At 66.8% G+C, this 112445-nt stretch carries 104 protein-coding genes (1 of these 104 only partly in view); 62 read left to right on the forward strand and 42 right to left on the reverse strand.

The annotated features are described in order from the left end of the window. The first annotated feature begins 90 nt into the window (after positions 1–90). From SB816_RS16780 to SB816_RS16855, 16 genes are all read left to right on the forward strand, one after another. Complete coding sequence (locus tag SB816_RS16780; RefSeq protein WP_020924744.1) at positions 91–450, forward strand: NADH-quinone oxidoreductase subunit A; 360 nt, start codon at positions 91–93, stop codon at positions 448–450. A 42-nt stretch (positions 451–492) separates the two neighbouring features. Beyond that, complete coding sequence (locus SB816_RS16785) at positions 493–969, forward strand: NuoB/complex I 20 kDa subunit family protein (RefSeq protein ID WP_006217960.1); 477 nt, start codon at positions 493–495, stop codon at positions 967–969. A gap of 82 nt (positions 970–1051) precedes the next feature. Further along, positions 1052–1678 (forward strand): NADH-quinone oxidoreductase subunit C, encoded by a 627-nt coding sequence (locus tag SB816_RS16790; RefSeq protein WP_410547309.1) that lies wholly within the window; start codon positions 1052–1054, stop codon positions 1676–1678. Positions 1679–1681: 3 nt separating this feature from the next. Next, the gene (locus tag SB816_RS16795) at positions 1682–2938 is read left to right on the forward strand and encodes an NADH-quinone oxidoreductase subunit D (RefSeq protein WP_006389211.1); all 1257 of its coding nucleotides are present in this window, start codon (positions 1682–1684) and stop codon (positions 2936–2938) included. A gap of 46 nt (positions 2939–2984) precedes the next feature. Next, on the forward strand, positions 2985–3479 hold the full coding sequence (gene nuoE / locus SB816_RS16800) for an NADH-quinone oxidoreductase subunit NuoE (RefSeq protein ID WP_006389212.1): 495 nt from the start codon (positions 2985–2987) through the stop codon (positions 3477–3479). After that, positions 3476–4843: an NADH-quinone oxidoreductase subunit NuoF gene (nuoF, locus tag SB816_RS16805; protein WP_006393405.1), complete on the forward strand. Its 1368-nt coding sequence runs from the start codon at positions 3476–3478 to the stop codon at positions 4841–4843. Before nuoE ends, nuoF begins: the two co-directional genes overlap by 4 nt. Positions 4844–4858: 15 nt before the next feature. Then, entirely contained in the window at positions 4859–7186 is a 2328-nt protein-coding gene (nuoG, locus tag SB816_RS16810; RefSeq protein WP_110059278.1) for an NADH-quinone oxidoreductase subunit NuoG, read from the forward strand. Then, positions 7186–8259 (forward strand): NADH-quinone oxidoreductase subunit NuoH, encoded by a 1074-nt coding sequence (gene nuoH / locus SB816_RS16815; protein WP_006389215.1) that lies wholly within the window; start codon positions 7186–7188, stop codon positions 8257–8259. Before nuoG ends, nuoH begins: the two co-directional genes overlap by 1 nt. A 21-nt stretch (positions 8260–8280) precedes the next feature. Next, positions 8281–8769: an NADH-quinone oxidoreductase subunit NuoI gene (gene nuoI, locus SB816_RS16820; RefSeq protein ID WP_006389216.1), complete on the forward strand. Its 489-nt coding sequence runs from the start codon at positions 8281–8283 to the stop codon at positions 8767–8769. 17 nt (positions 8770–8786) lie between these two features. After that, a complete protein-coding gene (locus SB816_RS16825) occupies positions 8787–9428 on the forward strand; it encodes an NADH-quinone oxidoreductase subunit J (RefSeq protein ID WP_049072046.1) in 642 nt (213 codons plus the stop codon). Continuing rightward, the gene (gene nuoK, locus SB816_RS16830) at positions 9425–9733 is read left to right on the forward strand and encodes an NADH-quinone oxidoreductase subunit NuoK (protein WP_006217969.1); all 309 of its coding nucleotides are present in this window, start codon (positions 9425–9427) and stop codon (positions 9731–9733) included. Before SB816_RS16825 ends, nuoK begins: the two co-directional genes overlap by 4 nt. Positions 9734–9750: 17 nt before the next feature. Further along, the gene (gene nuoL, locus SB816_RS16835) at positions 9751–11787 is read left to right on the forward strand and encodes an NADH-quinone oxidoreductase subunit L (RefSeq protein WP_006389219.1); all 2037 of its coding nucleotides are present in this window, start codon (positions 9751–9753) and stop codon (positions 11785–11787) included. Continuing rightward, entirely contained in the window at positions 11784–13286 is a 1503-nt protein-coding gene (locus tag SB816_RS16840) for an NADH-quinone oxidoreductase subunit M (protein ID WP_020924741.1), read from the forward strand. Before nuoL ends, SB816_RS16840 begins: the two co-directional genes overlap by 4 nt. Positions 13287–13295: 9 nt before the next feature. After that, positions 13296–14780 (forward strand): NADH-quinone oxidoreductase subunit NuoN, encoded by a 1485-nt coding sequence (nuoN, locus tag SB816_RS16845; protein WP_049072054.1) that lies wholly within the window; start codon positions 13296–13298, stop codon positions 14778–14780. A 12-nt stretch (positions 14781–14792) separates the two neighbouring features. Next, a complete protein-coding gene (locus tag SB816_RS16850; protein WP_049072056.1) occupies positions 14793–15122 on the forward strand; it encodes a DUF2818 family protein in 330 nt (109 codons plus the stop codon). A 195-nt stretch (positions 15123–15317) separates the two neighbouring features. Continuing rightward, entirely contained in the window at positions 15318–17561 is a 2244-nt protein-coding gene (locus SB816_RS16855) for a TonB-dependent receptor (RefSeq protein ID WP_410547310.1), read from the forward strand. A 58-nt stretch (positions 17562–17619) separates the two neighbouring features. On the opposite strand, the gene serB is transcribed toward SB816_RS16855, so the two are convergent. Both serB and mfd read right to left on the reverse strand, forming a co-directional pair. Continuing rightward, positions 17620–18477, reverse strand: a complete 858-nt coding sequence (serB, locus tag SB816_RS16860; protein ID WP_372413910.1) for a phosphoserine phosphatase SerB — start codon at positions 18475–18477, stop codon at positions 17620–17622. Positions 18478–18500: 23 nt separating this feature from the next. Next, on the reverse strand, positions 18501–21983 hold the full coding sequence (gene mfd, locus SB816_RS16865) for a transcription-repair coupling factor (protein WP_410547311.1): 3483 nt from the start codon (positions 21981–21983) through the stop codon (positions 18501–18503). 29 nt (positions 21984–22012) lie between these two features. Here mfd and ispD point away from each other — a divergent pair, with 29 nt between their 5' ends. The 3 genes from ispD to SB816_RS16880 all read left to right on the forward strand — a co-directional run bounded on the left by ispD (position 22013) and on the right by SB816_RS16880 (position 25548). Then, positions 22013–22696, forward strand: coding sequence for a 2-C-methyl-D-erythritol 4-phosphate cytidylyltransferase (ispD, locus tag SB816_RS16870; protein WP_144654948.1), 684 nt, complete (start codon positions 22013–22015; stop codon positions 22694–22696). Beyond that, positions 22693–23178 carry a 2-C-methyl-D-erythritol 2,4-cyclodiphosphate synthase gene (gene ispF / locus SB816_RS16875; RefSeq protein ID WP_064525979.1) on the forward strand — a complete coding sequence of 162 codons (486 nt, stop codon included), beginning with the start codon at positions 22693–22695 and terminating at the stop codon, positions 23176–23178. Before ispD ends, ispF begins: the two co-directional genes overlap by 4 nt. Before the next feature lie 399 nt (positions 23179–23577). Beyond that, positions 23578–25548, forward strand: a complete 1971-nt coding sequence (locus SB816_RS16880; RefSeq protein ID WP_240806391.1) for a DUF4344 domain-containing metallopeptidase — start codon at positions 23578–23580, stop codon at positions 25546–25548. A gap of 101 nt (positions 25549–25649) precedes the next feature. Here the strand turns inward: SB816_RS16880 and SB816_RS16885 are convergent, their stop codons facing one another. From SB816_RS16885 to ompR, 4 genes are all read right to left on the reverse strand, one after another. Then, positions 25650–26168, reverse strand: coding sequence for a carboxymuconolactone decarboxylase family protein (locus tag SB816_RS16885; protein WP_054501595.1), 519 nt, complete (start codon positions 26166–26168; stop codon positions 25650–25652). Positions 26169–26243: 75 nt separating this feature from the next. Then, on the reverse strand, positions 26244–26792 hold the full coding sequence (locus SB816_RS16890) for a peroxiredoxin (RefSeq protein ID WP_006389231.1): 549 nt from the start codon (positions 26790–26792) through the stop codon (positions 26244–26246). 59 nt (positions 26793–26851) lie between these two features. Beyond that, positions 26852–28246, reverse strand: a complete 1395-nt coding sequence (locus tag SB816_RS16895; RefSeq protein WP_054501594.1) for an ATP-binding protein — start codon at positions 28244–28246, stop codon at positions 26852–26854. A gap of 34 nt (positions 28247–28280) precedes the next feature. Beyond that, positions 28281–29015 carry a two-component system response regulator OmpR gene (ompR, locus tag SB816_RS16900; RefSeq protein ID WP_003813882.1) on the reverse strand — a complete coding sequence of 245 codons (735 nt, stop codon included), beginning with the start codon at positions 29013–29015 and terminating at the stop codon, positions 28281–28283. A gap of 131 nt (positions 29016–29146) precedes the next feature. Between ompR and tsaB the strand changes: the two genes are divergently transcribed. Next, positions 29147–30418, forward strand: coding sequence for a tRNA (adenosine(37)-N6)-threonylcarbamoyltransferase complex dimerization subunit type 1 TsaB (gene tsaB / locus SB816_RS16905; RefSeq protein WP_175142154.1), 1272 nt, complete (start codon positions 29147–29149; stop codon positions 30416–30418). Further along, positions 30415–31353, forward strand: a complete 939-nt coding sequence (locus SB816_RS16910; protein ID WP_269875671.1) for a uracil-DNA glycosylase — start codon at positions 30415–30417, stop codon at positions 31351–31353. Before tsaB ends, SB816_RS16910 begins: the two co-directional genes overlap by 4 nt. 66 nt (positions 31354–31419) lie before the next feature. Here SB816_RS16910 and lplT read toward each other — a convergent pair whose 3' ends face one another. After that, positions 31420–32736 (reverse strand): lysophospholipid transporter LplT, encoded by a 1317-nt coding sequence (gene lplT, locus SB816_RS16915; RefSeq protein ID WP_054501592.1) that lies wholly within the window; start codon positions 32734–32736, stop codon positions 31420–31422. Between the two features lie 313 nt (positions 32737–33049). Here lplT and smc point away from each other — a divergent pair, with 313 nt between their 5' ends. Genes smc through ligA form a run of 3 tightly spaced genes read left to right on the forward strand, consistent with a single transcriptional unit; the run spans position 33050 to position 39796 of the window. Next, complete coding sequence (smc, locus tag SB816_RS16920; RefSeq protein ID WP_395757469.1) at positions 33050–36583, forward strand: chromosome segregation protein SMC; 3534 nt, start codon at positions 33050–33052, stop codon at positions 36581–36583. Positions 36584–36629: 46 nt separating this feature from the next. Further along, the gene (locus SB816_RS16925; protein WP_054501590.1) at positions 36630–37694 is read left to right on the forward strand and encodes a cell division protein ZipA C-terminal FtsZ-binding domain-containing protein; all 1065 of its coding nucleotides are present in this window, start codon (positions 36630–36632) and stop codon (positions 37692–37694) included. After that, positions 37694–39796: an NAD-dependent DNA ligase LigA gene (ligA, locus tag SB816_RS16930; RefSeq protein WP_410547312.1), complete on the forward strand. Its 2103-nt coding sequence runs from the start codon at positions 37694–37696 to the stop codon at positions 39794–39796. The genes SB816_RS16925 and ligA overlap by 1 nt, the downstream gene beginning before the upstream one ends. A 182-nt stretch (positions 39797–39978) precedes the next feature. On the opposite strand, the gene SB816_RS16935 is transcribed toward ligA, so the two are convergent. From SB816_RS16935 to msrB, 4 genes are all read right to left on the reverse strand, one after another. Further along, positions 39979–40755, reverse strand: coding sequence for a peptidylprolyl isomerase (locus SB816_RS16935; RefSeq protein WP_054501588.1), 777 nt, complete (start codon positions 40753–40755; stop codon positions 39979–39981). 17 nt (positions 40756–40772) lie between these two features. After that, positions 40773–41042: a BolA family protein gene (locus tag SB816_RS16940; RefSeq protein ID WP_081273555.1), complete on the reverse strand. Its 270-nt coding sequence runs from the start codon at positions 41040–41042 to the stop codon at positions 40773–40775. Between the two features lie 70 nt (positions 41043–41112). Further along, entirely contained in the window at positions 41113–41673 is a 561-nt protein-coding gene (locus SB816_RS16945) for a septation protein A (protein WP_054501586.1), read from the reverse strand. Beyond that, entirely contained in the window at positions 41670–42068 is a 399-nt protein-coding gene (msrB, locus tag SB816_RS16950; protein WP_054501585.1) for a peptide-methionine (R)-S-oxide reductase MsrB, read from the reverse strand. The genes SB816_RS16945 and msrB overlap by 4 nt, the downstream gene beginning before the upstream one ends. Positions 42069–42120: 52 nt before the next feature. Between msrB and SB816_RS16955 the strand changes: the two genes are divergently transcribed. The 7 genes from SB816_RS16955 (at position 42121) to SB816_RS16985 (ending at position 49188) form a co-directional block, all read left to right on the forward strand. Further along, positions 42121–42798 carry an energy-coupling factor ABC transporter ATP-binding protein gene (locus SB816_RS16955; RefSeq protein WP_054501584.1) on the forward strand — a complete coding sequence of 226 codons (678 nt, stop codon included), beginning with the start codon at positions 42121–42123 and terminating at the stop codon, positions 42796–42798. Next, positions 42795–43391: an energy-coupling factor transporter transmembrane component T family protein gene (locus SB816_RS16960; protein WP_054501583.1), complete on the forward strand. Its 597-nt coding sequence runs from the start codon at positions 42795–42797 to the stop codon at positions 43389–43391. Before SB816_RS16955 ends, SB816_RS16960 begins: the two co-directional genes overlap by 4 nt. A 53-nt stretch (positions 43392–43444) precedes the next feature. After that, positions 43445–44002 carry a biotin transporter BioY gene (locus SB816_RS16965; RefSeq protein WP_054501582.1) on the forward strand — a complete coding sequence of 186 codons (558 nt, stop codon included), beginning with the start codon at positions 43445–43447 and terminating at the stop codon, positions 44000–44002. A gap of 249 nt (positions 44003–44251) precedes the next feature. Then, positions 44252–45415, forward strand: a complete 1164-nt coding sequence (locus SB816_RS16970; protein ID WP_006389246.1) for an ABC transporter substrate-binding protein — start codon at positions 44252–44254, stop codon at positions 45413–45415. A gap of 130 nt (positions 45416–45545) precedes the next feature. Further along, positions 45546–46583 carry a branched-chain amino acid ABC transporter permease gene (locus SB816_RS16975; protein WP_026382592.1) on the forward strand — a complete coding sequence of 346 codons (1038 nt, stop codon included), beginning with the start codon at positions 45546–45548 and terminating at the stop codon, positions 46581–46583. Positions 46584–46588: 5 nt separating this feature from the next. After that, a complete protein-coding gene (locus tag SB816_RS16980; protein WP_020924721.1) occupies positions 46589–48427 on the forward strand; it encodes an ABC transporter permease subunit in 1839 nt (612 codons plus the stop codon). Continuing rightward, positions 48424–49188, forward strand: coding sequence for an ABC transporter ATP-binding protein (locus SB816_RS16985; RefSeq protein ID WP_006389249.1), 765 nt, complete (start codon positions 48424–48426; stop codon positions 49186–49188). Before SB816_RS16980 ends, SB816_RS16985 begins: the two co-directional genes overlap by 4 nt. A 22-nt stretch (positions 49189–49210) precedes the next feature. Here the strand turns inward: SB816_RS16985 and SB816_RS16990 are convergent, their stop codons facing one another. The 14 genes from SB816_RS16990 to fdxA all read right to left on the reverse strand — a co-directional run bounded on the left by SB816_RS16990 (position 49211) and on the right by fdxA (position 62953). After that, positions 49211–49618, reverse strand: coding sequence for an ASCH domain-containing protein (locus SB816_RS16990; protein ID WP_175190260.1), 408 nt, complete (start codon positions 49616–49618; stop codon positions 49211–49213). Next, on the reverse strand, positions 49615–51765 hold the full coding sequence (locus SB816_RS16995; RefSeq protein ID WP_144654955.1) for a phosphocholine-specific phospholipase C: 2151 nt from the start codon (positions 51763–51765) through the stop codon (positions 49615–49617). The genes SB816_RS16990 and SB816_RS16995 overlap by 4 nt, the downstream gene beginning before the upstream one ends. Before the next feature lie 80 nt (positions 51766–51845). Further along, positions 51846–52691 carry a branched-chain amino acid aminotransferase gene (locus SB816_RS17000; protein WP_049072102.1) on the reverse strand — a complete coding sequence of 282 codons (846 nt, stop codon included), beginning with the start codon at positions 52689–52691 and terminating at the stop codon, positions 51846–51848. A gap of 75 nt (positions 52692–52766) precedes the next feature. After that, positions 52767–53777 carry an ABC transporter substrate-binding protein gene (locus SB816_RS17005; protein WP_336235867.1) on the reverse strand — a complete coding sequence of 337 codons (1011 nt, stop codon included), beginning with the start codon at positions 53775–53777 and terminating at the stop codon, positions 52767–52769. A gap of 112 nt (positions 53778–53889) precedes the next feature. Next, positions 53890–54873 carry a branched-chain amino acid ABC transporter permease gene (locus SB816_RS17010; protein WP_049072110.1) on the reverse strand — a complete coding sequence of 328 codons (984 nt, stop codon included), beginning with the start codon at positions 54871–54873 and terminating at the stop codon, positions 53890–53892. Next, positions 54870–55757 carry a branched-chain amino acid ABC transporter permease gene (locus SB816_RS17015; RefSeq protein ID WP_049072112.1) on the reverse strand — a complete coding sequence of 296 codons (888 nt, stop codon included), beginning with the start codon at positions 55755–55757 and terminating at the stop codon, positions 54870–54872. The genes SB816_RS17010 and SB816_RS17015 overlap by 4 nt, the downstream gene beginning before the upstream one ends. Before the next feature lie 98 nt (positions 55758–55855). Further along, positions 55856–57070 (reverse strand): ABC transporter substrate-binding protein, encoded by a 1215-nt coding sequence (locus SB816_RS17020; protein WP_410547313.1) that lies wholly within the window; start codon positions 57068–57070, stop codon positions 55856–55858. Positions 57071–57131: 61 nt separating this feature from the next. Next, the gene (locus SB816_RS17025; RefSeq protein ID WP_054501577.1) at positions 57132–57842 is read right to left on the reverse strand and encodes an ABC transporter ATP-binding protein; all 711 of its coding nucleotides are present in this window, start codon (positions 57840–57842) and stop codon (positions 57132–57134) included. Further along, positions 57839–58612 carry an ABC transporter ATP-binding protein gene (locus SB816_RS17030; RefSeq protein WP_054501576.1) on the reverse strand — a complete coding sequence of 258 codons (774 nt, stop codon included), beginning with the start codon at positions 58610–58612 and terminating at the stop codon, positions 57839–57841. The genes SB816_RS17025 and SB816_RS17030 overlap by 4 nt, the downstream gene beginning before the upstream one ends. A gap of 364 nt (positions 58613–58976) precedes the next feature. Beyond that, entirely contained in the window at positions 58977–59612 is a 636-nt protein-coding gene (gene nth / locus SB816_RS17035) for an endonuclease III (RefSeq protein ID WP_410547314.1), read from the reverse strand. Next, on the reverse strand, positions 59609–60259 hold the full coding sequence (gene rsxB / locus SB816_RS17040) for an electron transport complex subunit RsxB (protein ID WP_410547315.1): 651 nt from the start codon (positions 60257–60259) through the stop codon (positions 59609–59611). Before rsxB ends, nth begins: the two co-directional genes overlap by 4 nt. A gap of 62 nt (positions 60260–60321) precedes the next feature. Continuing rightward, positions 60322–61548, reverse strand: a complete 1227-nt coding sequence (locus SB816_RS17045) for a polyhydroxyalkanoate depolymerase (RefSeq protein ID WP_054501574.1) — start codon at positions 61546–61548, stop codon at positions 60322–60324. 234 nt (positions 61549–61782) lie between these two features. Further along, positions 61783–62583 (reverse strand): ferredoxin--NADP reductase, encoded by an 801-nt coding sequence (locus SB816_RS17050; protein WP_054501573.1) that lies wholly within the window; start codon positions 62581–62583, stop codon positions 61783–61785. 46 nt (positions 62584–62629) lie between these two features. Continuing rightward, positions 62630–62953 (reverse strand): ferredoxin FdxA, encoded by a 324-nt coding sequence (fdxA, locus tag SB816_RS17055; RefSeq protein WP_006389264.1) that lies wholly within the window; start codon positions 62951–62953, stop codon positions 62630–62632. A gap of 157 nt (positions 62954–63110) precedes the next feature. On the opposite strand from fdxA, the gene pncB reads away from it, so the two are divergent. Further along, entirely contained in the window at positions 63111–64286 is a 1176-nt protein-coding gene (gene pncB / locus SB816_RS17060; protein ID WP_049072128.1) for a nicotinate phosphoribosyltransferase, read from the forward strand. A gap of 78 nt (positions 64287–64364) precedes the next feature. Beyond that, positions 64365–64718 carry a RidA family protein gene (locus SB816_RS17065; protein ID WP_006389266.1) on the forward strand — a complete coding sequence of 118 codons (354 nt, stop codon included), beginning with the start codon at positions 64365–64367 and terminating at the stop codon, positions 64716–64718. A 163-nt stretch (positions 64719–64881) separates the two neighbouring features. On the opposite strand, the gene SB816_RS17070 is transcribed toward SB816_RS17065, so the two are convergent. Both SB816_RS17070 and SB816_RS17075 read right to left on the reverse strand, forming a co-directional pair. Further along, a complete protein-coding gene (locus SB816_RS17070) occupies positions 64882–65391 on the reverse strand; it encodes a flavodoxin family protein (protein ID WP_410547316.1) in 510 nt (169 codons plus the stop codon). Continuing rightward, positions 65388–66221 carry a zinc-dependent peptidase gene (locus tag SB816_RS17075; RefSeq protein ID WP_175189353.1) on the reverse strand — a complete coding sequence of 278 codons (834 nt, stop codon included), beginning with the start codon at positions 66219–66221 and terminating at the stop codon, positions 65388–65390. Before SB816_RS17075 ends, SB816_RS17070 begins: the two co-directional genes overlap by 4 nt. A 108-nt stretch (positions 66222–66329) precedes the next feature. Here SB816_RS17075 and SB816_RS17080 point away from each other — a divergent pair, with 108 nt between their 5' ends. Next, the gene (locus SB816_RS17080; protein ID WP_054501571.1) at positions 66330–68615 is read left to right on the forward strand and encodes a RelA/SpoT family protein; all 2286 of its coding nucleotides are present in this window, start codon (positions 66330–66332) and stop codon (positions 68613–68615) included. 120 nt (positions 68616–68735) lie between these two features. On the opposite strand, the gene SB816_RS17085 is transcribed toward SB816_RS17080, so the two are convergent. Further along, positions 68736–70049, reverse strand: coding sequence for an MFS transporter (locus SB816_RS17085; RefSeq protein ID WP_175167580.1), 1314 nt, complete (start codon positions 70047–70049; stop codon positions 68736–68738). 133 nt (positions 70050–70182) lie between these two features. Between SB816_RS17085 and argE the strand changes: the two genes are divergently transcribed. The 5 genes from argE (at position 70183) to SB816_RS17110 (ending at position 75305) form a co-directional block, all read left to right on the forward strand. Next, positions 70183–71334 (forward strand): acetylornithine deacetylase, encoded by a 1152-nt coding sequence (gene argE / locus SB816_RS17090; RefSeq protein ID WP_064526729.1) that lies wholly within the window; start codon positions 70183–70185, stop codon positions 71332–71334. A gap of 166 nt (positions 71335–71500) precedes the next feature. After that, positions 71501–72700 carry a tryptophan synthase subunit beta gene (gene trpB, locus SB816_RS17095; RefSeq protein ID WP_064526737.1) on the forward strand — a complete coding sequence of 400 codons (1200 nt, stop codon included), beginning with the start codon at positions 71501–71503 and terminating at the stop codon, positions 72698–72700. A gap of 1 nt (position 72701) precedes the next feature. Continuing rightward, complete coding sequence (trpA, locus tag SB816_RS17100) at positions 72702–73568, forward strand: tryptophan synthase subunit alpha (protein WP_054501569.1); 867 nt, start codon at positions 72702–72704, stop codon at positions 73566–73568. A 37-nt stretch (positions 73569–73605) separates the two neighbouring features. Next, the gene (gene accD, locus SB816_RS17105) at positions 73606–74484 is read left to right on the forward strand and encodes an acetyl-CoA carboxylase, carboxyltransferase subunit beta (protein WP_049072142.1); all 879 of its coding nucleotides are present in this window, start codon (positions 73606–73608) and stop codon (positions 74482–74484) included. Positions 74485–74756: 272 nt separating this feature from the next. Further along, positions 74757–75305: an acyloxyacyl hydrolase gene (locus SB816_RS17110; RefSeq protein WP_054501568.1), complete on the forward strand. Its 549-nt coding sequence runs from the start codon at positions 74757–74759 to the stop codon at positions 75303–75305. A gap of 187 nt (positions 75306–75492) precedes the next feature. On the opposite strand, the gene SB816_RS17115 is transcribed toward SB816_RS17110, so the two are convergent. Beyond that, positions 75493–78516 carry an Rne/Rng family ribonuclease gene (locus SB816_RS17115; protein WP_410547317.1) on the reverse strand — a complete coding sequence of 1008 codons (3024 nt, stop codon included), beginning with the start codon at positions 78514–78516 and terminating at the stop codon, positions 75493–75495. A 508-nt stretch (positions 78517–79024) separates the two neighbouring features. On the opposite strand from SB816_RS17115, the gene SB816_RS17120 reads away from it, so the two are divergent. The 4 genes from SB816_RS17120 (at position 79025) to msrQ (ending at position 82431) form a co-directional block, all read left to right on the forward strand. Continuing rightward, positions 79025–79990 (forward strand): RluA family pseudouridine synthase, encoded by a 966-nt coding sequence (locus SB816_RS17120; protein WP_100505113.1) that lies wholly within the window; start codon positions 79025–79027, stop codon positions 79988–79990. 1 nt (position 79991) lies between these two features. Further along, the gene (locus SB816_RS17125) at positions 79992–80657 is read left to right on the forward strand and encodes an HAD family hydrolase (protein WP_054501566.1); all 666 of its coding nucleotides are present in this window, start codon (positions 79992–79994) and stop codon (positions 80655–80657) included. A 158-nt stretch (positions 80658–80815) separates the two neighbouring features. After that, positions 80816–81781: a protein-methionine-sulfoxide reductase catalytic subunit MsrP gene (gene msrP, locus SB816_RS17130; protein WP_116793056.1), complete on the forward strand. Its 966-nt coding sequence runs from the start codon at positions 80816–80818 to the stop codon at positions 81779–81781. Then, entirely contained in the window at positions 81778–82431 is a 654-nt protein-coding gene (gene msrQ / locus SB816_RS17135) for a protein-methionine-sulfoxide reductase heme-binding subunit MsrQ (protein WP_054501564.1), read from the forward strand. The genes msrP and msrQ overlap by 4 nt, the downstream gene beginning before the upstream one ends. A gap of 18 nt (positions 82432–82449) precedes the next feature. Here msrQ and SB816_RS17140 read toward each other — a convergent pair whose 3' ends face one another. The 3 genes from SB816_RS17140 to SB816_RS17150 are packed head-to-tail and all read right to left on the reverse strand — an operon-like array spanning position 82450 to position 84547. Further along, positions 82450–83235, reverse strand: coding sequence for an N-acetylmuramoyl-L-alanine amidase (locus SB816_RS17140; protein WP_054501563.1), 786 nt, complete (start codon positions 83233–83235; stop codon positions 82450–82452). A 2-nt stretch (positions 83236–83237) separates the two neighbouring features. After that, on the reverse strand, positions 83238–83948 hold the full coding sequence (locus SB816_RS17145) for an SAM-dependent methyltransferase (protein WP_054501562.1): 711 nt from the start codon (positions 83946–83948) through the stop codon (positions 83238–83240). Next, positions 83945–84547 carry a Maf-like protein gene (locus SB816_RS17150; protein WP_343719522.1) on the reverse strand — a complete coding sequence of 201 codons (603 nt, stop codon included), beginning with the start codon at positions 84545–84547 and terminating at the stop codon, positions 83945–83947. The genes SB816_RS17145 and SB816_RS17150 overlap by 4 nt, the downstream gene beginning before the upstream one ends. 146 nt (positions 84548–84693) lie before the next feature. Between SB816_RS17150 and SB816_RS17155 the strand changes: the two genes are divergently transcribed. The 18 genes from SB816_RS17155 to SB816_RS17240 all read left to right on the forward strand — a co-directional run bounded on the left by SB816_RS17155 (position 84694) and on the right by SB816_RS17240 (position 101682). Next, entirely contained in the window at positions 84694–85371 is a 678-nt protein-coding gene (locus SB816_RS17155; protein WP_410547318.1) for a YceD family protein, read from the forward strand. 52 nt (positions 85372–85423) lie between these two features. Then, on the forward strand, positions 85424–85606 hold the full coding sequence (rpmF, locus tag SB816_RS17160; protein ID WP_006389284.1) for a 50S ribosomal protein L32: 183 nt from the start codon (positions 85424–85426) through the stop codon (positions 85604–85606). 59 nt (positions 85607–85665) lie between these two features. Continuing rightward, on the forward strand, positions 85666–86733 hold the full coding sequence (gene plsX / locus SB816_RS17165; RefSeq protein ID WP_054501559.1) for a phosphate acyltransferase PlsX: 1068 nt from the start codon (positions 85666–85668) through the stop codon (positions 86731–86733). After that, positions 86733–87719: a beta-ketoacyl-ACP synthase III gene (locus SB816_RS17170; RefSeq protein ID WP_035360074.1), complete on the forward strand. Its 987-nt coding sequence runs from the start codon at positions 86733–86735 to the stop codon at positions 87717–87719. The genes plsX and SB816_RS17170 overlap by 1 nt, the downstream gene beginning before the upstream one ends. A 91-nt stretch (positions 87720–87810) precedes the next feature. Continuing rightward, positions 87811–88746 carry an ACP S-malonyltransferase gene (gene fabD, locus SB816_RS17175; RefSeq protein ID WP_144654963.1) on the forward strand — a complete coding sequence of 312 codons (936 nt, stop codon included), beginning with the start codon at positions 87811–87813 and terminating at the stop codon, positions 88744–88746. Positions 88747–88750: 4 nt separating this feature from the next. Then, on the forward strand, positions 88751–89503 hold the full coding sequence (gene fabG, locus SB816_RS17180) for a 3-oxoacyl-ACP reductase FabG (protein ID WP_054501557.1): 753 nt from the start codon (positions 88751–88753) through the stop codon (positions 89501–89503). A 213-nt stretch (positions 89504–89716) separates the two neighbouring features. Continuing rightward, positions 89717–89956 carry an acyl carrier protein gene (gene acpP, locus SB816_RS17185; RefSeq protein WP_005012191.1) on the forward strand — a complete coding sequence of 80 codons (240 nt, stop codon included), beginning with the start codon at positions 89717–89719 and terminating at the stop codon, positions 89954–89956. 183 nt (positions 89957–90139) lie between these two features. Continuing rightward, positions 90140–91369 carry a beta-ketoacyl-ACP synthase II gene (fabF, locus tag SB816_RS17190; protein WP_054501556.1) on the forward strand — a complete coding sequence of 410 codons (1230 nt, stop codon included), beginning with the start codon at positions 90140–90142 and terminating at the stop codon, positions 91367–91369. A gap of 492 nt (positions 91370–91861) precedes the next feature. After that, entirely contained in the window at positions 91862–92461 is a 600-nt protein-coding gene (gene rpoE, locus SB816_RS17195) for an RNA polymerase sigma factor RpoE (RefSeq protein ID WP_054501554.1), read from the forward strand. Between the two features lie 12 nt (positions 92462–92473). Further along, the gene (locus SB816_RS17200) at positions 92474–92983 is read left to right on the forward strand and encodes a sigma-E factor negative regulatory protein (protein WP_054501553.1); all 510 of its coding nucleotides are present in this window, start codon (positions 92474–92476) and stop codon (positions 92981–92983) included. Continuing rightward, positions 92983–94059 carry a MucB/RseB C-terminal domain-containing protein gene (locus SB816_RS17205; protein ID WP_054501552.1) on the forward strand — a complete coding sequence of 359 codons (1077 nt, stop codon included), beginning with the start codon at positions 92983–92985 and terminating at the stop codon, positions 94057–94059. Before SB816_RS17200 ends, SB816_RS17205 begins: the two co-directional genes overlap by 1 nt. A 40-nt stretch (positions 94060–94099) precedes the next feature. After that, a complete protein-coding gene (locus tag SB816_RS17210) occupies positions 94100–95593 on the forward strand; it encodes a DegQ family serine endoprotease (RefSeq protein ID WP_054501551.1) in 1494 nt (497 codons plus the stop codon). A gap of 221 nt (positions 95594–95814) precedes the next feature. Next, a complete protein-coding gene (gene lepA, locus SB816_RS17215) occupies positions 95815–97608 on the forward strand; it encodes a translation elongation factor 4 (RefSeq protein ID WP_049072171.1) in 1794 nt (597 codons plus the stop codon). A 22-nt stretch (positions 97609–97630) separates the two neighbouring features. Continuing rightward, positions 97631–98515 (forward strand): signal peptidase I, encoded by an 885-nt coding sequence (gene lepB / locus SB816_RS17220; RefSeq protein WP_269872714.1) that lies wholly within the window; start codon positions 97631–97633, stop codon positions 98513–98515. Between the two features lie 2 nt (positions 98516–98517). Next, a complete protein-coding gene (gene rnc / locus SB816_RS17225) occupies positions 98518–99279 on the forward strand; it encodes a ribonuclease III (protein ID WP_049072173.1) in 762 nt (253 codons plus the stop codon). Then, complete coding sequence (gene era / locus SB816_RS17230) at positions 99276–100166, forward strand: GTPase Era (protein WP_006389299.1); 891 nt, start codon at positions 99276–99278, stop codon at positions 100164–100166. Before rnc ends, era begins: the two co-directional genes overlap by 4 nt. Further along, positions 100159–100746: a DNA repair protein RecO gene (gene recO, locus SB816_RS17235; RefSeq protein ID WP_054501548.1), complete on the forward strand. Its 588-nt coding sequence runs from the start codon at positions 100159–100161 to the stop codon at positions 100744–100746. The genes era and recO overlap by 8 nt, the downstream gene beginning before the upstream one ends. Positions 100747–100764: 18 nt before the next feature. Beyond that, entirely contained in the window at positions 100765–101682 is a 918-nt protein-coding gene (locus SB816_RS17240; RefSeq protein ID WP_054501547.1) for a LysR substrate-binding domain-containing protein, read from the forward strand. A gap of 33 nt (positions 101683–101715) precedes the next feature. Here SB816_RS17240 and SB816_RS17245 read toward each other — a convergent pair whose 3' ends face one another. The 9 genes from SB816_RS17245 to SB816_RS17285 form a co-directional block, all read right to left on the reverse strand. After that, entirely contained in the window at positions 101716–102813 is a 1098-nt protein-coding gene (locus SB816_RS17245) for a pyridoxal-phosphate dependent enzyme (RefSeq protein WP_054501546.1), read from the reverse strand. A 3-nt stretch (positions 102814–102816) separates the two neighbouring features. Next, positions 102817–103794 carry a succinylglutamate desuccinylase/aspartoacylase family protein gene (locus SB816_RS17250; RefSeq protein ID WP_410547319.1) on the reverse strand — a complete coding sequence of 326 codons (978 nt, stop codon included), beginning with the start codon at positions 103792–103794 and terminating at the stop codon, positions 102817–102819. 31 nt (positions 103795–103825) lie between these two features. After that, entirely contained in the window at positions 103826–104788 is a 963-nt protein-coding gene (locus tag SB816_RS17255; RefSeq protein ID WP_410547320.1) for a Bug family tripartite tricarboxylate transporter substrate binding protein, read from the reverse strand. 90 nt (positions 104789–104878) lie between these two features. Next, on the reverse strand, positions 104879–106165 hold the full coding sequence (locus SB816_RS17260) for an NTP/NDP exchange transporter (protein ID WP_064523614.1): 1287 nt from the start codon (positions 106163–106165) through the stop codon (positions 104879–104881). 4 nt (positions 106166–106169) lie between these two features. Further along, positions 106170–107087 carry an aldo/keto reductase gene (locus SB816_RS17265; RefSeq protein ID WP_410547321.1) on the reverse strand — a complete coding sequence of 306 codons (918 nt, stop codon included), beginning with the start codon at positions 107085–107087 and terminating at the stop codon, positions 106170–106172. A gap of 67 nt (positions 107088–107154) precedes the next feature. Continuing rightward, the gene (locus SB816_RS17270) at positions 107155–107865 is read right to left on the reverse strand and encodes a Bax inhibitor-1/YccA family protein (protein ID WP_006393496.1); all 711 of its coding nucleotides are present in this window, start codon (positions 107863–107865) and stop codon (positions 107155–107157) included. Between the two features lie 150 nt (positions 107866–108015). Next, positions 108016–108528: a hypothetical protein gene (locus SB816_RS17275; RefSeq protein ID WP_410547322.1), complete on the reverse strand. Its 513-nt coding sequence runs from the start codon at positions 108526–108528 to the stop codon at positions 108016–108018. A 60-nt stretch (positions 108529–108588) separates the two neighbouring features. Beyond that, complete coding sequence (locus SB816_RS17280; RefSeq protein ID WP_054501540.1) at positions 108589–109044, reverse strand: DNA polymerase III subunit chi; 456 nt, start codon at positions 109042–109044, stop codon at positions 108589–108591. Between the two features lie 22 nt (positions 109045–109066). Continuing rightward, positions 109067–110572 carry a leucyl aminopeptidase gene (locus tag SB816_RS17285; RefSeq protein ID WP_410547323.1) on the reverse strand — a complete coding sequence of 502 codons (1506 nt, stop codon included), beginning with the start codon at positions 110570–110572 and terminating at the stop codon, positions 109067–109069. 55 nt (positions 110573–110627) lie between these two features. Between SB816_RS17285 and lptF the strand changes: the two genes are divergently transcribed. Then, positions 110628–111728, forward strand: coding sequence for an LPS export ABC transporter permease LptF (lptF, locus tag SB816_RS17290; protein ID WP_054429575.1), 1101 nt, complete (start codon positions 110628–110630; stop codon positions 111726–111728). A 92-nt stretch (positions 111729–111820) separates the two neighbouring features. On the opposite strand, the gene SB816_RS17295 is transcribed toward lptF, so the two are convergent. After that, positions 111821–112445 carry the 3' portion of a LysR family transcriptional regulator gene (locus SB816_RS17295; protein ID WP_054501538.1) on the reverse strand. Its footprint extends 296 nt past the window's final position, so 625 of the gene's 921 nt are visible here — the last part of the coding sequence; its start codon lies off the right edge, out of view; it ends in the stop codon at positions 111821–111823.

The following is a 112445-nucleotide window of genomic DNA, read 5'->3' on the forward strand; positions in this document are numbered from 1 at the left end:
TTTCACCCGCTGTTCACGCTACAGAGTTCAGCCGGAAGTAACCGCGCGAATGCTACAATCCTAAGGTTTGCGCATTTGACGGACGCCTGAATGAACCTGCAACAGTATTTCCCCGTCCTGCTGTTTATCGTAGTGGCCACCCTTATCGGGTTCGCGCTTCTGACGGCCGGCTCCCTCCTTGGCCCGCGGCGTCCCTACGCCGAGAAGCTATCCCCCTATGAGTGCGGCTTCGAAGCGTTCGAAGACGCGCGCATGAAGTTTGACGTGCGCTACTACCTGGTGGCGATCCTGTTCATTCTTTTCGACCTGGAAATCGCGTTCCTGTTCCCGTGGGCCATCGCCCAGGGAACGGTTGGAATCGTCGGCTTCTGGACGGTCATGGTTTTCCTCGCCGTGTTGACCGTCGGCTTCATCTACGAATGGAAAAAGGGCGCGCTGGACTGGGAATGACCCGCCGGGTTATTTCATCACCGCACGCTATCAGAGACGAATATGGCTATAGACGGCATTCTCAAGCAAGGGTTCATCACAACCAGCGCCGATAAGTTCCTTAACTGGGCGAAAACCGGCTCCATGTGGCCCATGACCTTCGGCCTGGCCTGTTGCGCGGTCGAGATGATGCACGCGGGCGCGGCCCGCTACGACCTGGACCAGTTCGGCATCATCTTCCGCCCCAGCCCGCGTCAGTCCGACCTGATGATCGTCGCCGGCACGCTGTGCAACAAGATGGCGCCGGCGCTGCGCAAGGTCTACGACCAGATGCCCGAACCGCGTTGGGTGGTGTCGATGGGCTCCTGTGCCAATGGTGGCGGTTACTACCACTACTCGTATTCCGTGGTGCGCGGCTGCGATCGCATCGTACCGGTAGACGTCTACGTGCCGGGCTGCCCGCCCACGGCCGAGGCGCTGGTCTACGGCTTGCTGCAGATGCAGAACAAGATCCGCCTGACCAACACGATTGCGCGCTGAGTTTGCGCTCCGGTCCGCGGCCGCCGCAAACGCCGCCGCAGGACCCCGCGAAACAGCGTATCGGTTCACCTAAGCGTACAAGATGATGACCAGGCTCGAAACCCTGAAAAACAATTTGCAGACCACCCTCGGCGCGGACATCGCGCTGACCGAGGCGCTGGGCGAGCTGACGCTCGAAGTGCCCGCGGAGCAGTGGTTCTCCGTCTGCAACAAGCTGCGCACCGAAGCCGGCCTGCGCTTCGAAATCTGTATCGACCTCTGTGGCGTCGATTACCTGACCTGGGGCAACGGCACGCGCCAACTGCCCGAGGAAACCAACGCCAAGGTGCACCGCGCGCGCTTCGCCGTGGTCGCGCACCTGCTGTCGGTCGAGAACAACTGGCGCCTGCGCGTGCGCACCTGGGCGCCGGACGACGAGTTCCCGATGGTCGCCTCGCTGATGGAATGCTGGCCGGCCGTGGGCTGGTTCGAGCGCGAGGCGTTCGACCTGTACGGCATCGTCTTCGAAGGCCACCCGGACCTGCGCCGCATCCTGACCGACTACGGCTTCATCGGCCACCCGTTCCGCAAGGACTTCCCGCTCTCCGGCACCGTCGAAATGCGCTACGACCCGGAACAGAAGCGCGTCATTTACCAGCCCCTCACGATCGACCCGCGCGAGATCACGCCGCGCGTGGTGCGCGAAGACACCTACGGCTTGGGACGTTGAATCATGGCAGAAATCAAGAACTACACGCTCAACTTCGGCCCGCAGCACCCGGCCGCCCACGGCGTGCTGCGCCTGGTGCTCGAGCTGGACGGCGAAGTCATCCAGCGCGCCGACCCGCACATCGGCCTGCTGCACCGCGCCACTGAAAAGCTGGCCGAGCACAAGACCTACATCCAGGCGCTGCCCTACATGGACCGCCTGGACTACGTGTCCATGATGTGCAACGAGCACGCCTACGTCATGGCCATCGAGAAGCTGCTGGGCGTCGAAGCCCCGCTGCGCGCGCAGTACATCCGCGTCATGTTCGACGAGATCACGCGTCTCCTGAACCACCTGATGTCGCTGGGTTCGCACGCGCTCGACGTGGGCGCCATGGCGGTGTTCCTGTACGCCTTCCGTGAACGCGAAGACCTGATGGACTGCTACGAAGCGGTCTCGGGCGCGCGCATGCACGCGGCCTACTATCGTCCGGGCGGCGTCTACCGCGACCTGCCGGACACCATGCCGCAGTACGGCGAGACCAGCAAATACCGTGGCGAGAAGGAAGTGCGCGTCATGAACGACGCGCGTTCGGGCTCGCTGCTGGACTTCATCGAAGACTTCACCAACCGCTTCCCCGCCTGCGTCGACGAGTACGAAACCCTGCTCACCGACAACCGCATCTGGAAGCAGCGCCTGGTCGGCATCGGCGTGGTCGATCCCGACCGCGCCAAGGCCCTGGGCTTCACCGGCCCGATGCTGCGTGGCTCGGGCGTGGCCTGGGACCTGCGCAAGATGCAGCCCTACGAAGTCTACGACCTGCTCGATTTCGACATCCCCGTCGGCGTCAACGGCGACTGCTACGACCGCTACCTGGTCCGCATCGCCGAAATGCGCGAGAGCAACCGCATCATCCGCCAGTGCGTGGAATGGCTGCGCAACAACCCGGGCCCGGTCATGATCGAGAACCACAAGATCGCCCCGCCCAAGCGCACCGCCATGAAGACCAACATGGAAGAGCTGATCCATCACTTCAAGCTCTTCACCGAAGGTTTCCACGTGCCCCCGGGTGAAGCGTTCGCCTCGGTGGAGCACCCCAAGGGCGAGTTCGGCATCTACCTGGTGTCGGACGGCGCCAACAAGCCGTACCGCCTGAAGATTCGGGCCCCCGGCTTCGCCCACCTGCAATCGCTGGACGAAATGTCGCGCGGTCACATGATCGCCGACGCCGTCACCATCATTGGTACGCAGGACATCGTTTTCGGCGAGATCGATCGCTGATCCGCCAGACAGTCACGAGCACGCCCGCATAACCCGGATTCAAACTATGCTGCTTTCCGAACAGGCCTACCAGAAAATCGACCGAGAACTCGCCAAGTTCCCGGCCGACCAGCGGCAGTCCGCCATCATGGCCTCTCTTGCCATCGCGCAGGAAGAGAAGGGCTGGTTGGCTACCGACATCATCGAAGATGTGGCCAACTACATCGGCGTTCCGCCCATCGCGGTCCAGGAAGTCGCCACCTTCTACAACATGTTCGACGTCAAGCCCGTCGGCAAGACCAAGATCGCGGTCTGCACCAACCTGCCCTGTGCCTTGCGCGACGGCGAACGCGCCGGCGACTACCTCAAGCGCAAGCTGGGCGTGGACTACCGCGAAACCACCGCTGACGGCCAGTTCACCCTGGTCGAAGGCGAGTGCATGGGCGCCTGCGGCGATTCCCCCGTGCTGATCGTGAACAACAAGCATATGTGCGTGCGCATGACCGAAGAGAAGCTGGACGCGCTGGTCGCGGCCCTCAAGGCGCAAGGAGAGTCGGCATGAACGCGCCCGACATCTACAAGCAGTTCGCGCAGGGCCTGGAGCCCAACCCGCTGAACGACCTGTCCAACTCGATGTGCCTGCATGGCCGCCACATCAAGCCGCAGATCATGGCCGACGTCGACGGCGCCAACTGGCGCCTGGCCGACTACGTCAAGCGCGGCGGCTACGAAGCCCTGCGCAAGATCCTCACCACCGGCATGAAGCCGGAAGACGTCATCGCCGAAGTCAAGGCGTCGGGCCTGCGCGGCCGCGGCGGCGCGGGCTTCCCGACCGGCCTGAAGTGGAGCTTCATGCCGCGCGCCTTCCCGGGCCAGAAGTACCTCGTCTGCAACTCGGACGAAGGCGAACCCGGCACGTTCAAGGATCGCGACATCCTGCGCTTCAATCCGCACATCGTGATCGAAGGCATGGCGATCGCCGCCTACGCGATGGGCATCAGCGTCGGCTACAACTACATCCACGGTGAAATCTTCGAAGTCTACGAGCGCTTCGAAGAGGCCCTGGAAGAGGCGCGCGCCGCCGGCTTCCTGGGCGACAAGATCCTGGGTTCGGAATTCAACTTCCAGTTGCACGCGTTCCACGGCTACGGCGCCTACATCTGTGGCGAGGAAACCGCGCTGCTGGAATCGCTGGAAGGCAAGAAGGGCCAGCCGCGCTTCAAGCCGCCGTTCCCGGCCAGCTTCGGCCTGTACGGCAAGCCCACCACCATCAACAACACCGAAACCTTCGCGGCGGTGCCCTGGATCATCCGCAACAGCGGCCAGGCCTACCTCGAAGTCGGCAAGCCCAACAACGGCGGCACCAAGCTGTTCTCGATCACCGGCGACGTCGAGCGTCCCGGCAACTACGAGATCCCGCTGGGCACCCCGTTCTCGACCCTGCTGGAACTGGCGGGCGGCATGCGCGGCGGCAAGAAGCTCAAGGCCGTGATCCCCGGCGGCTCGAGCGCCCCGGTGCTGCCGGCCGACATCATGATGGAAACCACGATGGACTACGACGCCATCGCCAAGGCGGGTTCCATGCTGGGTTCCGGCGCGGTGATCGTCATGGACGAGACGCGCTGCATGGTCAAGTCGCTGCTGCGCCTGTCGTATTTCTATTTCGAGGAAAGCTGCGGCCAGTGCACGCCGTGCCGCGAAGGCACCGGCTGGCTGTACCGCATGGTGCACCGCATCGAAAACGGCCACGGCCGTCCGGAAGATCTGGACATGCTGGACAACGTGGCGGGCAACATCATGGGCCGCACCATCTGCGCCCTGGGTGACGCCGCCGCCATGCCCGTGCGTGGCTTCCTCAAGCATTTTCGCGACGAATTCGCGCACCACATCGAGCACAAGTCGTGTGTGGTTCCGCAATATCTGTAGGTCTCAGGAACAGCAATGGTTGAACTAACCGTCGACGGCAATACGGTAGAAGTGCCCGAGGGCAGCATGGTGATGCATGCGGCCCAGAAAGTCGGGCTTTACGTGCCGCATTTCTGCTACCACAAGAAACTGTCCATCGCGGCCAACTGCCGCATGTGCCTGGTCGAAGTGGAAAAGGCGCCCAAGGCGCTGCCCGCCTGCGCCACCCCCGTGACGAACGGCATGGTCGTGCACACCTGCTCCGAGAAGGCTCGCGCCGCTCAGAAGTCGGTGATGGAATTCTTGCTCATCAATCACCCGCTCGACTGCCCGATCTGCGATCAGGGCGGCGAATGCCAGTTGCAGGACCTGGCCGTGGGCTACGGCGGCTCTTCCTCGCGTTACCAGGAAGAAAAGCGCGTGGTGTTCCACAAGGACCTGGGCCCGCTGGTTTCCGCCGAGGAAATGAGCCGCTGCATCCACTGCACCCGCTGCGTGCGCTTCGGCCAGGAAATCGCCGGCGTCATGGAACTGGGCATGCTGGGCCGTGGCGAGCACTCCGAGATCACCTCGTTCGTCGGCCGCTCGATCGAGTCCGAACTGTCGGGCAACATGATCGACATCTGTCCGGTGGGCGCGCTGACCTCCAAGCCCTTCCGCTACAGTGCCCGTACCTGGGAACTGGCCCGTCGCCGTTCGGTCAGCCCGCACGACAGCCTGGGCGCCAACCTGGTGGTCCAGGTCAAGGGCGACCGCGTGATGCGCGTGGTGCCGTTCGAAGACGAAGCCATCAACGAATGCTGGATCAGCGACCGCGACCGCTTCTCGTACGAAGGCCTGAACAGCGAAGACCGCCTGTCCGCCCCGATGATCAAGGGCGCCGACGGCAAGTGGCAGGAAGCCTCCTGGGCCGACGCCCTGGCCGCCGTGGCCCAAGGCCTGTCGCGCGTGCGTGACAGCTTCGGCGCCGGCCAGATCGGCGCCCTGGCGTCCGAATACGCCACCACCGAGGAATACGCGCTGCTGGGCCGCCTGGTCCGCGCGCTGGGTTCCGAGAACATCGATTTCCGCCTGCGCCAGACCGACCCGGCCTTCGACGCCGCGCTGACCGGCGCGCCGTGGCTGGGCATGCCCATCGCCGAACTCGACAACCTGGACCGTGTCCTGGTGGTCGGCTCGTTCCTGCGCAAGGATCACCCGCTGATGGCCCAGCGCCTGCGCCAGGCCGCCAAGCGCGGCACGCAGATCCTGATGGTCGACAGCGCCGCCGACGATCCCCTGATGCCGGTCGCCGGCCGCCTCACCGTGGCCCCGTCCGAGCTGCCGCGCGCCCTGGCCGAAGTGGCCGTGGCCCTGGCGCAAGCCAAGGAAGCCGCGGTGCCGGCCGAGTTCGCCTCGGTCACCCCGGGCGAGAACGCCAAGATCATCGCCGCCAGCCTGGCGTCGGGCGCCAACACCGCCGTGCTGATGGGCAACCTGGCCGTGGCCAGCGCCCAGGCCTCGACCCTGGCCGCCAACGGCCGCGCCGTGGCCGACCTGGCCGGCGGCAAGTTCGGTTTCCTGACCTCCGGCGGCAACACCGTCGGTGGTTACCTGGCCGGCGCCATCCCGGGCAAGGGCGGCAAGAACGCCGCCGCCATGCTGGCCGAGCCGCTCAAGGCCTACGTGGTGCTGCACGCCGAGCCGCTGCTGGATGCCGACAATGGCCAGCAAGCCATCGCCGCGCTGCGCGGCGCGCAATTCGCCGTGGCCCTGACGCCTTACCGTTCGGCCGCCGCCGAATGGGCCGACGTCATGCTGCCGGTGGCGCCGTTCACCGAAACCTCGGGCACCTTCGTCAACGCCCAGGGCCTGGCCCAGAGCTTCAAGGGCACGGTCGCGCCGTTCGGCCAGACCCGTCCGGCCTGGAAGGTCCTGCGCGTGCTGGGCAACGTCCTGCACCTGGCCGGCTTCGATGACGAAACCTCCGAGTCCGTGCGCGATGCCGCGCTGGCCGGTGGCGTCGAAGGCCGCCTGTCCAACGACATCAAGGCGCCGCTGGGCCTGGGCCAGCCCCTGACCGGGCTGGAACGCGTCGCCGACGTGCCGATCTACCGCAGCGACGCCATGGTGCGCCGCTCGGAACCGCTGCAGGCCGCGCCGGCTTCGAAGAAGCCCGCCGCGCGCATGAACGGCAACACGCTCACCAGCCTGGGCCTGACCGCCGGCGTCAAGGTGCGCGTGACGGGCGGGCAGGGCGCTGTCGAGCTCGAAACCGTGCAGGACGACGCCGTGGCCGATCGCGCCGTGCGCATCGCCGCAGCCTTTGAAAATACCGCAGCCCTGGGTGGCGCATTTGGTCAACTCAGCGTGGAGCGTGCCTGATGGAATGGCTCAATGTTCTTGAAAGCCACGGAACGGCATTGCTCGGTCCGACGGTCTGGATGGTTCTCTGGACGATCATCAAGATCGTGGTCATCGCCGTGCCCATCATCCTGTGCGTCGCCTACCTGACGTACTGGGAGCGCAAGATGATCGGCGCCATGCACGTGCGCATGGGCCCGAACCGCGTCGGTTTCAAGGGGCTGCTGCAGCCGTTCGCCGACGTGTTCAAGCTGCTGACCAAGGAAGTCGTGGTCCCCAGCCAGGCCAACAAGGTGCTGTTCGTCGTGGCCCCCGTGGTCACGCTGATGCCGGCCCTGGCCGCCTGGGCGGTGGTGCCGTTCGGCCCCGACGTGGTCCTGGCCAACGTCAACGCCGGCCTGCTGTACATCATGGCCATCACCTCGATCGGCGTGTACGGCGTGATCGTCGCCGGCTGGGCCTCGAACTCCAAGTACGCGTTCCTGGGCGCGCTGCGCGCCTCGGCCCAGATGCTCTCGTACGAACTGGCCATCGGCTTCGTGCTGGTGACGGTGCTGCTGGTGTCCGGCAGCCTGAACATGTCCGAGATCGTGCATGTGCAGAACCGCGGCTGGTTTGCCGACAAGGGCCTGACGTTCCTGTCCTGGAACTGGCTGCCGCTGCTGCCGCTGTTCGTGATCTACGTGATCTCGGCCGTGGCCGAAACCAACCGCCACCCGTTCGACGTGGTGGAAGGCGAATCGGAAATCGTGGCCGGCCACATGGTCGAATACTCGGGCATGGCCTTCGCGCTGTTCTTCCTGGGCGAATACGCCAACATGATCCTGCTGTCGTGCATGGCGTCGATCATGTTCCTGGGCGGCTGGGCTTCGCCGATCGACATCGCGCCGCTGACCTGGATCCCGGGTTGGATCTGGCTCGGTCTCAAGACGTTCGTCGTGGTTTCGTTGTTCGTGTGGTTCCGCGCGTCGTTCCCGCGTTACCGCTACGACCAGATCATGCGTTTGGGTTGGAAGATCTTCATCCCGCTGACCGGTGTTTGGCTGGTCATTGTGGCGATCTGGATGCAGACGCCCTGGAACATTTGGCGCTAAGCCGCCAGGCAGAGGCAGGATATGGAAGCGATCAAAGATTTCTTCGGCAGCTTGATGCTGGCCGAACTGCTCAAGGGCATGCGCCTGACGGGCAAGTATTTCTTCAAGCGCAAGGTGACCTTGCGCTACCCGCAGGAAAAGACGCCGACCTCGGCGCGTTTCCGCGGCCTGCACGCGCTGCGCCGCTACCCCAATGGGGAAGAGCGCTGCATCGCGTGCAAACTGTGTGAAGCCGTGTGCCCCGCGCTGGCCATCACCATCGAGTCGGACCAGCGTGACGACGGCACCCGCCGCACCACGCGCTACGACATCGACCTGACCAAGTGCATTTTCTGCGGCTTCTGTGAGGAAAGCTGCCCCGTGGACTCGATCGTGGAAACGCACATCCACGAATACCACGGCGAAAAGCGCGGCGACCTGTATTTCACCAAAGACATGCTGCTCGCCGTGGGCGACCGCTACGAAGCCGAAATCGCCCGCCGCCGGGCCGAAGACGCTCCCTACCGTTGAGCCCAGGGTCCTGATCCATGACTTTTACCACTGTCCTGTTTTACATACTGGCCGCCGTGCTGGTGATCGCGGCGTTCCGCGTGATCACCGCGCGCAGCCCGGTCACCGCCGTCCTGCACCTGATCCTGGCGTTCGCCAACGCGGCCATGCTGTGGATGCTGCTGGGCGCCGAGTTCCTCGCGCTGCTGCTGGTGCTGGTGTACGTGGGCGCCGTGATGGTGCTGTTCCTGTTCGTCGTCATGATGCTGGACATCCGCATGGATGCCCTGCGCCAGGGCATGAAGACCTACCTGCCGCTGGGCCTGGTGATCGGCCTGGTGATGGTGCTGGAAATGGCCTTCGTGCTGGGGTCGACCTGGTACGGCTCGGGCCCGCAAGCGCCGGTCGCCGGCGACTACAACAATGCTCGCGCGCTCGGTGAAGCGATGTACACGCACTACATCTACGCCATCGAAGTCGGCGCCGCGCTGCTGCTGGTCGGCATGGTCGCCGCCATCGCGCTGACCCTGCGCCGCCGCCGCGATGTGAAGTACAACGACCCGGTCGCCGCGGTTCGCGTGCGCGCCAAGGACCGCTTCCGCATGGTGAGCATGCCCGCCCAGAGCGAGCGCGCCCAGGCCCAGAACGGCACCGCCGCGCCCCAAGGAGAAAAACAATGACGCTGACGCTGGCCCATTATCTGATCCTGGGGGCGATCCTGTTCGCCATCGGGATCTTCGGCATCTTCCTGAACCGCCGCAACCTGATCATTCTGCTGATGTCCATCGAGCTGGTGCTCCTGGCCGTCAACATGAACTTCGTGGCGTTCTCCAGCTGGTTCGGCGACACCGCCGGCCAGGTGTTCGTGTTCTTCATCCTGACCGTGGCCGCCGCTGAAGCGGCGATCGGCCTGGCCATCCTGGTGCTGCTGTTCCGCAACCTGAACACGATCAACGTTGACGAACTCGATCGCCTGAAGGGCTGACGGGGTATTGGAAGAAAATGTCTAGCTCACCCAATCTCTACCTGCTCATCGCGCTGGCGCCGCTGGCCGGAGCAATCCTCGCGGGCCTTTTCGGCACCGGGTTCCTGGGCCGCCCGATCGGCCGCCGCGCCTCGCACGTCATCACCATCCTGGGCGTGCTCATCTCCGCCATCGGTTCGGTGGTGGTGCTGGGCGACGTGCTCAACGGCCTGCGCTTTGACGGCGCGGTCTACACCTGGAGCCTGATCGGCCAGACCAAGCTGGAAATCGGCTTCCTGATCGACCCGCTGTCGGCCATGATGATGGTCGTGGTGACCTCGGTGTCGCTGATGGTGCACATCTACACCATCGGCTACATGGCCGACGATCCCGGCTACCAGCGCTTCTTCTCGTACATCTCGCTGTTCACGTTCTCCATGCTGATGCTGGTGATGTCGAACAACATGGTGCAGCTGTTCTTCGGCTGGGAAGCGGTGGGCCTGGTCTCGTACCTGCTGATCGGTTTCTGGTACACCCGCCCGACCGCGATCTTCGCCAACATGAAGGCGTTCCTGATCAACCGCGTCGGCGACTTCGGTTTCGTGCTGGGCATCGGCCTGCTGTTCGCCTACGCCGGCACCATGCACTACGGTGAAGTGTTCGCCCAGGCCGACAAGCTGTCCAAGCTGACGCTGCCCGGTTCGGACTGGATGCTGCTGACCGTGGCCTGCATCTGCCTGTTCATCGGCGCCATGGGCAAGTCGGCGCAGGTTCCCCTGCACGCCTGGCTGCCCGACTCGATGGAAGGCCCGACCCCGATCTCCGCGCTGATCCACGCCGCCACCATGGTGACGGCCGGCATCTTCATGGTCGCGCGCTTCTCGCCGCTGTTCGAGCTGTCGGACACCGCGCTGTCGTTCATCATCGTGATCGGCGCCATCGGCGCGCTGTTCCTGGGCATCCTGGGCATCATCCAGAACGACATCAAGCGCGTGGTGGCGTATTCGACGCTGTCGCAGTTGGGCTACATGACCGTCGCGCTGGGCGCCTCGGCCTACTCGGTGGCAATCTTCCACCTGATGACGCACGCGTTCTTCAAGGCGCTGCTGTTCCTGGGCGCAGGCTCGGTCATCATCGGCATGCACCACGACCAGGACATCCGCAACATGGGCGGCCTGCGCAAGTACATGCCCATCACCTGGATCACCTTCCTCCTGGGCACGCTGGCCCTGGTCGGCACGCCGTTCTTCTCGGGTTTCTACTCGAAGGAACACATCATCGAGGCCGCCGGCGCCGCCCACGTCTGGGGCGCCAGCTTCGCCTACTACGCCACGCTGATCGGCGTGTTCGTGACCTCGCTGTACTCGTTCCGCGTGTACTTCCTGGTCTTCCACGGCAAGGAACGCTTCGACACCAGCGACCACGGTCATGGCCACGGCCACGACGCGCACGGCCATGACGACCACGGTCACGACGACCATGGCCACCACGGCGGCAAGCCGCACGAGTCGCCCTGGGTCGTGACCCTGCCGCTGATCCTGCTGGCGATCCCGTCGGTGCTGATCGGCGCCTGGGCGGTGGATCCGATGCTGTTCGGCAAGTTCTTCAACGGCGTGATCACGGTGCTGCCGCAGCATCCGGCCATGCACGAGCTGCACGAAGAATGGCACGGCTGGGTCGCCTTCGGCCTGCACGCCTTCCAGACCCTGCCGTTCTGGCTGGTCGTGGCCGGCGCGGTCATCGCCTGGTACTGCTACCTGATCAACCCGAAGGTCCCGGCCGCGATCAAGTCGAGCCTGTCGGGCGTGAACAAGGTGCTTGAGAACAAGTACTACGTCGACTGGGTCAACGAGCAGATCATCGCCCGCGGCCTGCGCTGCCTGGGCCGTGGCCTGTGGCAGACCGGCGACCGCGGCATCATCGACGGCCTGCTGATCAACGGCAGCGCCCGCGTGGTGGGCTGGGTGTCGGCGATCAGCCGCCACCTGCAGTCCGGCTTCATCTATCACTACGCGTTCGCGATGATCATCGGCATCATGGCGCTGGTGACTTTCTTTGTGCTGATTCCCCAATGATGGCAAGCGAGATGGCATCCAACACTTTCCCCTGGCTTACGCTTGCGATCTTTGTCCCGATCGTATTCGGCCTGCTGGTGCTGGCGGTGGGCCGTGACGACCGTCCCGGCCTGACGCGCGGCCTGTCGCTGATCGGCTCGATCGCCGGCTTCCTCGTCACGATCCCGCTGTACACCGGGTTCGACTCCAAGACGGCTGCCATGCAGTTCGTCGAGAAGACCTCCTGGATCGAAGCCTTCAACGTCAACTACCACCTGGGCGTTGACGGCATTTCGCTGTGGTTCGTGCTCCTGACCGCGTTCATCACCATCATCGTGGTGCTGGCCGGCTGGGAAGTCATCACCAGCCGCGTGTCGCAGTACATGGCCGCCTTCCTGATCCTGTCGGGTCTGATGGTGGGCGTGTTTTGCGCGCTGGACGGCATGCTGTTCTACGTGTTCTTCGAAGCCACGCTGATCCCGATGTACATCATCATCGGCGTCTGGGGCGGACCGAACCGGGTGTACGCGGCCTTCAAGTTCTTCCTCTACACCCTGATGGGCTCGCTGCTGACGCTGGTGGCCTTCGTCTACCTGTGGAACGCCTCGGGCGGTTCGTTCGACATCTTGACCTGGCAGCAGACCAAGCTGGGCTACACCCCGCAGATCCTGATCTTCGTGGCGCTGCTGGCGGCCTTCGCCGTCAAGGTGCCGATGTGGCCGGTGCACACCTGGCTGCCGGACGCCCACGTCGAGGCGCCCACGGGCGGCTCCATCGTGCTGGCCGCGATCATGCTGAAGCTGGGCGCCTACGGTTTCCTGCGCTTCTCGCTGCCGATCGCGCCCGACGCCTCGCACAGCCTGGCCGGCCTGATGATCACGCTGTCGCTGATCGCCGTGATCTACATCGGCCTGGTGGCGATCGTGCAGGACGACATGAAGAAGCTGGTGGCCTATTCGTCGGTCGCCCACATGGGCTTCGTCACCCTGGGTTTCTTCATCTTCAACACGGCCGGCGTCGAAGGCGCCATCGTGCAGATGATCTCCCACGGCTTCGTCTCGGGCGCCATGTTCATGTGTATCGGCGTGCTCTATGACCGCATGCACTCGCGCCGCATCGCCGACTACGGCGGCGTGGTCAACGTGATGCCGCGCTTCGCCACGTTCTTCATCCTGTTCTCGATGGCCAACAGCGGCCTGCCGGCCACCAGCGGTTTCGTCGGCGAGTTCATGGTGATCATGGGCGCGGTCGAGCACAACTTCTGGATCGGCCTGCTGGCGGCCACCGCGCTGATCCTGGGCGCTTCGTATTCGCTGTGGATGGTCAAGCGCGTGGTCCTGGGCGATGTCGCCAACGACCATGTGCGCGAGCTGACCGATATCAACCGCCGCGAATTCGTGATTCTTGGCGTGATGGCGATCGCCGTGCTGTACATGGGGATCTATCCCAAGCCCTTCACCGACGTGATGCATGTGTCGGTCGAGGCCCTGCTGCAACACGTTGCCGTCTCGAAACTGTAAGACAAGACAATGATGCAATCCCAAATCGATTTCGCCCTGGCGACACCGGAAATCCTCCTGCTGGTTTTCGGCCTGGCTATCCTGCTCGTCGACGCGGTCAGCAATCACCCCGAGCGCAAGCCGACGTTCCTGCTGACCATGCTGGCGCTGGGCGTGCTGACCGTGGTGTCGGCGCTGCAGTGGAAGAACGGCGTCACGGGTTCGACCTTCAACGGCCTGTACGTCACCGACGAGCTGTCGCACCTGCTCAAGATTGCCTCTTACATCGCGGTGGCGGTCACGCTGGTCTACGGCCGCGTCTACGCCCAGTTGCGCGACATGATGCGCGGCGGCGAACTGTACGTGCTGACGCTGTTCGCCCTGCTGGGCCAGATGGTGATGATCTCGTCGGGCAACCTGATCTCGATCTACCTGGGCCTGGAGCTGATGTCGCTGGCGCTGTACGCGCTGATCGCGCTGCGTCGCGACAACGTCGTCGCCACCGAAGCCGCCATGAAGTACTTCGTGCTGGGCGCGCTGGCCTCGGGCTTCCTGCTGTACGGCATGTCGATGGTCTACGGCGCCACCGGCCACCTCGATCTGGCCGAAGTCTCCAAGGTCATCGCCGCCGGCAAGGCCGAGAAGCTGGCCCTGGTGTTCGGCATCGTGTTCCTGGTTTCGGGCCTGGCGTTCAAGCTCGGCGCCGTGCCGTTCCACATGTGGGTGCCGGACGTCTACCAGGGTTCGCCGACCGCGGTCACGCTGATCCTGGGCGGCGCGCCCAAGCTGGCGGCCTTCGCCATCACGCTGCGCCTGCTGGTCGACGGTCTGCACGGCCTGGCGGCCGACTGGCAGCCGATGCTGATGATCCTGGCGGTGCTGTCGCTGGCCATCGGCAACCTGACCGCCATCGCGCAGACCAACTTCAAGCGCATGCTCGCCTACTCGACCATCTCGCACATGGGCTTCGTGCTGCTGGGCCTGATGTCGGGCTCGGTGGTCGGCAAGCCGGAACTGGCCTCGTCCGCCTACGGCGCGTCGCTGTTCTACATGCTGACCTACGTGCTGACCACGCTGGCCAGCTTCGGCATCGTGCTGCTGCTGTCGCGCCAGGGTTTCGAGTGCGAGCACATCGACGACCTGAAGGGTCTGAACCGCCGCAGCCCGTGGCATGCCGCCATCGTGCTGCTGCTGATGTTCTCGCTGGCCGGCATCCCGCCGCTGGTGGGCTTCTACGCTAAGCTGGCGGTGCTGCAGGCGCTGGTCAGCGCCGGCCACGTCACGCTGGCGGTGGTCGCGGTGGTGTTCTCGCTGATCGGCGCGTTCTACTACCTGCGCGTGGTCAAGGTCGTGTACTTCGACGAGCCGGCGGCCGATGCCGCCCCGATGGCGGCCACCTGCGGCCAGCGCGGCGTGCTGTCGGTCAACGGCCTGCTGATCCTGGTGCTGGGCCTGTTGCCGGGCGGCCTGATGGCCCTGTGCGTGCAGGCCATCCGCAGCTCGCTCAGCCTGTAAGCGAAGCGGGCCATGAACCAGACCCTGGCGGTATGGCTCCTGATCGCGCTGGCCCTGGTCAGCGCGAACCTGCCCTTCCTGACGGAGCGCGTGTTCGCCGTGCTGCCGTGGAAGCAGGGCGGGGCCGAAGCCGTCAAGCCGTTCTGGATGCGCCTGGTCGAAGTGCTGGTGTTCTACCTGATCGTGGGCGCCCTTGGCTTCACGTTCGAGTCCGCGCTGGGCAACCGCTTCGCGCAGACCTGGGAGTTCTACGCCATCACCTTGAGCCTTTACCTGGTGCTGGCCTATCCCGGGTTCGTGTACCGCTATCTGTTCAAGCGGCATCCGCGCCTGCGGACCTGACCGGCCGCGCCACGCAATATCCGAAAACGCCCCGCAAGGGGCGTTTTGCTTGGATGCGGTGTTGCCGCTGATTGCCGATTCTGTGGCGAATTGCCATCAAGTCGCGGCATCCCCGCGTTAGCGCGTCCGATTTCCCCTGCAGGATCGAACTCAATCAACTTTCCCATCCAGAATCGCAACCTGTCTTAAACAGGAATGGTTGTCATTCACCTCCGGGAGAGCTTGATCTTGAAACTCGAAGACTCATACGCGCTGAATTCACTGGCCGGGTCGCTGGCCGCCGCGATCGCGGTGCCCGCGCTGTTCGTCAGTCCCCATGCGATGGCGCAATCGAGCGCTCCCTTGCTGGCTCCGGTGCAGGTGGAGGGAGAGGACGCTTCGCCTTATCAACCGGACAGTGTCCAGTCGCCCAAGATGACTGCGCCGCTGCTGGATACGCCGCGCTCGGTGCAGGTGGTGCCCAAGCAGGTGATCTCCGACCAGTCCGCGACCTCGCTGCAGGATGTGCTGCAAAACTCGCCAGGCATCACCTTCGCCGCGGGCGAGGGCGGGCGCGCGGGCGGCGACCTGCCCGTCATCCGTGGCCAGAATGCCGCCAGCAGCCTGTTCCTGGACGGCGTGCGCGACGTCAGCATGCAGGCGCGCGACACCTTCAACCTGGAACAGGTCGAGATCATCAAGGGACCGGATTCGGTCTACGCCGGTCGTGGCGGCGCCGGTGGCAGCATCAATCTGGTCAGCAAGGCGCCCAAGGCCAAGGATGCTATCGAGGTCACCGGGCAGATCGGCACCGACAGCAACTACCGCGGCACCCTGGACAGCAACTGGCGGCTGGGCGAAAAGTCGGCCTTCCGCCTGAACCTCATGGGCACCAAGGGCGACGTGCCGGGTCGCGACAAGGCGGTGAATTTCTCGCGCTGGGGGGTGGCGCCGTCGCTGACGCTGGGGATGGGCACGCCGACCCGCATCACGCTGAGCTACTACCATTACCAGAACGACAGCATGCCGGACTACTCCATCCCCTACGATCCGCGGACGGGCCAGCCGGTGACGGAAACCATGGGGATCAAACGCAAGAACTTCTACGGCCTGGCCAAGCGCGATTTCATGAAGACGCGCGATGGCATGGCCACGGTCGATTTCCAGCATGATTTCTCCGACAAGCTCAAGCTGCGCAACGCGGTGCGCTATGGCCGCGAAACCGCCGACTATCTCGCCACCCAGCCCGACCTCACGCTCGCCAACCTGCCGGCAGGTATCGTCAACCGGCCTGCCTATGGCAGGTACTACACCACCAAGGCATTCGCGAACCAGACAGACCTGAGCGGCGAGTTCCTGACAGGCGCGATCAAGCATGGCTTCGACCTGGGGTTCGAATACACCAGCGTCAGACAGACCATGGCCTACAACAACGATCAGGTTCTGAAGTCGGACGGGATCACCAAGTGCCCGGCCGACCTGACGCAGACCTCTCTGCGCGACCCCGACCCGAACGTGGCCTATCCCTGCCGCACGGTTCGCAGTTGGCCGGCGCCCTACGCCACCGACACGCTGGCGCTTTACGGCTTCGATACCCTCGAGCTCGACGAACACTGGCAGGCCAGCATCGGGCTGCGCTGGGACAACTACCGTACCCACGGCCATGACAGGAAAGAGCAGAGCTATCGCCGCGCCGACAACCTGTTCAACTATCAATTCGGCCTGGCGTACAAGCCGGTGCCCGCAGGCACGATCTATGCCTCGTACGGCACGTCTTCGACGCCGTCCTCGTTGGCGGGAGCCACCGCGTCGGACATCCTGAGGAAAAGCTCGGACGAGGCGGCGGCGCCCGAAAAGAGCCGCACGGTCGAGGCGGGCGTCAAATGGCAGGTGCTGGACGAGCGCCTGACGCTGTCGGGCGCGGTGTTCCAGGATACGCGCACGAACACCAACATCGAGGTGATGCCGAACGAATACGAGCAGGCGGGCCGGACCCGCGTGCGCGGATTCGAGCTGGGCTTCTCGGGCGCCATCACGCCGGCGTGGAACGTCTATGGCGGCTATACCTTCCTGGACAGCAAGCTGATCCGCGGCGGACGCAAGGACGTCGGCGCGGAAGGCCGCGACCTGCCGAACACGCCGCGCAACGCATTCAGCCTTTGGACCTCCTACAAGGTGCTGCCCGAATTGACGCTGGGCGGTGGCGCCTACTATGTCGACAAGGTCTACGGCAAGGCGGATGCGAGCGTCGACGCGACGGGAGCGCCCAAGGCGCGCTGGGTGCCGTCGTACTGGCGTTTCGATGCGATGGCCAAGTACAAATTCAGTCCCAATGTATCGGCGCAACTCAATGTGTTGAACGTGTTTGACCGGACGTTCTACACACGCGCCCGCCCAAGCAACCATGCCGCGCTCGGCACGGGGCGGGCGGCGCTGCTGTCGGTAAGTTTGCGTTATTGACCGCTGCCGCCAGTCAGGAAAGCCATCCTTCGGTGGCTTTCCGCTGGACGCGCCGCGATCAGCTTTCGAACCAGTTCAGCACGCCGTCCAGGCCCGAGACGTTCAGCGCGTAGCGCGTCTGCTGCCGCACCAGCGGCTTGGCGTGGTACGCCACCGGAAAGCCCGCGGCGCCCAGCATCTTCAGGTCGTTGGCGCCGTCGCCCATGGCGATGATCTGCTCCTTGGTGGCGCCGTGGGTGCGGGCGAACTCGCGCAGGTAGACGGCCTTGGCGTCGGCGTCCAGGATGTCGCCCAGCACGCGGCCGGTCAGCACGCCGTTGTCGATCTCGAGCGTGTTGGCGTGCGCGCTGTCCAGCCGCAGGCGCTCGCGCAGGCGGTCGGTGAAGAAGGTGAAGCCGCCCGACACCAGCAGCACCTTGATGCCCGCCGCCTGGGCGGTGGTGATCAGCCGCTCGGCGCCCGGGTTCAGGCGCAGTTTCTCGGTGTAGACCTGTTCCAGGGCCTCGGCCGGCACATTCTTGAGCAGCGCGACGCGGCGCCGCAGGCTTTCGGCGAAGTCCTTGATCTCACCGCGCATCGCGGCTTCGGTGATCTCCGAAACCTTGTCCTTGACGCCGGCCACGCCGGCGATCTCGTCGATGCACTCGATGTTGATGAGCGTCGAGTCCATGTCCATCGCCAGCACCTTGCAGTGCGACAGCTTCAGGCCGGCCGGCACGAAGGCGGTGTCGATGCCATGGCGCTCGGCCCAGGCCACCACGTCGGCGCGGCTGGCCTCGTCGTGCTGCACGTCGAGCAGGCGGGCCGCGGTGGCGCTGATGCGGGCCACGCCTTGCGCCTGCGCCAGCGCGGCGAGCTGTTCGGCGTGTTCGACCGTCAGGCCGGGGGATTGGACGACGAGGTGATGGATAGTCATAAAAATGCGAAGGTCGGGGCGGGTTACTTCAAGGCGCGCAGCACGGCGCGCACGGCGTCGGCGCGGGCCGGGATCTGCGCGGCCTTGATCTCAACCCGCAATTTATCCTGTCCGGCGAGTTTGATGTGGCGTTGTCGCTGCACCAGCTCGATGATTTTCGCCGGATCGACGCTGGTCTTGGGGCCGAACTGCAGCAGCGCCTGGGTTTCGCTGGCGTCGATCTTGACGATGCCCAGCGGTTGCGCCGCCAGGCGCAGGCGGTGCGTGGTCAGCAGCGTCTGCGCCGCCTCGGGCAGCTTGCCGAAGCGGTCGATCAGTTCTTCCTGGATCTGGATCAGGTCGTCCTCGTCAGCGGCGTGGGCCAGGCGCTTGTAGACGCTCAGGCGCGCGTGCACGTCGGCGCAGTAGTCGGACGGCAGCAGCGCCGGCGCGTGCAGGTTGACCTCGCAGGCCAGGTTGAAGGGCGCGTCCAGGTCCGGCTCTTCGCCGGCGCGCAGGGCGCGCACCGCTTCGTTCAGCATTTCGTTGTACATCGAGAAGCCCACTTCCTGGATGTTGCCCGACTGCGAATCGCCCAGCACCTCGCCGGTGCCGCGGATCTCCAGGTCGTGCATGGCCAGGTAGAAGCCCGAGCCCAATTCCTCCATGGCCTGGATCGCCTCCAGCCGCTTCTTGGCGTTGCTGGTGATGGCGTCCTCGCCCGGTGTCAGCAGGTAGGCGTAGGCCTGGTGGTGCGAGCGGCCGACGCGGCCGCGCAACTGGTGCAACTGCGCCAGGCCGAAGCGGTCGGCGCGGTGGATCACGATAGTGTTGGCGCTGGGCACGTCGATGCCGGTCTCGATGATGGTGGTGCACAGCAGCACGTTGTAGCGCTGCTGGTAGAAGCCCTTCATCACCTGTTCCAGGTCGCGTTCGGGCATCTGGCCATGGGCCACCGCGATGCGGGCCTCGGGCACCAGCTCTTCGAGGCGGGCGCGGCGGTTGTGGATGGTCTCGACCTCGTTGTGCAGGAAGTAGCACTGGCCGCCGCGCTTGAGCTCGCGCAGCAGCGCCTCGCGCAGCGTGCTGCCGTCCTCGCGCCGCACGAAGGTCTTGATCGCCAGGCGCTTCTGCGGCGCGGTGGCGATGACCGAGAAGTCGCGGATGCCCTCGAGCGACATGCCGAGCGTGCGCGGGATCGGCGTGGCGGTCAGGGTCAGCACGTCGACCTCGGCGCGCAGCGCCTTGAGCGCTTCCTTCTGGCGCACGCCGAAGCGGTGTTCCTCGTCGATGATGACCAGCCCGAGGCGCTTGAACTTCACGTCCTTGGACAGGATCTTGTGGGTGCCGATGACGATGTCGACGCGGCCGTCGTTGATGCCTTCGATGGCCGCCGACACTTCCTTGGCCGAGCGGAAACGCGACAGCTCCACCACCCGCACCGGCCAGTCGGCGAAGCGGTCGGAGAAGGTCTGCGCGTGCTGTTCGGCCAGCAGCGTGGTAGGGCAGAGCAGGGCGACCTGCTTGCCGTTGGCCACGGCCAGGAACGCGGCGCGCAGCGCCACCTCGGTCTTGCCGAAGCCGACGTCGCCGCACACCAGGCGGTCCATCGGCCGGCCCGAGGTCATGTCGGCGATCACGGCCTCGATGGCGGCGGCCTGGTCGGCCGTTTCCTCAAAACCGAAGCCCTCGGCGAAGGCCTGGTAGTCGTTGAGCGGCAGGTTGAAGGCGAAGCCCTCGCGCGCGGCGCGCTGGGCATACAGCGCCAGCAGTTCGGCGGCGGTGTCGCGCACCTGCTTGGCGGCCTTGCGGCGCGCCTTGTCCCACTGGCCCGAGCCGAGCTGGTGCAGCGGCGCGGCTTCCGGATCGGCGCCGCTGTAGCGGGCGATCACGTGCAACTGCGACACCGGCACATACAGCGTGCTGCCGTTGGCGTATTCGAGATGCAGGAACTCCATCTCGCCTTCGCCCATGTCCATGTTGACCAGGCCGTGGTAGCGGCCGATGCCGTGCTGGGCGTGCACCACGGGGTCGCCAGCGCGCAGTTCGGACAGGTCGCGCACCATCGCTTCGACGTTGCTGGCGCGTTCCTGGTCGCGCTTGCCGCGCCGGCCGGTGCTGGCCAGTCCCGGATAGAGGTCGTTCTCGGTCAGGAAGGCCAGATTGGCCTGCGGCAGCTCGAAGCCGGTGGCCAGCGGCGCGGCGACGATGCCGAAATGGGCGTCGGAAGCCAGGAAGGCTTCGATGCTGTCGGGCTGCGCGTCGGGGGTGACGCCGAACTCGTTGAGCATCTGCACCAGCGTTTCGCGGCGGCCGGCCGAGTCGGCGCACAGCAGCACACGGCCTTGCGGCTTGGCGACGTGCGTGCGCAACTTGGCGATCGGGTCTTCGGCGCGGCGCGCCACGCTCACGTCTGGCGCGGCGCGGAAGTCGGGATGGGGCTGGCCGGCGGCCAGCGCCAGGCGGCGGAAATCCTTCAGGCGGGCGTACAGCGTCTGCTCGTCCAGGAACAGCGCCGACGGCGGCAGCACCGGGCGCTCGCGGTCGCTTTTCAGGAAGCCGTAGCGGCTGCCGGTGTCCTGGTGAAAGCGCATCATGGCGTCGTCGATGTCGCCGACGGTGACGGTGATGGCGTTGTCGGCCAGGTAGTCGAACAGCGTCGCGGTCTCGTCGAAGAACAGCGGCAGGTAGTACTCGACCCCGGCGAAGGGGATGCCGTTGCCGATGTCCTTGTAGGGCAGGGCGCGCGACGGGTCGCCTTCGAACACTTCGCGGAACCGCGCGCGGAAGCGGTTGCGCGAATCCTCGTCCATGGGGAATTCGCGGCCCGGCAGTAGCTGTACCTCGCGCACCGGATACAGGCTGCGCTGGGTGTCGACGTCGAAGCTGCGGATGGTCTCGATCTCGTCGTCGAACAGGTCCAGCCGGTAGGGCAGCGCCGATCCCATCGGGAACAGGTCGATCAGGCCGCCACGCAGACAGAACTCGCCGGGCGCGGTGACCTGAGTGACGTGGTTGTAGTTGGCCAGCGTCAACTGCGCGCGCAGCGCCGCCTCGTTGAGCCTGTCCTTCTGCTTGAAGGAAAAGGTGTAGGCTGCCAGGAACGACGGCGGCGCCAGCCGGTACAGCGCGGTGGTGACCGGCACCGTCAGCACGTCCACCGTCTTCATCATCAGCGAGTGCAGGGTGTGCAGGCGCTCGGAGATCAGGTCCTGGTGCGGCGAAAAGGCGTCGTACGGCAGCGTTTCCCAGTCGGGTAGCTGGCGCACGCGCAGGCCGGGCGCGAACAGCGCGATTTCCTCGGCCAGGCGCTGCGCTTCCAGCGGCTCGGCGGTCAGCACCACCAGCGGCGCCGCGGCCTGCCGCGCCAGGTCGGCCAGCAGCCAGGCGTCGCCCGAGCCGGGCGGGCGCGGTTGCGCATAACGCGTGCCGTGCTTGAGCGCGGCGAGAGTGGGGGCGGTCGCGGGAACGGGCGGCGCTGCCGTGGCGGAGGAGGTGGGAGCGGGCATCAGGCTGGGAGCAGGCATCAAGCGGAAGATTATAAAATCACCGAACCATGTCTGACTCAATCATCGCAATCGTTCCCGCCGCCGGCGTCGGCGCCCGCGCCAGCCGCCCCGGCGCTGAGAGCGTGCCGAAACAATACCGTCCGTTGGCCGGACAGCCCATGCTGCGCCACGCGGTGGCCGCGTTGCTCGCCGACGACCGCGTGTCGCAGGTGCGGGTGGCGGTGACGCCTGGCGACGGCTGGGTCGACCAGGCCCTGGCCGGCCTGCCGCGCACCGTCTGGCGTGCCTGCGGCGGCGCCACTCGCGCCGATACCGTGGCGGGGGCGCTCGCTGAAAGCGGGGTTTCCGACGCGACCTGGGTGCTGGTGCACGACGCGGCCCGCCCTGGCCTGCCGGCCGCGGCGCTGGCGCGCCTGATCGACGCCTGCCTGGCGGACCCGGTCGGCGGCCTGCTGGCGCTGCCGGTGGCCGACACTGTCAAGGCCGGCCACGAGCGCGTCGAGCGCACGCTCGACCGCAACGGCCTGTGGCTGGCCCAGACGCCGCAGATGTTCCGCGCCGGCGCGCTGCGCGATGCGCTGACGGCTGCCGCGGTCAATGGCGTGGCGGTGACCGACGAGGCCTCGGCCATCGAGGCCGCGGGCTACGCGCCGCTGCTGGTGCCCGGCGCGATGCGCAATTTCAAGGTGACCTGGCCGGACGATTTCGAACTGATGGAAAAATGGCTATGAGTATTCCTTTTCGCGTCGGACAGGGTTTCGACGTGCATGCGCTGGTCGAGGGCCGGCCGCTAATCATCGGCGGCGTGACCATTCCCCACAGCCACGGCCTGCTGGGCCATTCCGATGCCGACGTGCTGCTGCATGCGATCACCGACGCCTTGCTCGGCGCCGCGGGCCTTGGCGATATCGGCCGCCATTTTCCCGATACCGACCCGGCCTTCAAGGGCGCGGACAGCCGCGTGCTGCTGCGCGAGGCCATGGCGCGGGTACGGCAGGCCGGCTGGACGCCGGTGAACATCGACGCCACCCTGCACGCGCAGGCGCCGAAGATCGGCCCGCATGCGCCGGCCATGGCCAGGAACATCGCGGCCGACACCGGCCTGGCCGAAAGCGAGGTCAACATCAAGGCCAAGACCAACGAAGGCCTGGGCTACCTGGGCCGCAAGGAAGGCATCGCGGCGACGGTGGTGGCGCTGCTGGCGCGGGCCTGAAAGGCGCCTGGCTGACGGATGCTTGAACGAATGGCGCGGATATCTCCGCGCCATTTTTTTGCGCGCATGCGTTGTTTTATTCGCACGGATAGCCGCGCGGATACATGTCCATAATAAATTAACAAAACGCAAAAGAGGCCGTGAGCCGCGCCCCTGCTGCGGTTCGGCCAGGATTGCCCTTGGTTTCGGCCGCCAGCGCCCGGAACAGGCCGTGCTTTCGTCTTGCGGGTGCATTTGAACTGGAATACGCTGCCGCTACTCAACGTCTGAATAATAGGGACACTGGAAATGCATGTACGTGGCGCTGCCTTGTTTCTGGCCCTCGTCGCCTTTGGTTCGCCTGCACATGCAGAATTCGAGCAGCAGCTCGGCCCGCTTTCCGGGGCTGTCCGATCCCAGATGCTGCAGGGCTGGACCGCGGGTGTCGAGGATGGCTGGTTCACCTTGCGCAACCGGGCGGCGGCCGGCAGCGAACAGACGCTCTATCTCAACGTGGGCGAGGCGCCGGAAAGCGGCCGCGTCACCGACGTCAATGTGGTCCTGAACTCGACCAACCCCAAAGCCTCGATCGGCGTCGTGTTGAACAACCGCCCGCGCAAGGCCCTGTGCCTGCTCGAGCTCACGGCGGCCAAGCAGACCATCCTGTTCTGTCTGAACGGCGACAAGCGCCGCGATATCGCCAATGTGCCCAACGTGGCCAAGCTGGACGGCTCCGACCGGATCAAGGTCGTCGAAGTGCCGGGCGCGGCGCGCTTCATCGTCAATGGCCAGAAGATCGGCGATATCGAGAACGAGCCCGCGCTGGGCTCCGAAGTCGGCATCATGGCCTATGACGTCGGCACCTTCGGGATCGCGGACTTCGCCATCGCCACCAACGTCGCTGCCAACACCGGCCAGGGCGGTGGCGCGCAACCGCGTCAGCAGCCGGCGCGCGCGCCCCAGGCCTCGCCGGATTCCGGCGCCAGCAGCGGCCTGCCGGGCTCGGGTCCGTATCCGCGCTTTGGCGGCGACTCGCTGCGCATCGTGGCGGTGTACATCGGCATCATGCGCAGTATTTTCATGCATGAGTTCGGCCACGCCCTGATCGGTGAACTGGAGCTGCCTTCGACCGGCGCCGAGGAAGACGCGGTCGATATCTATTCGGCGCTGCAGATTGTCGAACCCACCATGTACCCGTCCAGCGACAAGGACACCAACGCCATGGCCCAGGGCGCGGCCAAGTACGCGGCCCTGCAGTGGTACTACAGCGGCAAGGTGGCCGAGGCCCAGGGCGCCGGCAATTCTCCCTGGCAGGACGAGCATACCGGCGACCTCAAGCGCTTCCGCAACATGCTGTGCATCATGTACGGCGGCAACCCGGGCGTGTTCGAATCGCTGGTCGAGCAGGTTGGCTTCGAAGACCGCACCAAGTCGCGTTGCGCCGACGAGTTCACCAAGCAGAACCGCGCCTGGCGCCGCATCCTGGCGCCGCATACCCGCGTCGGCACCTGGTCGCCCGACGGCCAGCAGCCAGCGAACGCGCCCGGCGCGCCGGTGAACGTGACCTTCGAGCCGTCGTCGCGCCGCATCGGCAACCTGTTCGCCAACAATCTGTCCGAAGCCATCTCTAAAGACATCAAGCTGCTGGGCCAGACCTACGTCCTGCCGCGGCCGGTCAACGTGGTCTTCAAGGACTGCGGCAAGCTCAACGCCTGGTACAGCCCGCGCGAAGGCTCGATCACGATGTGCTACGAGCTGATCGAGAACATCGCAGTGATGATCTCCGACATCGAGATGGGCACGGTCGGCGGCGAGCCCAAGCAGGGCGGGGCGGCGCCGCAGCGGTCTCCGCAGCAGGCGCCGCAACCGCCGCGCCAGCAGCCGCCCGCCGGCCAGCCGCAGCGCGCGCCCGGCAACGGCGGCTTCGACGAACTGCAGGACAGCGGCGTGCCGCCGACGACGCTGCTGTTCTCGGCGCCCTACAAGGGCCCGACGCCCAACACCCATCCGCGCGCCAAGGTGATCACCACCAAGGACGTGGTGGCCCTGCTGACCGATGAAAAGAACAAGAACTTCCTGGTGATCGATACCAGCGGCCTGCGCGAGACCATCCCCGGCGCGTTCCCCCTGAGCGACGCGGGTTCGGATGGCGCCATTACGGACCAGATGCAGGAAGCCTTCGATGGCTGGCTGCACAAGAAGACCGGCACCGAGAAAGAGCACAACGTGCCCCTGATCATCATGGGCGCCGGCATGAATGATCGCTCTTCCTATAACGCCGCGCTGCGCGCCGGCATGATGGGCTGGCCTGTCTACTGGTACCGCGGCGGCATGGAGGCCTGGGTTGCCAACGGCCTGCCGACGACCGCCGTGAAGTCGCAGGGGCAGTAAGACGCTTCGCGGGGCGGCGCAACGGCCGTCCGGTAAATGAAAAAGCCCGCCTGTGCGAACAGGCGGGCTTTTTCATTGTTTCGCGCGAAGGCGCGCCAGGCTTACTTGCCCTGGGCGGCCAGCGCCAGGGCGGCGGCGTTGACCACGGAGGCGATGCGGCCGGCGTCGCGCAGTTGTTCCGTCGACAGGCCGTCCTTCTTCAGGTTCTCGTAGTGCGAAGCGACGCAGAAGTGGCACTTCCCGATGATGGAGGCCACCAGCGCGAACAGCTCGAAGCGCTTCTTCTCGACGCCGCCGTGGGTGGCGTAGGCATTCATGCGCAGTTGCGCCGGCAGGCTCTTGAGCTGCGCGTCGCCGGTCATCTCGACGTACGGGTACCAGGTGTTGTTCATGCCCATGAGCGCCGACGCGGTCAGCGCGGCATTGGCGTCAGCTTCCGACAGGCCGCTCTTGAAGGCTTCGACCAGCACCGGGCTGCGCGCAGCGTAGGCGGCCGACAGGGCGGCGCCGACGGCGTCTTCCGGGGCCAGGGTCGAGCGGGCGATCACGGCGTCCAGATTCAGGCGGATGTCCTTGGCCCAATCCGGTAGCTGTTCCTTAATGGTCGTCAGAAATTCCATAGTTTTTACCTATAATCTAGCGCAGTTAAAGCCCGGCGAAGGACCTGCGGGCAGGTCCCTCGGCCGGGCTGGAAATTACAGCGTGGCGCCGCCAACCGTACGGTTGCACGGGCACAGCTCGTCGGTTTGCAGACCGTCGAGCAGACGCAGGACTTCTTCCGGGTTACGGCCGACGTTCAGGTTGTTCACCGAAACGTGCTGGATCGTGTTGTCCGGATCGACGATGAAGGTGGCGCGCAGGGCAACGCCAGCGCCCTTTTCACGCACGCCCAACTGGTCGATCAGGGCGCCGGTGGTGTCGCCGAACTGGTAGTGACCCAGCTTGTTCAGGTCCGGGTGCTCACGGCGCCAGGCCAGCTTGACGAATTCGTTGTCGCTCGAGCCACCCAGCAGGACGGCGTCGCGGTCTTCGAAATCCTTGGCCAGCTTGTTGAAGCCGACGATTTCGGTCGGGCACACGAACGTGAAGTCCTTCGGGTAGAAGTAGATCACCTTCCACTTGCCGGGGAACGAGCTTTCGGTGATGTCTTCGAAAGCCGAGACGCCGTTTTCTTCGTGCTGGTTGAAGCCGGGCTTGACGCCGGTAACCTTGAAGGGCTCGAGTTTGTCGCCAACAGTTTTCATGTTTACTCCCAGTAGTTGTTGGTGGAATTAAGGCGGTGCCTCAAACCATAAATTCTACGCTATGGATTATCGTTGTCTAATTGATAATTCCTAAACTTCGCTTTGGGCAGCTCTATGCGGGCGGTCAGGCCGCCGCCCTCGCGCGGCAGCATGCGCAGGGCGCCGCCGACGTGCTTGAGCAGGCGTTCGACGATGGCCAGGCCCAGGCCGGCGCCGCTGACGCCGGTGCGGGCGGCCTCGCCGCGTGAAAAGGGACGCAGCAGGCGATCGACATCTTCGGGGGCGATCCCGGGGCCGCGGTCGGACACCTCGATCACGATCATGCCGCCCTCAGCTTGCAATGTCATGACCAGATGGGCCATCCCGTCGCTCGAGCGGCCATAGCGGCGCGCGTTCTCGATGAGGTTGCTGACGATGCGCTTGAGGTCGAGCGCGGTGATGCGGGCGCGCAGCCCGGGTTCGAGCGTGGCCTCGAGCTCGCCACCCAGTGACGAAGTATGACTGCGTTCACGCTCGTACAGCTCGGCCAGCACGGCCGAGATATCGGTGGCCAGTTGCGGCAGGGTGCCGGCGGGGCGGGCATATTCCATCAGTTGGCCGATGCTGTGGTCGATCTGGCCGAGGTCTTCGTCGATGGCCTGGCGCGCGTCTTCCGAAACCCCGCTCAGCTCGATTTCCAGGCGCATGCGCGCCAGCGGCGTTCGCAGGTCATGGGAAATGCCGGCCAGCATCAGTTCGCGGTCGGCCTCGGCCTGTCGCAAGTCCTTGGCCATGCGGTTGAACGAGGCGTTCAGGTCGCGGATCTCGAGCGGGCCCTGTTCGGGCAGGGGCGCCGGCGTTTCGCCACGCGACAACACCTGGGCCGCGCGCGCCAGTCGCGACAGGGGCCGGTTGACGAAACCGACGCTGACGGCCGCGCCCACCAGGGATAGCAGTAGCGCCGTGGCGCCCCATCCCAGCCACTCGATGCCGCCGGTCAGGCCAATCTGCTCGCGCTCGAATACCAGCCAGTAGAGATCCTTTTCGATCTGGAAGCTGACCCAGAAGCCCGGCACCTGGTTCACGCCCCAGGCGATCTGGGTTTCCGGGCCGAAGCGCGTGCGGATGTGCTGCGCCACGCGCTGCCAGTAATCGTCGTCGGGAAGGGCCTCGGCGAAGTCGGTGACCTCGCGCGGATAGACCTGGATGCCTTCGTTGGTGGCCAGGTCGAGCAGGAGCTTGCTGCGTTCGCCGTTATGGGAATAGATCAGCGCGGTGCGCGTGATATTGACGGCCGTGATCACCCGCTGCGCCATCTGATTGGCGCGCGGCCCCAGCTCCATGCTGAAGAAGACTTGTAGCCACGCCCCCAGGCTGACCAGCATGAGCGCGGCCAGCAGCAGGAACGTGCGGCCGAACAAGCCAAGCCGCAAACGTGAAGTCAGGTTCCTGAAGGTTCTGCGCAAGCGGGGCACGAGGCTGCGCTCCTGCCCGGGGCGGGCGTGTCGATCAACTACCACCGTCCGGCACAAACACGTATCCGAGACCCCAGACGGTCTGGATGAATACGGGCTTGGACGGATTCGGCTCGATCAGCTTGCGCAGGCGCGAGATCTGCACGTCGAGGCTGCGGTCGAAGGCTTCGTATTCGCGGCCGCGGGCCAGTTCCATGAGCTTGTCGCGCGACAGCGGAATCTTCGGGTGGCGGGCAAACACCTTGAGCACCGAGAATTCGCCAGTGGTGATGGGCACCTGTTCGCCGTTGCGCGTGAGCGTGCGGGTCGACAGGTTCAGCACGTAGGGGCCGAAAGCGATGGATTCGTTTTCCTGGCTGGGGGCGCCGGGATGTTCCTCGGTGCCGCGGCGGCGCAGGATCGCGTTGATCCGGGCCAGCAGCTCCCGGGGGTTGAACGGTTTGGACAGGTAATCATCCGCGCCCATCTCGAGGCCGACGATGCGGTCGATTTCTTCCGCCTTGGCCGTCAGCATGATGATGGGGGTATTGTCGTGGCCACCGCGCAGCCGGCGGCAGATGGACAGGCCATCTTCGCCGGGCAGCATCAGATCCAGCACGAGCAGGTCGAAGTGCTCGCGTTGCCAGAGTTTGCCCATCTCTTTGGCGTCTTCGGCAACGAAAACGTTGAATCCCTGCTCGGACAGATACCGACGCAGCAAATCGCGCAAGCGCGGATCATCGTCAACGACGAGGATTTTTCGGGTGGGGGTGGTGTTTTGCGTGTTCATGGCCGGAAATGTAACAGTGACAAGAACCAGCGGCTAGTGGGCGTTCACAAGATATTACACATTGCGAACCATGGTTGAAATCCCCCTTACATACGGGGGGAATGCCCCGGTATTTCGTACAATCTGCATCTATGGAACTAAACCTGCTGGCTCTTGAAACCTCTTCGTCGCGTTGCGGCGTGGCCCTTTTGCGCGTGTCCGATGGGCGGCTGGAGGTTGCCGTCCGCGAACACGAGGGCTCCCAGGAGCATGCGGAACGCCTCCTGCCGATGGCCAACGAGCTACTGGCCGAGGCCGGCCTGGCGCCCGCCGCGCTGCACGCGGTGGCGTTCGGCCAGGGGCCCGGCGGCTTCACGGGATTGCGCGTGGCCTGCGGCGTGGCCCAGGGCATGGCCATGGGCCTGGGCATCCCGGTATTGCCGGTGGTCTCGCACCAGGCCGTGGCCGCGCAGGCAGGCGGCGGGCCGGACGACGCCATCGTGGTGGCGCTGGACGCCCGCATGAATGAAGTCTATCTGGCGGTGTACCGTCAGGGCGCCAGCCCGACGGGCGAGCCCGCCTGGGACACCCTGCAGGCGCCGCTGCTGATCGCGGCCGCCGAGGTGGTCCCCTGGACGGCGCATCACCTGCCGGCCTGGTCGCGCTCCGCCGGGCAGCCGCTGCGGGCGCTGCTGGCGGGCGACGCCTGGGATGCTTACGCTGGCGAAATGACGATTCCCGCCGGCTGGCGCCGCGCCGCCGAGGCGCGGCGGCCCGAGGCCGCCAGCGTGGCGCGCCTGGCGCGCCTGGCCTGGCAGCGCGGTGAAACCGTGCCCCCGGAGCTGGCCGCGCCGCTGTACGTGCGCGACAAGGTTGCCTTCACCACGGCCGAACGCCTGCGCGGCGAGGGCGGCAATCCCAAGGCGCAGTCGACGCTGGCGCCGGTCTGCCCGCAACCGCTGACCGACGCGGATCTGGACGAGGTCGTGGCTCTGGAGGCCAACGTCCAGGCCTTCCCCTGGACCCGCGGCAATTTCACCGACGCGCTGGCCGCCGGCTATGGCGCGTGGACGCTGCGGCGCGCGGGCCGGGTGGCGGGTTTCTGCATCCTGATGTTCGCCCCCGACGTGGCCCATCTGTTGGTGATCGCCGTGGCCCGAGACCTGCATCGGCAGGGGCTGGGCAGCGTGTTGCTCGACTGGTGCGAGCAGCAGGCGCGCGAGCGCGGCCTTGAAGGCGTGTTGCTGGAAGTGCGTCCCTCCAATGTGTCGGCCGTCGAGTTCTACAAGGCTCGCGGCTACCTGCAGATCGGTCTGCGACGCGGTTATTACCCGGCCGAGAAGGGCGGACGCGAGGATGCGCTGGTGATGCAGAAGCGCGTGGATGCGCCTGTCGCCGCAGCGTCCGCGGGAGCGTCGGCGTGACGGCGCCCAATACCGTGCCGGCCTCGTCCGCGCCCCGCGTCAATCCGCTGCAGCGCCTGTGGCTGCGCGAGCTGGGCATGGAGCGCCTGTGGTTGCGGCCGACGCCGCAGCCGGTGGCCGCGCCCGCGCCGCAGGTCGTTGTTTCCAAAAAAGATTCCCCGGCGGTCGAACAGGCCGGCCGGGCTGTGGCGCCCGCGCCGGCGCGCGACGTTGCCGCGCCGCCGCCGCCGGCAGTGGCGCAGGCCCAGGCGCCCGCCGCCCGGCCAGCCGGCCCGGGACCGGGCCTGCGCAATGGTCCGCCGCCGAAGCCGGTCCCCAAGGCGGCGGTCGAAGAGGCCGCGCCGGTGGTCATTCCGGTCGCCGAAGCGGTCAAGAATGCCAACCTGGATGAATTGCGCGAGCAGGTGCTGGCCTGCACCGCCTGTGGCCTGTGCGGCGGCCGGCGCCACGCGGTGTTCGGCCACGGCGGCCAGCCCACGCGTTGGCTGGTGGTGGGCGAGGCGCCGGGCGAGCAGGAAGATCGGCAGGGCCAGCCCTTCGTTGGCCGCTCCGGACAATTGCTGGATGCCATGCTGTCCGCCGTCGGCATGAGCCGCGAGCGCGATGTCTTCATCGCCAATGTGATCAAGTGCCGTCCGCCGGGCAACCGCAATCCCAAGCCCGAGGAAATCGCCGCCTGCAGTCCCTACCTGATGCGCCAGATCGCGCTGCTCAAGCCCGAACGCATCCTGGTGCTGGGCCGCTTTGCCGCCCAGACGCTGCTGGGCACGGACGCCACCATCGGCAGCCTGCGCGGTCGCGTGCACCAGATGAAAACGGACGAGGGGCGCGAAATTCCGGTGGTGGTGAGCTATCACCCGGCCTACCTGCTGCGCAGCCCGGCCGAGAAGGCGCGGGCCTGGCAGGACCTGAAATTGGCGGCCCGGCAGTCATAGGCCCGCGATGTCGCACAGACCCGGGGGGCGCCGGGCCGGGGCCGCGCGGACGGCCCGCCGTCGGATTCAGCGGGTGTGCGAGTCCAGCGCGTGACCGTGGCCTTCCTGGCCGATCTGGTCGTGCAGTTCGGGATTGGCCGCCAGGTTGCGCTTGCTCCAGCGCATGAATACCACCATCAGCACGGCCACCACGGTGCCGAAGATCACGATGATGATGTTGATGGGCAGTTGCAGCCATAGCAGCAGCGTGTACACGGCCACCATCAGCAGGATGTTGAGCTGCTCGTTGAAGTTCTGCACGGCGATCGAGTGGCCGGCCGACAGCAGCACGTGGCCGCGATGCTGCAGCAGGGCGTTCATCGGCACCACGAAAAAGCCCGCCAGCCCGCCGGTCAGCAACAGCAGCAGGTAGACGCTCCAGGGCGAATAGACCAGCGGCATCAGCAGCACCACCAGGCCCATGGCCGCGCCCACCGGCAGCACCGATAGCGCGCGGCGCAGCGGAATGCGGCCGGCCAGGATCGAACCCACCACGGTGCCCAGGGCGGCCACGCCCATCAGCATGGAGGCCTTGTCGAGCTGGTAGCCCAGGTGGCTGCGGCCCCATTCGATGACGATCAACTGCAGCGTGGCGCCGGCGCCCCAGAACAGGGTGGTGACGGCCAGCGAGATCTGGCCCAGCTTGTCCTTCCAGAGGACGCGGACGTAGCCCCAGAAGGTGCCCATCAGCTTGATGGGGTTCTTCTGCTGCGGCGGATAGCGCACGTGGGTGTGCGGGATCAGCAGGTTGCACAGCGCTGCCAGCAGGTAGACGAAGGCGATCACCAGGATGGCCGCCTCGGCCGGGGTGTGCACCAGCTTGCCGATGAAGGAATGTTGCAGCAGTGCCGTTGAGACGGTGTTGGAGATCAGCAGGCCGCCGAGCACGGTGCCCAGGATGATGGAGAAGACGGTCAGGCCCTCGATCCAGCTATTGCCCTTGACCAGCATGCTGGGGGGCAGCATTTCGGTGACGATCCCGTACTTGGCGGGGGAGTAGGCGGCGGCGCCGATGCCGACCACGGCGTAGGCCGCGCAGACCAGATAGGTCTGGTATTCAGGCGCCACGCCGATGCTGGCGTAAGAGAACATCAGCAGGCAGCCGGCCACCTTCAGGGCGTTGGTCGAGAACATCACGCGGCCCTTGGGGTACGAGTCGGCGATGGCGCCGACGAAGGCCGCCAGCACCACGTAGGCCAGCGCGAAGGACCATTTCATGATCGGGGCCAGCCAGTCGGGGCCGTGCAGTTCCTGTATCAGGGCGATCGCGGCGATGAATAGCGCGTTGTCCGCCAATGACGAGAAGGCCTGCGCGGCCATGACCAGATAGAAACCTCGTTTCAAGAATGTCCCCGTACTTTGACCTGAGCCCGGTCGGTCTGCGTGAAAATTATGCGTCTTGCGAAAAAGTGTCAGCGAGTATAGCCCGTGCCAGGGGGAGGGCTATTCAGCGTTTGCCCGCGGGTTGCGGCGGATCAGTCGCGCGCCCGCCGAAGGGGCGGGCAGTCCCCGGCTTGACCTTTGCTCACGTTTGGGGACAGACTGCCTGCGGTATCATACGACCCATACGCAAGCCGGCCCTACACGGGCCGGTTTGCAATCTGTGCGGCAGGTCCGTTAACGCCTTTCGTTCAACCCACCCCGTCGTCATCGTACTGTGCGTCTTACTCAGCTCAAACTCGCCGGCTTCAAGTCCTTCGTCGATCCCACCGTGATTCCCGTGCCCAGCCAGTTGGTGGGCGTGGTGGGCCCCAATGGCTGCGGCAAATCGAACATCATCGACGCGGTGCGTTGGGTGCTCGGCGAGGCCAAGGCCTCGGAGCTGCGCGGCGAGTCTATGCAGGACGTCATTTTCAACGGCTCGGGCAACCGCAAGCCGGCGGCCCGCGCGTCGGTCGAAATGGTGTTCGACAACAGTGAAGGCCGCGCGGCCGGGCAATGGAGCACCTACGCCGAGATCGCGGTGCGCCGCGTGCTGACCCGCGACGGCACCAGCAGCTACTTCGTCAATAACCAGCAGGTCCGCCGCCGGGACATCCACGACATCTTCCTGGGCACCGGCCTGGGCGCGCGTGGCTATGCCATCATCGGCCAGGGCATGATCAACCGCCTGATCGAGGCGCGCCCCGAGGAACTGCGGGTGTTCCTGGAAGAGGCTGCCGGCGTGTCGCGCTATAAAGAGCGCCGCCGCGAGACCGAAAACCGCCTGTCCGACACCCGCGAGAACCTGACCCGCGTCGAGGACATCCTGCGCGAACTGAACAGCCAACTGGAAAAGCTGGAGGCGCAGGCCGAGGTCGCCACCCGCTACCGCGAGCTGCAGGCCGATGGCGAAAAGAAGCAGCACGCGCTGTGGTTCCTGAAGGAAACTGGCGCGCGCGAAGAGCGCGCCAGGAAAGCCCAGGAAATGGCCCAGGCCCAGAACGAGCTGGAAGCCGCCATCGCCGGCCTGCGGGCCGGCGAGGCCGCGCTCGAATCCCGGCGCCAGGCCCATTACGCCGCCAGCGACGCCGTCCACACCGCCCAGGGCGCCCTGTACGAGGCCAACGCCCAGGTCAGCCGGCTGGAGGCTGAAATCCGCCACGTGGTGGATTCCCGCAACCGCCTGCAGGCCCGCCGCGATCAGTTGCAGCAGCAGATCGCCGAATGGACCAGCCAACGCGAACACTGCACCGAGCAGATCGCGCAGGCCGAGGAAGACCTGGCCGCCGGCGCCGCCCGCACCGAAGAGGCGCGCGCCGCCGCCGAGGATGCCCAGGCGGCGTTGCCGGCGGTCGAGCAGCGCGTGCGCGAGGCTGCGTCCGGTCGCGACGAAATGCGAGCCGCGCTGGCCCGGGTGGAGCAGAACCTGGCCCTGGTGGCACAGACCCAGCGCGACGCCGACCGCCAGATGCAGGCCCTGGAGCAGCGCCGCGAGCGCCTGCAGCAGGAACTGCGCGAATTGCACAGCCCCGATCCGGCGCGCCTGGAACAACTGGCCGGCGACCGCCTCGCCGGCGAAGACCAGCTCGAGGAGGCGCAGGAAGCGCTGGCGACCCTCGAAGCCCAGGTCCCGGACGCTGATGCCGAGCGCAGCCGCGCCCAGGCCGCCGCCCAGACCGAAGCGCAGAACCTGGCGCGCCTGGAAGCCCGTCTGTCGGCGCTGGTGAAACTGCAGGAAGACGTGCAGAAGCAGGGCGCGCTGGAGCCTTGGCTGGCCAAGCACGAGCTGGCCGGCCTGCCGCGCCTGTGGCAGAAGCTGCATATCGAACCGGGCTGGGAAACCGCCCTGGAAGCCGCCCTGCGCGAGCGCATGGCGTCCCTCGAGGTGCGCAGCCTGGACTGGGCCCGCGCCTTTTCCGAGGACGCGCCGCCCGCCCGCCTGGCCTTCTACCAATTGCCGGTCGCTGCCCCGGCGCCGGCGGCCCCCGCCGGGCTGACGCCGCTGGCCAGCCTGCTGCGCATCACCGACCCCGACCTGCGCACGCTGCTCAATGACTGGCTGGGCGGCATCTACACCGCCCCCGACCTGGCCCAGGCGCTGGCCACTCGCGCCACGCTGCCGGCCGGCGCCGCCTGCGTCGTCAAGTCGGGCCATCTGGTGGATGCGCACAGCGTACGCTTCTATGCCCCGGATTCCGAGCAGGCGGGCCTGCTGGCGCGCCAGCAGGAAATCGAAAACCTGCAACGCGAGATCAAGGCCCAGCAACTCATCACTGACCAGGCCCGCGCCGCCGTCGCCCGCGCCGAGGTGGCCTGGCAGCAGGTCAGCCAGGCTATCGCGCCGGCCCGCCAGCGGGTCGCCGAAGTCACCCGCCGGGTGCACGACATCCAACTGGAACACTCGCGCCTGCAGCAGCAGGCCGAGCAGTCCGGCCAGCACGCCGCGCGCCTGCGCCAGGACCTCGAAGAGATCTCTGCGCACGAGGAAGACCTGCGGGCCACCCGCGAAGAGGCCGAAGCCCGCTTCGAGGCGCTCGATGAAGAGCTGGCCGAGCACCAGTCGCGCTTTGCCGACGCCGAAATGGATGGCGAGACCCTGGCGGCCCAGGCCGAAGCCGCCCGCGCCCGCCTGCGCGAGCTCGAACGGGCCGCGCAGGAAGCCGAATTTGCCGAACGCGGCATCCAGGTCCGCATCACCGACCTGCAGCGCAACCGGCAACTGGCGGCCGACCAGAGCCAGCGTGGCGAGGTCGAGCTCGAGCAATTGCTGGCCGACCTGGTCGACCTGGATGCCTCGGCCTCCCAGGCCGGCCTGCAGGATGCCCTGGAATTGCGCGCCGAGCGCGAAGAGGCGCTGTCGCGCGCCCGCCAGGAGATGGAAAACCTGGCGGCCCTGCTGCGCGGCGCCGACGAAGACCGCATGCAGCAGGAGCGCACGCTCGAACCGCGCCGCGCCCGTATCACCGAGCTGCAGTTGCAGGAGCAGGCGGCGCGCCTGGCCGAGGAGCAATTCACCGAACAGCTCAACGCCCGCGAGGTCGACCGCGAGGCCCTGGCCCAGGACCTGGCCAACCAGCCCGACGAATGGCGCCGCGCGAGCTGGCTGCAATCGGAAGTCACTCGCATCTCGCGCCAGATCGAAGCGCTGGGCTCGGTCAACCTGGCCGCGCTGGACGAACTGAACACCTCGCGCGAGCGCAAGGGCTTCCTGGACGATCAACACCAGGACCTCATGACCGCCATCGAGACCCTGGAAGACGCGATCCGCAAGATCGACCGCGAAACGCGCGACCTGCTGCAAGAGACCTTCAACGTCGTCAACGGCCACTTCGGCGAGCTGTTCCCCAAGCTGTTCGGGGGCGGCGAAGCCAAGCTGACCATGACCGGCGAGGAAATCCTCGACGCCGGCGTGCAGGTCATGGCGCAGCCGCCGGGCAAGCGCAACAGCACCATCCACCTGCTGTCGGGCGGCGAAAAGGCGTTGACCGCCACCGCGCTGGTGTTCGCGCTGTTCAAGCTGAACCCCGCGCCGTTCTGCCTGCTGGATGAGGTGGACGCGCCGCTGGACGACGCCAACACCGAGCGCTACGCCAACCTGGTCGCCAACATGAGCGAGCAGACCCAGTTCCTGTTCATCTCGCACAACAAGATCGCGATGCAGATGGCCAAGCAACTGATCGGCGTCACCATGCAAGAGCAGGGGGTTTCGCGTATCGTTGCGGTAGACATAGATTCGGCCGTCCAGATGATGGCCTCCGAAGCGGCATAAACCCAATATTCAGAATGGCGCCGGCTTCATGGCGCGGGATTTACACATGAGTGATTTGCAGATCGGGCTGATTGCCCTGGGCGTCTTGCTGATACTGCTGGTGCTGGGCTTCAACTGGTGGCAGGACCGCCGCGTCCGCCGCAAGATGCAAAGCCATTTCCCCACCTCCGAGCAGGATCCGCTGCTGGGGGCGGGGGCGGCCAACGCCGCGGGCGGCGCGCCGGTGCGCCGCGAGCCGGGCATGGGCGACGCCCCCAAGGCGCACCCCGAGCAGCCGCGGCCGGTCGACCCGGGCAGCGATGCCGATGACACCGAGGAACCCGATCCCGCCTGCGAGGTGGTCATCGAGATCAACTTCGCCGAGCCGGTGCGCGGCGCCGACCTGCTGCCCTACATGCAGAGCCTGCGCCAGGTGGGCCGCAAGCCCATGCGCGTGTTCGCCGAGACCGACCAGCGTCGTCACCGCGCGCGCGTGCACACCGGGGAGTCTTATGCCTCGATGCAGCTTGCCGTGCTGCTGGCCAACCGCAGCGGTCCCCTGACCGCGATCGAATGGTCGCAGGCATGGGCCCGCGCCCAGGACATGGCCGAGCGCTTCGACGCCACCATCGAAGGCCCCGACCAGCAAGCCGTGCTGGAACAGGCCGCGCGCCTGGACGATACCTGCGCCGCGCTGGATACCCAGGTTGGCCTGACGTTGCTGCTGGGCGCCGCCCAGCCTGCCGCCGAGGTGCTGAGCGTCGCCCGCGACGCCGGCTTCGTCGCCGATGGCAACCGTCTGGCCTGGCCGGCGGAGAATGGCGTGGCCCGCTTCACCCTGGCGCGCGCCGACGGCGCCGCCTTCGACGCCGGCATGGGCGGTATCGAGCGCCTGTACCTGTTGCTCGATGTGCCTTGCAGCCCGGCCGACAGCCGCGCCTTTGGCCGCATGGTCGACGTGGGCCGCGAGCTCGCCGCCCGCCTGCGCGCCGATCTGGTCGATGACCAGGGCAAGCCACTGGCCGATGGCTCGGAAAGCGTCATCGACGAACGGCTGCAGGTGCTGTTCGGCCAGTTGGAGCAGGCCGGCCTGCCCGCAGGCAGCGAGCGCGCGCAGCGGGTGTTTGCATAATGAGCAAGGCCGGAGGGACCCCCGCGGCGGAAACCGCGGCGCGCCTGCGCGCGGAAATCGAGCAGCACAACGTCCGCTATTACGTCTACGACGACCCGTCGATCTCGGATGCCGAGTACGACCGGCTGATGCGAGAGCTGCAGGACCTGGAAGCCGCGCATCCGGAACTGGTCACGCCCGAATCGCCCACGCAGCGGGTCGGCGCGGCGCCGGTTTCGGCCTTCGGCAGCGTGCGCCATGCGGTGCCGATGTTGTCGCTGGGCAATGCCTTCGACGAAGAGGACGTGGTGGCATTCGACCGCCGCGTTACCGACACGCTGCGCGGCGCCGGCCTGCTGGGCCCGGCGCAGCAGGCGGAATATTTCTGTGAATTGAAGCTCGACGGCCTGGCGATCAGCCTGCGCTACGAGGACGGCCGGCTGGTCCAGGCAGCCACGCGGGGCGACGGCCAGACGGGCGAGGACGTCACTTCCAACATCCGCACGATCAAGGCGATCCCGCTGCAGTTGAGCGGTCCGGCGCCCAAGGTGCTGGAAGTCCGCGGCGAAGTGCTGATGAACCGCGCCGATTTCGAGAAGCTCAACGCGGCGCAGGCCAAGCGCGACGAAAAAGTCTTCGTCAACCCGCGCAACGCGGCGGCTGGCAGCCTGCGCCAGCTCGACCCGCGCATCACCGCCAAGCGGCCTCTGCGCTTTTTCGCCTACGGCTGGGGCGAGGTGCAGGGCCTGCCGGGCAGCCAGAGCGGCCTGTTCGACGAGGCGCCGGCCGGCGCGGCGGAGGCCGCCGCCACCCTGCCCGAGAAATCGCACGGCGCCATGCTCGATTGGTTGGCCGCGCTCGGCCTGCCCGTCAACGTCAAGCACAACCATCGCGCCACCGGCGCCGAGGGCCTGATGGCCTTCTACGCCAAGGTCGGCGCCTTGCGCCCCGAGCTGCCCTACGACATCGACGGTGTGGTCTACAAGGTGGATTCGCTGCCGGCGCAGAAGTTGCTGGGTTTCGTGGCGCGGGCGCCGCGCTTCGCCCTGGCGCATAAATTTCCGGCCGAGGAGGCCACCACCACGCTGTTGGACATCGAGGTGCAGGTCGGCCGCACCGGCGCGATCACGCCGGTGGCGCGGCTCAAGCCGGTGTTCGTCGGCGGCGTGACCGTCACCAACGCCACGCTGCACAACGAAGACGAGATCCGCCGCAAGGACGTGCGCATCGGTGACGCCGTCATCGTGCGGCGCGCGGGCGACGTCATCCCGGAGGTGGTGGGGGCCGTGCTCGAAAAACGTCCCGCCGACGCGCGCGAGTTCGTCATGCCCAAGGCCTGCCCGGTCTGTGGCTCGGCGATCGAGCGCCTGGAGGATGAGACCATCGCCCGCTGCACCGGCGGCCTGTTCTGCGCCGCGCAGCGCAAGCAGACCCTGTGGCATGCCGCCAGCCGCAAGGCGCTCGACATCGAGGGCCTGGGCGAGAAACTGGTGGAACAACTGGTGGACAGCGGCCGCGTCAAGTCGCTGGCCGACCTGTTCAGCCTGCGTCCGCTCGAGCTGGTGGGGCTGGACCGCATGGGCCAGAAGTCGGCCGACAATCTGGTCGCGGCCATCGACAAGGCCCGCGCGCCGGCGCTGGGACGCCTGCTGTTCGCGCTGGGCATCCGCCACGTTGGCGAGACCACGGCGCGCGACGTCGCGCGGCATTTTGGCAGCATCGAAGCCATCATGGATGCCGACGAGGATGCGCTGTCCTCGGTGCCTGACGTGGGGCCGGTGGTGGCGGGTTCGATCCGCCGCTTTTTTGCCGAGCAGCACAACCGTGACGTGATCGACCAGCTCAAGGCGCAGGGAGTGCATCCGGTGGCCGAAGCCGTGCCGCAGGACACCACGCTGGCAGGCAAGACCTTCGTGCTGACCGGCACGCTGCCCAATTGGACCCGCGAGGAAGCGTCCATGCGCATCCAGGCCGCGGGCGGCAAGGTCAGCGGCTCCGTGTCCAAGAAGACCGCCTATCTGGTGGCGGGCGAAGACGCCGGCAGCAAGCTCACCAAGGCCCAGGAATTGGGCGTTACGGTGTTGGATGAGGATGCGCTGAAGGCGTTGCTGGGCGTGTCCTGATCGCGCCGGGGCCGCACGCCGGCCCGTTCCCCCGCTCTGTCAAACAGGCCGCCCGCCCTTGGCGCACGGCCTGTTTTCATTTCCGGCCCGGTCGCCACGATGCCATGTCGACATCTGCGGGAAAAAAAACTGCCCGCGCAGGGCGGGCAGTTTTTTCGGGGGGAAGACGGAAGACGCCAGATTTACTGGATCTTGGCCTTTTCGCGCAGTTCCTTCTGGTAGTCGGCCAGGGTTTGCTGGCGCAGCATTTCTTCCAGTTGCGGACGGACCTGGTCCAGCGGCGGGAATTCGACCGGGCGGGTGTCGTCGACCATGATGATGTGCCAGCCGAACTGGGTCTGCACCGGCTTGTCGACCAGTTGGCCCTTCTTGAGCTGGGTCACGGCCTGGGCGAACGGCTGGACGTAGTTGGTGGGAGGGGCCCAACCCAGGTCGCCACCCTTTTCGGCGCTGCCGGGATCCTTGGAGTTCTTCTTGGCCAGGTCGTCGAACTTGCCCTTGTTGCTCTTCAACTGGGCCAGCAGGTCGTTGGCGGTTTTTTCGTCTTCGACCAGGATGTGACGGACCTTGTATTCCATCTTGCCGGCCTGTTCTTTCTTGATCTTCTCGTATTCAGCCGTGACCTTGGCGTCCGACACCGGGTGCTTGGCCAGGTAGTCGGCCATCAGGGCGCGGACCAGGATGCCCTGGCGGGCCAGTTCGATTTCGGTCTGGACGTCGGCCTGCTTGGCGATGCCGCCGGCTTCGGCCGCTTGCACGAAGACCTGGCGGTTGATCATTTCCTGCTTGACCTGTTCACGCAACTGGGGCGAATCGGTGGCGCCCTGGCTGACCAGCAGCTTGACGAATTGATCCAGGCTCTTCTGCGGAATGGCCTTGCCGTTGACGGTGGCGACGTTCTGGGCAAAAGCGGGCACGGCGATGACGCAGGCGGCGGCCAGCATGACGATGCGTTTCATGAATATCCTTTTACTTTCTATTTGGGAGCCTGGGCGTCTAGCGCAAGCGCATGAATCGGATAGGGGATCAAATCTTGCAAATGATGATACACCAGCCGATGTCGCGCCACGGGGTTCAGTCCTGCAAAACAGGGCGCCACGATGTGCACGCGATAATGGCCGGCGCCGTTTTTACTGCCTTCGTGACCGGCATGCAAATGCGATTCGTCCTGGATCTCGAGGGAAACCGGTTCCAGGATGGCCAGGCGCTCCCGGATCAGGGTGATGCGGTCGGTGGTCTCTGACATGGGGTCGATCGTAAAGTTCCGGCGCGCCGGGGGCGCGCCGTGTGGGGAAAGATGCCTCGGCGCCGCGGCGTCAGGCCTTGGGCGGAGTGGAGTCGTCAGCCTGGATATGCTTGCCCAGCCAGAGGGACTGGCCGATGACGAAGACGATCATCAGGCCCATCAGGCCGAAGGCCTTGAAGCTGACCCACTGGGATTCGGTGAAATGCCCCGAAAACGCCACGTAGAGATTGATGGCGCCGGCGAACAGGAAAAAACCAGCCCAGATCAGATTGAGCTTGTCCCAGGCAGCGTCTGGAAGCTGGATCTGTTTTTCCATGAGGCGGCGGATCAGGTTGCGGCCGAACAGCAGGCGGGCGAATACCAGCGCGCCACCGAACAGCCAGTACAGCACCGTCGGCTTCCATTTGATGAAGACGTCGCTGTGCAGCCAGATGGTGGCGCCGCCGAACACCAGGATCACGGTCAGGTTGATCCAGTGCATGGCTTCGGTCGGCCGGCCGGTGACCTTGAGCCAGACGATCTGCAGCACCGCCGCCGCCATGGCCACGCCGGTCGCCACGAAGATATCCGTGAAGCGGTAGGCCAGGAAGAAAAGAAACAGCGGAAAGAGGTCGAACAGGAACTTCTTCATTCTTCTATGGGTTCGAACGTCATCGACAGGGAATTGATGCAGTAGCGCAGGCCGGTGGGCTCGGGGCCGTCGGGGAAGACGTGGCCCAGGTGCGAATCGCAGACGTTGCACAGCACCTCGGTGCGCACCATGCCATGCGAGGTGTCGCGCTCCTCGCGCACCAGTTCCGGGTCGAGCGCCTGGAAATAGCTGGGCCAGCCACAGCCGGCGTCGAACTTGGTGTCCGACGCGAACAGCGCCGTGCCACAGCCCACGCAGCGGTAGATGCCCGGGGTGAAGGTATTCCAGTAGCGCCCGGTGAACGCGCGTTCGGTACCCTTTTGGCGGGTGACGACGTATTCTTCCGGGGACAACTGGGCCCGCCATTCGGCGTCGGTTTTGCGTACTTTGTCCATATCAGCTCTTGGAGTCCCGATGCCCGAAATGGTTCGGGCATAATCCCGCCCCATGTTAATCGAGTTTGACCAGGCGATTGTATCGACGCCCCAGGCGGAAGTGTTGCGCGGGGTGAGCGTGGCGCTGGGCGGACGCCGGGTCGGCATCGTCGGCCCCAACGGCGCCGGCAAGAGCACGCTGGCGCGGCTGGTCAACGGGCTGGTGCTGCCGACCTCCGGCAGCGTGCGCGTCGGCGGCCTGGACACCCGGCATGAACTGAAGGCGGTGCGCCGCCAGGTGGGTTTCGTGTTCCAGAACCCCGAGAACCAGATCGTTTTTCCGATCGTGCGCGAGGACCTGGCGTTCGGCCTGAAGCACCTTGAGCCCGACCGCGCGCAACGCGAGGCCCGCATCGAGGCCGCGCTGGGCGCCCTGGGCGTGGCGCACCTGGCGGATCGCACCAGCCACACGCTGTCCGGCGGCGAGCGCCAGTTGGTGGCGCTGGCGGCGGTGCTGGTGATGCGGCCCGGGCTGGTGGTGTTCGACGAACCCACCACCCAGCTCGACCTGCGCAACCGCAATCGGGTGCGCGACGCCATCGCCGCCATGCCGCAGGACGCGATCGTGGTCAGCCACGACCTGGCGCTGCTGGAAGATTTCGAGCGGGTGCTGGTGATCCAGGATGGCACCATCGCCGCCGACGACGAGCCGGCCGCCGCGCTGCGCTGGTACCGGAATCACTGCGCGTGATCGAACCCCTATATATTCCCGGCGACTCGCCACTGCACCGGCTGCCCGCCGGCCTGAAGCTGCTGGCGCTGGCCGCGGCCGGCGCCGGATTGTTCCTGGTGCGCGATCCCGCCCTCCTGGCGGGCGCCTGCGCGGTCGCCGGCCTGCTGCTGTGGTGCGCCGGCGCCACGCCCGGCGGCGTCTGGCGCCAGGTGCGCGGCCTGGTCTGGGTGTTGCTGGCCGTCGGCGCCTTCACGGCCTGGTTCCAGGGCTGGCGCGAGGCGTTGACGGTGCTCTTGCGCATCGCGGCGATGGTCGGCCTGGCACTGGCGGTGACGCTGTCGACCCGCAGTTCGGACCTGATCGCCGTGTGTGAACGGGTGCTGATGCCGTTGCAGCGCGTCGGCCTGCTGGACGCCGGCAAGGTGTCGCTGGCGTTGGCGCTGGCGTTGCGCTTCGTGCCGGAGATCTGGCGCAATTTCCACGAGATCCGCGAGGCCCAGGCGGCGCGCGGACTGGGTGCCAACCCGGTGGCGCTGATCGTGCCGCTGGTGGTGCTGACGTTGAAGCGCGCGCAGGAAGTGGCCGAGGCCATCGACGCCCGCAGCGTGTGACTGTCCAACCTCATCCCTGATTCCCTGTCCCACTAGATAGAAAGGGCATTGCCATGAAATCCAATAACACCGTGCTGGTGGCACTGTTCGCCGCGCTGATCGTGGTGCTGAGCCTGATTCCGCCGATCCCGCTGCCGGGCATTCCGGTGCCGATCACGCTGCAGACACTGGGCGCGATGCTGGCCGGCGCCATGCTGGGGCCCGGGCGCGGCGCGCTCGCCTGCCTGCTGTATCTGGCGTTGGCGGCCATCGGCCTGCCGGTGCTGCCGGGCGGGCGCGGCGGCCTGGGCGCGTTCTTCGGGCCGACCGGCGGCTTCCTGGTGGGGCTGGTGGCGGGCGCGTTCGTGACCGGCTGGCTTGCGCGTCGCCTGACGGGCAGGGCGGCGGGATTCGGCGGCCAACTGGCCGGCTGCGCCATCGCCTGCGTCCTCGGCGGCATCGTGGTGGTCTATGCGTTCGGCGTGCCATGGCTGGCGACGGTCACCAAGATGGGGCTGGCCAAGGCCGCGGTGGCGGTGGCGGTATTCGTGCCGGGCGACCTGATCAAGGCCGCGCTGGCGGCGTGGGTGGCGACGCGGGTCGAACGGGTGTGGCCGATGCGCGGCCGCTGAACGTCGCGCCGGCGGGCCCTGTCCAAGGGAATCCCCCAACTGACGCCCGCGAGCCTTTCAAGTACAAGTTCGCCATTAACGAATGCGTTTGCTGAATTGTGGTTTCTGTAGCACGTCAGGGATTTACCGTAGTTGCGCGAAGTCATCTGATACTGTTTTAACCCTATAATATTTTTTTCTGTATAACTTTAACTAGGCTCGCTTCCGCCTCGTCCGGGGCAAAAAAAGAGCCACCACAGGAGACAAAACATGCGCAAGCACTTCGGCTTGTCCGCGGCCGCCGCCGCCGTTGCCCTGACCCTGCCGCTGCTGGCCAGCGCCCAGGTCAAGGTGGGTGTGACGGTGTCCAGCACCGGCCCCGCCGCATCGCTGGGCATCCCCGAGCGCAACACGGTCGCGCTGCTGCCCAAGGAAGTGGCGGGCCAGAAGATCGAGTGGATCGTCCTGGACGACGCCACCGACACGACCCAAGCCGTCAAGAACTCGCGCAAGCTGGCGTCCGACGACAAGGTCGACGTGCTGATCGGCACGTCGGTCACGCCGGGCTCGCTGGCCATGGTGGACGTGGCCGCCGAAGCCAAGGTGCCGATGATCAGCGTGGCCGCCAGCGCCAAGATCGTCGAACCCGTGGACGACAAGCGCCGCTGGGTCTTCAAGACCCCGCAGAACGACGCCCTGATGGCCGGCGCGCTGGCCGACGCCATGTCCAAGTCCAAGGTCAAGACGCTGGGCTTCATCGGCTTTGCCGACGCCTATGGCGACGGCTGGCTGGACGTGATGCAGAAGGCCGCCAAGGCCAAGGGCATCGAGATCGTCTCCATCGAAAAATATAGCCGCACCGACACCAGCGTCACGGGCCAGGTGCTCAAGCTGATCGGCGCCAAGCCCGACGCCATCCTGATCGCCGGCGCCGGCACCCCGTCCGCGCTGCCGCAAAAGGAACTGAAGGCCCGCAACTACGGCGGCACCATCTACCAGACCCACGGCGCCGCCAACAACGACGTGCTGCGCGTCTGCGGCAAGGACTGCGACGGCATGTACCTGCCCGCCGGCCCGCTGCTGGTCGCGGCCCAGCTGCCCGACAGCAACCCGGTCAAGAAGTCGGCGCTGGCCTACGTCGAGACCTACGAGAAGGCAAACGGCGCCGGCTCGACCAACACCTTTGGCGGCCACATGTGGGATGCCGGCCAATTGGTGGTGGCGGCCTTGCCCGCGGCCCTGAAGACGGGCGCCAAGCCGGGCACGCCGGAATTCCGCGCTGCCATGCGCGACGCCCTGGAAAACGTCAAGGACCTGGCCGCCTCGCAAGGCGTGTTCAACATGTCGCCGACGGACCACGCCGGCTTCGACGAGCGTTCGCGCGTCATCGTCAAGGTCGAAGGCGGCAAGTGGGTCTACCAGCCCGGCCTGTAATCTCCCTGGATTGCCCGATCCAAGGGCGCCCCTTGCGGGCGCCCCATGCTTCGCACCGGCCTCTCCGGCCGGTGTGTCGTATCAGTGTTCCGGGCGGGGTCGGAACACCAAGAATCAATAAGGTTGTTAGATGGATTCCTCAATTGCGCTGATTCTGCTGCAAGACGGTATCGTCAACGGCGCCATCTATGCCCTGCTGGGCATGGCGCTGGTGCTGGTGTTCGCCGTTACGCGCGTCATTTTCATTCCCCAGGGCGAGTTCGTGGCGTTCGGCGCCCTGACGCTCGCGATGCTGGTGGACGGCAAGGTGCCCGGCACCGCCTATCTCCTGCCGCTGCTGGGCGTGGTGTGCCTGGCGCTCGAGCTGCTGCGCGCGCTGCGGACCCGCAGCGCGGCTGGCCTGCCCAAGGCCGTGTTGACCTGTCTCGTCGTGCCGCTCGCGTTGCTGTGGCTGACGACCACTTATACCGCCGCAGGCAATTCGCTGTGGCTCAACATGCTGCTGACGCTGCTGCTGGTGATCCCGATGGGCCCGATGGTCTATCGCATCGTCTACCAGCCGCTGGCCGAGGCCACCGTGCTGGTGCTGCTGATCGTGTCGGTGGCGGTGCACTTCGCGCTGACCGGCCTGGCCCTGGTGTTCTTCGGCGCCGAAGGCTGGCGCACGCCCGCGTTCGTGAGCGGCCAGGTCGACCTGGGCTTCACCACCTGGTCGGCGCAGAGCCTGTTCGTGGTCGCGACCTGCGCGCTGCTGATCATCGCGCTGTGGCTGTTCTTCGGCAAGACGCTGTACGGCCGCGCGCTGCGCGCCACCGCCGTCAACCGCCGCGGCGCGCGCCTGGTGGGTATCAGCACCACCATGTCGGGCAGCCTGACCTTCACGCTGGCCACCGCCATCGGCGCCATGTCCGGCATGCTGATCGCGCCCATCACCACGGTCTACTACGACACGGGCTTCCTGATCGGTCTGAAGGGCTTTGTCGGCGCGATCATCGGCGGCCTGGCCAGCTACCCCGTGGCGGCCGCCGGCTCGCTGCTGGTGGGCGTGCTGGAATCGTTCTCGTCCTTCTGGGCCAGCGCCTACAAGGAAGTGATCGTCTTCACCTTGATTATCCCGGTTCTGGTCTGGCGTTCGTTCAGCACCCATCACGTGGACGAAGAGGAGTAAACGCCATGAACCGCATTCTGCTTGTCGTCTTCATCGTCGTCCTGGCGGGGCTGCCGCTCTTGCCGGTCACGCCCGAGTTCTGGGTGACGCAACTGAACTACATCGGGCTGGCCAGCCTGGTGGTGCTTGGGCTGGTGCTGCTGACCGGCGTCGGCGGCCTGACCTCGTTCGGCCAGGCCGCGTTCGTCGGCCTGGGCGCGTACACCACCGCCTATCTGACCACGCAATACGACGTGTCGCCCTGGCTGGCGCTGCCCGCCGGCCTGATCCTGACCGCCGTGGTGGCGTACCTGCTGGGCGCGATCACGCTGCGCCTGTCGGGCCACTACCTGCCGCTGGGCACCATCGCCTGGGGCCTGTCGCTGTACTTCCTGTTCGGCAACCTGGACTGGCTGGGCAAGCATGACGGCATCGCCGGCATCGAGCCCATCAGCATCTTCGGCATGTCGCTGGCCAGCGGCCGCCACATCTACTACCTGATCTGGGTGTTCGTGCTGCTGGCGCTGTGGGCGACCCGCAACCTGCTGAACTCGCGTCCGGGCCGCGCCATCCGCGCGCTCAAGAGCGGCGCCGGCATGGCCGAGTCGATGGGCGTGAACACGGCCGCCTACAAGGTCGTGATCTTCGTCTGGGCCGCGCTGCTGGCCTGCGTCTCGGGCTGGCTCTACGCGCACATGCAGCGCGCCGTCAGCCCCAGCCCGTTCGGCATCAACTACGGCATCGAGTACCTGTTCATGGCCGTGGTCGGCGGCGCCGGCTACGTCTGGGGCGCGCTGCTCGGTTCCAGCGTCATCCTGGTGCTCAAGGACCAGTTGCAGAACCTGCTGCCCAAGCTGCTGGACACCAACGCCAACTTCGAGATGATCGTCTTCGGCGTGCTGCTGATCCTGATGCTGCAATACGCCCGCAACGGCCTCTGGCCGATCCTGGCGGGCTGGTGGGGCAGCCTCACCGGCGCCGACGGCTCGCGCCGCAACCTGGCGCCGCCCAAACCGGCGCCGGCGCTGCCGCTGCGCGCGCGGCCACAGGCCGGGCAGGTGGTGCTGGAAGTGGACGCCATCCGCAAGGAATTCGGCGGCCTGGTCGCCGTCAACGACATCAGCTTCAAGGTCCGCTCCGGCGAGATCATGGGCCTGATCGGCCCCAACGGCGCCGGCAAGAGCACCACCTTCAACCTGATCAGCGGCGTACTGCCGGTGACGCGCGGCAAGGTCACCTTCATGGGCGAGCGCATCGACAGCCGTTCGGCCCGCGAGATCGCCAAGCTGGGCGTGGGCCGCACCTTCCAGCACGTGCAGTTGCTGCCGGGCATGACGGTGCTGGAGAACGTCGCGCTGGGCGCGCACCTGCGTTCCGACGTGGGCGTGTGGGCGGGCGCCCTGCACACCGACCGCGCACGCGAGGCGCAACTGCTGCACGAGGCCGCCGAGCAGATCAAGCGCGTCGGCCTGGGCGAATACCTGTACGAACAAGCGGGCAACCTGGCGCTGGGCCAGCAACGCATCCTGGAAATCGCGCGGGCCCTGGCCAGCGATCCGGTGCTGCTGTTGCTGGACGAGCCGGCCGCCGGCCTGCGCTACAAGGAAAAGCAGGACCTGGCGCGCGTGCTGGAACAGTTGCGCGCCGAGGGCATGAGCATTCTGCTGGTGGAACACGACATGGATTTTGTGATGCGCCTGACCAACCACCTGGTGGTGATGGATTTCGGCACCAAGCTGGCCGAAGGCGTGCCGGCCGAGGTGCAACAGAACCCGGCGGTGCTGGAAGCCTACCTGGGCGGCATCGACGACGACCTGCCCGAAGCCGACCAGGCCAAGCCGGTGTCCGCGGGAGGCGTGCAATGACGACGTCCAAACCCGTTCTTGAAGTCAGCAACCTGTCGGCCCGCTACGGCAAGGTCGGCGCGCTGGCCGGCGCCACACTGACGGTTCCGGCCGGCAGCATCGTCACCGTGATCGGCGCCAACGGCGCCGGCAAGTCGACCATGCTGAACGCCATGATGGGCTCGCTGCCGCAGACCGGCCACGCGGCCGGCTCCGTGCAATACGCGGGCACCGATGTGTCGAGCTGGCCGGTCGAGCGCCGCGTCGCCGCCGGCATGTCGCTGGTGCCCGAGCGGCGCGAGCTGTTCGGCAGCATGTCGGTCGAAGACAACCTGCTGCTGGGCGGTTTCCGCCGCTACCGCGCCCGCGAAAGCGGCTGGCGCGACACGCTCAACGAAGTCTTCGACCTGTTCCCGCGCCTGCGCGAACGCCGCGCCCAGCAGGCCGGCACGCTCTCGGGCGGCGAGCGCCAGATGCTGGCGGTCGGCCGCGCGCTGATGGCCAAGCCGGCGCTGCTGATGCTGGACGAACCCAGCCTGGGCCTGGCGCCGCGCATCGTGCGCGAGATCTTCCACATCATCGCGCGCCTGCGCGAGACCGGCGTGGCGATCCTGCTGGTGGAACAGAACGCGCGCGCGGCGCTGCAGGTGGCCGACTACGGCTACGTGCTCGAGACCGGCGAAGTCATCCTGCATGGTCCGGCGCGCGAGCTGGCCGGCGATCCCAAGGTGATCGAGAGCTATCTCGGCCTGGGCAAGGGCGCGGAGCAGGCCGAGGCCTGATCTCCGCCGCGAGGCGGACGTGTCAGTCCGCCTCGCGTTCAAATACTTCGACCACCCGGAAGCGCTCGCACACCAGCAGCATGTCTGGCGCGTAGCCGCCATTGCGGTCGAAATAGGCGATGTGTCCGGTGCGCCAGACGTCGTAGGGGCCTTCACCCTCGGCCACGGCGAAGGCTTCGTCCACTTCGTCGAAGCGCTGGATCACGATGCTGATCGTCTCGATGGCGCAGGCCGGACGGCGGCGGCCATCCAGCACCACGTCGCGCCGGCCCGGCTCGGGCACCGGTTCCTTCTCGTCGAAGTCGCGCAGCGCGCCGCAGGTCGCGGTCTTGGCGCCCGACAACACCAATGCCAGCAATTCATCGGCCAGCTCGGGCGAATCGCCGAACTGGAAGGTCACGGCGTTCTCGTAAGGGGCGGGCGGTTTCATGCCGGCAGCGTCCAATGCAGAATCAATTCCTGGCCCATCGCGGGGTCGGAGGTGGAGGGAGCGCCGGTTTCGATGCGTCCTGCCAGGCGGCGCAGGAAGCCGGGCGCGTCGTCGGCGCGCACGCTGAAGTCGTACCAGCCGCCGCTGGCGGCCAGGTTCCAGGCCAGGGTGGCGCCGACGCCGGGCGCCAGTGCCGGCTCGTGGTGGCCGGCGTAGCCGTAGGCGTTGGCTTCGACCTGGAAGCCGCGCGGCAATGCGCCCGGGTTGTGCAGTTTCAGGCGCAGCGTCGGCCCGGAGGCATCGCAGATGGCCTCGACCGACAGCGGCTCGGCGTCCGCGTGCAGCCGGCCCGCGACATGACGATGGAAGCCATTGGGGCCAAGCAGCCAAAGATCGTAGCGGCCGTCGTTGCCCGTCACCGGCCAGTTGGCTTCCAGATGCTTGCCGGCCTCGAGGGTGTAGCGGCGCGGGCCGTCCTCCAGGCGCAGGCGGTCGTACACATGCAGCACGGCGCCGGCGGCGCCGCTGTTGTCCATGCGCAGCGCGATGCTGTCCTTGCCCGCGCTGGCCTGCACCGACAGCGCATAGGGCAGCGCGCGCGACGGCCGGGTGCCGGCCGCCTGCCGCGCCAGGGCGGGCCGTGCGGGCGCGGGCGGGGTGACGGTGCCCGGCAGCGCGGCGGCCTGGGCCGCGCGCGTGGCGGTGGCCGGCAGGCCACGGGTCAGGTCGGCCTCGTCGGGCGTGGCGAAATCGAAGATCGACGTCAGGTCGCCGCAGACGGCGCGGCGCCACGGCGAGATGTTGGGTTCGGCGACCCCGAAGCGGCGCTCGACGAAGCGCAGCACCGAGGTGTGGTCGAACACTTCCGAGTTGACCCAGCCGCCCTTGGTCCAGGGCGACAGCACGTACATCGGCACGCGCGGCCCCAGGCCGTAGACGCCGTGCAGGTGGGCGGCCGTATCGTCCTTTTCGGCGCCGGTGACGATCTCGTGGTATTCGCCGGCGGTGTCCACGGTGGACGCGCCCGCCAGCCGGCCGTCAGGGCCGCGCGAGGGAGGCGCCGGCGGCGGCATGTGGTCGAAAAAGCCGTCGTTCTCGTCGAACATCAGCAACAGGACGGTCTTGCTCCAGACCTCGGGATTGGCGGTCAGCGCGTCCAGCACCCTTGCCGTGTAGTCCGCGCCCTGCGCAGGGCTGGAAGGGCTGGGATGCTCGGAGCCGGCTTTGGTGGCGCAGATCCACGACACCTGCGGCAGCGTGCCATCCCGCACGTCCTGGCGCAGTTGGTCCAGGCTGCGCGTGGTCAACGCCTTGTCCTTGAGCGCGGCCAGCGAGCCCGGCACGCCGTGGTAGGCGTCGCGGTAGGCCTTGAAGCCCGCGGTCGGATTGAGCGAGTAGTTGTCCGCCATGTCCTGGTAGATGCGCCAGCGGATGCCGGCGCGTTCCAGCCGCTCGGGATAGGTGGTCCAGGTGTAGGCGCCGGCGGGATCGCCGCCGCCCAGCTTGTTGTAGGTGTTGCCCAGCGCCGGGCCGTGGCCGCGGCCCAGGCCGTCGTTGGTGCCGGTCCAGACGAACAGGCGGTTGGTGTTGGTGCCGCCGGTGAACGAACAGTGATAGGCGTCGCACACGGTGAAGGCGCGCGCCATGGCGTACTGGAACGGCATGTCCGCCTCGGTGTAGTACGCCATCGAATGGTTCTTTTTGGCGGCCGGCCACTGGCCCATGCGGCCGGCGTCCCAGGCGTCCTGGGCGTTGGACCAGGTGTGCGGGGTGCTGGCCACGCGCATGGCCTCGTAGTCCGCGCCGGTGTCGAGCCGGAATGGCAGTACGCTGCGCGGCGCGCCCTCGTCGGGGCGGCCGTTGTACTGCGCCCAGACCGTGCGGCGTTCGAAGTCGGGGCTGGCGGGCACCGGGATCGGAAAGCGGTCGCCGAAGCCGCGCACCCCGGCGAGGCCGCCGAAGTAGTGGTCGAACGACCGGTTCTCCTGCATGAAGATGACGATGTGTTCGACGTCTTCAATCGTGCCCTTGCGGCGGTTGGCGGGAATCGCCAATGCGCGGCGGATGGAGGCGGGCAGCAGCGCCAGGGCGCTGCCGGCGCCGGCGATCGCGGCGCCGCCGCGCAGGAACTCGCGTCGGGATTGCATGCTGGGTGTCCTTGCAGGGTATCCTTGTCACGCGGCGCCGCCCCGGTCGGGACGGCGCATTCCATGGCGCCGCGGGGCGCTTACTGCTTGCGGGTGCTTTCGGCGTAGTCCATGTACAGCTTGTGGGCGCGGCGCGCCAGCGGACCGTATTCCAGCTTGCGGTCTTCGACGCGGTTCACGTGCACCACCTTGCCGTAGTTGCCGGACGAGAAAACTTCATCGGCGGCCTCGATGTCGGCGCGCGTCAGGCTGCGTTCCTGCACCTCGACGCCGTCGGCCTTGAGCAACGCCAGCACGCGGCGGCGCGTGATGCCGTTCAGGAAGGTGCCGTTGTCCACCGGGGTCGAGACCACGCCGTCCTTGGCGATCCACAGGTTGCTGGAGGCGAACTCGGCGACATTGCCGGCGCCGTCCAGCATGATGGCGTTGTCGAAGCCCTTGTCCATCGCCTCGCGGATGGCGCGCTGGCCGTTGGGGTACAGGCACGAGGCCTTGGCGTCGGTCGGCGCCATGTTGGGCCAGGAACGCGCGAAGCTGGAGAAGCAGGCGGCAAAGCCCTGGTCGCCCGGCATCGGCACCTTGAACACGTGCAGCACGAACTGGGTCTTGTCGGCGTCGGGCAGCAGGAAGCCGTCGGCGCAGAAGAACATCGGCTTGATGTAGAGCTCGCTGCCCTCGGGGAACTTGGCCACCGCCTGCAGGCACAGCGCCTGGATTTCCTGCCAGGTGATCTGCGGCTTCATCAGCATCTTTTCGGCCGAGCGCACCACGCGCTGGCAATGCAGGTCCAGGTCGGGCGTCAGGCCGCGGAACGCGCGCGCGCCATCGAAGACCATGCTGGCCATCCAGAAGGCGTGGTCGGCGGGGCCGAGCAGTTTGGGGTTTTCAGGGGTCCAGTGACCGTTGTGCCAGAACAAGGCATCCATGATGGGTTTCCTTCGCGGGTATCGGGTGGCGCGACAATGGCGCCGAAACGTCAGGATACATGAGGCGCGGACCGCTTACTCCTTGTCCAGCGCCGCCTGCACCCGTTCGGCCGCATCGGCCGGCATCCATTGCCGCCAGACCGGTCCGTACTGCTTGAGGAAGTAGCGCGCGGCCTCCTCGGGTTCCTTGCCTTCGTTCTCGAGCCAACCGAGCGTGGCGTCGATGGCGTCGCTGGGAATGGTGAGCTTGGCCAGGAACGCGGCAAGCTGCGGCGCGTCCTTGGCAAAAGCGCTGTTCACGCCCGTCACCACGGGGTTCGGCTTGAACTCGGTGGCCACCGGCTTGGCGCACTTGGGATCGGTCAGGCAGGTATAGGCGGTCTGGTCGAAGGCCGGCAGTTCCAGCTTGACCAGGTCTAGCGCGCCGACCAGCGCGGTGGGCGTCCAGTAATAGAAGACGATGTCGCGCTTGCGCTTGTAGGCCGACAGGATGGCGGCCTTCTGCGCCGCGCCGGAACCGGGCGCGAACAGGCTGTAGTCGCGGTCCAGGCCGAGCGCGCGCAACAGGTTGTCGTTCAGCGTGCCACAGGCCCAGCCGGCGGGGCAGCCGTAGATGCGGCCGCGGCCCGGGTCTTCCGGGTCGGCGAAGACCTGCTTGAAGCGCGCCAGGTCCGCCGCCGATTTCAAGTCGGGATGGCGCTGCACGGTGTAGCGGGGCACGTACCAGCCTTCGCCGGCGTCGTAGACATGCCCCAGGCCCTGCACGCGGCCGCCGGCCAGCGCCTTCTTCCAGGCCATCTCGATCTGCCCCGGCCACACCTCCGGCGTGACGTCGACGTCGCCGCGCTGCAGGGCGGCCAGCATCGGCAGCGTTTCGCCGATCTCGACGCTGGTCTTGCAGCCGTAGCCGTGCTCCATCACGTAGCGCTCGATGCCGGCCAGCACCAGGTTGGATTCCCAGTTCAGGCCGCTGAAACGGACCGGGCGGTCGACCTCGCAGACCGGCTTGGCGGCGTGGGCCGCGGCGGGGGCGAGCAGGGCGGCGGACAGCGCCAGGGCGCCGGCGAGCAAAGGCTTCATGCGCATGATGGAGCACCTTTCTGATTGCGTGCCAGTCATTGTAAAGGCGCCATGCAATCGGGGCCGCGTTCAGCGGCCCCGAGGGTCAGGCAGGCGATGCGGCCGGCGGCCGCGCGGATCAGGCGCGCGCGGCGCGCCGCTTCTCGATCAGCGCGCCGATCTCGCCGACGATGCCGCGACGGAAGGCCAGCACGCAGATCACGAAGATCAGGCCGATCACGATGGTGACCGACTCGCCCAGGCGCAGGAACCAGTCGACGCCGGTCAGGCTGGCCATCATCTGGCCGAAGTCGCCCACTTTGTTCTCCAGCAGCACCACGATGAACGCGCCGAGAATCGGTCCGGTCAGCGTGCCGAGCCCGCCGATCAGCGTCATCAGGATCACCAGGCCCGACATCTGCCAGGTCGCGTCGGACAGCGTGGCCGACACGAACACCAGCGTCTTGGTGGCGCCCGCCAGGCCGGCGATGGCGGCCGACAGCACGAAGGCCAGCAGCTTGAAGCGATCGACGTCGTAGCCCAGCGAGACCGCGCGCGGCTCGTTCTCGCGCAGCGCCTGCAGCACCTGGCCGAACGGCGAATGCACCGTGCGCCAGATGATGAAGTAGCCGATGATGAACACGCCCATCACCAGGTAGTACAGGTTCAGGTCTTTCGACAGGTCGATGATGCCCAGCAGCGTGCCGCGCGGCACGCTCTGCAGGCCGTCTTCGCCGCCGGTGAACTTGGCCTGCAGGAAGAAGAAGAACACCATCTGCGCCAGCGCCAGCGTGATCATGGCGAAGTAGATGCCGCTGCGGCGGATCGCCAGCGCGCCCATCGCCAGGCCCAGCAGCGCGGCCACCGCGACGCCGAACAGCAGTCCGATCTCGGTCGGCACGCCCCACACCTTGAGCGCGTGGCCGGTGGCGTAGGCGGCGCTGCCCAGGAAGGCGGCGTGGCCGAACGACAGCAGGCCGGTGAAGCCCAGCAGCAGGTTGAAGGCGCAGGCGAACAGGGCGTAGCACATGATCTTCATGGCGAAGATCGGATACACCCCGACGAAGGGAAGAATGGCCACCACGACGGCCAGGACCGCATAGCCCAGGAATTGACGATTCATTTCTCTTTTCCGAACAGCCCGGCCGGGCGGAGCAACAGGACAATGGCCATGATGATGAAGACGACCGTGCTGGACGCTTCGGGCCAGAACACCTTGGTCAGGCCCTCGATCACGCCCAGGCCCAGGCCGGTGACGATGGCGCCCATGATGGACCCCATGCCGCCGATCACGACCACCGCGAACACCACGATGATGAGGTTGGACCCCATCAGCGGCGAGATCTGCAGCACCGGCGCCGCCAGCACGCCGGCAAAGCCCGCCAGCGCCACGCCGAAGCCGTAGGTCAGCGTGATCATGCGCGGCACGTTGACGCCGAAGGCTTCCACCAGTCGCGGGTTCTCGGTGCCGGCGCGCAGCAGGGCGCCGAGGCGGGTGCGCTCGATCACGAACCAGGTCGCCAGGCACACCACCACCGATGCCGCCACCACCCAGCCGCGGTAGTTCGGCAGCACCATGAAGCCCAGGTTGGTGGCGCCGCGCAGGGCGTCGGGCGTCGGATAGGGCTGGCCCGACACCCCGTAGAAGCTGCGGAACAGGCCCTCGATGAGCAGCGTCAAGCCGAAGGTCAGCAGCAGGCCGTACAGGTGGTCAAGCTTGTAGAGGTGCCTGAGCAACAGCTTTTCGATGATGATGCCGAACAACCCGACCACCAGCGGCGCCAGGATCAGCATGACCCAGTAATTCAACCCCAGGTACGACAGCCCCATCCAGGCCAGGAAGGCGCCCAGCATGTAAAGCGCGCCGTGCGCGAAGTTGATGACGTTCAGCAGTCCGAAGATAACCGCCAGGCCGAGCGACAGCATGGCGTAGAACGAACCGTTGACCAGTCCCAGCAGCAACTGGCCGAACAAGGCCTGTATGGGGATGCCGAAAATATCAGTCATCTTGTGAAAATCCTGCGCGTACGAAGGGAAGCGGGCAAATTCAGGATGCGACCCGGCCGCGCGGGCCGGGTCGCATCAAGGGATCGCATCGACGGGAATTACTTCTTGACCAGCTTGCAGGTCGACTCGGACAGCTTGGTGTAGACCTCGTCGCCGGGCAGCGTGGCCACGACCTTGTAGTAGTCCCACGGGCCCTTGGATTCGGCCGGCGTCTTCACCTGCATCAGGTACATGTCGTGGATCATGCGGCCGTCTTCGCGCACGTAGCCGCCCTGGGTGAAGAAGTCGTTGATCTTGTTCGACTTCATCCACTTCATGAGCGTGTCGGCATCGTCGGTGCCGGTGGCCTTCACGCCGTTCAGGTAGAACGTGACCGACGAATAGTCGCCAGCCTGCAGCATCGACGGCTTGCGGCCCACCTTGGCTTCGAATTTCTTGGACCAGGCGCGCGAGGCGTCGGATTGATCCCAGTACCAGCCGTCGGTCAGGTACATGCCCTTGGTGGCTTCCAGGCCGAGCGAGTGGACGTCGTTGATGAACACCAGCAGGCCGGCCATCTTCATGGTCTTGGTGACGCCGAATTCATTGGCGGCCTTGATGGTGTTGATGGTGTCGCCACCGGCGTTGGCCATGCCCAGGATCTTCGCCTTGGAAGACTGCGCCTGCAGCAGGAACGACGAGAAGTCGGAGGCGCCCAGCGGAGCGCGCACCTGGCCCTTGATCTCGCCGCCGGCGGCCTTGACCACGGCCATGGTGTCGCGTTCGAGGGCGTGGCCGAAGGCGTAGTCGGCGGTCAGGAAGAACCAGCTCTTGCCGCCATCCTTCACCACCGCCGAACCGGTGCCGCGCGCCAGCGCCACGGTGTCGTAGGCGTAGTGCACGGTGTACGGCGAGCACTGGGCGTTGGTCAGGTCGGAAGCGCCCGCGCCAATGGCGATGAAGGGCTTCTTCTTTTCAGCCGCCACGGCCGCCATGGCCAGGCTGGTGGCCGAGTTGGTGCCGGCGATGATGACGTCGACCTTCTGCTGGTCGAACCATTCGCGCGCGCGGGCCGACGCCACGTCGGCCTTGTTCTGGTGATCGGCCGACAGCACTTCGATCTTCTTGCCGTTGACGTTGCCGCCGAAGTCCTCGATCGCCATGCGGACCGCTTCCAGGCCCGCCTTGCCGTCGATGTCGGAATACACGCCGGACATGTCGGTGATGAAGCCGATGCGGATGACATCGTCGGAGATGCCTTGTGCCTGGGCGGTCGCCCCGGCGAATCCCAGGCCCGCCATGGCCAGTGCAGCAGTGATGGTGTGCAGCTTCATGGGATGACTCCTCTTCCCTTTGGTATATGGGATGCCGGGAACCCGGCGGATGACAGGTTATTCAGACGCCCAACAATTCGTTGAGCGTGTCCTGTTTTTCTGAAAGTTCGGACGCTTCGAAATGCTCGACGATCTGGCCATGCTCCATGACGTAGAAGCGATCGGCCAGCGGCGCGGCGAAGCGGAAATTCTGTTCCACCATGACGATGGTGTAACCGCGCTGCTTGAGCGCGGTGATCATGCGGGCCAGCGCCTGCACGATTACGGGCGCCAGGCCTTCGGAGATCTCGTCCAGCAGCAGCAGGTTGGCGCCGGTGCGCAGGATGCGCGCCACCGCCAGCATCTGTTGTTCACCGCCCGACAGTCGCGTGCCTGGCGAATGCCGGCGTTCCTGCAGGTTGGGGAACATGTCGTAGATCTCGGCCAGCGACATGCCGCCGCCGAGCGAGCCCACCACGGGGGGCAGCAGCAGGTTCTCTTCGCACGACAGGCTGGCGAAGATGCCGCGTTCCTCGGGGCAGTAGCCCACGCCCAGGTGGGCGATCTTGTAGGTCGGCAGGTCGATGGCTTCGGTGCCATGGATGCGCACCGAGCCCTTGCGCGAGCCGGTCAGGCCGAGGATGGCGCGCAGCGTGGTGGTGCGGCCGGCGCCGTTGCGGCCCAGCAGCGTGACGACCTCGCCTTGCCCCACGCGCATATCCACGCCATGCAGGATATGCGATTCCCCGTACCAGGCCTGCAGGCCCGAGATTTCCAGTGCCGGGGTGCTCATGCGTGCGCTCCTTGGAGTTCGCCGTCGGTGGTGCCCATGTAGGCCTGCATCACGGCGGGATGGCGGGACACTTCGGCGTAGGTGCCCTCGGCCAGCACGGCGCCGCGCGCGAGCACGGTGATGGTGTTGGCAATCGAGGACACGACGTTCATGTTGTGCTCCACCATCAGGATGGTGCGGCCGGCGCTGACGCGCTTGATCAGTTGCGTGACGCGGTCCACGTCCTCGTGGCCCATGCCTTGCGTGGGCTCGTCCAGCAGCATCAGCTCGGGTTCCATCGCCAGCGTGGTGGCGATCTCCAGCGCGCGCTTGCGGCCATATGGCAGGTTCACGGTGGTCTCGTTGGCGAAGGCGCCCAGGTCGACCTGTTCGAGCAGGGCGCGCGCCGGTTCGTCCAGGGCGGCCAGGCGTTTGGTGCTCTGCCAGAAGTGGAACGACAGCCCGGTCTTGCGCTGCAGGCCGATGCGCACGTTCTCCAGCACGGTCAGGTGCGGAAACACCGCCGAAATCTGGAACGAGCGGATCACGCCGCGCCGCGCGATCTGCGCCGGACGCTCACCGGTGATGTCGATGCCGTTGAACTTGATGGTTCCCGAAGTGGGAGAGAGAAACTTGGTCAGCAGGTTGAAGCATGTCGTCTTGCCCGCGCCGTTCGGCCCGATCAAGGCATGAATCTCGCCTCGCTTGATACGCAAATCGACCCCATTGACCGCGACGAAACCGCGGAATTCCTTGGTGAGGCCTTTTGTCTCCAGGATCGTGTCGTCCATGTCCGCTGCACCGGCGTTGTATTTATATGGACCCTGCCCGGCGTCACGCGCTGAGCCCCCGCGGGGTATTGAAAATCATGGAAACACCACGGTTTTCTATAAGAGTTGCCGGCGAGTATGCGCACCTCCGAATCAAAATTCCATGAGGGTTTGTCATAGGTTTTGCGGTGCGGAAAGGTGAATTGTCAAATGGCGGACAATTCGCATGGCCACTGGGCGAAACCCTATGCCGGGACCCGATGCGTTGCAGCAAAACCGTATTGATTGTCATCAATCCGTCATTGAATGCCGCCTCGGGGAAAACCCGGTTTTGCAACTGCGCGAACGAATATCCGGCGGGTTCGCGAAAGGGGCGGCGAGCCTTTCAAGCGGGGGTTTTATCTTTGTATTCGCAGAGATCGGAAATGCCGCATTGCGGGCATTTCGGTTTGCGTGCCACGCATACATAGCGGCCGTGCAGGATCAGCCAGTGATGCGCGTCCAGCAGATACTCGCGCGGCACGAATTTCTCCAGCTTCAGTTCGACTTCCAGCACATTCTTGCCCGGCGCCAGGCCGGTGCGGTTCGAAACCCGGAAGATGTGCGTATCGACCGCCATGGTCGGCTGGCCGAAGGCCGTGTTCAGCACCACGTTGGCGGTCTTGCGGCCGACGCCGGGCAGCGCCTCTAGCGCCTCGCGCGTCTGCGGCACTTCGCCGCCGTGCTGTTCGATCAGGATGCGGCAGGTGGCGATGGCGTTCTTGGCCTTGGTGCGGTACAGGCCGATGGTCTTGATGTAATCGGACAGGCCTTCCTCGCCCAGCGCCACCAGGGCCTGGGGGGTGCCGTATTGCGGAAAGAACTTGCGGGTGGCGATGTTCACCGACTTGTCGGTGGCCTGCGCCGACAGCAGCACCGCGATCAACAGTTGGAAGGGGGTGTCGTACTCGAGTTCGGTGGTGGGCTTCGGGTTGGCCGCTTGCAGGCGGGCAAAGATTTCTCGGCGTTTGGCGGCGTTCATGGGCGCGGGGCGTTGCGGCGGGCACGGGCACGGGCCAGCGCGGATTCGATGGCGGCGCGCTTGCGGTCTTCGGTTTGCGCGTCGGCGGCGGGCGCGGCGGGCGCGGCGGGCGCGGCGGCCGCCGTGGATTCGGGCGCCATCAGGCGGGCGTTGTCGGCGGCCAGTCGTGCCATGCGCGCCTGATGGTGGCGGTGGCGCTGGCGACCGGCGGCCGCGTCAGCGGCGCTCCAGGCGCGACCGGCCGGCACCATCTCGATGCAATCCACCGGACACGGCGCCACGCACAGGTCGCAACCCGTGCACCAGTCAGGCAGCACGGTATGCATGTGCTTGTTGGCGCCGACGATGGCATCGACCGGACAGGCCTGGATGCACAGCGTACAGCCGATGCAATGCGCCTCGTCGATGCGCGCCACCAGCAGCGGACCGGGTTCGCCGCGGCTCAGGTCCAGCGGCAGGGCGGGGGTTTCGAGCAGCGCCGCCAGCGCGGCGATGCCTTCGTCGCCGCCCGGCGGGCAGCGGTTGATCGGGGCGGCGCCCGCGGCGATGGCCTCGGCATACGGCTGACAGCCGTCATAGCCGCACTTGGTGCATTGCGTCTGAGGCAGCAGGGCGTCGATGCGATCGGCGAGTGAACGACAGGACATGGCGGGCAACGGAAAAAGCAAAGGGGCCCGCGAGGGCCCCCGTGGACGGACGGTGAAAGGCCTCAGGCCGATTGCCGGATGAATTCCGCGATTTTAGGACAGATCATTTCGCGCCAGCGGCGGCCCGAGAAAATCCCGTAGTGGCCGCAGTTGGGCGCGGTGTAGTGCATCTTGCGGTCGGCCGGAATGTTCTTGCACAGCTTGATGGCCGCGCGCGTCTGCCCCTGGCCGGAGATGTCGTCCAGCTCGCCCTCGATGGTGAACAGCGCCACTTTCTTGATGTCGGCCGGGCGCACCAACTGGCCGTCGACTTCCCAGGTGCCGTTGGGCAGCGCGAATTCCTGGAACACCATGCGGATGGTGTCCAGGTAGAACTCGGCCGGCATGTCGAGCACGGCGTTGTACTCGTCGTAGAAGCGGCGATGCGCCTCGGCGTCGCTGTCGTCGCCGCGCAGCAGGTCCAGGTAGAAGTCGTAGTGCGACTTCATGTGGCGGTCGGGATTCATCGCCATGAAGCCGGCATGCTGCAGGAAGCCGGGGTAGACCTTGCGGCCCGAACCCGGATAGCGCGGCGGCACGGGGTGGATGACCTGGTTCTCGAACCACGAGTAGGGCTTGGTGGTGGCCAGGCGGTTCACTTGCGTGGGCGACTGGCGCGGATCGATCGGGCCGCCCATCATGACCATGCTGCGCGGCTGGCAGGGATCGTTGGCCGAGGCCATCAGCGACACGGCGGCCAGCACCGGCACGGTGGGCTGGCATACCGAAATGACGTGCACGTCCGGTCCCAGGTGGCGGATGAAGTCCTGCACGTAGCGCACGTAGTCGTTCAGGTGGAACGGGCCGGCCGACAGCGGCACCATGCGGGCGTCGATCCAGTCGGTGACGTAGACATCGTGGCCAGGCAGCAGGGCGCGCACGGTGTCGCGCAGCAGCGTGGCGTGGTGGCCGGACAGCGGCGCGACCAGCAGCACCTTGGGATCGCCCTGCGGCGCCTGCCGCACGTCGCGGTGGAAGTGCACCAGGCGGCAGAAGGGCTTGTCCAGCACGACCGATTCAGTGACCCGGACCGACTTGCCGTTGATTTCCGTGGCGGGCAGGTTCCAGGCGGGCTTCTGGTATTCCTTGCCGATGCGCGTCATCAGCTCGTATCCCGCGGCCATCTGGCGCGAGATCGGGGTGTAGGCGAGGGGGCTGTAAGGGCTGGAGAACAGCTGGGAACCGGCATCCGTGAATGCAGCGAACGGAGTCAGGAAGGCGCGCTGCATTTCGTGCAATTGGTACAGCATTTGGGGAAGTCCTTCTGGGTCGTGCGTGTGCCCCGATTATTGCGCCGGGGAGTAACGGTATTTCCAATTTGTCTGACGAAAGCGCCTGAAAACCGGATTTTGTGTTGCGAAAATGCGACCCGTCATCCCTTGCGCACCAGTTTAGGGCGAAATCAAGGGGCGCCGGCGGGATAAAAAGGGGGATTTTCGCCCTAGGCCGGACGGGCCAGGGGCCGATCCGACAGGGGCGGGGAATCACCAGTAGTTTTCCACCGCGAGGTTGCCGGGAACGCCGCGGCGGCCCGGCTTGAAACCGCGTTCGCCCAGCAACTTGCGGGCGTCGGCCAGCATCTCCGGGTTGCCGCAAAGCATGATCTTGGCTTGCTCCGGGGCCAGCGGCAGGCCGGCCAGGCGTTCCAGTCCGCCATCGGCGATCAGGGTGGTCAGGCGCGCCTGCGGCATGCCGGGCAGGGCCTCGCGAGTGGCGATGGGCAAATAGATCAGCTTGTCCGGTTCGGCCTCGAACAGGTCGCTCAGGGACGGATCATTGCGCCAGCCTTCGATTTCCTCGCGGTAGGCCAGCTCCGCCGCGGTGCGCACGCCGTGCACCAGGACGATGCGGCGATAGGCGCGCCAGACGGCCGGGTCGCGCAGGATCGACAGGTAGGCCGACAGGCCGGTGCCGGAGGCCAGCAGCCAGAGGTCGCCGCCGGGCGCGAAGCGCTCCAGCGTCAGGAAACCGTAGGGCGCTTTTTCGACATAGAGCGCATCGCCCGGCTGCAGCCGCGCCATGCGCGGGCTGAACAGGCCCTCGGGCACCACGATGGAATAGAACTCCAGCCAGGGCTGATGCGGGGCCGACACCATCGAGTAGGCGCGCCACAGGGTGGGCGGGCCGGCGGGATCCTCGGCGCCAGGCAGACCGACCCGGGCGAACTGGCCCGGCTGGAAGGCATACGCGTCGTCGCGCGTGACGCGCACCGAGAACAGCTTGTCGGGCACCCAGGTATGAACGTGGGTAACGGTCTGGCGCGTGTATTTGGAATCGTCGGTCATCGGGGCATCGCGCGTCGCGAGGCCTGGGCGGCCCCGCGCTCGCGGATTATTTTTCCAGGTATTGCAGCTTGTCCTGCTTGCCGTTCCATTCGTCGGCGTCGGGCAGCGGCTTCTTGGCGCGGCTGATGCTGGCGAACTCGGGCGAGAGTTCTGCGTTCAGGGCGATGAAGTTGAGCTGGTCCTGCGGCACGTCTTCCTCGGCGTAGATGGCGTTGGCCGGGCATTCGGGGATGCACACGGCACAGTCGATGCACTCGTCGGGGTCGATCACCAGGAAGTTCGGACCCTCACGAAAACAGTCCACCGGGCATACGTCGACGCAATCGGTGTACTTGCACTTGATACAGTTTTCGGTGACTACGTGGGTCATTCTCAGGAACTCCGGGCAGGCGGCATGTGTGTCTTGTTGGGCGGATTTTACCCAATGCGGCGCCAAACCGCCGCCAATACCCGTGTTGACATCGTGGCGCATTGGGGTATCGCGGGGCCCCGCTGTGCTATGGTGTCGCGAAACGATACGCGTAATCATGATAATCACCTCGCTGCTCGACACCGACCTGTACAAATTCAGCATGATGCAGGTGGTGCTGCATCAGTTTCCCGCTGCCCAGGTCGAGTACCGTTACAAATGCCGGACTCCGGGGGTCAACTTGCGCCCCTACCTGGATGAAATCCGCGAAGAAGTGCACCAACTGTGCCAGTTGCGCTTCACCGAGGACGAACTTAAATATCTGGGCGGCTTGCGTTTCATCAAAAGCGACTTCGTCGATTTCCTCGAACTGTTCCACCTGCCCGAGCGCTGCATCAGCATCCAGGAGGGCGAGGGGCCGGGCGAGATCAGCATCGAGGTCAAGGGCCCGTGGCTGCACACCATTCTCTTCGAGATCCCGGTGCTGGCCATCGTCAACGAGGTCTACTTCCGCAACACGCGCAAGAACCCGGATTGGGCAGAGGGCCGCAAGCGCCTGCAATCCAAGATGCATCTGGTGCTGGACGACCCGGCGCTGGCCGATTTCCGCGTGGCCGAATACGGCACCCGGCGCCGCTTCTCCAAGGTCTGGCACGAAGAGATCGTCTCGACCATGAAGGCCCAGATGGGTCCGCATTTCGCGGGCACCAGCAACGTGCTGCTGGCCAAGCAGCACGAGGTGCTGCCACTGGGCACCATGGGCCACGAATACCTGCAGGCCTGCCAGGCGCTCGGTCCGCGGCTGCGCGATTCGCAGGTGTTCGCGCTGGAAGTGTGGGCCAAGGAATACCGCGGCGACCTCGGCATCGCGCTGTCGGACGTCTATGGCATGGACGCCTTCCTGCGCGACTTTGACATGTATTTCTGCAAGCTGTTCGACGGCGCGCGGCACGATTCGGGCGATCCCTTCGTCTGGGGCGAACGCTTGCTCGAGCACTATCGCAAGAACCGCGTCGACCCGCGCGCCAAGACGCTGGTGTTCTCGGATTCGCTGACCTTCCCGCGCGCCATCGAACTGGCGCGCCAGTTCGCCGGGCGTTGCAAGGTGTCGTTCGGCATCGGCACCAACCTGACCAACGACCTGGGCCACGAACCGCTGCAGATCGTCATGAAAATGGTCCGCTGCAACGGCCAGCCGGTGGCCAAGGTGTCCGACGCGCCTGAGAAGACCATGTGCGACGATCCCGCCTACCTGGCCTATCTGCGCCAGGTGTTCCAACTGCCGCCCGCCTAGCGGGCCTCGGCCCGGGCAGGGTAAAGTTCGCCATTCTTCGCATTGTTCAACCCGCAACTCGTCATTAGGGGAATATTCATGAGCAGCATCAAGCGCTTCCACGTCGCCAAGCGCCTGTCGGACATGGCCGTCTACAACGGCGTCGCGTACCTGGCGGGCCAGGTGCCGGACGATTCCACGCTGGACATCACCGGCCAGACCGAGCAAGTGCTCGCCACCATCGACCGCCTGCTGGCCGAAGCCGGCACCGACAAGACCAAGATCCTGATGGCCCAGATCTACGTGGCCAACATGAAGGAATTCGACGGCATGAACAAGGCCTGGGACGCCTGGGTCGCCGACGGCAACTCGCCCCCGCGCGCCACCGTCGAGGCCCGCCTGGCCAACCCCGACTTCAAGGTCGAGATCGTCGTCACCGCCGCCGTCGCCTGATTGGCGCGGCCGCGCGATGAAAAAGCCCTCCGGCAGGCCGGGGGGCTTTTTCATTCCTGGACGCGCCGCGTGGCGTCACGGCGCGCCGACCGCCAGGAGGAAGGGCGCTATGGAGCGCGCAGCGGCGGACCTGGGCTGGCCCGCTGTCGGCGGCAGGGCTGCCTCAAGCCGCTGTCAGCAGCAGGCCGGCGAGCAGGCCACCGACCTCCTCACAGCGCGCCAGCTCAGCCGGGGCCACGGTCTTGGGGGCGGCGATCTGTTGCGGCGTCTGCGCGCCCAGGTTGACGATCAGGGGCGGAGCCGCGGCCCGCAGGCGCCAGCCGGTGCAGATGCGCTCCACCTGGCGCGCCGCGCCGGCGCCGTCGCTGCCCGCGCTGACCAGGCAGGCGTAGGGACGGCCGGCAATGCGGTCCAGCGCGTCGTAGTAGCAGCGGTCGAAGAATTCCTTCATTTCGCCGCTCAGGCTGGCCAGGTTCTCCGGCGCGCAGAACAGCAAGCCGTCGCTGGCCAGCACCTCGTCCGCCCCGGCGTGTGCGGCGCGGCGCAGGGTCACCGCCAGCTCGTCCGGCTGTTCCAGCAGCGCCGCCGCCGCGGTCGCGCCCCGGGCGGCGGCCTCGGCCATCTGCCGGGCCGCGCCGGTGCGGGAATGCCACACGATCAGCAGCCGTTTCATGCGTAGCGCGCCAGGGGATCCTGGCGGTAATAGGCCCGCAGCAGGCCGAACCATTCCGGCAGCGCCTCGGCCATAGGGTGGGGATCGACGAAGAAGTGCTCGGAGCTGACGGCGAAGAACTCGGCTTCGTCGGTGGCGGCGTAAGGGTCGAGTGGCAAGCGCCCGTACCAGGCGTCGGCCTCGGCGCTTTCCGGATCGACGTCATGCGGAATGGCGGCCTCCACCGCGTCGACCGCGGCGATGAAGCGATCCAGGCTGTCGTCCAGGATGCGGCGCCATTCGCGCGGCTTGATATCGCCGTGCGCCGCCAGCGACGGCATGCCGTCGGCAAAGCCCGATTGCAGGTCGAGCTTGTGCGCGAACTCATGGATCACCACGTTGAAGCCGCCTTCGGACAACTGCGTGTCCTCCCAGGACAGCACCAGCGGGCCGCCGTCCCAGGCCTCGCCGGCGGCGTCTTCCAGGTATTCGTGCATCACGCCGTCCTCGTCCATCTGCTTGCGCGGGATGCGAAAGCCCGCGGGGTACACGATGATCTCCTCCCAGCCCTCGTACAGCGCGGGCGTCAGGCTCAGGATCGGCAGGCTGGCCTGGGCCGCGATCGACAGCCGCATGAAGTCGGTCACTTCCAGCCCCTGCGCGCCATTGATCGTCTTGCTGGCCAGCAGCCAGGCCGAGCGCGCCAGCAACTGCGCGGATTCGTCGGCGTCCAGCGCCGCCAGGAAGGGGTGGGCGTCCAGCACCTGCCGCCAGAGGTCGGGTGCGATCCGGGCCCGCATCTGCGCCACCTCGGCGGCGCGCGCGCCCCGGCCCTTGAGCCAGCGCAACATAAGCTTGGGTTCCTTGAATATGTGCCCGGCGTTGGCCGGGGTTTTCAGCATTGATTCCTAGTGTAGAGTGTCGGAATCCTCGATTACCGTAACCGCAATACGCCCGCGATGTCCGCCCCGCCCGTTCCTGATGCGCCTTCGCCTTTCGACGCTTCCTGGCGACAGGAGGCGGGGGCGGGCCTCGACGCCGATGGCCTTGCGCTTATCGACCAGGCGGTGGCCTGGTCGGTTCCCCGTTTCGAGGGCCAGCAGGCCCTGACGGGCGAACCGCTGGCCTCGCACGGCGCCGGCGTGGCGCGGATCCTGGCGGGCCTGCATACCGATGCGGCCACGCGCGCGGCGGCCCTGCTGGCGGCCCTGCCGACCGACCTGACCGCGCCGGCTCCCGCGCTGCGCAACGACCCGGTCGCCACCGCCTTCGGCGCCGAGGTCGCCCGCCTGGTGCAGGGCACCCGGGCCCTGCTGCGGTTGGGCGTGGTGGCGCGCCAGGCCAGCGACGCGGCAGCGGAGACCGGCTCGCAGAAGGAAATGCAGCGCAAGATGCTGCTGGCCATGGCGGCCGACCTGCGCATCGTGCTGATGCGCCTGGCCTCGCGCCTGCGGACCCTGCGCTGGCACGCCGAAAGCAAGACCCCCTGTTCGACCGACTTCGCCCGCGAGACCCTCGACCTGTACGCGCCGCTGGCCAACCGCCTGGGCATCTGGCAGATCAAGTGGGAAATGGAAGACCTGGCGTTCCGCTTCCTGGAACCCGACCGCTACAAGCAGATCGCCCGCCTGCTCGAGGAAAAGCGGGTCGAGCGCGAAGCCTTCATCGCCGGCGCCATCGAGCGCCTGCAGACGGCGCTGGCCAAACATGGCATCGAAGCCGAGGTCAGCGGCCGGCCCAAGCACATCTACAGCATCTGGAACAAGATGCGGGTCAAGCGCCTGGATTTCTCGCAGATGTACGATCTGCGCGCGCTGCGCATCATCGTCGACGACGTGCGCGCCTGTTACATGGCGCTGGGCATGGTGCACGAGATGTGGACGCCGCTGTCCGACGAGTTCGACGACTACATTTCGCGGCCCAAGCCCAACGGCTACCGTTCGCTGCACACGGTGGTGGCGGACGATGACGGCCGGCCGTTCGAGGTGCAGATCCGCACCCGCGAAATGCACCAGTTCGCCGAGTACGGCATGGCCGCGCACTGGCGCTACAAGGAAGCGGGCGCCAAGGGCGGGCAGGTGGCGGCGTCCAGCGAATACGACCGGCAACTGGCCTGGATGCGCCAGTTGCTGGCCTGGAACAGCGATGTCGAGGCGGGCGAGGCGCCCGTCGCCGACAAGCCCGACGCGGCCAAGTCCGCCGCCAAGTCGGGCCCGGGCAAGAGCCGCCATGCCGCCGCGCCCACGCCGACGGACGAACGCATCTACGTGCTGACCCCGCAGGCGCGCGTGATCGAGTTGCCGGCCGGCGCCACGCCGGTCGACTTCGCCTATCACCTGCACACCGACCTGGGCCACCGCTGCCGCGGGGCGCGGGTCGATGGCCAGATGGTGCCCCTGCAGACGCGCCTGGCGACCGGCCAGACGGTCGAGATCATCTCGGCCAAGTCGGGCGGCCCGTCGCGCGACTGGCTCAACCCGCAACTCGGTTTCCTCGCCAGTCCGCGCGCCCGCGCCAAGGTGCGCATGTGGTTCAACGCCATCGAACTGCAGCAGCGCATCACGCAAGGCCAGGCGCTGGTCGAAAAGGAACTGCAGCGGCTCGGCAAGACCGCCGTCAACCTGGAACAACTGGCGCAGAACCTCGGTTTCGCTCGCGCGGACGACCTGTATGTGGCGGCGGCCAAGGAAGAATTCAGCCTGCGCCAGATCGACGCCGTGTTCCAGCAGCCGGCGCCCGCCGCCGAGCCGCAACCGGCCGCGCTGCGCCACGCCAGCGCCGGCAGCGCCGAGAAAAGCGGCAAGAGCGGGGTGCTGGTGGTGGGCGTGGGCTCGCTGCTGACGCAGTTGGCGCGCTGCTGCCGGCCCGCGCCGCCCGATGCCATCGCCGGCTTCGTGACGCGCGGGCGCGGGGTGTCGATCCACCGCAGCGACTGCCACAGCTACCTGGCGCTGGCCGCGCGCGAGCCCGAGCGGGTGATCGAGGTGGCCTGGGGCGAGACCCCCGCGGACACGTTCTATCCGGTCGACATCAGCGTGCGCGCGCACGACCGCTCCGGCCTGCTGCGCGACCTGTCCGAAGTGTTCGCGCGCCTGCGCTTGAATGTGGTGGGCGTGAACACCCAGAGCCGGCAGTCGCTGGCCCATATGGTGTTCACGGTCGAAGTGCGCGGCGGCGAATCGCTGGCGCGCGCGCTGGATGCGCTGGCCGAAGTGCCGGGCGTATCGTCGGCGGTGCGCCGCTAGCCTGCGACGCGCAAGATGGGCCGCCCCGGGGACGGGCGGCTCGGAAGAGGGCGCCCATGCATGGCCGTTGCCCGGGGCGCCCCGCAATGGACCACCCGGGCCCATCGCGGCCCGGGAATATCAGCGATCCAGGTTCTCGTGGGCGCGTTCGCGCATGAAGAACGACGCCACCAGCCCCAGCGCCACGCCGAACATCACGTAGTAGGCCGGCGCCATCGGCGAACCGGTGGTCTTGATCAGCCAGGTCACGATGAACTGGGCAAAACCGCCAAAGATCATCACCGCCACGTTATAGGCCAGCGACAGACCCACCGAGCGCACCCGCGCCGGGAACAGCTCCGCCATGACGGTGCTGAACACGCCGAAGAAGGCCGACACGAACACGCAGACCACGATCTGCACGGTCAGCAGGCGGCCGATCGACGGCGCGTCCGACAGCCAGTGATACAGCGGGTACAGCACCAGCAGATAGCCGATCAGCGAACCGATCACCAGCGGGCGGCGGCCGATGCGGTCGGACCAGGCGCCCATGAACGGCGTCAGCAGCACCATCAGCGCCGCGCCCGCCATCTGCACCAGGAAGGTCTGGTTCAGCGGCAGCTTCAGGATCTGCGTCGAGTAGGTCACCAGGTAGGTGAAAGTGATGTAGATCGACACCGTCGCCGTCACCACCAGCCCCACGCCGATCAAGGTTTCGCGCGTGTGGGCGCGCACCATCTCGCCCAGGCTCAGGCGCTGCACCTCGCCGCGGGCGGCGGCCTGGCGCTCGTCTTCCTTCATCTGCTTGAAGGCGTCGGTTTCGTCGATGTTGCGGCGGATATAGATGGCGATCGGCACGATCACCAGGCCGAACGCGAACGGCAGGCGCCAGGCCCAGGCCGCGATCTGCTCCTGCGTGAAGAACTCGGTGATCAGCGTGCCGCAGGCCGCGCCGAGCAGCAGCGCCAGCATCTGACCGGCCATCTGCCACGAGCCGTAGAAGCCGCGCCTGCCGTTGGGCGCCATCTCGATCAGCAGGGCGGTCGAGGTGCCGAACTCGCCGCCGGCCGAGAAGCCCTGCAGCAGTCGCGCGATCAGGATGAAGATGGGGGCCAGGATGCCGGCCGCGTGATAGGTGGGGGCCACGGTGATCAGGGCGATGGACACCGCCATCAGCGAGGTCACCAGCACCATGGCCGCCTTGCGGCCCTTCTTGTCGCCATACAGGCCGAGGATGATGCCGCCCACGGGACGCATGAAGAATCCGACGCCGAAGATCGCCGTGGTCATCAGGATCGCGTTCAGTTCGCTGCCGGGAACGCTGGGGTCGGTGGGGAAGAACAATTTCGAGATGATCGGCGTCATGAACGCGAACACCAGGAAGTCGTACCATTCGAGGGCATTGCCGATGACTGCCGCCACGATGTTGCGCGTGGGAACTGCTTTGTGCTGCACGGATTCTCCTTGGGGGGCTTGCTGTGGTGAGGCCGTCATTCTAGGCCCAGGCGACGCGCCCCGCCGGCCGCGGGGGCGGGACGCGGACGCGTCCTGGCTTTACACTGCTGCTTTTACCCGAGAGAGTTGCTACATGAACGCGCGCACCTGGCTGGAGACGCTGGTCGGTTTCGACACCACCAGCCGCAATTCCAATCTTGCCCTCATCGAGACCGTCCGTGATTGGCTCAAGGGCCAGGGCGTCGATGCATGGCTGGCGCACAATCCCGAGCGCACCAAGGCCAACCTGTTCGCCACTCTGCCGGCGCAGGACGGCAACCAGCAGGGCGGCATCGTCCTGTCGGGCCACACCGACGTGGTGCCGGTCGATGGCCAGGACTGGAGCACCGATCCGTTCAAACTGGTCGAGAAAGACGGCCTGCTGTACGGCCGCGGCAGTTGCGACATGAAGGGCTTCATTGCCGGTTCGCTGGCGCTGGTCCCGGAATTCCTGGCCATGCCGCGCAAGAAGCCAATCCACCTGGCGTTCTCCTACGACGAGGAAGTCGGCTGCGCCGGCGCGCCGTACATGCTGGCCGACCTGCACGACCGCGGCATCCGCCCCGAAGGCTGCGTGGTGGGCGAACCCACCGGCATGCAGGTGGTGGTGGCGCACAAGGGCATCAACCTTTTCCGCTGCAAAGTGCACGGCAAGGCGGCGCACTCGTCGCTGACCCCGCGCGGTTGCAACGCCATCGAATACGCCGCCCGCCTGATCTGCCGCATCCGCGACCTGGCCGACAGCTTCAAGGCCAACGGCCCGTACGACCAGTTCTACGACGTGCCGTTCTCCACCATGACCACCAACCAGATCCGCGGCGGCATCGCGGTCAACACCATTCCCGAACTGTGCGAATTCACCTATGAATTCCGCAACCTGCCGGGCATGCAACCCGACCAGATCCAGGCGGAAGTCGAGAAATACGTGCGCGATGAGCTCTTGCCGCGCATGAAGGCCGAATTCGACGGCGCCAGCATCGAGATCGAGACCGGCGCCGCGGCGCCGGCCCTGGAAGCTTCCGAGGAAGCCGCCATCACCCAACTGGTGCGCGCCCTGACCGAGGACCGCGCCACCCGCAAGGTGGCCTATGGCACCGAAGCCGGCCTGTTCCAGGGCATCGGCATTCCCACGGTGGTCTGCGGCCCCGGCCACATCGAGCAGGCGCACAAGCCCAACGAGTTCGTCGCGCTTGACCAGTTGGCCGCCTGCGAGACCTTCCTGCGCCGCATGGGTCAGTCGCTCTGAGGCGACGGACCGCGGCGACCGGCCGGGCCATTCTCCCCGGAGCCCCCGGGGGTACCCGGCGGGCTCGGGTGCAACCCCCGCTGTGGCCGGCGTCAGGTAAAATGACGGGTTGCAAACCGGATTTGCGGGCGGCAGACGCTGGCCGTGATACCGGGGGAGATGCTTGGTGAAACCTTACGATTTTCCGGATGCCCAGGGCCATTTCGGCCCTTATGGCGGTGTTTTCGTGGCAGAAACGCTGATGCACGCGCTCGACGAGCTGCGTGCCGCCTATGACCGCTACCGTGTCGATCCCGCCTTCCTGGAAGAGTTCAACTACGAACTCAAGCATTTCGTCGGCCGTCCCAGCCCGGTCTACCACGCCCGTCGCTGGTCCGACCTGGTGGGCGGCGCCCAGATCTGGTTCAAGCGCGAAGACCTGAACCACACCGGCGCGCACAAGGTCAACAACTGCATCGGCCAGGCGCTCCTGGCCAAGCGCATGGGCAAGCCGCGTGTCATCGCCGAAACCGGCGCCGGCCAGCATGGCGTGGCCACGGCCACGGTGGCGGCCCGCTACGGCATGGAATGCGTGGTCTACATGGGCAGCGAAGACGTCCGTCGCCAGGCCTCCAACGTTTACCGCATGAAGCTGCTGGGCGCCACGGTGGTGCCGGTCACGTCCGGCTCGCGCACCCTGAAGGACGCGCTCAACGAAGCCATGCGCGACTGGGTCACCAACATCGAGAACACCTTCTACATCATCGGCACGGTGGCGGGCCCCGACCCCTACCCCCGCATGGTGCGCGATTTCCAGACCGTCATCGGCAATGAATGCCTGACGCAGATGCCCGAGGCCATCGGCCGCCAGCCCGACTACGTCGTGGCCGCGGTCGGCGGCGGCTCCAACGCCATGGGCATCTTCCATCCCTACATTCCCTACGAGAACGTGCGCCTGATCGGCGTCGAAGCCGCCGGCGAAGGCATGGACAGCGGCAAGCATGCCGCGTCGCTGGCCGCCGGCCAGGTCGGCGTGCTGCACGGCAACCGCACCTACGTCATGCAGGACGCCGACGGCCAGGTCCAGGAAACGCATTCGGTCTCGGCCGGGCTGGACTACCCCGGCGTCGGTCCCGAGCATGCCTGGCTCAAGGACTCCGGACGCGCCGAATACGTCGGCATCACCGACGACGAAGCGCTGAAGGCCTTCCACGATTGCTGCCGCATCGAAGGCATCATGCCGGCGCTGGAGTCCTCGCACGCCATCGCCCAGGCCGTTAAGATGGCCGCCACGCTGCCGCGCGACGCGGTCATCCTGGTCAATCTGTCGGGCCGTGGCGACAAGGACATGCATACCGTCGCCGAACGCGCCGGTATCGAACTCTGATATGACGACAACCCGCTCCGATCGCATTGCCGCCGCCTTTGCGCGCACCGCCGAATCCGGCCGCGCCGCGGCGCTCATTCCCTACATCGCGGCCGGCGATCCGTCGCCCGCCGCCACCGTTCCCCTGATGCACGCGCTGGTCGAGGCCGGCGCCGACGTCATCGAACTGGGCGTGCCGTTCTCCGATCCCATGGCCGACGGCCCGGTGATCCAGCGCGCCGCCGAGCGCGCCATCGCGCAGGGCGTGGGCCTGGGCCGCGTGCTCGACCTTGTGGCCGAGTTCCGCCAGCGCGATACCGCCACCCCCGTGGTGCTGATGGGCTATGCCAACCCCATTGAACGCATGGGCCAGGCCGAATTCGCCCGCCGCGCCGAGGCCGCGGGCGTGGATGGCGTCCTGGTGGTCGACTATCCGCCCGAGGAAGTGGTCGAATTCGCCGGAACGCTCGGCCGCCATGGCATCGCTCCGATCTTTCTCCTGGCCCCCACCTCGACCGACGCGCGTATCCAGGCCGTGGCCGCCGTGGCGCGCGGTTACGTCTACTATGTGTCGCTCAAGGGCGTGACGGGAGCCGGTTCGCTCAACACCGACGACGTGGCCGAGCGCGTGGCGGTGATCCGCCGCCATGTGCGCGAGATCCCGGTAGGCGTGGGCTTCGGCATCCGCGACGCCGACAGCGCGCAGCGCGTGGCGCGCGTGGCGGACGCGGTCGTCATCGGCAGCAAACTGATTGAAACCATGGAGCAGGCGGTGGCAAACGCTCCCGCTGCCCAGCAAACCGACGCCGCAGTCGCCGCCGCCAGCGGCTGGCTGCGCACCATCCGGCAGGCGCTGGATCAAGTAAAACGACCGAGCGCGTCGGCCTGAGCGGCCTGGCGCGACTTCCTTACGGGATGAACAAACAATGAGCTGGATCGAAAAACTCCTGCCGCCTCGCATCAACAAAACCAGCGACAGCGGCGCCCGCCGCGTGCCCGAAGGCCTGTGGGTGAAATGCCCGTCGTGCGAAACGGTGCTGTACAGCGAAGACCTGGCGGCCAACCTGCACGTCTGCCCCAAGTGCGATCACCACATGCGCATCGGCGCCCGCGCCCGCATCGACTCGCTGCTCGACATGGAAGGCCGCGTCGAAATCGGCCAGAGCACGCGCTCGGTCGATTCGCTGAAATTCAAGGACACCCGCAAGTACCCCGAGCGCCTGGCCGAAGCCGTCAAGCAGACCGGCGAAACCGACGCGCTGGTGGTGGTCAGCGGCTCGATTCGCGGCGTGCCGGCGACGCTGGCGTGCTTTGAATTCGAGTTCATGGGCGGCTCCATGGGCTCGGTGGTCGGCGAGCGCTTCGCGCGCGGCGCCCAGGCCGCGCTCGACAACAAGACGCCCTTCATCTGCGTGGCGGCCTCGGGCGGCGCGCGCATGCAGGAAAGCCTGTTGTCGCTGATGCAGATGGCCAAGACCAACGCCATGCTGACGCGCCTGTCTGCCGCCGGCCTGCCGTTCATCAGCGTGCTGACCGATCCCACCATGGGGGGCGTGTCCGCCAGCTTCGCCTTCATGGGCGACGTGGTCATCGCCGAGCCGAAGGCCCTGATCGGCTTCGCCGGTCCGCGCGTGATCGAACAGACCGTGCGCGAGAAGCTGCCCGAAGGCTTCCAGCGCGCCGAGTTCCTGCTGCAGAAGGGCGCCATCGACATGGTCGTGGACCGCCGCCAGTTGCGAGAGGAAATCGCCCGCCTGCTGGCGCTGTTGACCAACCAGCCGGCCGACGTCGTCACCGCCGCCTGATCCCGTTTCCCCGGGCTTTCGGGCTTGGGGGGGGGGCAGATGAAAAAGCCGCCGCGCACTTGTGCCGGCGGCTTTTTCATGGCCGTTTGTTCAGCCCTCTGACAGCGTCATTTTTTGTGCGCCGGGCGGAACAATGTTTTCCATGATTTCTGTTGCCTTATTGCGACATATTGCGAGCCTTCTGGCCCGGTTTTTGCTATGTTCTGTAGTACTGGATAACACTCGTGAATTGCGCCGAGATGTCATCCCAACAAAATACGGAGTTGCTCCCAATGCAGTCGACGAAGAAGAAAATGCTTGTCCGCCTTGTCGGTTTGGCCCTCGCCGGCGCCGCGACCATCGCCAGCGCCCAGTCTTCCGAGGGTACGCAGGGCGGCGTGAGCCTGCACTATGGCGTGGGCGACCACTATCAACGCTTCACCCTGAACTACGAAACGCCGTCGGTGTGGACCTATCAGTTCGGCGGCAACTGGGGCCGCCTGGATCTGACGCCCGAACTCGGCGTGTCTTACTGGTGGGCTGACGGCGACCGCTCGCCGAGCAATGTGTGGCAATTGAACGCCATCCCGATGTTCCGCTGGTGGGCGGGTGAGCGCTTCTACCTCGAAGCCGGTATCGGCGCCACCGTGTTCTCGCGCACCCGCTTTGCCAACGAGAACATCAGCACCGCGTTCCAGTTCGGCGACCACGTCGGTCTGGGTTTCCTGCTGACGCCGAACAATCGCATCGGCGTGCGCTATTCGCACTTCTCCAACGCCAGCATCAAGCGCCCGAATCCCGGCCTGGACACGGTGCAGCTGACCTATACGTACCAGTTCTGATCGCGGCGCGATCCGGCCTGACGAAAAAACCCTCGGTGACGAGGGTTTTTTTTCGGCCATGTTCGCGCCATATCCCGGCGCCATGTTCCGCCGGTGTGTTCCGGCGCCATGCCCGGGCGGCGTGGTCGGCTGGCAAATAAAAAAGCCCCCATCATTCGATGGGGGCTTTTGCTTGCGCGGCTTGCCTTTAGTGGCGGGTTTCGACCTGAACCAGGGGTTCGTTCGAAACCGGGGCCACCGGCTTGCGTTCGCGGCCGAGGCGGACCGGCGTGTGCGCCGCGGCGATGCGCAACTGCGTCTGCGCGTGGCGCTCGGGGTCGGTTTCCACCCACTGCAGGCCGGCGGCGTTGACCACTTCGTGCAGGGCCTGGGCCTTGGCCGAAGGAGCCGTCGCCGGCACCACGATGGGCTGGGCGCTGGCCGGCGCCGCCGCCACAGGCGCGGCGGCTACCGGTGCCGGCGTGGCTTCCGGTTCGACCGGCGCGGCCGTCACGGCAGGTTCCACCACGGGTTCGACCGCGGCGGCTTCCACCGGGGTTGCGACAGGCGCGGCCGGCTCGACAGCCACCGGGGCGATCGGCTCGGGGGCCGCGGCCTGTACGGGCTGCTGGGCCTGCGGTTCGTGCGCGGCGGCGGATGCCTGTTCGACCTGGGCCGGTGCCGGCGTGATCTCAGCCTGGACGGCTTCGGCTTGCTGTGCCGGCGCCTCGGCTTGCGGGGCGGGGGCTTCGGCCGGCGCGGCGGCCACCGGGGCGGCGACTGGCGCGGGGGCGGCGGTCACGTTCTCGGCGGGCTCGCTGGCGTCTTCCTCGGCGCCGTCTTCCAGTTGCTCGTCGCTGCCTGCCACGCCTGCCTCGTCCGGGCTGCGGCGGCCACGACGACTACGGCGGCGGCGGCGCTTGCGTTCCGGGTCGGCGCCGGCTTCGGCGCCTTCGACGGCGGGCACGCCATCGGCGGTCTGCTCGACGGCTTCGGCCGCTTCGGCCTGGGCGTCGGCGGGCTGCTTGGCTTCAGGCAGCGCGGTGGCGACCGACTGGGCCAGCGCGGCGACCATGCTTTCCTGCTCGCTCATCGGCGCGTCGGCCTGGCCTTCCTCGCGGCGGTTGCGGCCACGGCCGCGACGGCGGTTGCGACCGGCGCCGGCATCATCGCCAGCGGCTTCCGGCGCGATGTCGGGGCGGTTCGAGGCTTGCGCGGCTTGCATGGCCTGATCGCGTTCGCCACGCTCGTTGCGGTTGTGACGCTCGCCGCGTTCCTGGCGTTCACCACGTTCGCCTTCGGGGCGGCGGTTGCCGCGAATGTGCGGACGGCCGCCTTCGCTGCCCTCGGCGCCTTCGGCGCGGGACTCACCGCGACGGTTGCGGTTGCGGTCGGAGCCGTGGCGTTCGCCGCGGCGTTCCTGGCCATCGTGGCCGCTGCGGCCCTTGCCGCGGGCCGGCGACGCGGCGCGCTTGGCGCTGGTCTCTTCCTGGGCGGCGGGCGCGGCCTTGGCGGGCTCGCTGTTGCCGGTCAGCCAGCCGAACAGGCGCTTGAGCAGGCTGGGGCCGCCCGATTGCGCCGGCGCGGCCGCGGGGGCGGGCGCCGGGGCAGGGGTCGACATGGGGGCCGGCTGCGAAGGCGTGATGCCCTTGACCAGCGCCTCCGGACGGGCCTTGATCTCGCTTTCGCGCGGCTGCCAGGGGGCGTCGGTGGCGGGAGCCTCGACCAGCTCGAAGCTGGTCTTCACTTCTTCCAGGCGCGGATCGTCGTGGCGCAGGCGCTCGATGTGGTGATGCGGGGTTTCCAGGTGCTTGTTGGGGATCAGCACCAGGTTGACCTTCAGGCGGGCTTCCATCTTGGTGATGTCGGCGCGCTTTTCGTTCAGCAGGTAGGTCGCCACGTCGACCGGCACCTGGGCGTGGACCGCCGCGGTGTTTTCCTTCATGGCTTCTTCCTGCAGCAGGCGCAGGACGTGCAGGGCGCTCGATTCGGCGTCGCGGATCACGCCGGTGCCGTTGCAGCGCGGGCAGGTGATGTGCGAGCCTTCGTTCAGGGCCGGACGCAGGCGCTGGCGCGACAGTTCCATCAGGCCGAAGCGCGAGATCTTGCCCATCTGGACGCGGGCGCGGTCGAAATGGAGGGCATCACGCAGGCGCTGTTCGACGGCGCGCTGGTTCTTGCTGTCTTCCATGTCGATGAAGTCGATGACGATCAGGCCGCCCAGGTCGCGCAAGCGCAGTTGGCGGGCCACTTCGTCGGCGGCTTCCGAGTTGGTCCGCAGGGCGGTTTCCTCGATGTCGGCGCCGCGGGTCGAGCGGGCCGAGTTGACGTCCACGGACACCAGCGCTTCGGTGTGGTCGATGACGATGGCGCCGCCCGAGGGCAGCGTGACCGTGCGCGAGTAGGCCGTTTCGATCTGGTGTTCGATCTGGAAGCGCGAGAACAGCGGGATGTCATCGCGGTAGCGCTTCACGCGCTGGACGTTGTCCGGCATCACCACGCTCATGAACGCGGTGGCCTGGTCGGCGATCTCGTCCGTGTCGATCAGGATCTCGCCGATCTCGGGCGAGAAGTAATCGCGGATGGCGCGGATGACCAGGCTCGATTCCAGGTAGATCAGGATGGGCGCGGAGTTGTCGCGCGCGGCGCCGTCGATGGCGGTCCAGAGCTGCAACAGGTACGACAAGTCCCATTGCAGTTCTTCGACGTTGCGGCCGATGCCGGCGGTGCGGGCGATGATGCTCATGCCCTGGGGCAGTTCGAGCTGCTCCATCGTGTCGCGCAGTTCCTGGCGGTCCTCGCCCTCGACGCGGCGCGAAACGCCACCGCCACGGGGGTTGTTGGGCATCAGGACCAGGTAGCGGCCGGCCAGCGAGATGAACGTGGTCAGGGCGGCGCCCTTGTTGCCGCGCTCTTCCTTTTCAACCTGGACGATCAGTTCCTGGCCTTCGCGCAGGGCGTCCTGGATGCGGGCGGTGCGGACGTCGACGCCTTCCTTGAAGAAGCTGCGAGCCACTTCCTTGAAGGGAAGAAAGCCGTGGCGGTCTTCGCCGTAGTTGACGAAGCAGGCTTCGAGGCCGGGTTCGATCCGGGTGATGACACCTTTGTAGATGTTGCCTTTGCGTTGTTCGCGGCCGGCAGTCTCGATGTCGAGGTCGATGAGTTTTTGCCCATCGACGATAGCGACGCGTAATTCTTCCTGGTGCGTCGCATTGAACAGCATGCGCTTCATGAGAGGGTTTCTCCGTTGTCATGACGCGCCGATATCGGCGCGTGACCTCGGGCCACTCGGGCTGCGGCTGAAGCGGGCAAGAAGATGCGGACCGTACCTGGGCGGCGCCCAGGCGTATCCGCCGCGGGTCAGGCGGGCACGTCGTGCCGTGGGGCACGGGGTTCTTTCAGCAGGAGGGTCAGCTTCACTGAATGTGGTTTGACGGAAATGTGCTGTGAACGGCAGTTGCGGCCGGATTGGTTGCCGACGCGCAGCTGGTGCTTTAAATATGCGACGATTCTTGCAGTGCTTCAAGCCGCTTGCGGCAGGCAACGGACCTGCTGGGACAGCGGGCAAAATGAATGCCACACCACTATCCGGCAGGGCGCGGTTGCGCCGGCGACCAAATGACCCAGGGGTTGAATGAGCAGGCAGTACAATGGCGGCCCACGCGCTCGACGGAGTTGCGTACTTGAGTTGCATCTCTACGCCAGCGGCTGATTCAGCCCCTTAAGGCTGTCCCGATTATATGTCGCTTTCCGCAATGCGCAAAGAAACTTCCTCCCCTATGGCCACCCCCTCCGTCCGCATGGTGGAAGTGGGCGCCGAGCATGCCGGCCAGCGCCTGGATAACTACCTGATGCGCCTGTGCAAGGGCGTCCCCAAAACCCATATCTACAAGGCCATCCGCGGCGGCGAGGTCCGGGTAAACAAGGGACGCATCTCGGTGGACTATCGGGTCGCGGAAGGCGATATGGTCCGCATTCCGCCGCTGCGCCTGCCCGACCCTGGCAAGCCCAAACCGGTGCCGGCCGCCGAATTCCCGGTGGTGTTCGAGGATGACGCGATGCTGGTGGTGGACAAGCCCGCCGGTGTGGCGGTCCACGGCGGCAGCGGCGTCTCCTTCGGCGTGATCGAGCAACTGCGCGCCGCCCGCCCCGAGGCCAAGTTCCTGGAACTGGTGCACCGGCTCGACCGCGAAACCTCCGGCCTGCTCATGGTCGCCAAGAAGCGCAGCGCGCTGCTGGCCCTGCACGCCATGCTGCGCGAGGGGCGCAGCGACAAGCACTATTACGCGCTGGTCGAGGGCGACTGGGTCAATGACCGCCAGCACATCAAGCTGTCGCTGTCCAAGTGGACCACCCAGTCGGGCGAGCGCCGCGTCAAGGTCGATCCCGACGGCCAGACCGCCCACACCATCATCACGCTCAAGCAGCGCTTCGGCCGCTACAGCCTGGTGGACGCCGAGCTGCGCACTGGGCGTACCCACCAGATCCGCGTGCACCTGGCGGCCAGCGGCTTTCCCATCGTGGGCGACGACAAGTATGGCCACGACGAGGTCCGCGCCGAGTTCTCGCGCATGGGTTTTGGTCGCATGTTCCTGCATGCCCATCAATTGACGCTGAATCACCCGTTGACGGGGGAGCCGATGACGCTGACGGCCGAACTGCCGCCCGCCTGTCGGAAAATACTGAAACAACTGGAGTCGGTCTGATATGTCGTATTCGCTGGTCGTTTTTGACTGGGATGGAACCCTCATGGATTCCACGCACAGCATCGTGGCCGCCATCCAGGGTGCCTGTCGCGACCTGGAGCTGCCGGTGCCATCGGCCTCCGACGCCAGCTGGGTCATCGGCCTGTCGCTGGAAAGCGCGCTGCGCCGCGCCGTGCCCCAATTGACCCAGGCGATGCTGCCGCGCTTCCTGGAGCGCTACCGCACCCATTACCTGCTGCGCGATCCAGAATTGCGCCTTTTCGATGGCATTCCCGAGTTGTTGACGGCGCTGGCCGAGCGCGACGTGCGCCTGGCCGTGGCCACCGGCAAGAGCCGGGTGGGCCTGACCCGCGCCCTGGCCGCGACCGGCCTGGGCCCCATGTTTGACGCCACCCGCACCGCCGACGAGACCTTCAGCAAGCCGCATCCGGCCATGCTGCACGAGCTGATGAGCGAGCTGGACGTCGATCCGGCCCGCGTGGTGATGGTGGGCGACACTTCTCACGACATGCAGATGGCGACCAATGCCGGCGTGCATGGCCTGGGCGTGACCTACGGCGCGCATACCCTGAAGGAACTTGAGGGTTGCGGTCCGCAGGCGGTGCTGGATAGCGTGCCGCTGGTGCGTGACTGGCTGCTCAGCCGGACCCTGGCGGCGGCGGCCTGACGATCGCAGGCGCGCCGGGGAACGCTGCGAGAGCGGGGCGGTCTATTGCGGATCGCCGCCGGCCACGCCGGCGGAATATCATGGGGTCGCGAAACGTCCACGGTTTGAGCGGGGCGGCAGCGACGCGACTCGCCGCGCCGGCCCCCTAGGAGATTCCCATGCTGATACGCAAGCCCCATGACATCGTTCCTTCCGACATCACGACCGAAGCGGTCTGGCGGTCGCGTCGCGACCTGATCCTGCGCGCCGGCGTGGCGGCGGCGGGGCTGGGGTTGCCGTGGGCGACGCGCAGCGCCTTCGCCCAGGGCGCCGGTGCCGGCGCCCTGGCGGGCCAGCCCAATGCGGCGTTCAGCGTCATGGACAAGCAGACGTCTTTCGCTGATATCACGTCGTACAACAACTACTATGAATTCGGGGTCGACAAGGGCGAGCCCGCGTCCAACGCCGGCAAGCTGCAGACCCGGCCCTGGACGGTCAGCGTCGAGGGCGAGGTCGGCAAGCCGCGCACCTTCGATATCGACGAACTACTCAAGCTCGCGCCGATGGAAGAGCGCGTTTATCGGCTGCGCTGCGTCGAGGGGTGGTCCATGGTGATTCCCTGGATCGGCTATTCGCTGTCGGCGCTGCTCAAACAGGTCGAGCCCACCGGCAATGCCAAGTACGTGGAATTCGTGACCGCCGTGCAGCGCGAGAACATGCCGGGCGTGCGCGCCGCCATCCTCGACTGGCCCTACATCGAGGGCCTGCGCATCGACGAGGCCATGCACCCGCTGGCCATGCTGGTGTTTGGCGTTTACGGCAAGGTGCTGCCCAACCAGAATGGTGCGCCCCTGCGGCTGGCCGTGCCCTGGAAGTACGGCTTCAAGTCGGGCAAGTCGCTGGTCAAGATCCGTCTGGTGGAAAAGCAGCCCGTCTCCTCATGGATCAAGGCCGCGCCGCAGGAATACGGCTTCTACGCCAACGTCAATCCCACCGTGCCGCATCCGCGCTGGAGCCAGGCCACCGAGCGCCGCATTGGCGAGGACGGCCTGTTCTCGCCCAAGCGCAAGACCTTGATGTTCAACGGCTATGCCGAGCAGGTTGCGTCGCTCTACCAGGGCATGGATTTGAAGGCCAACTATTGAAACCGCCCGTGGCCGAGAGTGCTGGCGCGACCCCGGCGCGCAAGCCCCAGTGGTCGGCGCGGGCTGTCGGGCGCGTCAAGCCCTGGCTGTTCCTGTTGGGCCTGGCGCCGTTCGCGCGCTGGCTCTGGTTGGGCTTCACCAATGGGCTGACCGCCAATCCCGTGGAATTCCTGACACGCTCGTCGGGCACCTGGACGCTGGTGTGCCTGCTCGTGACGCTGGCGATCACGCCGCTACGGCGCCTGACCGGGCAGCCGGCGCTGGTGCGCCTGCGCCGCATGTGTGGCCTGTTCGCGTTCTTCTATGGCGCCATGCATTTCATGGCCTGGGTCTGGTGGGACCGCGGCTTCGATCCGGCCGCCATGTTGCAGGACATCGGCGAGCGGCCCTTCATTACCGTGGGATTCGCCGCGTTCGTGCTGATGGCGGCGTTGGCAGCCACTTCCACCCAGTGGGCCATGCGCAAGATGGGCAGGCGCTGGCAGCAACTGCACCGCGCCATCTACCTGATCGGCCTGCTGGCGGTGCTGCATTACTGGTGGCACAAGGCCGGCAAGAACGACCTGTCAGAGCCGATCCTGTATGCCTCGGTGCTGGCGCTGCTGCTGGGCTGGCGGCTGGCCGCCTGGTGGCGCCGTCGCGGGGCCTGAGCGGCATGCGCCATCCGGTTACAGCATGGCCAGCATGATCGCCGCGGTCTCGGCGTCGGGCTGGCCGTCGTGGCGGGCAGGGCGGTAGTGCATCTGGAACGCTGCCAGCACGTTGATGGTGGCGCGGTCCAATGTGCCGCTCTGTGGCGTGGTGTAGCCCAGCCGCTGCAGTTGCTGCTGAAACCAGGCGACGTCGGGTGTGCCCTGGGCCTGCAGGCGCGCCAGGTGTGCGGCGGCGCCGGCTTCGTCATACCAGCGGCCGATGCCGGCTGCGGCCAGTTGCTTCCAGGGGAATAGCGGGCCGGGGTCGACCTTGCGCTGGGGCGCGATGTCGCTGTGGCCCACCACGTTCTCGGGCGCGATGCCGTGGCGCTGGATGATGTCGCGCAGCAAGAGGGTCAGGGCGCGGATCTGCCGGTCGCCGTACGCATGCCACTGCGGCTTGCCGTCGGTGCCGTCGGTCCAGCCCGGGTTGACAATTTCGATGCCGATCGACGTGCTGTTCATGGCATTCAGGCCATACCATGCGCTTTCGCCGGCGTGCCAGGCGGCGCGGGTCTCGTCGACCAGCCTGTGGGCGCGGCCGGAGGTTTCGATCAGGTAGTGGGCGCTGACCTTGCCCTGCGACAGCAGCTTCATCGATACGGCGTCGTCGGTGGAGGTGTAGTGCACCACGACGAAACGCACCCGGCTGCTCTGGCTGACCGCGGTAACGGAGGTGTCCAGGTTCAGGCCGGCGGGGCCGCGCTGGGCGCAACCGGCCAGGGCCGCGAGGGCCAGGCATACTGCGGCAAATCGGATCATCGTCAGCGGGCCAGGTACAGGAACAGGGTGGGCATCTTGTCCAGCGATGGGGCGGGCTGTTTTTTCCAGTCGGCGATGGTGCGCGTGGCGATCCATTCGTCCGCGGTGGTCAGCGCGCGGGCCACGCACAGCTTGGTGTCGCCCTTCAGGCTGGCCAGCAGCGTTGCGAACATGGCGGCGTTGCGGTAGGGGGTCTCGATCAGCAATTGCGTCTGGTTGTGTCGGGCCGAGTGCTGTTCCCAGGCCTTGAGCTGCCTGGCGCGTTCGCCGGCGTCCACGGGCGCGTAGCCGTGGAAGGCGAAGCGCTGGCCGTCCAGGCCGCTGGCCATCAGGCCCAGCAGGATGGAGGAGGGGCCGACCCAGGGCTTGACGACGATGCCCAGCCGATGGGCGGCGTCCACCACCTTGGCGCCAGGGTCGGCAACCGCGGGGCAGCCGGCTTCGGACACCAGGCCGATGTCGGCGCCGCGGCGCACCGGCTCGAGCCAGGCGCCGATCTCGGCCGCGTCCGTCCTGTCGCTGAGCGTGTGGATGGTGATTTCCTGCAACGGCCGGGTGGTGCCCACCAGCTTGAGGAAGGCGCGCGCCGTTTTGGCGTTCTCGGCGATGTAGGTGTCCAGGCTGCCGGCCCGGGCGCGCGCATCGGCGGGCAGCCAGCTTTCCGGGGCGGCCTCGCCCAGGCCCACCGGGATCAGGTGCAGCGAGCCGCTCATTCGGGCGCTCCCGGCGCCGCCAGCGCGTCGAGCCCGAACTCGGCCAGCATGGTGGTCAAGGTGATCAGCGGCAGGCCGATGATGGCGGTGGGATCGTCGCTCTGGATGCTTTCCATGAGGGCGATGCCCAGGCTTTCCGCCTTGGCGCTGCCTGCGGTATCGTAGGGTTCCTCGGCGCGTAGGTAGGCGTCGATGGCCTGGTCGCTCAGGCGCCGGAATTTGCACCGCGTCACGATATCGGCTTTTTCCACGCGATGACCGTCAGTCACTGCCAACGCGCTGTGAAATTCCACGATCTGCCCGGAAAGTGCGCGCAATTGCGCCTGGGCGCGCGTAAAATCGCCCGGCTTGCCAATGGGTTGGCCGTCTACCGTGGCCACCTGATCCGATCCGATGACGACGCTGCCGGGATGCCCGCCGGCCACCGCCATGGCCTTGGCCACCGACAGGCGCAGCGCCAGCGCTTCGGGTGATTCGCCTGGCTGTGGCGTTTCGTCCACATCGGGCGAAATGGCGGTGAAGGGCAGGCGCAGGCGGGTGAGCAGTTCTTTGCGGTAGCGCGAGCTGGAGGCGAGGATCAGGCTGGGTTGTGAGGGCATTCGATATTTGACGCTGGGACGTAAGTCACAGTATTATCTAACGTTTTGCGGCATTTTTGCAGGGCAGCATGACTTTTGGGCGGGGCGCAACCCCCACTCATGGGCGGGGCGCAACCCCGCGTCAGTCATCGGTTTTGCGCCCTGGGATGGTCGCGAATGCACGGGATGTGCGGGTTGTGCGCGATGCGCATTTCCGGCGGCCTCGTGCGAAAGGACAGAACATCAAGCCCATCGACGCATTCGCATTCGCCCATTCGGGCAAGGAAGCGCAAGGCACCATACCTCTTGTGCGGTTGACGCGCGCGGTTGACGGGCTTCCCGAGCAACCGGCGGGTGAGGCCGGCCTCGTGACGTGGTCCGTGCGTGGCGAGATGGGCAAGACCGGGCTGCTGCAAGGTCAGCCGCTCCTGCACATTCATGTGCAGGCGAATCCGGTCGTGGTGTGTCAGCGGTGCAATGAGCCGTTCGCCTATCCGGTGGACAGCGAGGTCCTGCTGCAACTGGTCAAGTCCGAAGCCGACCTCGACGACGGCTTTACCTCCGGCGATCACGCCGCGGGTTTCGACGACGAGGATGAGGACGGCGAGGAAGCAGGAAACGCAGGAAAAGGTTTTGTGTCCAACCAGCCTGAAAAGGTGGTGGGTTCGCATCATTTCGATCTGTTGGCCCAGATCGAAGATGAGCTCATTCTGAGCGTTCCGTATGTGCCCAAGCATGATGTATGCCCGGGCGCGCAGGCCAAGGACAGCGAAGCTCCCCAAGAGCCCGTTGTCAAGCGTCCGTCGCCGTTTGCGGTGCTGGAACAACTGAAGCACAAAGATTGAGATCAACATCGGGCCGCATCGCGTACAATGCGCCCCGTTTCTAGGAGTCATCATGGCTGTTCAACAAAACAAGAAGTCCCCGTCCAAGCGCGGTATGCACCGCTCGCACGATTTTCTGGTGAATCCGTCGACGGCTATCGAACCGACCACGGGCGAAACGCACCTGCGTCACCACATCAGCCCCAACGGCTTCTACCGTGGCCGCAAGGTCCTGAAGACCAAGGCCGACGAATAAGGCCCCCGGGCCGAACTCGTACTCGGACCAATTCGGCTGAGCGCTGATACCTGGCACCCGTGATACGCATCGCCATAGACTGTATGGGCGGAGACTTCGGTCTGCCCGTCACGATTCCGGCTGCGATCGAGTTCGCCCGGCAATTCCCGGATACCCGGCTATTGCTGGTCGGGCTTCCCGACGCCATCGAAGCGGCGCTCTCCGAGCACCGCGGCGTCGAGCGTGATCGTTTCGAGATCGTGGCGGCTTCCGAAGTCGTCACCATGGACGACCCGGTCGAGGTCGCCCTGCGCCGCAAAAAAGATTCCTCCATGCGCCTGGCCGCCCAGTCCGTCAAGGACGGGAACGCCGACGCCTGCATTTCCGCGGGCAACACCGGCGCGTGGATGGCCATTTCACGCTATGTGCTCAAGACGCTGGACGGCATCGACCGGCCCGCGATCGCCACGTCCATTCCGAACCAGACGGGCCGCGCCACCACGGTGCTGGACCTTGGCGCGAATGTGGACTGCACGGCCGAACACCTGCTGCAATTCGCCATCATGGGCGCCGCGCTATCGCAGGCGGTGGACCATCGCGACAACCCCACCGTGGGTTTGCTCAACATCGGCGAAGAGGTCATCAAGGGCAACGAGGTCGTCAAGGAAGCCGCCGAGCTGCTGCGCGCCAGTCCCCTGAACTTCTACGGCAACGTGGAAGGCAATGACATTTTCAAGGGCACGGTCGACGTCGTCGTCTGCGATGGCTTCGTCGGCAATGTCGTGCTCAAGTCCGTGGAAGGCCTGGCCAAAATGCTGTCCAGCGTCATTCGCGAAGAGTTCAAACGCAACCTGATCACGCTGCTGGCCGGCGCCGTGGCCAAGCCGGTGCTGAACCGCTTGCGCAACCGCGTCGACAATCGCCGTTACAACGGCGCGGCGTTGCTGGGGCTGCGTGGCGTGGTCATCAAGAGCCACGGCTCGGCTGATGTCTACGCCTTCGGTTTCGCGCTGCAACGGGCGCGCGAAGCCGTCGTGAGTAAACTGCTGGAGCGCACCGCGCAGACGGTCGCGCAGCTCAACCAGCGCGTCCAGTCTGCCTCGAGTGCTCCGGCGCTCGAGCCGGGCGCGGCTGGAGACACCGCTTGATGGATACCGCAATGAAATATTCCGTGATCGCGGGCACCGGCAGCTTCCTGCCGGAACGCGTGGTTTCGAATGACGCCCTGGCTGCGGAACTGGCGACGCGCGATATCGCCACCTCCGACGAGTGGATCGTCGAGCGCACGGGCATCCGCCAGCGCCACCTGGCCGAGCGTGGCGTCACCACCAGCCAGTTGGCGACCGAGGCCTCGCGCCGCGCGCTGGCCGACGCGGGTGTGGACGCCTCCGAGGTCGATCTGATCGTGCTGGCCACCTCCACGCCCGATTTCGTGTTTCCCAGCACCGCCTGCCTGGTGCAGGCCAACTTGGGCGCCAAGGGCTCGGCGGCCTTCGACGTGCAGGCCGTGTGCAGCGGCTTCGTCTATGCCCTGACCACCGCCGACAGCTTCATCCGTGCCGGCCGCGCGCGTTGCGCCCTGGTGATCGGCGCCGAAGTGTTCTCGCGCATTCTCGACTGGAACGACCGCAGCACTTGCGTGCTGTTCGGCGACGGCGCGGGCGCCGTGGTGCTCAAGGCTTCCGACAAGCCTGGCATCCTGGCCGCCCAGTTGCATGCCGATGGCAGCCAGATGAAGATCCTCAGCGCCGCGGGCAACGTGGCTTATGGCGACGTCACCGGCGATCCGTTCCTGCGCATGGACGGCCAGGCCGTGTTCAAGCAGGCCGTCACGGTGCTGGACCGCTCCGCCCGCGACACCTGCGCCGAAGCCGGCGTCGACATCAGCGAAGTCGATTGGCTGGTGCCGCACCAGGCCAACGTCCGCATCCTCAATTTCCTGGCGCGCAAGCTTGCCGTGCCGGTCGAGAAGGTTGTCATCACCGTCGACAGCCATGCCAATACTTCCGCTGCCAGCGTGCCGTTGGCGCTTGACGCCGCGCGCCGCGATGGCCGCGTCAAGCCGGGCCAGCTCGTGCTGATGCAGGGCGTCGGCGGCGGATTCACCTGGGGTTCGGTACTGGCCCGCATGTAAGGGCGTGTCCGGCCGGGACGCGGACTGCCGCGCCCGCCCGGATGTCGCGCCCGACATTCCACAGACTCTGAATCACTCCACACGGTCGAACATGAAAATCGCTTTTGTCTTTCCTGGCCAGGGTTCGCAGGCAGTCGGCATGCTGGATGCCTGGGCCGATGTCGCTGCCGTGACCGATACCGTGGCGCGCGCCTCGCAGGCGCTGGGCCAGGACCTGGGCGCACTGATCGCGCAGGGTCCCATCGAGCAGCTCAGCCTGACCACCAATACCCAACCCGCCATGCTGACGGCCGGTGTCGCGTTCTTCGCGGCCTGGCGCGCGGCGGGTGGCCGCAATCCCGACGTTGTCGCCGGCCATAGCCTGGGCGAATACGCCGCGCTGACCGCCGCTGGCTCGCTGGCCCTGGAAGATGCCGTGCGCCTGGTGCGCGTGCGCGCCGACGCCATGCAGGCCGCGGTGCCCGTCGGCACCGGCGCCATGGCTGCCATTCTCGGCCTGGACGATGATGCCGTGCGCGCCGCTTGCGCCGCGGCGGCCCAGGGCGAGGTGGTCGAGGCCGTCAACTTCAACGCGCCGGCGCAGGTCGTGATCGCCGGCCACAAGGGCGCGGTCGAGCGCGCCTGCGAGCAGGCCAAAGCCGCGGGCGCCAAGCGCGCGCTGCTGCTGCCGGTGTCCGCGCCGTTCCATTCCAGCCTGCTCAAACCTGCCGCCGATGTGCTGGCGGACGCGCTGGCTGCGGTCAACGTGGCGGCGCCGCAGATCCCGGTCATCAACAACGTCGATGTCGCCTCGCCGACGGAACCCGGGGCAATCCGGGATGCGCTGGTGCGCCAGGCATGGCATCCTGTGCGTTGGGTGGAAACACTGCGCGCCATGAAGGCGCAGGGCGTGACCCACGTCATCGAGTGCGGTCCCGGCAAGGTGCTGGCCGGCCTGACCAAACGCATCGACCCCGAGCTCACCGGCCTGGCCATCACGGATCCGGCCTCGCTTGAGGCCGCGCTGGCCGCGGTCAACGGAAATTAAGACCATGGAAAACACTTCGATCGAACTGCAGGGCAAGATCGCCCTGGTCACCGGCGCGACGCGCGGCATCGGCCGCGCCATCGCCCAGGAGCTGGCCGCCCGTGGCGCCGTGGTCGTCGGCACTGCCACTTCCGAATCCGGCGCTGCCGCCATCACCGAGGCGCTGGCGCCGTTCGGCGGCCGTGGCGTGGTGCTGGACGTGACCAACGCCGAAGCCTGCGACGCGCTCATCGACGCGCTTGGCAAGGAAGGCGGCGGTCCGCACATCCTCGTCAATAACGCCGGCATCACCCGCGATACGCTGGCAATGCGCATGAAAGACGACGATTGGTCCGCGGTCATCGATACCAACCTGGCGTCGGTCTTTCGCCTGTCGCGCGCTGTGCTGCGCAATATGATGAAGGCCCGTTGGGGACGCATTATCAATGTCACCTCCGTGGTGGGCTCGAGCGGCAATGCCGGCCAGGCCAACTACGCTGCCGCCAAGGCCGGCGTCGCCGGCATGTCGCGCGCGCTGGCGCGCGAGCTGGGCAGCCGCAACATCACCGTCAATTGCGTGGCCCCGGGTTTCATCGACACCGACATGACGCGCGCCCTGGGCGAGAGCCAGACCGCGGCGCTGCTGCAGCAGATTCCGCTGGGCCGACTGGGGTCGCCGACGGATATCGCCCATGCGGTGGCCTTTTTGTCCGGGCCGCAGGCGGGTTACATTACCGGCACCACCCTGCACGTCAACGGCGGGATGTACATGCAATAAGTCACGAAACGCGCGGGCGGCCCAGGCCGCCGCGTCAGTGCCGGGGAACCGGTACGGCAACGCGCGGTTCATCCGGAAACGCCGCACACCGGTTTTCCTGCGCCCGGCGGGCGACAGATCAACGTGCGCGGTGTTATTTTTGTCACGGCCTGGCGTTTGCAGTACTCTGCGCTTGGCTATAATTCGCGGGATTTTTCCCATTTGGAGATCTGCATGGAAAGCATCGAACAGCGCGTCAAGAAGATCGTCGCTGAACAACTTGGCGTGAACGAAGCCGAGATCAAGAACGAATCCTCCTTCCTTGACGACCTCGGTGCCGATTCGCTCGACATGGTCGAACTGGTCATGGCGCTCGAAGACGAATTCGAGACCGAGATCCCCGACGAAGAGGCCGAAAAGATCACGACCGTGCAACAAGCGATTGATTACATCAATTCGAACGGTAAGCAGTAAGCTCAGCCTATATCCTTCCGGTTGCCCCACGTCCGGGGCCGGCCGGGAACCGGGGCGGTTTCAGGAATTTGCCGTGTGGTCCACGCGCGGGAAGGGCATTGACGCCCGACCCGCTATTGCGTGTGCCGCACGCGCAGTGCATCCCGAAAACCGCCTTTCTTTTGTCTGTTTGAGGAGTCATCCGTGAAGCGACGTGTCGTCATCACTGGCCTTGGTATCGTTTCGCCTGTTGGCAACGACCTGACCACCGCTTGGGACAATATCGTCAACGGACGTTCTGGCATCAGCCGCATCACCCGTTTCGATCCCTCGGCCATCACCACGCACATTGCCGGCGAAGTCAAGGACTTCGACGTCAGCACCTATATCTCGAGCAAAGAAGCCCGTCAGATGGATACCTTCATCCATTACGGCGTGGCCGCCGGGATGCAGGCCTGGCGCGACAGCGGCCTGGAAGTCACCGAAGCCAACGCCGAACGTATCGGCGTGATCGTCGGCTCGGGCATCGGCGGTCTGCCGCGCATCGAGGAAACCCAGGTCGAATACATGGCCAAGGGTCCGCGCCGGATCTCGCCGTTCTTCGTGCCGGGTTCGCTGATCAACCTGATCTCCGGCCATCTGTCCATCGCCTTCGGCATGAAGGGCCCCAGCTACGCCGTCGTGTCCGCCTGCACCACGGGCCTGCACAGCATCGGCGACGCGGCCCGCCTGATCGAGTACGGCGATGCCGACGTCATGCTGGCCGGCGGCGCCGAGTCGACCGTGTCGCCGCTGGGCATTGGCGGCTTTGCCGCGATGCGCGCGCTGTCGACCCGCAACGATGATCCTCAGACGGCTTCGCGTCCCTGGGATCGCGACCGCGACGGCTTCGTGCTGGGCGAGGGCGCCGGCGTGCTGGTGCTGGAAGAATACGAACACGCCAAGAAGCGCGGCGCGCGCATCTATGGCGAGTTCGCCGGCTACGGCATGAGCTCGGACGCGCATCACATCACGGCTCCCGACAAGGACGGCCCGCGCCGCGGCATTCTCAACGCGCTGCGCAACGGCGGCCTGAATCTGGAAGACGTCCAGTACGTCAACGCGCACGGCACCTCGACGCCCCTGGGCGACAAGAACGAGAGCGACGCGTTGAAGCTGGCGTTCGGCGACCACGCCAAGAAGCTGGTGGTGAACTCGACCAAGTCCATGACCGGCCACCTGCTGGGCGCGGCCGGCGGCATCGAGGCGGTGTTTACGACCCTGGCGGTCTACAACCAGGTCTCGCCCCCGACCATCAACATCTTCAACCAGGATCCCGAATGCGACCTGGACTACTGCGCCAACGAGGCGCGGCAGATGAAGATCGACGTCGGCCTGTCCAACTCGTTCGGCTTCGGCGGCACCAACGGCTCGATGGCCGTTCGCCGGGTCTGATTTGGAAGGCCCGGGCCAGGGGCGCTGGACTTATCGCGTGCCCGTCCTGCGGCCACGCGGCGTCTTGGCGCTGCCGGGTCTGGGGCTGGTGGCCGCGGCTGCCAGTCTCGTCGCCGCCGCCTCGTGGCACGGCAACGCCTGGACGGCCGCCGCCGTGTTGATGTCATTGGCGCTGGCGGCAGGGCTGTTACACTCGAGCCGTCGGAGCCTGTCCCCGGTATCGGCCCTGCGTACCGCGGCCGGTGGCGGCCGCTGGCAGGTGCGCCTGCCGGGCGGCTGGCGGGATGCGGTGCTGGTACAACAGCGCCGCGGACCTGCTTGGCTTTCGCTCACCCTGCAGCCTTTGCCCCCCGGGAGTATGGCCTTTAACGACCAAAATGTAACTTTCACCGTCTGGCAACCGACGTTGCGACCCGACGACTGGCGGCGGCTGTGCCTGCTGGCCGGCGCGGCGCGGCAGACGTCCCGGACGGTCCGCCTGGGGGAGGCTACATGAGCGAGCGCGAAGTCGACGCCGAGCTTGTCGCGCGCGTCCAGCGGGGCGACAAGAAGGCCTTCGACCTGCTGGTGCTCAAGTACCAGCGCAAGATTCTCCGTCTGCTGGCCCGCATGATCCGCGACCCCGCCGAGATCGAGGATGTGGCCCAGGAAGCGTTCATCAAGGCCTACCGGGCCTTGCCCCAATTCCGGGGCGAGAGCGCGTTCTACACCTGGTTGTATCGTATCGCCATCAATACGGCCCGAAATTGGCTCGCCTCCCAGGGCAGGCGGCCGAGCGCGCCCAATGCGATAGAAACGGAAGACGGTGAAACTTTTAACGAAACCGACAACCTAACCGATATAAGCACGCCGGAGTCGATGGTTGCCAGCCGCGAGATCGCCGAGACGGTGAACGCGGCTATCGAGGAGTTGCCCGAGGAATTGCGCACCGCAATCGTCCTGCGTGAAATCGAAGGTATGAGTTACGAAGACATCGCCCAGAGCATGGACTGCCCCATTGGTACGGTGCGCTCCCGCATATTCCGTGCGCGGGAAGCCATTGCGACCAAGTTGCGTCCCTTGCTTGGCACCGATGTCGAGCGTCGCTGGTAAGGAGTGGCAGTCATGCAGACTACAGCAGCCAAGTCCGTCGTTTCTTCGGATGCCGCCTGGGAGGAATCCGTTTCCGCCTGGATGGACGGTGAAGAAACCGACGATATTCTCCCCGGCCTGTTGACCCGCGAAGGGCGACAGACCTGGGATACCTATCATCTGATCGGTGATGCCCTGCGCAACAGCGACCTGGCGCTGACGCCCAGCGCGAACTTCCACGCCCGCCTGTCGCGGGCGCTGGATGCCGAACTGCCGATCGTGGCGGCGCCTCGTCGCCGCTCGCCGCTGCGCATGGGGCTGTCGGGCCTGGCGGTGGCGGCCGCGGTTGCCACGGTGGCCTGGGTCGCCCAGCCCTACCTGGCGGGCGGTTCCTCCGGCACCGAGACGCGCGTGCTGGCCGACGCCAGCGTCAGCGGCAGCGCCGATACGTCGGGCCTGAGCGACTACCTGGAGGCCCATCGCCAGATGGCCGGCCCCAGCGCGGTGCGTCAGGTGTCGTTCGACGTCGGGGCGGGGCGCTGATGGCCCTGGTGCTTCCGACCCGTTGGCCGGCGCTGGGACGGGCTGCCTCGTGGCAGGCCCACCGCGCCGGCTGGTTCGCCGCTACGCTCCTGACCGCATTCCTGGCCGCGCATGACCCCGCGCGCGCCGCCGACACCGCGCCCGCCCCGCAGGGCGATGACGTGGTCCAGTTGCTCTCCCGCATCCAGCAGGCCGCGCGCAAGCAGGACTACGCCGGCGTGTTCATGTATCAGCAGGGCGAGATGATCCAGTCCTCGCGCCTGGTGCACGTCCTGGACGGCACCGGCGAGCGTGAGCGTCTCGAGATCCTGGACGGGCAGCCGCGCGAATACTTGCGGCACAACGAAGATGTGCAGTGCCTGATCCCCGAGCGCAAGACGGTTTTGATCGAGCGTCGCCGCGGCGATCGCTTTCCCGGCCTGTTGCTGGGCGATCCGGCCAACCTGACCGACCACTACAAGATCCGCACCGAATCGGCGCTGCATCGCGTCGCCGGGCGCGAATGCCGCCTGATCACTATCGAGCCGCTGGACAAGTTGCGCTATGGCTATCGCCTCTGTGCCGACGTCGAGACCAATCTGCTGTTGAAGGCCCAGACCCTCAACGCCGCCCGCGGCGTGGTCGAGCAGGTGTCGTTCACTTCGCTGCGCCTGGGCGCCGAGGTCGATCCCAAATCGCTGTCGTCGCGCTGGAACACGCGCGACTGGAAGGTGCTCGAGCCCTCCATGAAGACGGTCGACCTGGGCGCCCTGGGATGGCGCATTCCGGCGCCCAAGGGGTTCACGGTCGTCATGCAGGTGGCGCGCTCGATGGGGCGCGGCGCGACGGTCAATCAGATGGTGCTGTCCGATGGCCTGGCGGCCATCTCGGTGTTCATCGAACCCTACGACAGCCAGCGCGGCCATCATCCGCCCCCTGGCGCGGCGCAGCGTGGATCGATTACCGTCTATGGCACGCGCATTGCCGATTACTGGTTGACGGCCGTGGGCGAAGTGCCCGTGGCGACGCTGGAACAATTGGCGCAAGCGACAGAATACGTACCCGTGGCGAACGCTCCGGCGGCCGGCTCCAAGTAATGAGCGGCCTCTGCGGCAAGAAGTGATTTCGGAGCAATCTATGAAAGCAATGATGGTGTCGAACCCCGGCCTGCGCCGCTTCCTGGCGGCCGCGACGGCGGGGCTCCTGATGTCGGCCGCCTTCGCGCCCGCCTCGCAGGCGCAGACCGCTGCGGCCGAAACGCCCACCCCGACGGTGGCGTTGCCTGACTTCACCGGCATCATTGAAAAAGCCGACCCGGCGGTCGTCAACATCCGCACCACCGCCACCGTGCCGATCCGTGGCGTCGGCCCTGGCGGCAACGATCCGGCGGAGCTGTTCCGCTGGTTCTTCGGCCCGGATTTCCAGCCGCCGGGCCAGCAGTCGCCCAATCCGCGCCAGCGTCCGCAGCCGCAGCAGCCCGAGGAGCGCACCGTGCCGCGCGGCGTGGGCTCGGGCTTCTTCATCTCCGAAGACGGCTACATCATGACCAACAATCACGTGGTCAGCGATGCAACCGACATCTACGTCACCCTGACCGACGGCCGCGAATTCAAGGCCAAGGTCATCGGCACCGACGAGCGCACCGACGTGGCGCTGATCAAGATCGAGGCCAAGGACATGACGCCGCTGGTGATCGGCGATCCCAAGAAACTGAAGAAGGGCCAGTGGGTGCTGGCGATCGGCTCGCCGTTCGGCCTGGATTCCACCGTGACTTCGGGCATCGTCAGCGCGATCGGCCGCGATACCGGCGAATACCTGCCGTTCATCCAGACGGACGTGGCGGTCAACCCGGGCAACTCGGGCGGCCCGCTGATCAACCTGGCGGGCGAGGTCGTGGGCATCAATTCCCAGATCATCTCGCGTAGCGGCGGTTTCATGGGCATTTCGCTGGCCATCCCGATCGATGAAGCGATGCGGGTGGTGGACCAGTTGCGTGCCACCGGCAAGGTCACGCGCGGCCGCGTCGGCGTGCAGATCGGCGAAGTCGGCAAGGACGTGGCCGAGGCCATCGGCCTGCCCAAGGCCGAGGGCGCGCTGGTCAGCAGCGTCGAAGTGGACGGCCCGGCCGAACAGGCCGGCGTGCAGCCGGGCGACGTGATCCTGACCTTCAACAAGGAACCGATCAAGCGCTGGTCCGATCTGCCGCGTATCGTTGGCGAAACCAAACCCGGCACGCGCGCCGACATGGAAGTGTGGCGCAAGGGCAAGAAGATGACCCTGTCGGTCAAGGTCGGCGAGATTCCGGTCGACAAGGCCGCCCCGGGCAAGAAGGGCGCGCCGCCCGCGCCGGAAGTGACCAACGCGCTGGGCCTGGGCGTGATCGACGTGCCCGCCGACGTTCAGAAGAAGCTGCGCATCAAGGGCGGGGTGCAGGTCAAGGTCGCCGAAGGCGCGGCAGCCAAGGCCGGCCTGCAGGAAGGCGACATTGTGTTGGCCCTGAACGACACCGACGTCACCGGCGCCAAGCAGTTCGCCGAGCTGGTCGGCAAGCTGGACAAGGGCCGCGCGGTCGGCCTGCTGGTGCGTCGCGGCGAGCAGACCCAGTGGGTGGCGGTGCCCGCAAGCAAATAAGGCGCAAGACCGGCTAAAATGGCTGGTTGCCGCAAGAGGGGGCGCCTGGCGCCCCCTCGTTTTTGCCCGGCCCTCCCGCCAGATGCCGTCCGCAGCCCGCCGCAAGCGTGGCCCGGCGGCGGGCGTGCCGGCCGAGTGGCCCCAACCCGTCAGCCGTGCCTACCCTGGTGGCGGCGTCTTCCGGCAGTTTGCCGAATGTTCCGTCCCTTTTAAATTCAAGCATGCAGCATATTCGCAACTTCTCCATCATTGCCCACATCGATCACGGCAAATCGACCCTGGCCGATCGCCTGATCCAGCGCTGCGGCGGATTGGCGGATCGCGAAATGTCGGCCCAGGTGCTCGACTCCATGGAGATCGAGCGTGAGCGCGGCATTACCATCAAGGCCCAGACGGCGGCCCTGCACTACAAGGCGCAGGACGGCAAGATCTATAACCTGAACCTGATCGACACCCCGGGGCACGTCGACTTCTCGTACGAAGTCAGCCGCTCGCTGTCGGCGTGCGAAGGCGCGCTGCTGGTGGTCGACGCCTCGCAGGGCGTCGAAGCGCAGACCGTGGCCAACTGCTACACCGCCATCGAGCTGGGCGTGGAAGTGCTGCCGGTGCTGAACAAGATGGACCTGCCGCAGGCCGATCCGGACAGCGCGCGCCAGGAAGTCGAGGACGTCATCGGCATCGACGCTTCGCAGGCGGTGCTGGCCAGCGCCAAGACCGGCATGGGCATCGACGAGATCCTCGAGTCCATCGTCGCGCGGGTGCCGCAGCCCAAGGGCGATCCCGATGCGCCGCTGCAGGCGCTGATCATCGACTCGTGGTTCGACAACTACGTTGGCGTGGTGATGCTGGTGCGCATCGTCAACGGCATGCTCAAGCCCAAGGACAAGATCCTGCTGATGGCTTCCGGCGCCACCCACCTGTGCGAGCAGACCGGCGTGTTCACGCCCAAGTCGCAGCAGCGTCCGCACCTGTCGGCGGGCGAGGTGGGCTTCATCATCGCCGGCATCAAGCAGCTCGAGGACGCCAAGGTCGGCGATACGGTCACGCTGGCGAGCAAGCCGGCCGCCGAGCCGCTACCCGGCTTCAAGGAAGTCAAGCCGCAGGTGTTCGCCGGCCTCTATCCGGTCGAGAGCTCCGAATACGACCAACTGCGCGATTCGCTCGAGAAGCTCAAGCTGAACGACGCGGCGCTGATGTTCGAACCCGAAGTGTCGCAGGCGCTGGGCTTTGGCTTTCGCTGCGGCTTCCTCGGCCTGCTGCACATGGAAATCGTGCAGGAGCGCCTGGAGCGCGAGTTCGACATGGACATCATCACCACCGCGCCGTCGGTGGTGTACGAGGTCGAGCAGCGCGATGGCTCGGTGATCACCGTCGAAAGCCCGTCGCGCATGCCGGAAATCGGCAAGATCGCCGACATCCGCGAGCCGATCGTGAAGGTCACGCTGTTCATGCCGCAGGACTACGTCGGTCCGGTGATGACGCTGTGCAACAACAAGCGCGGCGTGCAGATCAACATGAGCTATCACGGCCGCCAGGTGCACCTGGTGTACGAAATCCCGCTGGCCGAGATCGTGCTGGACTTCTTCGACAAGCTCAAATCGGTGTCGCGCGGCTACGCCTCGATGGACTATGAGTTCCTCGAATACCGCTCGGCCGACGTGGTGCGCGTGGACCTGCTGATCAACAACGACCGCGTCGACGCGCTGGCCGTGATCGTCCACCGCAGCAACGCCCGCCATCGCGCCCGCGACGTGGTGACGCGCATGCGCGGCCTGATTCCGCGGCAGATGTTCGACGTGGTGATCCAGGCGGCCATCGGCGCCGAAATCATCGCCCGCGAGAACGTCAAGGCGCTGCGCAAGAACGTGCTGGCCAAGTGCTACGGCGGCGACATCTCGCGCAAGAAGAAGCTGCTGGAAAAGCAGAAGGCCGGCAAGAAGCGCATGAAGCAGGTCGGCACGGTGGAAATTCCGCAGGAGGCCTTCCTGGCCATCCTGCAAGTGGAAGACAAATAGAACCCGAGAAGGCGGTTAGCTGATGAGTTGGAACTTTGCCCTGATCCTGTTTGTTCTGCTGGTGCTGACCGGCATTATCTGGGCGCTCGATCTGGCCGTATTGCGGCGCGGCCGCGAGCGCCGGGCGCAAGAGGCGATGGCGCAGTACGACGCGGCGCTGATCGGTGATTCGCAAGAAGCCGAGCGCCTGCGGCGCGAGGCCGGCGACAAGGCCCGCCGCGTGCCGTGGTGGATCGAATACGCGGTCAGCTTCTTCCCCGTGATCCTGTTCGTGTTCGTGCTGCGCTCGTTCGTGGTGGAACCGTTCCGCATTCCGTCGGGCTCGATGCTGCCGACGCTGCAATCGGGCGACCTGATCCTGGTGAACAAGTTCAGCTATGGCCTGCGGCTGCCGGTGATCGACAAGAAGGTCGTCGAGATCGGCAAGCCGCAGCGTGGCGATGTGTTCGTGTTCCGCTATCCGGTGGATCCGGACGTCGATTACATCAAGCGCGTGGTGGGCCTGCCTGGTGACGAAATCGCCTACCTCGACAAAAAACTGTACGTGAACGGCCAATTGGTGCCACATACGCGCGACGGTGACTATTTCGAACCTGATCGTGTCTCCTATATTGCACAATATAAGGAGAAATTGGGCGAAGTTGGCCACAATATCCTGCTTGATGAGAGCCGGCCGCAGGAATATCGCCCGCAGTACCAATTTCCCAACCTCGGGAACTGCCAATATTCCCGCGATGGGGTACGCTGCAAAGTACCCGAGGGGCAATACTTCGCCATGGGCGATAATCGGGATAACAGCGCCGACAGCCGATATTGGGGTTTCGTGCCGGAATCCAATATCGTCGGGAAGGCCTTCTTCATCTGGATGAATTTCAGCGATCTCAGCCGCATTGGCCGGTTCAACTGATTATGTCGCTAGCCACGCTAGAAAACCGGCTGGATCACCACTTCGGTGACCCAGCACTGCTTGAACAGGCGCTGACCCACCGCAGCCATGGGGCGCGCCACAACGAGCGCCTGGAGTTCCTCGGGGATTCCGTGCTCAACTTCGTCGTCGCGGCGATGCTGTTCGAGCGTTACGCGAAGATCGACGAGGGCGATCTGTCGCGCCTGCGCGCCAACCTGGTCAAGCAGGCCTCGCTGGCGGACATCGCCCAGCGCCTGGAGCTGTCCCAGTACCTGCGCCTGGGCGAAGGCGAACTGAAGAGCGGCGGTTTTCGCCGGCCATCGATCCTGGCCGACACGGTCGAAGCCCTGTTCGGCGCCGTGTTCCTGGACGCCGGCTTCGACGCCGCCCGCCGCGTGATCGTGCGCCAGTACCAGCCGGTGCTGGCCTCGGTCGACCCCAAGACCCTGGGCAAGGACGCCAAGACCTTGTTGCAGGAATTCCTGCAAGGCCGCAAGCTGGCCTTGCCCGTGTACACCGTGGTGGCCACGCATGGCGCGGCCCACAGCCAGCAGTTCGAGGTCGAGTGCGCCATTCCGGCGCTCGAGATCAAGGTGAACGCGCCCGGCGCAAGCCGCCGCGCGGCCGAGCAGTCGGCCGCCAAGCTGGCGCTGGAGGCCGCGCAGGCCATCAGCCCGGCGTCCAAGGCCGCCCGCAAGTCGGGCAAGGCGCGCAAGACCGCGCAGTTGTCGCTGCCCGTGGCAGTGTCCCAAGAGACTAAATGAGCGATACCCCTTTCCGTACCGGTTTCGTGGCCATCGTCGGCCGCCCCAATGTGGGCAAGTCCACGCTGACGAACGCGCTGATCGGTTCCAAGATATCCATCGTGTCGCGCAAGGCGCAGACTACGCGCCACCGCATCCACGGGGTGCTGACGCGCGACCACGAACAGTTCGTGTTCGTGGATACGCCGGGCTTCCAGACGCGCCATGGCGGCGCCATGAACCGCATGATGAACCGCGTGGTGACGCAGGCGCTGGCCGACGTCGACGTGGTGGTGCACGTGGTCGAGGCCGGCAAGTGGTCGGAGGGCGACGCCAAGCTGCTGCCGCTGCTGCCTGCGCCGGAGCGCACCATCCTGGCCGTCAGCAAGATCGACGCGCTCAAGAACCGCGATGAACTGTTCGCCTTCGTCTCGAAGATCATGGCGTTGCATCCGTTTGGCGCCGTGGTGCCGGTCAGCGCCACCAAGAACCAGCAGCTCGACCAGTTGCTGCAGGAAATCGCGGCGCGCCTGCCGGAAGGCGAGCCGATGTTCGAGGAAGACACCCTGACCGACCGGCCGATGCGCTTCATCGCCGCCGAACTGGTGCGCGAGAAGATCTTCCGCCTGGTCGGCGACGAACTGCCCTACGGCTGTACGGTCGTGATCGAGCAGTGGGAAGAGACCGACAAGGGCGCGCGCATTGCCGCCTGCGTCGTGGTGGAGCGCGACAGCCACAAGCCGATCCTGCTGGGCACCGGCGGCATGCACATGAAGCGCATCGCCTCCGAGGCGCGGCAGGACATTGCCAAGCTGCTGGACAAGCCGGTGCACCTGGAGATCTACATCAAGGTGCGCAAGGGCTGGTCCGACCGCGAGAGTGCGCTGCGCGACCTGGGCTATGAGTAAACGGGCGCCTCGCGTCCAGGATCGCCCGGGATACATGCTCCACGCCACCGCGTGGCGCGAGACGTCCCTCATCGTTCAGACTTTCTCGCGCGACCACGGCTGTGTGGCCATGGTCGCCAAGGGCGCCAAGCGCCCGTATTCGGTGCTGCGTCCGGTGCTGTCGGCGTTCCAGCCGCTGCTGCTGTCGTGGACCGGCAACGGCGAGGTCAAGACCCTGACCCGCGCCGAGATCATGGGCGTGCGTGCCCTGAACGGCACCGCGCTGATGTCGGCGTGGTACATGAATGAACTGCTGTTGCGCCTGTTGCCGCGCGAGGATGCCCATCCGCTGCTGTTCGACGCCTACGACATGGCGCTGCAGCAGTTGTCGGGCGGCACGCGCGCGGCGGGCGCCTTGCGCCGCTTCGAATGGACGCTGCTGCGCGAGACCGGCTACGGCGTGGATGAGGCGGAACCCGATTTCGACGATCCCGTCATCGAGCCGGCCCTGCGCCGCGACCTGCGCGAACGCCTGGCCGAGAACCTGGCGGGCCGGCCCCTGGCCACGCGCCGGGTGCTGATGGACCTGCAGCGCATCTGAACCCGCGGCGCGCCTGCCATGACCTTCACGCTCAAGCAGGTCGAGACCTTCCGCACCGTCTATGAAACGGAAAGCGTGACCGCCGCGGCGCGGCGGCTCGATGTGTCGCCGGCCACGGTCAGCGCGACGCTGGCCGCGCTCGAGGCCAGCATCGAATTGCGGCTGTTCGAGCGCGTGCGCCAGCGCATGCAGCGCACGCCCGAGGCCACGCTGCTGTACGAGGAGATCCGCCGCCTGAACGTCGGCCTGGAAAGCCTGGGCCGCAAGATCCGCGCGATCCGCGGCGCGGCCCAGCCGCGTCTGCGCATCGGCTGCATCCATGCCTACAGCGGGGCGGTCGTCAGCGATACCATCGCGCGCTTTCGCGAGCGTTATCCGGACACGCCCCTGTATCTGCAGATCCGGGATTCGAACACACTGCGCGACATGGTGGTGTCAGGCGAGCTGGACTTGGCCGCCGTGGCGGATGAGTCGGAGCTGGAGGGCCTGCGCGGCCATCGCCTGGCCAGCCTGCGGGCCGTGACGGTGTTCCCGGACGGTCATCCGCTGGCGCGCCTGGAGCAGGTCGGACTGGCGCAACTGGCCGAGGTGGATGTGATCGCCCTGAATGCCGAGGATGCCTCGCGCCAGCGGCTGGACGCGCTGGTGCTGCAGGCCGGCCTCGGCCTGCGCGTCGCGATCGAGACGCCGTACTCGAGCACGGTGTGCCAGCTTGCGCTGGCCGGCCATGGCGTCGGCATCGCCAACCCCGCCACCGCGGTGGGGCTGGAAGCCGCGGGCTTGTGCCACCGGCCGCTGGCTGCGCCGGTGCATTTTGAATGCCACATGATCCTGCATGGCAGCCGGCCGCTGTCGGAGGCTGGCAAGTACTGGGCGACCTGTCTGCGCGCGGCGTTGGCGCCGTTGGTGGAACGCTACGGTGTCAAGCGCGGCTGACGGGCTCGCGGTCCGCGCAGCCGTTGCCGCCGCCTAGCCGCGGCGGCCGTCCGCCGTCAGGATCAGCACCACCGACGATTCCGCATCAAGCTGGCCGGCGCGGCGCAACCGCGTGACCGCCGCAAGCGCGGCGGCCGATGACAGTTCCGTGGCCAGGCCCAGGCGCTCCAGCCGCTGCTGCGCCTGGGCGGCGGCGGCATCGGAGACCTCGACCGGCGAGCCGCCCGAGCGCGCCAGCGCTTCGAGCGATTGCAGGGTGACGGTACCGCCGGCGATAGAGTATTGATCGGTGGCCCCTTCCCACAGGCCGCGCGCATCGCCCGCGGCGCGCGCCCGCGACAGGCGGGCGAACGGTTCCACCGCATGCAGCCGCGGCAGGCGCGGGATGCGGCCGGCGCGCAGCAATTGCTGCCAGCCCATCAGAATGCCCCACAGCAGGTCGCCGCGCGCGGTTGGCACGACGATGTCGGTGGGCAGTCCGCAGCGGTCGAACAATTCCTGCGCGATTGGTTTGTAGCCTTCGACGCCGTAGGGATGCGTGCCGACCGGCGGGTTGAGATAGTTGGTGCCGGCGAAAGCGCCCTGGTTGCGGCACAGGTCGGCGACATGGGGCCAGCGGCCCAGGCTGTCGTCGAATGCGGTCAGGCGGGCGCCGAAGCGCTGCATGGCCTCGCGCTGCAGCGGCGGGCAGTTGCGGGTGATGGCGATGTCGGCCTGCAAACCGGCGGCGGCGCAATAGGCCGCCAGCGAGACGCCGGCATTGCCGCTGGAAGCCGCGGCCACACGCGTGGCGCCGGCCAGCCGGGCGCGCGACACCAGTTGCGCGGCCATGCGGTCCTTGTGGCTGCCGGTGGGGTTGGCGCTCTCGCATTTGAGCCAGAGCCGTCCCACGCCCTCCGCCTGCGCCAGCGCGGGCGCATCCAGGCAGGGCGTGGCGCCTTCGCCGAGCGTGACGGGGCCCAGCACCGGCAGGTCGATTGCGTCGCCGGAGCCTGCGGCGTACTGGCATTCCAGCGACGCGGGATGGCCGGCCTCCAGGCAATGCGGGCAGCCTTCCGGGTAGTCGGCGGGCGGCAGGTGGCTGTCGCAGCGGATGCAGCGCAGGCCGGACAAGCGGGGGTTCATCAGCATGGGTCAGTACAACGAGGCAAGGGAGTCCAGGGGAAGGGCGGGCGCGACCTGCAGCAGGCAGTCGCCGTCGTCGCTGCGGGCGATGGCGCGCAGGCAGACGACGGTGCCGGCCTGCGGGCTGGCGAGAGCGCGCGCGGGCAGGTCGGGGCGGGCGGGTTCTATGAGCTGGCCGATGGTCTGGCCGGCGGTCACGGTCTGGCCCAGATCGACGGCGGGAATGAACACGCCCGGTTCGCGGCTGCGCAGGGTGGCGGCCGGCGCGTCCAGGTCGTGCAGCAACGGCGCCGGCTGGCGCGGCGTGGCGGCGGCCAGCAAGCCCAGTTCGGCCAAGCAGCCGAGCAGGCCGTCGCGGCAGCGTTCCACCAGAGCACGGGTGGTCTCGCCGCCGCCGCCGATTTCCGCGCTCAGGCGCAGCACGCCCAGGCGGCTGGCGGCGGCCGGCATCGAACCGGATTCGCCGCCGCGAAAGAACACGCAATGCGGCAGGCCGAAGGCGCGGGCCAGGGCCGGCAGGCGTTCATCATAGGGATCATCACCGTAGCGCGTAATGACCGAAGACGGCAGATAGCGCAGCGACGCGCCGCCGCTGTGGATGTCCACCAGCGCCTGGATGCGCGGCAGCAGCCGCGCCTCCAGGGCGGCGGCCACGCTCTCGGTATAGCCGCGCGCCGGCGCGCCGAGAAAGGCGCGGTTCAGGTTGCCGCCGTCGGAAGGCGACAGGCGCGTGCCGGCCAGCGAGGCCTCGGCGTTGGCGGCGGGCAGCAGGTAGACCGTGCCGCGCTGCAGGACGCCCGGCAGCAGTTGCCAGAGCTGCAGGATGGCCGCCTGGCCTTCCCATTCGTCGCCATGCACGCCGGCCATCAGCGCCACGGCCGGCCCGGGGCCGGCCTCGATCTTCAGCACCGGGATGGTGACGCGCCGGTAGGCCGACGCGTTGGTGGCGGCGGCGCAGGTGAAGTCTTCGCGGCTTACCTGGATCATGGCGTGGCCTCCGGTCGCGGGCGAGGGGGTGTCAATCCAGCGTGGTGCCGGCGGCCTTGATGAGGGTTTCCCATTTGGGCAGTTCCTTCTGGATCTGGGTCTGGACGTCGGCGGGCGCGCCGCCGAGCGGCTCCTGCGAGCGGCTGCGCAGTTCGCGCGCGACGGGTTCCGCGCGCAGCGCGGCGTTCATCGCCGCGTTCAGCCGCGCGATGACGGCGGGCGGCGTGCCGGCAGGCGCCACCAGCGCGCTCCAGGCCGATTGCTCGTAGTCGGGATAGCCTTGCTCAGCCACCGTCGGCACGTCCGGATTGGATGCCGCGCGGGCCTTGGTGGTGACAGCCAGCGCGCGCAGGCGGCCGTCCTTCAGATTGCCGATCAGGGGCGGCAGATTCTCCATCATCGAATCGACGTGGCCGCCCAGCAGGTCGGCCAACTGCGCGGCCGTGGCCTTATAGGGAATCTGCCGCACCGCCGCGCCGGTCTGGGCGATGAAAAGTTTGACGCCGACTTCGCTGGTGGTGCCGGGATCGGCCGACGTCATGGTCAGGCGGTCGGGCTGGGCGCGGCTGGCGTCGATGAAGCTCTTGAGATCGCGGTAGGGCGAGGCCGCGTTGACGACGATGACGTTGGGGGTTTCGGCCACCAGGCCGATCGGCGTGATGTCGCGGTCCAGGTCATAGAGCTGCTGTTTGAAGAGATAGCGATGCAGCACCAGCGTGCCGACGTGGGCGTAGCCGATGGTGTAGCCGTCGGCCGCGGCGCGCACCAGCGCCTGGGTGCCGATGCGGCCGCCCGCGCCCACGCGGTTTTCGATCACCACCGGCTGGCCGAGCACGCGGCTCATTTCCTGGCCGACCAGGCGGGCGGTGATGTCGGCGTTGCCGCCGGCGGCGGCCGGCACGAACATCGTGATGGGCCGTTCCGGGTATTCGGCCAGCGCGGGCTGCGCGGTCAGGCAAAGCAACAGGGCGGCAAGGCTGGCGGAGCGTTTCATGACGGTTCCCGGGACGTTGAGGGCTGCGCTATTGTGCGGCGGCCGCGCGGGGAATCCGTTTGGTTTTATCAGATGGTTGTTCGATAAAAGCTAAGGCTGGGGTGGCGGCTGCCGATCGGCCTTGCGCCCCAGTCCGTAGCCGAGCGCCGCCGCAGCCAGCGCGCACAGCGCGCCCAGGAGGGCGATCAGCGCCACGCCGTGTCCCAGCGCATCGACCCCTGCCTTGACCCAGCCGCTGGCCGCGTCGCCAGCGCGGTAGACCACGGTGTCGATGACGTTCTTGGTCTTGTATTTGTCCTCGGGCGAGACCGCGGTGAAAAGCATCTCGCGTCCGGGTTTGACCAACGCGTATTCGCCGGCGCGCCGCAGGATCATGGCCACGGCAAGCACCGCGAACACCGGGTAGGCCGCCAGCGCCAGGAACGCCAGTGCCATGGCCAGCGGCACCGCCGCCATCAGGAATCGCACGCCCAGCCAGGCGGCGACGCGGCCGGTGAGGAATAGCTGCGACAACAGCGCCAGGGCCTGCACGATGAAGTCCAGCGTGGCGAAGACGCGGATGCGCTGCGCCCTGTCCGGGAAGGTTTCGGCCACCAGCCGCGCCTGCTCCATGTACAGGAAGGTGCTGAGGGTGGCCAGCAGCAGCACCAGCACGGCGATACCCAGCAGGTAAGGCGACTGGAATACCCGTGCCAGCCCCGCCAGCATGGCGCCCGGGATCGGGCGCGCCAGTTCAGCGGTCTCGGCTTCGGAGCGGGTCGCGGCGCGCCAACGCAGCAGCCAGCGCTTGAGCGGCAGCGTGGCCGCCAGCAGCAGCGCCGACAACAGCAGCAGGCCGGCCGTGCCGAGCGTGCCCGCCAGCAGGCCGCCCAGCAACGGGCCGCACAATCCCCCGGCGCTGGCACCGGCGGCGATGAAGGCGAACAGGCGCTTGGCCGACGCCATGCGGAAGACGTCGGCCATCAGGCTCCAGCCGAGCGAGACCACGAACAGGTTGAAGACCGACAACCACACGTAGAAGCTGCGCGCGGCCCAGACGCCATCGGGCTGCCAGTGGAACAGCGCCGCGTAGCCCGCCATGGTGGCGGCGAACACCGCGTAGGCCCAGGTCACCAGCGTGGCGCGCGGCACCCGGCCCGACAGCCAGCCGAACAGCGGCACCACCGCCAGCATGGCCAGGAACGTGGCGCTGAACAGCCATTGCAGTTGGTCAACACCGGCCTGTATGCCCAGGGTCTCGCGGATCGGCCGCAGCATGAAATAGCCGCAGAACAGGAAAAAGAAGAAGGCGAAGCCGCAGGCGCCCGCCGCCACCTCGCCGGGTTGGAGCCCCAGCGCTTGCGCCGCCCGCTGGCGCCAGGAGCCGGCGGCGCGCATGGCTTCAGCCCAGCAGGGCGGCGATGCGTTCGCGCAGCGCCGCGTCCGGTTGCGGACCGAAGCCGGCCCGCGCGTTGTCCACCATGTTGGCCGGCTTGGAGGTGGCGGGGATGACGGCGGTCACGGCGGGATGGCCGATGATGAATTTCAGGAACAACTGCGCCCACGAGGTGCAGTCGATTTCACCGGCCAGGGCCGGCAGCGGCCGGTCCCGGACCTGGCGGAACAGCGCGCCGTCCTGGAACGGGCGGTTGATCAGCACCGCGACGCCATTGGCCTGGCAGGCCGGCAGCAGGCGCTTTTCGGCGTTGCGCGCGCCCACCGACAGATTGATCTGCAGGAAGTCGGGCTTTTCCTTTTCGACCAGCTCGGTCAGTTCGTCATGGGCGGCGTCGGTGTAGTGCGTGATGCCGAGGTAGCGCGTTACGCCCTGCTGCTTGAGTTCGCGCAGCAGCGCCAACTGGTTGCGGGTGTCGATCAGGTTGTGGACCTGGATCAGGTCGGGCTTCTGCGTCCGCAGCGCGCGTAGCGAGTTCTCGATCTGGCGCCGGGCCGCCTCGTGGCCCTGGGTGCTGATCTTGGTGGCCAGGAACACCAGCGGACGCCGGTCCGGCTCGCGCGCCAGCAGCGCCCCGGTGACGGCTTCGGCCTGTCCGTAGCTGGGGGCGGTGTCGATCAGCGAGCCGCGCGCCTCCAGCAAGGCGTCCACGACCTGCGCCAGCGGCGCCATGGCGGCCGCGTCCGAGGGCGACACATTGAAGGTGTCGGCGGTGCCCAGGCCGATCACCGGCAGCATGTCGCCGGTGGCCCCGATCGGGCGGGTCAGCATCGGCCGCTGGAGGCTCAGGGCGCTTGCCGTCCAGGGCTGGGCCAGCAGCGATGCGCAGGCGGCGGCCTGCAGGAATCGACGGCGATCAGGCATGGCTCGCTCCAATGAAAAAGGGCCTGCATGGTTCATGCAGGCCCTTGTGACTGTGACAGCCGCGCGCTTACTCGCGGTTGCCGCCGAAGATGCCCAGCAGCATCAGCAGGTTCGAGAAGACGTTGTAGACGTCCAGGTAGATGGCCAGCGTGGCGGACACGTAGTTGGTCTCGCCGCCGTTCACGACGCGCTGCAGGTCGACCAGCATGAACGCCGAGAAGATCACGATGGCCAGCACCGAGATGGTCAGCATCAGCGCGGGCAACTGCAGGAAGATGTTGGCCAGGGCCGCCACCAGGATCACGACCGCGCCGATGAACAGGAATTTCTGCAGGCCGGACAGGTCGCGCTTGATGGTGGTGGCCAGCGTGGCCATCGTGCCGAACACGATCGCGGTGCCGCCGAAGGCCGTCATGACCAGTTGCGAGCCGTTGCTGAAGCCCATCACGAAGCCCAGCAGGCGCGACAGCATCACGCCCATGAAGAACGTGAAGGCGAGCAGCAGGACCACACCGAGCGAGTTGTTCTTGTTCTTCTCGATGGCGAACATCATGCCGAAAGCGCCCACCAGGAACACGATGGCGGACAGGCCCGGGCTGGCGCCCATGACGCGGTTGATGCCGGTGTACAGGCCCACGGCCGCGCCGAGCACGGTCGGAATCAGCGAGAGCGCCAGAAGCCAATAGGTGTTGCGCAGGACTTTGTTGCGCACGACCTCGCCCGGCGCGCCGGCGAGGGTGCCGGAACGGTTAAAGGGGGACGGACGATATTCGTTCATGGAGGACTCCTGTGTACGGCAGAAATTGATTTGCCTAGAAGGCTTAGATGCCAAGGATACCTTACAGTTCCCTGAAGAATCCAGTTTTCAGAAGAATTAGCGCGCAGGGCGGGCAGGCATGACCCTGTTATGGGGATGGTCAAGCCGGTTTCAACCGGGCCTGACGTCCTGCATCACCCGCGCCACGATACGCGGCAGTTCCTCGTCCATGCGCGCCTGGATCTGTTCGATGGCGTCGGCCAGGGCCTGGCGCATGACCTGTTCGACTTCCGCCTGCAGGCGGGCGGCCAGCACCGAGGCCTCTGCCGGTGCGGCGGCCGGGGCGTCGGGCGCGACCGCCGCGGCGAGGGCCGGAAGGGCGGGCGTATCGGCCGCTTCAGCCGGACGCGGCGCGTCGGCGCCGTCCTGAGCGACATCCGTCAGCAGCGGGAAGGCATCGTCATCCCGGGCGAGGTCGGTCAGCAGCGGAAAGGCGTCGTCATTCGGGGCAACGTCGGTCAGCAGCGGGAAGGCGTCGTCATTCGGGGCAACTTCAGTCAGCAGTGGGAAGGCGTCGTCATCCTGGGGCGCGTCGGTCAGCAGTGGTGCTTCCGGAGGCGACAGCGTGGGTTCGGCCCGCTGGGTCAGGGTGGGGATGCCGGGGTCGGAGGGGCGGTGGGGCATGGGGGCTCCCGAGGGTCGAGATGGCGCCGCCGGGGGCGGCGCGGGAGGCGGGGAGGGCGGTCAGGCGCCCTGCTGTCGTTGGCTCAGGTCGTGGCTTTGCGGCGTGTGGCCGGCGCCCTGATAGACGCGCCAGCGCTGGCGCGCGGCCTGCTTGTCGTCGGGATCGTCCGAGACGATCTCGAGCAGCCGCTCGAAGGTCTCGAAGCCCGGCGGGCAGTCGTCGTCGAGATTGAGCAGCCAGGGCGAAGGGCCGTCGCCGGCGGCCTGCGCCGCCTGCTGCGGATCGCCGGCGGTCAGGACGACGGGCGTCTCGGCCGCCAGCGGATCGTTGGCCAGGACGTGCGGCACGAACGAGGTGTCATCGAAGGCCCACAGCATGCGGTCGAACTGGGCCAGGCGCGAGCCCTCGCGGCAATACACCACCAGCCGCTGGCCCGCCAGGTAGCGCTTGCGCACCACCTGGCAGGCCATGCGCAGGCGGTCGGGCGCGCCAAAGGCGAAATCGATGCGCGTCATGCCGGGATCCGCGGGCTGCCGCTCAAGCCTGGTCCAGCAGGAATTGCATCAGCAGCGGCACGGGTCGGCCGGTGGCGCCCTTGTCCTTGCCGCTCTTCCAGGCGGTGCCGGCGATGTCCAGATGCGCCCAGCGATACGACTTGGTGAAGCGCGACAGGAAGCAGGCGGCCGTGACGGCGCCGGCGGGGGGGCCGCCGATGTTGGCCAGGTCGGCGAAGTTGGACTTGAGCTGGTCCTGGTAGGCGTCGTCCATCGGCATGCGCCAGGCGGTGTCCAGGGCCTGGCGGCCGGCGGACGAGAGGGCCTCGGCCAGCGCGTCGTCCTTGGTGAACAGGCCGGTATTGACATGGCCCAGGGCCACGACGCAGGCGCCGGTCAGGGTGGCGATGTCGATGACGGTGGACGGCTTGAAGCGCTCGGCGTAGGTCAGTGCGTCGCACAGCACCAGGCGGCCTTCGGCGTCGGTGTTGAGGATCTCGATGGTCAGGCCGGCCATGCTGGCGACCACGTCGCCCGGCTTGTTCGCCTTGCCGCTGGGCAGGTTTTCGCAGGCCGGGATCAGGCCGATCACGTCCAGCGGCAGTTCCAGTTCGGCCAGTGCGCGGAACGAACCGAGCACGCTGGCCGCGCCGCACATGTCGTACTTCATTTCGTCCATGGTGGCCGCGGGCTTGAGCGAGATGCCGCCGGCGTCGAAGGTGATGCCCTTGCCGACCAGCACGATGGGGCCTTCGGACGCCTTGGCGCTCTTCTTGGCGGGCTTGCCGGCATGGCGCAGGACGATGAAGCGCAGGGCTTCCTCGGAGCCGCGCGCCACCGACAGGAACGAGCCCATGCCGAGCGCTTCGACCTGCTTGCGGTCCATGACCTCGACCTTGAGCGACTTGAATTCGCGCGCCAGGCGCTTGGCGGTGTCGCCCAGGTAGGTGGGGGTGCAGATATTGCCCGGCAGGTTGCCCAGGGTGCGGGTCAGTTCCATGCCGTTGGCGATGGCGGCGCCTTCGCGCAGGCCCTTCTGGACCTGGGCGGCGTCGGCGCGCTCGACGATCTGCACGATCTTCTTGAGCTTGGGACGGGCGTCGCGGTCGGGCTTGCCGAAGCTGGCGTCGTAGTGATAGGTGGCGCTGCCGGCGGCGATGGCGGCGCTGCGGGCGCGGGCAACCAGGGGCACGTCGGCGATCGGGTTGGCGGCCAGGGTGGACACGCCTTCGGTCAGTTGGGCCGCGACGCAGGCGGCGGCGAAGGCCTGTTCGGCCGAGGCGTGGGCGCGAGCCGAGTATTCGTCCTGCTTGCCCAGGCCGACCAGGACCACGCGCTGGGCCGACACGCCCGGCAGGGAACGCAGCACCAGGGTCGAGCCGGCGCGGCCGCGGAACTCGTTCTTGGCGACGGCGCGCACGGCGCCGTTGGAGGCGCGGTCGATCAGGTCGGCGGCGGGGCTCAACACGCCGTCGGCGAAGACCCCGACCGCCAGCGCGGCGGTCTTGATCTGGTGCAGGGAAGCAGTGGTCTGTGTGCTAAATTCCATGAGGGTTTCCCGTGTGCGTCTGTATGATGCGGTCGATTATCCCGCATATTCTCCCATGTCTCTATTCAAACGCTCTGTCGTCAGCGAGATCACCAGTCACGCTGGCGTTGTCTTTTCCACGTTGCTCATCGTATGGCTCAGCGTGCTGCTGGTGCGCCTGCTCGGCGAGGCGGCGGGCGGCAACATCGGGGCGGACGTCGTGCTCGTGCTGGCCGCGCTGTCCACCATCACGGCGCTGCCTACCATCCTGGCAGTCTCGGTCTTCATCGCGGTGTTGACCACCGTCACGCGTAATTATCGGGAATCCGAGATGGTGGTCTGGTTCGCCAGCGGCCTGTCGCTGGCGGACTGGCTCAAGCCGGTGCTGCGCGTCGCCATTCCCGTGGCCATCGCGGTGGCCGGCCTGACGCTGGTGGCCGCGCCCTGGGCGTATCGCCAGATCGGCGAATACCACGAGCGCTTTGAACAACGCTCCGACCTGTCCAAGGTCACGGCGGGCCAGTTCGCGGAATCGGCAGGCGGCAACCGCGTGTTCTTCGCCGAGGATCCGGCCAAGCCGACAGACGAACTGGGCAATGTGTTCGCGCGCGAAACCGGACCGGAATGGCTCAGCGTCCTGACCGCCAGCAGCGCCCACAGCGAAACGCTGCCCAATGGCGACCGCTTCCTGGTGCTGGGCGAGGGGCATCGCTACGACCTGAAGCCGGGCACGCCCGAGATCCGACTGGTGCACTTCGAGAAATACGGATTGCGCCTGGAAAGCAAGGGCGGCGATGACCCCGTCGCTTCCGCGCGCGCCGCCGCCGAACGCTCGGCCAAGGCGCGCACCACGCCGCAACTGATGGCCGACAACACCACCAGCAGTTGGTCGCAGGTGATGTGGCGCATCTCGCTGCCGCTGGCCGCGCTGAACCTGGCGTTGCTGGCGATCCCGCTGGGCGCCGTGAACCCGCGACTGGGCCGCTCCGGCGACCTGCTGATTGCCGGCCTGGTGGGGCTGCTGTATATGAACTTGATCAACCTGTCGCGTGCCTGGATTTCCAACGGCAAGCTCAGTTTCGGCGTGGGCACCGTGGCGATCCACCTGGTGGTGGCCGCGTTTACGGCGTTCCTGCTGATGCGCCGGTTGCGCGTCAAGGCGCCCAAGAACAGCTAGCGGTCCCACCCGCGGCCCGATCCATTGGCGGGGGGATAGGCAAGGCGGGCCGCCGACCGCGGGGGCCCGTGATCGCGCCGCCGCTGCCGCTTTCAGGGCAGGTATTTCATCGTCCCGCGCTTGCCGGCCAGCAGGTCGGCATTGCGCAGCACCGACTTGCGGATGAATTCCCACAGCACCGTCACGCGCTTGAGCTTGCGCAGGTCCTCGTGGCAATACATCCAGAACGAGCGCGTGATCTCCACCTCCTTTTCCAGCACCGGCTTGAGCCGCGGATCCTGCGCCGCGATGAAGCAGGGAAGGATGGCCAGCGACTGGCCTTGCAGCGCCGCGTGGTACTGCGCCACCACGCTGGTGCTGCGCAACACCACCCGGCTGGCTGGCAGCAGGTCTTCCAGGTAGCGCAGGCGCTCGCTGAACAGCAGTTCGTCGACATAGCCGATGAAGCTGTGGCCGGCCAGGTCGGCGCGGCCGCGGATCGGCGGATGGCGCGCCAGGTATTCGGGCGTGCCATACAGGCGCAGCGTGTAGTCGCACAGCTTGCTGCATACATAGGGGCCGCGCTGGGGGCGCTCAATGGTGATGGCCAGGTCGGCCTCGCGCTTGGACAGGCTGACGAAGCGCGGCACCGGCAGGATGTCCAGCGTGATGTGCGGATAACGCCGCTGGAAATCGGCCGCCAGCGGCGTCAAGACGTAGCTGCCGAAGCCCTCGGTG

The sequence above is a fragment of the Achromobacter sp. SIMBA_011 genome (assembly GCF_046535435.1).
Lineage (GTDB): Bacteria > Pseudomonadota > Gammaproteobacteria > Burkholderiales > Burkholderiaceae_B > Achromobacter > Achromobacter dolens.

What these genes read in the sequence shown, in the direction of transcription:
- SB816_RS16780 (WP_020924744.1), top strand. Translation starts at nt 91, where the DNA reads ATGAACCTGCAACAGTATTTCCCCGTCCTGCTGTTTATCGTAGTGGCC.
- SB816_RS16785 (WP_006217960.1), top strand. Translation starts at nt 493, where the DNA reads ATGGCTATAGACGGCATTCTCAAGCAAGGGTTCATCACAACCAGCGCC.
- SB816_RS16790 (WP_410547309.1), top strand. Translation starts at nt 1,052, where the DNA reads ATGATGACCAGGCTCGAAACCCTGAAAAACAATTTGCAGACCACCCTC.
- SB816_RS16795 (WP_006389211.1), top strand. Translation starts at nt 1,682, where the DNA reads ATGGCAGAAATCAAGAACTACACGCTCAACTTCGGCCCGCAGCACCCG.
- nuoE (WP_006389212.1), top strand. Translation starts at nt 2,985, where the DNA reads ATGCTGCTTTCCGAACAGGCCTACCAGAAAATCGACCGAGAACTCGCC.
- nuoF (WP_006393405.1), top strand. Translation starts at nt 3,476, where the DNA reads ATGAACGCGCCCGACATCTACAAGCAGTTCGCGCAGGGCCTGGAGCCC.
- nuoG (WP_110059278.1), top strand. Translation starts at nt 4,859, where the DNA reads ATGGTTGAACTAACCGTCGACGGCAATACGGTAGAAGTGCCCGAGGGC.
- nuoH (WP_006389215.1), top strand. Translation starts at nt 7,186, where the DNA reads ATGGAATGGCTCAATGTTCTTGAAAGCCACGGAACGGCATTGCTCGGT.
- nuoI (WP_006389216.1), top strand. Translation starts at nt 8,281, where the DNA reads ATGGAAGCGATCAAAGATTTCTTCGGCAGCTTGATGCTGGCCGAACTG.
- SB816_RS16825 (WP_049072046.1), top strand. Translation starts at nt 8,787, where the DNA reads ATGACTTTTACCACTGTCCTGTTTTACATACTGGCCGCCGTGCTGGTG.
- nuoK (WP_006217969.1), top strand. Translation starts at nt 9,425, where the DNA reads ATGACGCTGACGCTGGCCCATTATCTGATCCTGGGGGCGATCCTGTTC.
- nuoL (WP_006389219.1), top strand. Translation starts at nt 9,751, where the DNA reads ATGTCTAGCTCACCCAATCTCTACCTGCTCATCGCGCTGGCGCCGCTG.
- SB816_RS16840 (WP_020924741.1), top strand. Translation starts at nt 11,784, where the DNA reads ATGATGGCAAGCGAGATGGCATCCAACACTTTCCCCTGGCTTACGCTT.
- nuoN (WP_049072054.1), top strand. Translation starts at nt 13,296, where the DNA reads ATGATGCAATCCCAAATCGATTTCGCCCTGGCGACACCGGAAATCCTC.
- SB816_RS16850 (WP_049072056.1), top strand. Translation starts at nt 14,793, where the DNA reads ATGAACCAGACCCTGGCGGTATGGCTCCTGATCGCGCTGGCCCTGGTC.
- SB816_RS16855 (WP_410547310.1), top strand. Translation starts at nt 15,318, where the DNA reads ATGGTTGTCATTCACCTCCGGGAGAGCTTGATCTTGAAACTCGAAGAC.
- serB (WP_372413910.1), bottom strand. Translation starts at nt 18,477, where the DNA reads ATGACTATCCATCACCTCGTCGTCCAATCCCCCGGCCTGACGGTCGAA.
- mfd (WP_410547311.1), bottom strand. Translation starts at nt 21,983, where the DNA reads ATGCCTGCTCCCAGCCTGATGCCCGCTCCCACCTCCTCCGCCACGGCA.
- ispD (WP_144654948.1), top strand. Translation starts at nt 22,013, where the DNA reads ATGTCTGACTCAATCATCGCAATCGTTCCCGCCGCCGGCGTCGGCGCC.
- ispF (WP_064525979.1), top strand. Translation starts at nt 22,693, where the DNA reads ATGAGTATTCCTTTTCGCGTCGGACAGGGTTTCGACGTGCATGCGCTG.
- SB816_RS16880 (WP_240806391.1), top strand. Translation starts at nt 23,578, where the DNA reads ATGCTGCAGGGCTGGACCGCGGGTGTCGAGGATGGCTGGTTCACCTTG.
- SB816_RS16885 (WP_054501595.1), bottom strand. Translation starts at nt 26,168, where the DNA reads ATGGAATTTCTGACGACCATTAAGGAACAGCTACCGGATTGGGCCAAG.
- SB816_RS16890 (WP_006389231.1), bottom strand. Translation starts at nt 26,792, where the DNA reads ATGAAAACTGTTGGCGACAAACTCGAGCCCTTCAAGGTTACCGGCGTC.
- ompR (WP_003813882.1), bottom strand. Translation starts at nt 29,015, where the DNA reads ATGAACACGCAAAACACCACCCCCACCCGAAAAATCCTCGTCGTTGAC.
- tsaB (WP_175142154.1), top strand. Translation starts at nt 29,147, where the DNA reads ATGGAACTAAACCTGCTGGCTCTTGAAACCTCTTCGTCGCGTTGCGGC.
- SB816_RS16925 (WP_054501590.1), top strand. Translation starts at nt 36,630, where the DNA reads ATGAGTGATTTGCAGATCGGGCTGATTGCCCTGGGCGTCTTGCTGATA.
- ligA (WP_410547312.1), top strand. Translation starts at nt 37,694, where the DNA reads ATGAGCAAGGCCGGAGGGACCCCCGCGGCGGAAACCGCGGCGCGCCTG.
- SB816_RS16935 (WP_054501588.1), bottom strand. Translation starts at nt 40,755, where the DNA reads ATGAAACGCATCGTCATGCTGGCCGCCGCCTGCGTCATCGCCGTGCCC.
- SB816_RS16940 (WP_081273555.1), bottom strand. Translation starts at nt 41,042, where the DNA reads ATGTCAGAGACCACCGACCGCATCACCCTGATCCGGGAGCGCCTGGCC.
- SB816_RS16945 (WP_054501586.1), bottom strand. Translation starts at nt 41,673, where the DNA reads ATGAAGAAGTTCCTGTTCGACCTCTTTCCGCTGTTTCTTTTCTTCCTG.
- msrB (WP_054501585.1), bottom strand. Translation starts at nt 42,068, where the DNA reads ATGGACAAAGTACGCAAAACCGACGCCGAATGGCGGGCCCAGTTGTCC.
- SB816_RS16955 (WP_054501584.1), top strand. Translation starts at nt 42,121, where the DNA reads ATGTTAATCGAGTTTGACCAGGCGATTGTATCGACGCCCCAGGCGGAA.
- SB816_RS16965 (WP_054501582.1), top strand. Translation starts at nt 43,445, where the DNA reads ATGAAATCCAATAACACCGTGCTGGTGGCACTGTTCGCCGCGCTGATC.
- SB816_RS16970 (WP_006389246.1), top strand. Translation starts at nt 44,252, where the DNA reads ATGCGCAAGCACTTCGGCTTGTCCGCGGCCGCCGCCGCCGTTGCCCTG.
- SB816_RS16975 (WP_026382592.1), top strand. Translation starts at nt 45,546, where the DNA reads ATGGATTCCTCAATTGCGCTGATTCTGCTGCAAGACGGTATCGTCAAC.
- SB816_RS16980 (WP_020924721.1), top strand. Translation starts at nt 46,589, where the DNA reads ATGAACCGCATTCTGCTTGTCGTCTTCATCGTCGTCCTGGCGGGGCTG.
- SB816_RS16985 (WP_006389249.1), top strand. Translation starts at nt 48,424, where the DNA reads ATGACGACGTCCAAACCCGTTCTTGAAGTCAGCAACCTGTCGGCCCGC.
- SB816_RS16990 (WP_175190260.1), bottom strand. Translation starts at nt 49,618, where the DNA reads ATGAAACCGCCCGCCCCTTACGAGAACGCCGTGACCTTCCAGTTCGGC.
- SB816_RS16995 (WP_144654955.1), bottom strand. Translation starts at nt 51,765, where the DNA reads ATGCAATCCCGACGCGAGTTCCTGCGCGGCGGCGCCGCGATCGCCGGC.
- SB816_RS17000 (WP_049072102.1), bottom strand. Translation starts at nt 52,691, where the DNA reads ATGGATGCCTTGTTCTGGCACAACGGTCACTGGACCCCTGAAAACCCC.
- SB816_RS17005 (WP_336235867.1), bottom strand. Translation starts at nt 53,777, where the DNA reads ATGCGCATGAAGCCTTTGCTCGCCGGCGCCCTGGCGCTGTCCGCCGCC.
- SB816_RS17010 (WP_049072110.1), bottom strand. Translation starts at nt 54,873, where the DNA reads ATGAATCGTCAATTCCTGGGCTATGCGGTCCTGGCCGTCGTGGTGGCC.
- SB816_RS17015 (WP_049072112.1), bottom strand. Translation starts at nt 55,757, where the DNA reads ATGACTGATATTTTCGGCATCCCCATACAGGCCTTGTTCGGCCAGTTG.
- SB816_RS17020 (WP_410547313.1), bottom strand. Translation starts at nt 57,070, where the DNA reads ATGAAGCTGCACACCATCACTGCTGCACTGGCCATGGCGGGCCTGGGA.
- SB816_RS17025 (WP_054501577.1), bottom strand. Translation starts at nt 57,842, where the DNA reads ATGAGCACCCCGGCACTGGAAATCTCGGGCCTGCAGGCCTGGTACGGG.
- SB816_RS17030 (WP_054501576.1), bottom strand. Translation starts at nt 58,612, where the DNA reads ATGGACGACACGATCCTGGAGACAAAAGGCCTCACCAAGGAATTCCGC.
- nth (WP_410547314.1), bottom strand. Translation starts at nt 59,612, where the DNA reads ATGAACGCCGCCAAACGCCGAGAAATCTTTGCCCGCCTGCAAGCGGCC.
- rsxB (WP_410547315.1), bottom strand. Translation starts at nt 60,259, where the DNA reads ATGTCCTGTCGTTCACTCGCCGATCGCATCGACGCCCTGCTGCCTCAG.
- SB816_RS17045 (WP_054501574.1), bottom strand. Translation starts at nt 61,548, where the DNA reads ATGCTGTACCAATTGCACGAAATGCAGCGCGCCTTCCTGACTCCGTTC.
- SB816_RS17050 (WP_054501573.1), bottom strand. Translation starts at nt 62,583, where the DNA reads ATGACCGACGATTCCAAATACACGCGCCAGACCGTTACCCACGTTCAT.
- fdxA (WP_006389264.1), bottom strand. Translation starts at nt 62,953, where the DNA reads ATGACCCACGTAGTCACCGAAAACTGTATCAAGTGCAAGTACACCGAT.
- pncB (WP_049072128.1), top strand. Translation starts at nt 63,111, where the DNA reads ATGATAATCACCTCGCTGCTCGACACCGACCTGTACAAATTCAGCATG.
- SB816_RS17065 (WP_006389266.1), top strand. Translation starts at nt 64,365, where the DNA reads ATGAGCAGCATCAAGCGCTTCCACGTCGCCAAGCGCCTGTCGGACATG.
- SB816_RS17070 (WP_410547316.1), bottom strand. Translation starts at nt 65,391, where the DNA reads ATGAAACGGCTGCTGATCGTGTGGCATTCCCGCACCGGCGCGGCCCGG.
- SB816_RS17075 (WP_175189353.1), bottom strand. Translation starts at nt 66,221, where the DNA reads ATGTTGCGCTGGCTCAAGGGCCGGGGCGCGCGCGCCGCCGAGGTGGCG.
- SB816_RS17080 (WP_054501571.1), top strand. Translation starts at nt 66,330, where the DNA reads ATGTCCGCCCCGCCCGTTCCTGATGCGCCTTCGCCTTTCGACGCTTCC.
- argE (WP_064526729.1), top strand. Translation starts at nt 70,183, where the DNA reads ATGAACGCGCGCACCTGGCTGGAGACGCTGGTCGGTTTCGACACCACC.
- trpA (WP_054501569.1), top strand. Translation starts at nt 72,702, where the DNA reads ATGACGACAACCCGCTCCGATCGCATTGCCGCCGCCTTTGCGCGCACC.
- accD (WP_049072142.1), top strand. Translation starts at nt 73,606, where the DNA reads ATGAGCTGGATCGAAAAACTCCTGCCGCCTCGCATCAACAAAACCAGC.
- SB816_RS17110 (WP_054501568.1), top strand. Translation starts at nt 74,757, where the DNA reads ATGCAGTCGACGAAGAAGAAAATGCTTGTCCGCCTTGTCGGTTTGGCC.
- SB816_RS17115 (WP_410547317.1), bottom strand. Translation starts at nt 78,516, where the DNA reads ATGAAGCGCATGCTGTTCAATGCGACGCACCAGGAAGAATTACGCGTC.
- SB816_RS17120 (WP_100505113.1), top strand. Translation starts at nt 79,025, where the DNA reads ATGTCGCTTTCCGCAATGCGCAAAGAAACTTCCTCCCCTATGGCCACC.
- SB816_RS17125 (WP_054501566.1), top strand. Translation starts at nt 79,992, where the DNA reads ATGTCGTATTCGCTGGTCGTTTTTGACTGGGATGGAACCCTCATGGAT.
- msrP (WP_116793056.1), top strand. Translation starts at nt 80,816, where the DNA reads ATGCTGATACGCAAGCCCCATGACATCGTTCCTTCCGACATCACGACC.
- SB816_RS17140 (WP_054501563.1), bottom strand. Translation starts at nt 83,235, where the DNA reads ATGATCCGATTTGCCGCAGTATGCCTGGCCCTCGCGGCCCTGGCCGGT.
- SB816_RS17145 (WP_054501562.1), bottom strand. Translation starts at nt 83,948, where the DNA reads ATGAGCGGCTCGCTGCACCTGATCCCGGTGGGCCTGGGCGAGGCCGCC.
- SB816_RS17150 (WP_343719522.1), bottom strand. Translation starts at nt 84,547, where the DNA reads ATGCCCTCACAACCCAGCCTGATCCTCGCCTCCAGCTCGCGCTACCGC.
- SB816_RS17155 (WP_410547318.1), top strand. Translation starts at nt 84,694, where the DNA reads ATGGTCGCGAATGCACGGGATGTGCGGGTTGTGCGCGATGCGCATTTC.
- rpmF (WP_006389284.1), top strand. Translation starts at nt 85,424, where the DNA reads ATGGCTGTTCAACAAAACAAGAAGTCCCCGTCCAAGCGCGGTATGCAC.
- SB816_RS17170 (WP_035360074.1), top strand. Translation starts at nt 86,733, where the DNA reads ATGGATACCGCAATGAAATATTCCGTGATCGCGGGCACCGGCAGCTTC.
- fabD (WP_144654963.1), top strand. Translation starts at nt 87,811, where the DNA reads ATGAAAATCGCTTTTGTCTTTCCTGGCCAGGGTTCGCAGGCAGTCGGC.
- fabG (WP_054501557.1), top strand. Translation starts at nt 88,751, where the DNA reads ATGGAAAACACTTCGATCGAACTGCAGGGCAAGATCGCCCTGGTCACC.
- acpP (WP_005012191.1), top strand. Translation starts at nt 89,717, where the DNA reads ATGGAAAGCATCGAACAGCGCGTCAAGAAGATCGTCGCTGAACAACTT.
- rpoE (WP_054501554.1), top strand. Translation starts at nt 91,862, where the DNA reads ATGAGCGAGCGCGAAGTCGACGCCGAGCTTGTCGCGCGCGTCCAGCGG.
- SB816_RS17200 (WP_054501553.1), top strand. Translation starts at nt 92,474, where the DNA reads ATGCAGACTACAGCAGCCAAGTCCGTCGTTTCTTCGGATGCCGCCTGG.
- SB816_RS17205 (WP_054501552.1), top strand. Translation starts at nt 92,983, where the DNA reads ATGGCCCTGGTGCTTCCGACCCGTTGGCCGGCGCTGGGACGGGCTGCC.
- SB816_RS17210 (WP_054501551.1), top strand. Translation starts at nt 94,100, where the DNA reads ATGAAAGCAATGATGGTGTCGAACCCCGGCCTGCGCCGCTTCCTGGCG.
- lepA (WP_049072171.1), top strand. Translation starts at nt 95,815, where the DNA reads ATGCAGCATATTCGCAACTTCTCCATCATTGCCCACATCGATCACGGC.
- lepB (WP_269872714.1), top strand. Translation starts at nt 97,631, where the DNA reads ATGAGTTGGAACTTTGCCCTGATCCTGTTTGTTCTGCTGGTGCTGACC.
- rnc (WP_049072173.1), top strand. Translation starts at nt 98,518, where the DNA reads ATGTCGCTAGCCACGCTAGAAAACCGGCTGGATCACCACTTCGGTGAC.
- era (WP_006389299.1), top strand. Translation starts at nt 99,276, where the DNA reads ATGAGCGATACCCCTTTCCGTACCGGTTTCGTGGCCATCGTCGGCCGC.
- recO (WP_054501548.1), top strand. Translation starts at nt 100,159, where the DNA reads ATGAGTAAACGGGCGCCTCGCGTCCAGGATCGCCCGGGATACATGCTC.
- SB816_RS17240 (WP_054501547.1), top strand. Translation starts at nt 100,765, where the DNA reads ATGACCTTCACGCTCAAGCAGGTCGAGACCTTCCGCACCGTCTATGAA.
- SB816_RS17245 (WP_054501546.1), bottom strand. Translation starts at nt 102,813, where the DNA reads ATGCTGATGAACCCCCGCTTGTCCGGCCTGCGCTGCATCCGCTGCGAC.
- SB816_RS17250 (WP_410547319.1), bottom strand. Translation starts at nt 103,794, where the DNA reads ATGATCCAGGTAAGCCGCGAAGACTTCACCTGCGCCGCCGCCACCAAC.
- SB816_RS17255 (WP_410547320.1), bottom strand. Translation starts at nt 104,788, where the DNA reads ATGAAACGCTCCGCCAGCCTTGCCGCCCTGTTGCTTTGCCTGACCGCG.
- SB816_RS17260 (WP_064523614.1), bottom strand. Translation starts at nt 106,165, where the DNA reads ATGCGCGCCGCCGGCTCCTGGCGCCAGCGGGCGGCGCAAGCGCTGGGG.
- SB816_RS17265 (WP_410547321.1), bottom strand. Translation starts at nt 107,087, where the DNA reads ATGCCTGATCGCCGTCGATTCCTGCAGGCCGCCGCCTGCGCATCGCTG.
- SB816_RS17270 (WP_006393496.1), bottom strand. Translation starts at nt 107,865, where the DNA reads ATGAACGAATATCGTCCGTCCCCCTTTAACCGTTCCGGCACCCTCGCC.
- SB816_RS17275 (WP_410547322.1), bottom strand. Translation starts at nt 108,528, where the DNA reads ATGCCCCACCGCCCCTCCGACCCCGGCATCCCCACCCTGACCCAGCGG.
- SB816_RS17280 (WP_054501540.1), bottom strand. Translation starts at nt 109,044, where the DNA reads ATGACGCGCATCGATTTCGCCTTTGGCGCGCCCGACCGCCTGCGCATG.
- SB816_RS17285 (WP_410547323.1), bottom strand. Translation starts at nt 110,572, where the DNA reads ATGGAATTTAGCACACAGACCACTGCTTCCCTGCACCAGATCAAGACC.
- lptF (WP_054429575.1), top strand. Translation starts at nt 110,628, where the DNA reads ATGTCTCTATTCAAACGCTCTGTCGTCAGCGAGATCACCAGTCACGCT.